Origin of the sequence: uncultured Shimia sp. (assembly GCF_947498095.1) — a bacterium.
Taxonomy (GTDB): domain Bacteria; phylum Pseudomonadota; class Alphaproteobacteria; order Rhodobacterales; family Rhodobacteraceae; genus Shimia.
On sequence record NZ_CANMJE010000003.1, the window covers coordinates 53759 to 169101 of the forward strand.

Sequence of the window (115343 nt, forward strand, 5' to 3'; positions counted from 1 at the left end):
GGCAGGAATTGCAGGGCGCCTTGGGTGAACGGATTACCCGCAACGTGCGCAAACTTGTGCGCCGGGAAATCCATCGTGCGCTGGTCGCACATGAACTGGAATAGGTTTACTTAAAAGTTCGAGCTGCAAAAAGAAAAGGCGTGCCACTGTGGCACGCCATTTTCATTTAATCAGATCGTTTGTTTCGACCTAGGCGGCTTCGGCCTGTTGTGCCGCGTTGCGACGTTCGCTTTCTTCGCGCGACAGCGCGACAGAGGTACGAACACCTTTGCCTACAAATTCCATCAGACCCGAAACAACACGTTCGTTGGGGTCGATGCCAGCACAGCTCAGCACTTCGCGACCATCGCGCGAGCGTGCCCAGCGGGCGATCTGTTCGGGGCCGTTGCCGTATTTCTTGTCATCGGCAATGGCATCATCAAGCGCGGCCAGGACCACTGCAGCAAACAATTTGCGCGCGCGGTTGCCCTGTTCATTGTTAAAAGCCGTTCCATCAACGAAATCTCGCATCTCGTCGTCCTTGTATTATTGCTCTTGTGTTTTCGGCGTGGCGCCCGTTATGACGCCTATTTAATGATTCGGATAGGGCGTAAATGCATAGCACTTATGCAAAATGCGCATATCATTCTGCATGTGCAGCACGATATTGGCCACCTTGCCACCCGTAAGCCTGCCAGATATAGGGTGTGGCAATCTTATATCAACCTTGCATTCATGGTTTTGTCACATGCCAAAAATCAACGGAAATGAAATCCGTCCAGGCAACGTTCTGGAACACAATGATGGCCTTTGGGCCGCGGTCAAAGTTGACCACGTCAAGCCTGGCAAAGGCGGTGCTTTTGCCCAGGTCGAGATGAAAAACTTGCGCAACGGATCGAAACTGAACGAACGGTTCCGCAGTGCCGATAAGGTCGAGCGTGTGCGTCTGGAACAAAAGGATCAGCAATTCCTCTATGAGGATGGCGGTATGCTGGTCTTCATGGACACCGAGACCTATGAGCAAATCCAGCTGCCTGCGGATCTGCTGGGGGATCGCCGCCCGTTCCTGCAGGATGGTATGACCATCGTGGTCGAGTTCTACGAAGAAGAAGCGTTGAACGCGACGGTCCCGCAGAAAGTGACCTGCAAGATTGTCGAGACGGAGCCAGTGGTCAAAGGTCAGACCGCGGCCAATTCGTTCAAGCCTGCATTGCTGGACAATGGTGTGCGCGTGATGGTGCCGCCTTTTGTCGGGCAAGACGAGGACATCATCGTCAATACCGAGACGATGGAATACTCGGAACGCGCTTAAGGCTTGTTGATTTCGCATTACGGCCCGCCATTTGGTGGGCCGTTTGCTTTTTAGGGAAAGAAGTGGCGTCGGACACGCCCTTCGTGGATTACGATGACAACGTGACCTGTGCGTCGCCGGCCCGCATATCTTCTCCGGCTCGGTCGAGACGCAGATAGGCGATGCCGCAACCCCCTGACTGCGTGAACAATGTGCCAATGGTCCGGCCATCCCGAGTGATCTCGGTGCCAACCGGGGCACTGCCCTCGATCTCGACAGCGACCAATCCCTTGCGCAGCTCTGTCTTGTGTTTCATTCGCGCCGTGACTTCCTGACCGACGTAACAGCCTTTACGGAAATCAACACCGTTCAGTCGTTCGAACCCAGATTCCAGAATATAGCTGTCAGGACCAAGTTCGATCCCGGTTTCGGGGATGCAATGAGCCACGCGCAGGGCATCCCAATCATTGGCGTCTTCTGTCTGGGGCGCATCGCGATACGCGCGCCATCCCAGATCAGGGTGTCGTGGATCGGCAAACCCATCTTCCGGAACCGCCCCTGTGCCGCGATGCACGTGTAGCGATGCCTCTGAGATAGTCACGTCTGCACGCAGCTTGTACATGCCCAGCCGTGTTACCAATCCTGGCGCGATATCAGCCGCGACATCCATCAGGATTCCACCATCACTGCGTGACAAAAAGAAGTCGGCCAAGTATTTGCCCTGTGGCGTAAGGATGGCCGCATAGACCAACCCATTCTGCAGGCCAGCGATGTCATTGGTGATCAACCCTTGCAGAAAGTGCTCGGCGTCAGAGCCGGAAATCTCATAAAGTGCGCGCGCTTGGGTCATCTGGGGTCCTGTTCCTGTCTTATTCTCTCATATAGATAGAATGTACCCAAGCAACAGGGCCGAGGACGAAAAATGCGCGCACCGATCTCTGTGGTGATCCCAACTCTAAACGCCGCTGAGGTGCTGCCCACCTGTCTGGGAACCCTGTATGAGGGCGTTCAAGAGGGGCTGATCCGCGAGTTAATCGTCGTTGATGGTGGCTCAACCGACACGACCGTTGAGATGGCGCGTGAGGCCGGGGCCGTGATCGTTGACAGCAAACCCTCGCGCGGTGGTCAACTCAAAACAGGATGCGCCAAGGCGCAAGGTGACTGGCTGTTGGTGGTGCACGCTGACTCTGCCTTGTCCGAAGGTTGGAGCGAAACCGTGCGGTCGCAAATGTCAGGCGGTCAGGCAGCCTATTTTCAACTGCGGTTCAATGCAGTGGGGGTCATGCCTCGCTGGGTTGCCGGGTGGGCCAATCTGCGTTCGCGTTTATTCAGGTTGCCTTATGGCGATCAGGGATTGCTGATTCCTCGGAAACTCTACGAATCTTTCGGCGGCTATCGCGATATTCCCTTGATGGAAGATGTTGCGCTGATACGCGGCCTCAGGCCGCGCCCAAGTGCAATGTCGGCCAGCATCACGACCAGCGCCGACAAGTACCAGAGTCAGGGTTGGCTCCGGCGTGGCACACGCAATCTGTGGACGCTTGTTCGTTATCTTTTAGGAGCAGATCCGGTAGAGCTTGCGGCATCCTACCGCCGATAATCTTTGCTGGTACGACATGGTGCAATGGCTGGCGCCTCAAAGCCTCAATCCAGCGTGGATGTGTTTCAAATCCGTGGCAGCATTTTCAGCAAACGGCCAACAACCGTGCGTTTGCGTTTCGGGGCTTTGCCAGTCTTGGCCTTGACGGCATTCTTCAGGGCTTTTGCCTCGGCAGTCGCACCATCGCTGGCGAACTGCAATCGATGCAGTTCAGCATAAATTCCATCATTCTGGATCAACTCATCATGGCGACCTTCGTCAACGACTTTACCCTTATCCATGACCACAATTTTATCGGCCTCGCGGACCGTGCTGAGCCGGTGTGCGATCACCAGCGTCGTGCGCCCTTTCGACAGGCGTTCCAATGCGGCTTGTACTACGGTTTCGGATTGCGCGTCCAAAGCGCTGGTGGCCTCGTCCAAGAGCAGGATGGGCTTGTCCCGAAGCAGGGCCCGCGCAATCACGACCCTTTGCCGCTGCCCGCCTGACAGGTTTGTGCCGCGTGGCCCGACCTGGGTATCGAGCCCATCGGGAAGTTTGCCGACGAAATCGGAGACATGCGCGGCATCCAGCACCTCTTTTAGGCGCTTGTCTGACACGTCTTCACGGCCCAAGAGGATGTTCTCGCGCAAAGTGTCGTCGAACAAAAGCGCCTCTTGTGACACCACTGAGAACATGTCTCGCAAGTCGGCCAGAGACAGAGCGTTGACAGGCGTGCCCTCGACCATGGCCTTGCCAGATTGTGGATCCACGAGCCGCGTGAGGACATTGAAGACCGTCGATTTACCTGCTCCGGATGAGCCGACGATGGCCGTCGTCTTCCCGGCTTCTGCTGTAAAGCTGGTGCCACGAAGAACCTTGGCGTCGCCATAGGCCAGCTTGACGTTGTCCAGTCGCACCTCGGGCACGCCCTTGGGGGCGGGCTTGGGATTGGGCGGTGATTTTAGGGTGGGTTCTGCCTCGACAATCTCTTGCAGGCGCTCAATGGCGGATGCGGCGACTTGCCAAACACCGCTGAGCGCACCAAGTCGGCGCAACGGCTCAAAAGCGATGGACAGGGCAGTGAAAAAGCTCATGAACTGACCGACGGTTTTTTCGCCCGTAATGATCTCACCACCGCCAAAAACCAGAACCGCCAGAAAACCAAACCCCGCCATAACATCGACCAGACCTGTGAGCGATGCCGCGCCAATACGCACACGCACTTCGGTGCGAACAAGTCGACGGGCCAACTCTCGGAATTTTGAGGATTGGTAGTCTTCAAGACGGTTCAGTTTGACCGGTACAATGCCGTGAAAAACCTCGTCCAATTGGGTTGAAACACCGGCGCCAATGTCTCGCGCCTCGCGGGCGCGGCGGCGCACAAAGCGCTGGGCGATCAAGGACGGCAATACAAGAACCGGGATGCCGATAAAGGCGATCAGGGTCCACTTCCAATCCACGTTGATGGCCACGGCCAAGAGGGCAATCAGCGCAAAGGTATCGCGCCCGGCACCGGTGATCATCGCTGTCCACATACCGTTGATCGATGCTACGTCCGATTGCACCCGCTGGATCAGATATCCGGGGGGATGTGTCTGGTGATACGCGCTGTCCTGATCCATCAATCTGTCCAGCATGCGAATCCGCAAATCGGCAGCAGATTTTTGCTGGATGTAGGTTAGTGTGACTTTCTGGATCAGCCCCGTCGCACCCCGGATCATAAAGATCGCCAGAATGGTCAGACCAACACCCCATAGCGCCACCGGATCCGCTGCCGTAAAGACGTTGTCGAACATCGGCTGCATCATGTAGCTGACAGCGCCCAGCATTGAGCCTTCGACTGCCATGAAAATGATCGCCAAGAACAAATACCATTTGTATTTGCTCAGGAAATTCCGCCAAAGCCACATGAACAGGTATGAATTGTCATGGCTTGGTTTTGAGGAGTCTTTGCTCACGTTTTCGGGCGCCTTGCCTCTGGGTCCGATCGGGCGGACGGTGTGATCCTAGGGGGCAATCTGGGTGCTGCCAGTGTCGGCCACCTTAAGCCCGAACTTCAGGAAATGTCCAGATCCCTGCAGGTGTTGAAAACGGCGCCGACGCGATTGACGTCGCCGGGATTGCGGCTAGTGTTTGCGCTGTTCTACAGGAGTTTTCCATGTCGCTGTCCCAAGGCCGTTCCTATCTTGCCATTCCGGGCCCTTCGGTCATGCCCGAGGCTGTCTTGCGTGCAATGCATCGCGGCGCGCCGAATATCTACGAAGGCGAGCTGATCGAGATGACAGCTGGCATCATGACCGACCTCAAGCGGGTCGCGGGAACAAGCCATGTGGCGACCATCTACATCGGTAATGGCCATGCCGCGTGGGAAGCGGCCCTTTCTAATGTTGTCGGTTCCGGTGATACGGTTCTTGTTCCGGCAACGGGCGCCTTTGGCATCGGCTGGGGTGAAATGGCTGCGGGCTTAGGCGCCGAGGTTCAAACGCTTGATTTTGGCCGCCAAAGCCCAATGGATCTGGATCAGATCGAAGCGGCACTGCGCGCCGACACAGCGCACCGCATCAAAGCCGTACTTGGCGTACATGTCGACACGTCTACCTCGGCCAAATCAGACATTGCAGGATTGCGGGCCGCGATGGATGCGGCCGGACATCCTGCATTGCTGATGGCGGATTGTATCGCCTCGCTGGGCTGCGATCGCTTCGAGATGGACGCTTGGGGCGTCGACGTTATGGTCGCGGCCTCACAAAAAGGTTTGATGGTGCCTCCGGGTTTGGCCTTGGTGTTCTTCAACGATCGTGCTCGAGCGGTACGTGCCGGGATGCACCGCGTGTCACGGTATTGGGATTGGCAACCGCGCACGGACCCGGCCCTCTACTATCAGCATTTTTGCGGCACAGCACCGACTCACCACCTTTATGGATTGCGCGCCGCGTTGGACATGATCTTTGACGAAGGGCTGGAACACGTCTGGGCGCGTCACGAAACACTTGCCCGCGCAATCTGGGCAGCGGTTGATGCCTGGGGCCAAGGCGGTCCGATCACGCTCAACATGGCCAACCCCACCCATCGCAGCCACGCCGTCACATCGCTTAGTATCGGCGCACCGCACGGCACAAAGCTGCGTCGCTGGACACAGGATGAGGCCGGGCTGACGCTGGGCATTGGATTGGGCATGTCGTCTGACGATGACCCAAAGGCCGACGGATTCTTTCGGTTCGGTCATATGGGGCACGTAAATGCCCATATGGTGCTGGGCATGCTATCAACGGTGCAGGCAGGCATGGTGGCCTGCGACATACCCTTTGGCCCCGGTGCACTGGACGCCGCAGCTGCGGTGATCGCACAGGGTTAGATTTTGACCACGTAGTGCAAATATGCTCTGCACAAAGCACTCAAAGGAGACAGACATGACACCGGAACAACGTCTTGAAGACTTGGGGTTGGTTTTGCCTCCAAAGACGCAATTACCCGAGGGGCTGACGCTGCCCTTTGCCTTCGTGAACGTTGTTGGAAACCGAGTTTTGTTCTCGGGCCATCCAAAGACCGGAGATGATGGTGGGCTTGCAGGGCCGTTTGGAACCGTGGGCGCGGATCTGACGACCGAACAGGCCTACGAAGAAGCGCGCGGTATTGCGCTATCCGTGCTGGCCAATATCAAGGCCGAGATCGGAGAGCTGTCGCGTATCACCAATTGGGTGCGTGTCTTTGGCATGGTCACATCCGCTCCCGGTTACAAAGAACAACATGTGGCAATCAATGGTTTCAGCGATGTGGTGATCGACGTGTTCGGGTCTGAGGTCGGGCGCCATGCACGATCTGCCATTGGTGTGGCTGGTCTGCCGCTGGGGTTCGCGATGGAGATCGAAGGAGAGGTGCTGATCCGAGATTGACCCCTCAATCTTCGTGAACTTGCGTGCGTCGCTCAAGCAGTGTGATGGCGTGGTTCAGAGCAATCGAGATCAGCAAGACGGCGGCCAATCCCCAGATCGCCCAAATCAACGTGAGAATCCACAAAAGGTTCACCAGCCCCATGACAAGTGCGGCATTGGTGTAATTCTCAACCCGACGAACCTGACGTGCCATCGCAATCCCTTTCAAAAGGAAAGATAGCGCGGTGGTCTCAAACCGTCAGTTGAAAGATTTGTGAGCACTTCGTGTTAGCCAAGTTCTGCCAAAACAGCGGGCAGAGCTTGGGCCAAAAGCGCTAGGTTGTCTTCTGGCCCACAGCTGACACGAATGCAGCGGTTCTGAGGCGCGACAAACGGCATGCGCACAAACACACCGCGCGATACCAGCCCATCCAGAACGGATTTTGCAAAAGCTCCGTCGCGCCCACAATCGATGGCCACAAAGTTGGTGGCCGAGGGTAGGGTTCTAAAGCCGTTATCGCGGGCGATCTGGCCAATCCTTGCGCGGGCTTGGCTGACTTTTGAACAAGTTTCAGTCAGCCAACTCTGATCTTCTAGGGCCGCCAGGGCCCCGGCCTGTGCGGCACGGTTCATGCCAAAATGGTTGCGGATTTTTTCAAAGTTGCGGATAAGGTCCGTGGCCCCCATTGCATAGCCTACACGCGCACCGGCCATGCCGTAGGCTTTGGAAAATGTGCGCATACGGATCAGCCGCGGGTCCTCGATGTCGACCTCGACAGCCGTGCCCTCGGGGGCAAATTCGACATAGGCTTCGTCCAGAACCAGCAATGTGCCTTCAGGCAAGTCTTCAAGCGCGGCCATGATGCTGACCCCGGAGACCCAGGTGCCCATCGGATTGTCCGGATTGGCAAAATAGACCAGCTTGGCGTCAACTTCGGCAGCCTTGGCGATCAGGGCGGGCAAGCTTTCGTGATCGTCATTGTAAGGCACTTTGTGCAGCACACCGCCGTAGCCAGCGACATGGTAATTGAAGGTCGGGTATGCCCCTTCTGAGGTTACGACAGCATCACCACTTTCAACCACCAAGCGGGCAAGATACCCCAACAGCCCATCAATGCCTTCGCCAACGACAATGTTGGCAGGATCTACGTTGTGAAACCCCGCCAACGCGTGGCGCAGATCGTAGCTTTCGGGATCGCCATACATCCAGATGCCACTCATGGCGTGCTGCATAGCGGCAATGGCCTTTGGGGATGGGCCAAAGATGTTTTCGTTGGCCCCAAGCCGGGCTTTGAAGGGTGCCCCCATGGCGCGTTCCTGCGCTTCGGGGCCGACAAATGGTACGGTTGCGGGCAAAGTCTGGGTGAGGGCGGTATAGCGTGGTCCTGTCATGACGCAAAACTGACCCAAGGTGCAGCGCGGGGCAAGGGTTGAATTGCCTGCTGCGCGATCCTATTTGAGAATCATTCGCAACTATTGAGGAGGTGCCACGATGGCCAACCTCTCACGCCGCGGTTTTATCGCCGCTACTCTGGCCACGGGCTTTGCCCGGACGATTCCCATGGTCGCCAGCCGTACAGGTGGCCGACGCGTTCTGACGTTGGTCTATGACAAGTCTTTGGGCATGATGCGGGCGGTTGAACGGCTTGTGCCCTGACGTCAGGGTTTACGGGGCCGCGACCTTTGGCGAGACTACAGGTAATCTGAGCCACAGGAGCCTGTCCCATGTCCCGCGTTTCCGTCGAAATTGAGAACCACATTGCCCGTGTCACGCTGACCCGAGCTGACAAGATGAACGCGCTGGATGGCGACATGATCGACGCCATCATTGACGCGGGCGAGTCTTTGATTGGCAATGAAGATGTGCGCGTCGTTGTGTTGCAGGGCGAGGGCAAAGCCTTTTGTGCTGGGCTGGATGTGATGAGTTTTGCTGCCATGGCCGCCAGCGATCCTGAAGAAATCGCAATGCCGCGCACGCACGGCGACAGCAACCGTTTTCAGCAGGTTGCGATGGTCTGGCAAAAGGTTCCGGTTCCGGTGATTGCCGCGCTCAAGGGGGTAGCGTTCGGTGGTGGCTTCCAGTTGGCCATGGGCGCAGATATCCGGATTGCCGCCCCAGACACAAAACTGGCGATCATGGAAATGAAATGGGGGCTGATCCCTGACATGGGTGGGATGGCGCTCTTGCCGTCGCTGGCGCGTTCGGACGTTATTCGCAAGTTGACCTATACCGCGCAGCAGATCACTGCCGAACAGGCAGAAGCCTGGGGCCTGGTGACAGAATTGTCTGATGACCCCGAGGCTGCGGCGATGGAGCTGGCCACCGAGATTGCGGGTAAAAGCCCTTCGGCGATCCGTACCGCAAAACGTCTGATTGGTTATGCCGAAGCCAACGCTGGTGACGTGGCAGCGGTCTTGTTGGAAGAGAGCCGCGAACAGGTTGGCTTGATCGGCAAACCGCATCAGGTGGAAGTGATCGGCGCCAATCTTCAGAAACGCGCGCCGGTGTTTAAATAGGCGAGGCTGTGGGGGCGCTGCCCCTCTGGGCCGTTGGCCCATTCACCCCGGAGTATTTTTTCCAATATGAAGGGGCTTAGCGCAGGAATTTGCGGTAGGCTTCGCGCTCCATTTCATAGCGCAGCTGAAGGTCGGCGATTTTGGCCATCAGGTCTTTGCGCGCTGCTGGATCTGTGCAGTCGCGATACGCGGTGCGGGCGGCGTCTAATTCTTCTTTGAGGGCAAACTCGCGAGGCATGACGCCGGCCTCCGCCATGATCCGATGACCGACAGCAGTGGCCGGGTCTTCCAGCGCGTGGCGTTGGAGCAGGGGCTTGCCCTCACCTTCGAGGTTCGAAAGCACGCCCTCGGCTTCTGCATTTTTGATCTGACGTTCGAGCAGGTTTTTGAGCGCAGCAAACATGTCGCTACTTTAGTCTCAGGTAACGTCCCACAACAACGGTCAAAACGGCTCCGGCTCCAAACACGCCCATGGTCAGGTTCGCCGCCATGTGGGTGCCATCATAAAGTGATGAGCTGATCATGGCCGCGAATGACCCGATGATCATCGTGCCGGCCCCCATGACTGAGGCCGCGAACCCGGGCATTTCCTTAGCCGGTTCCATGGCCGCGGCATAAGATGTGGGCAGGATGATCCCAAAGCAAAGGACATAGAGGCACACAACGCCCCAGAACACTTGAAGGGAGGGGGAAATGGCCACTGTCAGCAGATTGACGGCTGCGGCAACCGCCAGCATCACCATGGCCACAGAGCCCACCTGCCGCAGGGAGATCCGTTTTAGCAATTGCCCCGCCAACAGCGCACCGCCGGTGTTGACCAGCGCCGCCAGAGCAAACAGAGCGCCAAAGGCTTCGGGCTCAACGCCATAGACAGTCTCAGTTATGATCGCGCTCACGGCCATTAGCCCGGCATAGCCGCCGAAGGTCAGCCCTCCAGCAATCATCGGGACCAGAAAGCCGCTGTTGGTGAACAGATAGGCTCCTGCCTTGACCAGAAACCCGAAACTAAAACGTTCCGGGCGTCGCTGCCCGCCGGTTTCGGGGAGGACTTTCAGCGTGTAGGCCAGGAACACAAGGCCGAGAATTGTCAGGCTGACAAAAATTGCGCGCCAAGAAAACAATACCAAGAGGCCCGATCCGAGCACAGGGGCAAACATTGTCCCGATGGTGAGAATGGCGCCAAGCACGGTCATCATCCGCGCGGCTTCATTGCCTTCGGCCACGTCGCGAACCATGGCGCGGGCAATCACAGGGGCGCCGCCCATCAAGCCTTGAATAAAACGCGCGGCGATCAGGATTTGAAAAGATGGGGCGAGGGCGCATGCCAGGCTGGCCACGGTAAAACCACTGAGTGACAGGATCAGCGCCCGGCGGCGTCCAAACGCGTCCGAGAACAGGCCCCAGAACAATTGCCCGATCGCGTAGGCGATGAAATAGACCCCGACCAGCATGGCGCCGTAACGGGGATCAACCCCGAAATAGCGCGCCACGACCGCCGTGGTGGGCAGCACGATGTCGACGGACACGGCCGTCAGGGCGGTGATCCCGCCCATAAAGATCACCGTGTCCGTGCGACTGAGCTTGTGCGAGCTCACCCGATTTCTGCCAGCCGTTCAAGCGCGGCTTTCAGTTTGGCTTCTTCTTCTTCGCGGGCTGCAAGGTTGCCACGGGCCTCTTCAACAACGTCTTCAGGGGCTGAGGCCACGAACTTGGCATTGTTCAACCGTCCACGCAGGCCGCCGAGTTCCTTGGCCAGCTTGCCAAGCGTTTTTTCCAACCGGGCTTTTTCTTCACCGACGTCGATGATGTCCGCCAACGGCAGACCAAAGGTGCCGCCCTCAACGGCGACGGTGGCGCAGCCTTTGGGAAATTCAGCGACATCTGTCAGGCTGTCGATACGTGCGAGCTTCAGGATCAATGCCTCGTTGCGCGCCCAGGCGGCTTTGCCGGCTGCGTCCAGTTCAGTGACCAGCATCGGCACTTTCAACCCCGCAGGAACATGCATCTGTTGCCGGGTCGAACGCACGTTCTCGATGACAGAAATCACCCAGTTCATCTCGCGGTCGGCCTCGGGGTTCACCAGATCGCTGCCATAGGTTGGCCAATCACGATGCACCAGCATGCCATCGCGGCTTGCGGTCACGCCCCACAGCTCTTCGGTGACAAACGGCATGATCGGGTGCAACAGGATCAGGCATTGATCCAGCACCCAGCCCATCGTGGCGCGGGTTTCGGCCAACACGGCCGCATCGTCGCTGTTCAACAGCGGTTTGGAGAATTCCACATACCAATCGCAGACCTTGCCCCAGACAAAGGCATAAAGCGCATTGGCAGCATCGTTGAAGCGATAGGCCTCAAGCGCTGCGTCCACCTCTTCGCGCACCTTGGCGGTTTCACCGATGATCCATTGGTTCACTGTGGCAGTCGCGTCGGGGGCGCCTGCCGCAGGTGCGCCGCCCTCGTAAACTTCGTTCATCTCGGCAAAGCGCACGGCGTTCCAGATTTTGGTGCCGAAGTTGCGATAGCCTTTGATGCGTTCCATGTCGAGCTTCAGTACACCGCCCAGAGCGGCCATCGCCGCCGAGGAAAAACGCAGCGCGTCGGCGCCGTATTCGTCAATGATGTCGAGCGGGTCCATGACGTTGCCGGTGGATTTTGACATCTTCTTTCCCTTGGCGTCGCGCACGAGACCATGCAGGTATACTGTGTCGAACGGGATCTGATCTACGACAGCCAGCTGCATCATCATCATCCGCGCAACCCAGAAGAACAGAATGTCCTGCCCAGTCACAAGGTCCGACGTCGGGAAGTATTTCTGCAACTCCGGTGTGTCTTCTGGCCAACCCAGCGTGCCGATGGGCCAGAGACCGGAAGAGAACCACGTGTCGAGCACGTCGGGGTCGCGCCAGACGGGGTAAACCAGTTTGGTCGGATCCTGAGATACTTCGTACGCTGCCAGAGATGCCGCGAATTTCTGCACTGCTTCGTTGCGGTCTGCGACCTCGACCACAGTGGCGTTGTTAAGGGGCGTCGGCAGGCGCGCTTCGTCATCGGCAAAACGGGTTTTCACGTCGTCAAAGGAGGCGGCGCAGTGGTGGGTCTCATCGCCAACAACAAGTTGCTGGTCCGCAAGCAGGCGGCCGATTTCGACCAGATCAAGAACACCGTCGCCTTCGTCGTCATATACGCCGGGCGCCTTAAGGTTCAAACCATACCAAACTGGAATCTGGTGTCCCCACCACAGCTGGCGCGAGATACACCAGGGCTCGATGTTCTCCAGCCAGTGGAAATACACTTTCTCACCGCTCTCGGGCAGGATTTTCACGGTGCCATCACGCACGGCATCCAGTGCCGGGCCCACAATCTTGTCAGCGTCGACAAACCATTGGTCCGTCAGCATCGGTTCAATGACAACCTTGGAACGGTCACCAAAGGGCTGCATCACGGGTTTGTTTTCAACAAATGGTTCCATCACAGAGACGTCTTCGCCGCTTTCCGGATCGGTCTTGGTCACGGCGCGCATCACGGCCAGACCCTCGGAGGTGATCTGCTGTACCACCCGTTCGCGCGCGTCAAAGCGATCCAATCCGCGCAGTTCGTCAGGGATCAGGTTCACGGCGTCGGCTTCGTTCTCAGACAGGATGCGTTCGCCCTTGGCCACGGACATCGCCAATGTGGCAGCGTCGGCATAAGGCTCACCGTCGGCCCGCATGTGGCCTTTGGTGTCCATCAGGCGGTACATCGGGATGCCGCCGCGTTTGGCGACCTGATAGTCGTTGAAGTCATGCGCACCGGTAATCTTCACAGCACCCGAGCCAAAGTCTTTGTCTGGGTATTCGTCGGTAATAATCGGGATCAGGCGGCGATGCTCTTTCGGACCCACGGGGATCTCGCACAGCTTGCCAACGATGGGCGCGTAACGCTCGTCCGAAGGGTGTACTGCCACCGCACCGTCGCCCAGCATGGTTTCGGGGCGGGTGGTGGCGATCGAAATGTAGTCCCGCTCTTCTTCCAGAGTGACGTTGCCATCTTCATCCTTCTCGACATAGGTATAGGTCGCGCCACCTGCGAGCGGGTACTTGAAGTGCCACATGTGGCCGGCGACTTCGATGTTCTCAACCTCGAGATCTGAAATCGCGGTTTCAAAATGCGGGTCCCAGTTCACCAACCGCTTGCCGCGGTAGATGAAGCCCTTGTTGTACATATCGACAAAGACCTTGAGCACGGCGTCGTGGAAGTTGCCGCCTGCCACGTCTTCGGGCGCACCCGGCGCGCCGGACATGGTAAAGGCCTCGCGCGACCAGTCGCAGGAGGCGCCAAGGCGTTTCAGCTGGTTGACGATGGTGCCGCCGGACTCGGCCTTCCATTCCCAGACTTTCTCAAGGAACTTTTCGCGGCCCAACTCGCGGCGCGAGGGCTGCTGGGTTTCGGCCAGTTTGCGTTCCACAACCATTTGCGTGGCAATCCCTGCGTGGTCGGTGCCAGGTTGCCAGAGTGTGTCGAATCCCTGCATCCGCTTCCAGCGCATCAGGATATCCTGCAGCGTGTTGTTGAACGCGTGACCCATGTGCAGAACGCCCGTGACGTTTGGCGGAGGGATCATGATGCAATAGGTGCTGGCACCCGGTTTCGCATTTGCGCCTGCGGTAAAGCAGCCAGCCTTTTCCCAAGCCGCATAAAGCCGGCCTTCGGCCTCGGCTGCATCAAAGGTTTTTTCCATCGCCATCGGTCATGATCCTGCGTTCGTCAACGTGTTTGACGAACCCTCTACCCAATAGAGGCATAAAGGGAAAGGCAGCAGCCGCCTTAATCGCAGGAATTGTTAGTCGGGTACATCGACCTTTGGAGTCATCTCGCGGACCTTTATGGCAAATGAGCGTGACACCGGCAAAGTACGTCCGTCATTCAGATGCACCACGAGCCGGTTGTTTTCACGACTGGTGCCACTAAAGGCACGCGCCGCGATCCAATGCGATCGGTGCACTTGCTGGCCGGGGTAATCGCGCAGTTCTTCCAGTGCATCACCCAGTCTCATATGGATCAGATCGCGTCCTTTTGTTGTGGTGACCTCGACATAGTGATCTTGCGAGGACAGGGACAGCAGGTCGGTCCCCAATTGCGGTGGCAGGCGCTTCATGAAGATCATGTAGCTTGGGACTTTCACCGGCTGGGTGAGCCTTGGACGTACATAGGCGATCATTGTGCCGCCAATCACGAGGCAAACAAAGGCAACATACAAAAAAACATGTGGCTTCAGAAATGGTCCATCTCCGGGCCGGAATACCTCTTCCAAGACGAGAACAACCAATGCGGTTGGCGGGGCTGCGATCATGATCGACAGAGCAAGGCGCAGGATTGGAGATTCGTAGTGCAGTAAACCTTTGCGGCGCATCGTCATGATCGATGCTGAGACAAACACCCACCCAGCGCCAATCGCCAAAGTCCAATAGATCAGCCGCATCCAGAAAGCCAAATCGAACGTCCCGAACGGTCCAAGCGTGGCGAATGTGCCTGTGGCAAGTACATAGGCTGCCGCCTGCTCAGGTAAGTGCCACAGTGGTCGTTGGGTGTTCGTAGATTGCATCGGCTTGTCGTTCACGAAGTGTCGCTCTCGTTTCACGTCACACAACTTGTTCTGTCGCGCTGCGGCTGCGATGGCAAGCGCAAACAGACTTCCAGAAAGGGATCACAGATGGGAATGGGATGGATCATGATGATCGTCGTTGGCGGTCTGGCTAATTGGCTGGTGGGCCGGCTGACCGGTTTGAAACTGCGTAAGGGCTGAGGCGATGGTTTTTTCTATTATCGAAGGTGCGCCGCTCTGGGTTTGGCCGGTTCTGGCCTTTTTGGTTTGGACAGGCCTGCGCGCCACCTCCGAGCGGGTCGTCACAGCATGGCCTCTATATGTGATGCCCTTTATCGGCGTTTTGTCCGTCAATGCTGTCGCCGGACTGCCCCCAGCCTCGGGACTTTGGGCGATTTTCGCAGTGGCCTATCTATTGGGCGGCGTTCTGGGGTTTCGTTATCAGTCCCCTCGGGTCTACGGAAAACACGACGGCCAGGTTCGATTGGCAGGGGAATGGTTGACCTTTGCGGTTCTGATGGCGGTGTTCTGGATGAATTTCGCCGGTGGTGTCGCGCAGGCAATTTCGCCTGATGTTTATGCGTCCGCGGCTTTCACGCTGACCTTTACCGCAATCGCCGGTCTTGCCGCCGGTTCGTTCTGCGGCCGCGCGATTTGCACATGGCGTATTGAGCCGAACAGCAAGAGCATGCCAGCCTAACGCATGTGCCGCCCGCGACCTTCATGGGCGGCACACAGGGATCAATATCAACCGTAGACAGAAGCCTTATTTGTGCCCGCCATAATTACTTTGTTCTGATGCTCGCGTATGCGCTCGTAAAGCGCCAGTGCTTCGGTTGAAAACCACTCGGAGGCGGGCGGGTAATGGGTGAAATTGCCTTTTGTATCTGTCCCCCGCACCGGGATCGCAAAATCACCACCGCCGTGTTCCTGCACGACCTCTGGAGTTAAGTACCGGATGACCGCTGCGATGCGCCGGTCATCTGACACGTTTGGTCCTGATCCATGAACCGTCAAACCGTGATGCAGTGACATTTGACCCGGATGCAGCTCAATCGCGATCCTGTCTTCGGGCGCGATGTCGACGGCAATCTCTTGTCCGCGAGACAAGAGATTGTTGGTATCGTCCCGGTCCTCGTGAGGCAGGATGGCATTCTTGTGGCTCCCGGCAACAAAATCCATGCATCCGGACTCTGGCGTTGCCGGAGACAAAGGCACCCAGGCCGTCAGCAAGCCGTCTATCGCCCCCATACCCCAATAGGTCAGGTCCTGGTGCATCGCGACCTTGGCCGCCGTTCCCGGTTCTTTAACAAAGAACTCCACAGCGTATAGCAGAACGTCCGGTCCCAACACCGTTTCAACCACGTCCAGAATGGCCGGATGAGAGCCGACTTCCCAAGCCAGCGGCATCACGCATTGTGCATTTTGCCGCTTGTAGGTCATCAGCGGGCGCGGCAGGTCTGCTGCCAACCAATCACGCTCCATTTGTTCATAGGCGGTCCGCCATTTCAAAGCCGTCTCAACCGGCACAGCCGGGATTGGGAACAAGAAACCGTCTTGCCAATACTGCGAGATTTGTTTGGTCGAAGGGCGACCTGCTTCCAGAGTAATCGACGGGAGCATACACAAGTCCTTTCGCGTTCGCGTTTGCGTTCGCCAATGACACTAGCGTGGGGATCGAAAAACAAAGCACGGTGAGTGTTGCGGGATAGGCTAAGTTTTTCTTATCCTTGTCGCATGCAAGGTCGAATCCCCTCTCTCAACTGGCTGCGTGTTTTTGAAGCTGCCGCGCGCACGGAAAGCTTTGCGCGTGCCGCGGTGCAGCTCAATATGTCACCCGCTGCAGTCAGTCAGCAGGTCAAAGCGCTGGAGGATCGGTTGGGCGTGCCGCTGTTCCATCGTCGGGCGCAGGCTGTGGTTCTGACCGAGGCGGGGCGCGCTTATCTGCCACCGGTGCAACAGGCACTGTTGACGTTGGAAGGGGCTACCGAGGCCATTTTTGGGCAAAGCCCGTCTCAAGCGCTCTACGTGCAGTCGGTTCTGATTTTTGCACATGGGTTACTCACCCGGGGGATGGCCGAGTTCGAAGCGCTGCATCCGGGCATCTCGGTTCTGTTGTCGACCGGCATCACCGAGCGTGACTTTACTCAAGGCTTCAGCGATCTCAGGATCATTTTCGGAAATCCTCATTATTACGGCGCGGAGAGTGACAAGCTGTTGGAAGAACAGCTGTATCCCGTCGCGCCACCTGACCTTGCGGCGTCCATTTCGCAGGCGACCGATCTTCTGGAACATCCCCTGATTGAAGTGGCGACACATCGGTCTGGCTGGTTTCAGTTGTTGGACGAACTGCGCGTTCCACCCGGCAAGCGCACCATGATTCATGCCGACAGCACTGTAATGTCCATGGCAATGGCGCGTGAGGGGCGTGGGATTGCTCTGGCGCGTGCACCAGCGTCGGACAAAGCGATGCAAGAGGCAGGCTTGGTGCCTTGCCTGCCAGGTGTCTCAGTTGCGGGAACCGAGGCCTATCACCTCGTCTATGACTCGCGTGTGGCGCTAAGGCCGCCAGCGCGCCGGTTTCGCGAGTGGCTATTGGATTGGGTGGCACGCGAGGGATGGGCGGGCGCATAAGCGATACGCCCGCCTCTGAAAGTCTTGGTCAGCGATTTCCTTACAGCATCAACTGATAGCTGGCTGGAACATAGTGATAGCCATCGCCGTGGGTCGCGACATAGCCAACCGCAGGCCAAGGCATATGATAGCCAACAAAAGGAACTTTGTCGGCGGCCAGCATGTCCAGCATCTTCTTACGAGTCATGGCGGCGGCGGATTTGTCCATGTCAAACTTGACCTCCCAATCGGGATGGGCAAGCGACCACACATAGTGGTTGGCAAAATCTGCAGCGATTGCCAGCTGTTGGCCTTCGCTTTCCAGCATATAAGCCATGTGGCCCGGGGTGTGGCCAAAAGCAGCCATCGCGGTGATGCCCGAAGCCACACTGGCGCCATCGTCCAGCATCTCGATCCGTTCCATATTTGGTCGTACTTTGGCTTCAAACGCTTTGTTCTTGCCTTCGGTGCCGCTCCAGAAGTTCATCTCGGCCGAACCGGTCACATGGCGCGCATCGGCGAAAGTGACGCCGCCTTCGCCCGCCAGGCCACCGATGTGGTCCCCGTGCATGTGGGTGATGACAACGGTGTCGATCTGGTCGGGGCTATAGCCTGCCGCCTGCAACGCGCCGGTGATCGCTTCCGGGTTCAGTCCGGTGTCAAACAGCACCAATTCGCTGCCTGTGTTCACCACCGTCGGAGTAAAGAAGAATTGTGCCTTGTCGGTCGGCAGGTTGGCAGCTTGCGAGGCCGTCGCAAACTTTTCGGCACTGACATTCATGCCAAAGATGTTCTGAGGGCCTTCTACGGTGCGAGTGCCGACCAACAGAGTGGTGACTTCGAAATTGCCCAGCTTCATGCGATTGAAGCGGGTGGTGCCGACCCCCATCATCTCGGCCTTGGCTTGCGCAGATGTTGCGGCGGTCAGGGCAATGGGTGTGGCTGCGGCGCCCATCAAAACAGAACGGCGATTGATTAGCGGTGATTTTAGGGTCATGGCGAGTCCTCCAAATTATCGATATTTTGGAAGATAGAGCGAAAATATAGAAATCAAACCGGATAAATAGTTTGTGACAAAAGCTCTGGTCGCAATCTCAGCCGCTGTGCTCGCATGGCTTTTCTGGACAAAGCCACAATTTCATGGAATGGGAGGCCGCAACAGGAGACTCCCATGACCACGACTCGTTTTGCGCCCTCTCCCACGGGCTATATCCATGTTGGCAACCTTCGCACCGCGTTGATGAACTATCTCATCGCGCGCAAGGCAGGTGGCACCTTTATCCTGCGCATCGATGACACCGATCCCGAGCGCTCGAAACAGGAATACGTGGACGCGATCCAGCAGGATCTGGAATGGCTGGGTCTGACATGGGACCGGATCGAGCGTCAGTCGGATCGTCTGGACCGCTACGAACAAGCCGCGCAAGACCTGCGTGACAATGGCCGCTTGTACGAATGCTTTGAGACCCCGACCGAACTGGACCTCAAGCGCAAGAAACAGCTCAACATGGGCAAGCCACCGGTCTATGACCGCGCGGCTCTGGATCTGTCGGATGCTGAGAAAGATTCGTTGCGCGCCGAGCGTGGCAATGGCCACTGGCGTTTCAAACTGGATCAGGAACGCATTGAGTGGACTGATGGTATTCTGGGCGATCTTTCGATTGATGCGGCCTCGGTGTCTGACCCGGTCTTGATCCGGGGTGACGGGCAATTCCTTTATACACCGGCCTCGGTCTGTGATGACATCGACTTTGGTGTTACTCATGTGGTGCGCGGCTCGGACCACGTCACCAACACCGCGACACAGATTCAAATCATCAAGGCGCTGGGCGGCACGGTCCCCAGCTTTGCGCATCACTCGTTGTTGACCGGTCCCCAGGGCGAGGCGCTGTCAAAGCGTCTCGGCACGCTGTCCTTACGTGATCTGCGCGAGGCCGGTGTTGAGCCGATGGCCCTTGTCAGCCTAATGGCGCGTCTTGGGTCTTCTGATCCTGTGGAACTGCGCGGCGCGATGGATGAAGTTGTAGAAGGCTTTGACATTGGCCATTTCGGCTCTGCCCCGACCAAGTTCGATGAGCAGGATCTTTATCCGTTGACTGCCCGCGTGCTGCACGAACTGCCCCTGGCGGATGTGGCAGCGGATGTGGCCGCTGCTGGCGTACCAACCGAACTGGCCGAGCAATTCTGGAACGTCACGCGCGAAAATATTGTCACCCGCAAAGATCTTGCGACGTGGTGGGATCTCTTTACCAACGGCGCCGAGCCGGTGATTGATGACGAAGACAAAGCGTTCGTGGCCGAGGCTATGGCGCTTTTGCCCGAAGGTCCCTTTGATGGCGACACGTGGGGTGCTTGGACCAAAGCCGTCAAAGAGGCCACAGGCCGCAAAGGGCGTGGATTGTTCATGCCATTGCGCAAAGCGCTGACCGGGCAAAGCCACGGGCCAGACATGTCCGCCGTGCTGCCGCTGTTGCAGGTTATCAAGGCGCGCGGCTGATCCCGCTCCAAACTAACAAAAGCCTTTGCGAGAGATTGTAGGGGTTTTTGTGCCTGTGCAGCCTCGGACAGCCGCGGCACGGGAAAGTTGACGATTGATCCGCCGGGTAATTTCCTCCACCCTGACAGAGCGAACAGGAGGAAAGATATGGCGACTTATCGTTGTGGAGCATGTGGCATGGGCGTGAATGCGACCTGTGCTGATTGCAATGAAGCACTTGTGAACGACACACTGATCAAGGATGACGGCACCGAGGTGCAGATTTCGCGTTGCCCCAAGTGCGAGGGCAAGATCAAATCACCCATGTGCTGTGGGCAGGATATGGTCTGCCCAACCTGACGTCGGCCTTCTCGCGTTAGGGTTTGGCGGCGACGACATCCTCAACCTTGCGCACGTGTGGGAAATCGCCGTCCGCAACATAGGCTTCTTCCTCTGGCGTGCTTGGGCGCCCAAGTACGGCGTTGCGGTGGGGATGACGACCAAACCGCGCCAACACCCCGCAAACCCGCTCGTGCTGGTTGGTAAACCCGTCCGCCATTGGCGCCAGACAGTCTGGCATCTTGGCCACGATCCTGTCGATCACTGGCGGCAGTTTTTGCATGCGCTCAAGATGATCCGGCCCTTCGCAATGGCCAATGGCAATCACAAAAAAGCCCATCTCCCACGGCTCAAGTGCATCTATATGGCCGTTCTCAATTCCTGCCATCGCCAATCTGGCGGCCTTGATGTCTTGCGCAAAAGCTGCGGGTGTGTCGCGCCACAGGGATCGCGGAAACTGATCCAGTGCGATCAACAGGGCCAGTCGGCCACGCGGGGTCTCTGCCCAATGATCCAACTGTCCCCGAGCCGCTGCCAACGTCAGGTCTGCGAAATCTGAGATAATGCGCGCGTCCATACCGCCCTGCATGCGTTCGTCCCAGAATGCGCCGTGCGCTTCTGCGTCATATTGGTGCCCCGTGTCGGGAAACCAGAACTCTAAAACACTCTCGGGCGTGTGGTCTGTCGTGGCCATGAACCGTCCTTTCGCGCGTCGGGTTTAGGTGTCAGGTTACGCGCCAAGGCGGAATTGCCCAAACCAATTCGCATGGCACGACGTGGACCAGATTAATCAGGATCTCCCGTCCATGCGTTGAGATCGCCATTCGGCCAGTCCATCGGCACGACGCCGAGGGCTTTGAGATTGTCATCGACAAGTCGCGTCTCATCTCCGCTTAAGATTTGGTGACGCGGATAGATCGGGCGGGCGCGATCATTCAACACCGGCGCCGACCAGCCAACGGTGGTTTCAAAGAAATGTGCGACGCCGGGTTCTCCGAACTCGCTCAGATACCCTTGGACGACCACATCAATATAGCTCAGCAACAGCGGATGCTCGACCGAAGGGATCCCGTGCTTTCCATGCGGCACCGTATAGACTGCAACGTTGATCTCATCGTCTTTGGTGTGACGGACATGATCGGAGACAGCGGCGCGGTCATAGGCGCGTTCGCGATAATCCAAGGCGGTCCAATCGTCGTTCGGGACGTGGGCAATCAATCCGTCGATCTGGGAGCTTGGGTCCGGAATGACTGTCAAATAGGCCACGGGCCGCAGGTTTGTATGCCGCCAGATTCGCCGCCAGCCGCGAAGCTGCGCGGGATGTGCATCTTCGAAATCATGCGTATTTCGGTTCACAAGGCTGCCGTAGCCAAAGAAATAGGGTCGTTTCATGGGCAGACCATGCCTTGCCCTTGATCCATGTCAATTGGAAAGATGTATTTAGGATGCATAGTGGCCAGATCGTTTTTTGTGATCATCGGAGTTTCTGTGCGTATTACTAAGAGAACCAATATCGCGATCCGCGTACTGATGTTCTGCGCTGCGCATCGTGATCGACTGGTGACCAAATCGGAAATCTCTGAGGTGTGCAAGGCTTCGGAAAATCACCTGGCACAGGTCATCAACCAGTTGGGCCAGATGGGCGTCATCAACACGCAACGCGGCCGCAACGGTGGCCTAAAGCTGGCGGATGAGCCGGACAAGATTGAGATCGGGAAGATCTTTCGCGTGATGGAAGCGCCGGTGCCTGTCGCCGAGTGTTTTGCCGATGCGGACAGCACCTGCCCGCTGGTCGAGGCTTGCAGGCTGCGCGATGCATTGCATGAGGCGGTTGAGGCTTTTTACAAGCGTTTGGATGGGGTTACGTTGGATTTTCTGACATGTGACAATCCCGTTTTGATGAACATTCTGGCACCCGAACCCTGCGACGTGCCTTAGGCTCTTGCCAGCCTGAATTCGGGACACTACGGTATACGCCAAGCGAGTCGGGAGAACCGGAGTGATCCGGTGCCGAAGGAGCAACCGCCCCGGAAACTCTCAGGCCTCAAGGACCGACTTGCTAAAACGAGAACTCTGGAGAGAGGCGCGTATGCGTCCGCCGAAGGGATAACGATCTCAGGCGAAAGGACAGAGGGGGCATCGCCCGCGCGAGCAAAATCGCGCGACAGAGTGATGCCGGATGCTTTCCACGATCAAAGCGCTCCGGACAGGAAGGAGCGAAATTATGGGTGAGCTGTTACGCACGCCACTGTTCGATCTACACGCCGAGCTTGGTGCCAAGATGGTGCCTTTTGCGGGCTATAAAATGCCAGTACAATATCCCCTTGGTGTGATGAAAGAGCATCTGCACACCCGTGCCGGGGCCGGGTTGTTCGATGTCAGTCACATGGGACAAGTCATCCTTCGTGGCGACAGCTACGCGGCGGTGGCAGCGGCTTTTGAAACGCTGGTGCCGATGGATGTGCTGGGCCTGGACGAAGGCCGACAGCGCTACGGTCTTTTCACCAATGACGCCGGGGGCATCGACGATGACCTGATGTTTGCCAATCGGGGTGATCACCTGTTCGTCGTGGTTAACGCCGCCTGCAAAGAGGGCGACATTGTCCGCATGAAAGCTGTACTGGAACCGAACGTTACCGTCGAAGTGATCGAGGATCGCGCGCTGATCGCACTGCAGGGCCCGGCTGCCGAAACAGCATTGGCCCGGCTTAATCCGTCGGTTGCCGAGATGTCCTTTATGGATGTTGCAACGGTCGACCTGAATGGCTCCGAGTGCTGGGTGTCTCGCTCCGGGTACACCGGAGAAGACGGATATGAAATCTCGGTGCCTGCCACTGAGGCCGAGGCTCTGGCCCGTGCGCTGTTGGTGATGGAAGAGGTCGAGGGCATTGGCCTTGGGGCCCGCGATAGCTTGCGGCTCGAAGGTGGTCTTTGCCTTTATGGTAATGACATCGACACCTCGACATCGCCAATCGAAGCTGCACTGACCTGGGCCATCCAAAAGGTGCGTCGTCCCGGTGGGGATCGCGCTGGCGGGTTTCCCGGTGCCTCGCGCATATTCGGGGATTTCGCCGAAGGCGTTGCCCGCAAACGCGTCGGCCTCGCGCCGCAAGGACGCGCTCCGATGCGGGCGGGAACGCCCCTTTTTGCCGCCGAAGAAGGTGGCGACCCCATAGGCGAAGTGACCTCGGGCGGGTTCGGACCCACCTTGGGTGGACCTGTGGCTATGGGATATGTCGGCAGCAGCCAGGCGGCTGTCGGAACAGAAGTATTCGGTGAGGTGCGCGGCAAACGTTTGCCAGTTACGGTGGCAAAGATGCCGCTGGTACCCTCCAATTTCAAACGCTGATCAATCTGGGAGAAGAAGCATATGAAATTCACAGAAGAACATGAATGGCTGCGCGTCGAAGACGACGTCGTGGTGGTTGGCATTACGGCCCACGCGTCCGAGCAGTTGGGCGATGTAGTGTTTATCGAACTGCCCGAGGCCGGCACTGAAGTCACCAAAGACGAAGAAGTTTGCGTGATTGAATCGGTCAAGGCCGCTTCGGATATTCTGGCGCCAATTGATGGCGAAATCACCGAGGTCAACGAAGCGCTTGTTGATGAGCCGGGCAAGGTCAACGAAGACCCAACCGGGGACGCTTGGTTCTTCAAGATCAAAGCCGCGGATCCATCCCAGATGGACGATTACATGGACGAAGCCGCTTACAACGATTTTATCGGCTGACGTGTGGCGGGGCCGCTGGTCCCGCATTTTTTGAAGACTTGGGCAGTGACCAGCCCGGATGGTGCGCACGCCTAGGCGCATCGCAGGACCTTTGTTGGAGGATGACATGCCATTCAAACCGACCGAATACCTTCCGTACGATTTTGCCAACCGCCGCCATATTGGGCCGTCTCCCGAAGAGATGGAGGGTATGCTTGACGTAGTCGGGGCGCCCGACCTCGATGCACTAATCGAGGACACTGTGCCAGAGAGTATCCGCCAGGCCGAGGCACTGGATTTTGGCAAACCAATGTCCGAACGCGAATTGCTGCACTACATGCGGGTGACAGGGGCCAAGAATAAGGTTCTGACCAGCCTGATCGGGCAGGGGTATCACGGCACGGTGACGCCGCCTGCGATCCAGCGCAACATCATGGAAAACCCGGCGTGGTACACGGCCTATACCCCTTACCAGCCTGAGATTTCACAAGGCCGGCTCGAGGCGTTGTTGAACTTTCAGACGATGATTTCGGACCTGACCGGACTGGAAATTGCCAACGCTTCGTTGCTGGATGAATCCACGGCCTGCGCCGAAGCCATGACCATGGCCGAGCGCGTGTCCAAGTCCAAATCCAAGGCGTTCTTTGTCGACCGCGATTGCCACCCGCAAAACATCGAGGTGATCCAGACTCGCGCAAAGCCTTTGGGGATTGAGGTGATTGTCGGTAACCCAGACAAGATGGACGCCAGCGCGGTTTTTGGCGCGTTGTTCCAATACCCCGGAACCTACGGTCACGTACGGGACTATACCGATCACATTGCGGCGCTACATGAGCACAAGGCGATTGGCATTGTCTCGGCAGACCCCTTGTCGCTGACCTTGCTGAAAGAACCCGGCGCCATGGGCGCGGACATCGCCGTAGGCAGCACGCAACGCTTTGGTGTGCCGATCGGTTATGGTGGTCCACATGCGGCCTATATGGCGACCAAGGACGCCTATAAACGCAATATGCCGGGCCGGATTGTCGGTGTGTCGATCGACGCGCGTGGCAACAAGGCCTACCGCCTGTCACTTCAGACCCGTGAACAGCATATTCGCCGCGAGAAGGCCACGTCGAACGTCTGCACGGCGCAAGCTTTGCTGGCGGTTATGGCGTCGATGTATGCGGTGTTCCACGGTCCCAAAGGGCTTAAGGCCATCGCGCAACGCATCCATCGCAAGACGGTCCGGCTGGCAAACGGGCTTGAAGCCAACGGCTTCAAAGTCGACCCGAAAGTGTTCTTTGACACGATCACCGTTGATGTTGGCCCGTTGCAGGAAGCCGTGATCAAATCTGCGGTGGACGAGGGGATCAACCTGCGCCGCGTCGGCGAGCGCCGCGTAGGCATCACCCTGGACGAGGCCACTCGCCCGCGCATCATCGAAAAGGTCTGGCGTGCCTTTGGCATCACGCGTCTGGATGATGATTTCAGCCCCGAGTACCGCGTTCCCGAGGGCATGCATCGCAAGACCGAGTATCTGACACACCCGATCTTTCACATGAACCGCGCCGAGACTGAGATGATGCGGTACATGCGTCGCTTGTCAGACCGCGACCTTGCGCTGGATCGTGCCATGATCCCGCTTGGGTCTTGCACAATGAAGCTGAACTCAGCCGCCGAGATGATGCCGCTCAGCAGTCGGGATTTCTCGCGCCTGCACCCGTTCTGTCCGGTGGATCAGGCCGAAGGCTATCACATCATGCTGCGCGATCTTTCCGCCAAGCTGTGTGACATCACCGGCTATGATGACTTCTCGATGCAGCCCAACTCGGGTGCGCAAGGTGAATACGCCGGGCTGTTGACGATTGCCGATTACCACGCAGCACGTGGTGACACGCATCGCAATGTCTGCCTGATTCCGATGAGCGCACACGGCACCAACCCGGCGTCGGCCCACATGGTCGGTTGGAAGGTTGTGCCGGTGAAGTCAGCTGAGAACGGCGATATTGATCTCGAAGACTTCCGTGACAAGGCTGCGCAGCACGCCGACAACCTTGCGGGCTGCATGATCACCTATCCGTCGACCCATGGTGTGTTCGAGGAAACCGTGATCGAGGTCTGCAAGATCACCCACGACCACGGCGGGCAGGTCTATATCGACGGTGCCAACATGAACGCAATGGTGGGCCTGTCGCGTCCCGGTGATCTGGGCGGCGACGTCAGTCACCTGAACCTGCACAAAACCTTTGCCATTCCACATGGTGGCGGCGGCCCCGGCATGGGTCCCATCGGGGTCAAGGCACATCTCGTGCCACACCTGCCGGAAAAAGCGGGCGCTGTCAGTGCCGCACCTTACGGGTCGGCGTCAATCCTGACGATCAGCTGGGCTTACATCTTGCTGATGGGCGGTGAGGGTCTGACCCAGGCGACCCGTGTTGCCATTTTGAATGCCAACTACATCGCCAAGCGGCTCGAGGGCGCCTATGACGTGCTTTACAAGGGCCCAACCGGGCGCGTTGCACATGAGTGCATCATCGACACCCGCCCCTATGATGAAAGCGCAGGGGTCACAGTGGACGATATTGCCAAGCGTTTGATGGATGCGGGTTTCCATGCGCCCACGATGAGCTGGCCCGTGGCAGGCACCCTGATGATTGAGCCGACCGAGTCTGAAACCAAGGCCGAGCTGGACCGTTTCTGTGATGCGATGCTGGCAATCCGCGAGGAAATCCGCGAGATCGAAGAAGGGCGAATGGATGCGGAAAACAACCCATTGAAAAACGCGCCTCACACGACGCAGGATCTGGTTGGTGAGTGGGATCGTCCCTATAGCCGCGAACAGGGTTGTTTCCCTCCGGGCGCCTTCCGAGTCGACAAGTACTGGCCTCCGGTCAACCGCGTCGACAACGCATGGGGGGATCGGAACCTCGTTTGTATCTGCCCACCGATGGAAGATTACGTCGAAGACTAATCAAGAAAGGCCTCGCATCCGCGGGGCCTTTTTTCCGAGATGGGCGGCGTGGCGGCATTGTGCTTGATTGACAGCCGAAAGGCGCAAATCTAGGGTCTCGCGACACGATCCGAGAGGCACATATGTCCAACCCAGTGGCTTCCCCCAAGATTTTTGGGATCGGCTTTCAGAAAACCGCAACCACGACCCTCTGCACGGCCTTCAGGCTCCTTGGGTATAAGATGGAGGGCGGGAGCAAGCACTTGATCCCGTCTTTGCGGCGCGGTGATTTGGCACCAACCTTTGAAGTGGCTGATCGCAATGAGGCGTTTGATGACAATCCTTGGCCATTGATATACCCCGAGTTGGACGCAAGGTATCCGGGCAGTAAGTTTATCCTGACAGTGCGAGATGAAAAAGAATGGCTGCAAAGCGTGGTCAACCACCTCGGGTTTGGCCCGGACCCGATGCAGAAACTTGTCTACGGTGTTGGGTTTCCGGTTGGGTTCGAGGATGTGTTTATCGAGCGCTATCGCCGCCACAATCGCGAGGTTCAGGCCTATTTTGCAGATCGCCCAAAGGATCTTTTGGTGGTGGATTTCTGCGCGGGTGCGGGCTGGGAAGAGCTGTGCACCTTTCTGCAACGGGACATCCCCGATGAACCGTTCCCGCATTCCTTTAAGGGGACTTATACGCCCTCCAAATCCCGTTCACGGCGGGTTGTCAGCAAGGTCATTCACGGGCTGCGACGTGTTGTCGGTCGGGATGGCACCGTCACCTGGCAAGCCTGAAGCGTCTGCCAGCACATACTGCCCGGCACGCTGTTTTCTATTTTCCGATTTCGTTCAGCGCTGTCAGCAGCCGCGCGATCTCTTGCTCGGTGTTGTAGTGACATAGCGAGATGCGGATGCAGTCGCTAAGCCCCAGCGGGTCCAGCACGTTGCCACTATAGTGATCGGCCTTGCGGGTGTGGGTGCGAATGCCTTGGTCGTTCAGCATTGTCACCACATCGGGTGATGCCATGTCCTGAACAACGATCGACACCAGCCCTTCGCGGGCGGGGTTATCGGCGCCCGCAAGGATCGTGACGTGATCCATATTGCGCAAGCCAGGCAGGTTGCCGATGCCGTTGATCATGGCGTCCGTCAGATGGGTCTCATAGGCATGAATGGCGCGGCCTGCAGCCTCGATCCGGGCGCGTGGATCAGTTTCGTCCGAGACCTCGCCACCGAGCCAGTCAAAATAGGCGACCACGTCAGAGACTGTGGCATAGGCGCCGGTATCGCGGGTGCCAAACTCCCACCCGTCCGCAGGTGCATCGATCAGCTTGTCATGTGGCAAAAGGCTCAGCCGATCTGAAATCCACGCAATGCCATATCCGTGGCGCGAGAACATTTTGTAAGGCGAGATTGCGTAGCCATCGACGTTGTAGGCATCAAGATCCATTTGCCCGTGCGCGGCATGTTGAATGCCATCGACGATGATCAAACAGTCTGGTGCCACCGCGCGGATTGCCTTGGAAATCGCCGCGACATCCATGCCCATGCCGGTCACAGGTGACGCATGCAGGATGGTCGCCACGCGCACGTCCGGCGTCATGTGGCGCGCGTAGTGTTCTGCTGTGACCATGCCTGTGGCGTCGTCGTGCGGGACATTCACATACTCCAGCCCTGCAATGTCTGCCCAGCGTCGCGCGGCGCTGCGGCTGGCGGGGTGTTCGATGGACGACCCGATTACCTTTGAGCCCTTGGGTACATTGACACAGGCCGTGCGGATCAGGCGAAACAGCAGTTCGGTGCCACTTTCGCCTGCAAAAAACTGACCTGAAGACGCGTTCATTAGTACAGCCAGGTCCGCTTTGGCAGCATTGATCGTGGCCACCAAAGCATGGGCCGCAGGGTTGTCACGACCCTGATTATCCGGGATCGCGGCATATTTCGCAGAGGTTTCAACCGCCGACTTCAACGTGAGCGCACCGCCAGCATTCTCAAAAAAGATGCGCGGACCCTGAAACGGGCAGCTGTCAACATGAGCAAACCGGTCGCGGATGACGGCGATCAGGGCGGGGTTGTCTTGGATCATCGAAAAGTCCTGTCAGTGTTCAGAGCGTTTGGCTTTGACGTATGGCCATCTCGGGCAAAACCATCACCTCTGTCAACGACGATCCCACGTGGGGCATCAAGGGGCGACTGGCGAACCAAGGCGGATGACCAACAATGATGGGGTATAGGTGGCAGTGGACGCAATGGTAGACTAACAGGTGTCAACCGAAATCTCCAATTTACAAAGAATTTGGATGTTGTCTTAGAAGCTCCGTTCAAGCATGCAGGGTGGACTTCTAGCTTCAGGTCACGGCAAAACGCGACACTTTCTAGTATTTCAAAACGAAGCCCGAGTTCATTAAGCTGGTAGTGAAGATGTATGTACGTTTCCCGCTTTGGCTGCGAGATTTCGAAGATCTGCTGCATGAACGTGTCATCGATATCTGCCATGATCCAGTCCGATTTTTGTGGAATAGATTTGGTCCGCTTTTTCTTCAGAAATCTGAAAAGGACGGGTTCAGTGATCCCGGTTTTGTTCAAACTGACGATGGCGCCTGGGTGAGGATTTGTGTAAATCAGTGGCGTCCAGCCTCACCTGTGGCGTGCAGTCGATCGCGAAGGCGAGGTGCAGGAAAGTTACGTTACGAAACGACGAGGCCGCGCCGCTGCCCCAATATTTAAAAAAATGGATAGAACGGTATGGGCGGCCGGAAATCATCGTGAGCGACAAGTTGCGTTCACATGCCGTGTGATGAAGGTCATCGGAAATGCGGTTAAACGGAAAACAGGGCGCAGACAAAAATCGCGTTGAGGATTCACACCTACCTTTTCGAAAGCGAGCCGTGCACCGCCTTCGTCGTATGCGAAGTATGCGGAAATACGCAATCGTACACGCTATAGACGATAACCACTTTAATTCGGAGCCCAGCATTTAGTCCCGACCAATTTTCAAGCTCAACCGAACGACAACTCTCTCTGAGTGGTGCGATCTCTGAGCGGCAAACAGGGCGGTCTTGCTGGCTTAGTAGAGACTGGTAAGAATTAGTCTACCTGCATGCCAAGAAACCAGTTGGAGTCAGATGAGTCACAGTCTTAGGTGGCTCTCACGTCAGCTTAGTCATCAAAATACGCGTTGTGCGTGGTGTAGATTGCCTCAATTGTCGGCGTCAGACGATTGAGATGCGTGCGAAGGACTTGATCAGCCGTCTCCGCATCGCCACCAAACAAGGCCTGCAAAAGCGTTTGATGGTCCTGATACAATACATCCATTGCTTCTTTGCTGGTCAGCGCCAACATACAAAGACGGTCCACCTGGGCTTTGTTTTCGGCGATGATTTCGAAGGCAAACGCCTGCTTGGCTGAAGCGCATAGAAGTTTATGAAACTGATAATCAAGATCGTGAAATCGGCTGGCATCTTCTGATGAAACTGCATCGGCCTGTTCACGCAGGTTTGCTTTCAAATCTACATCCACCGACTTGTCGCGATCATGCGCGGCCCGTCGAACGATCTCCAGCTCAACGGCTGTTCGGACAAAGCGGGCATTGGCAATCAATTCCCGCGAGAATGGTCTTACGACGGTTGCGCGTTGCGGGCGTATCAACAAAAGATTGAGGTTGGAAAGCCGGGTAAAAGCCTCTCGTACTGGTTGCCGGGAATATCCAAAGGATTTCGCGATTTCTGTTTCCGAGATCTTGGTGCCTGGAAGTAGTTCCAGCCGGACGATTCGCTCAAACAATTCGTCGAAGACAACGTCACTGCTCGTTGTGCGATCAAGGTTTCCAAGTGCGACCATCGTTGTTTTCCAATGTTTGTTTGACCGCAGTTTGGCAGAATATGGTTAGGAAATATAGAGGAAATTTGCATACTAGACGACAAAGTATTCGGCTATTCTATGGGTGAAATAGAGAAATTCTGGCTCATGCAAATGTTTTTTAGTTGACTAGTATCCCAGTTTAACTAATCAATATGGCCATGAACGAACTTACGGCATTCGTTCGTGTTGGGAGGATTTAAAGTCACCGTTAGATGGGTTGGCAGGGATCGAGCACGATGGGCCGCAATGTTTCGGACGAGATTTTCGGCCAAAGAGGGCCGGAGGAAAACAAAACTTGAACCAAATCTGGGAGGATAGAATGTTCAATTTTTCACTTAAAACGATGGCCGTGTCGGCGATGCTTCTAAGCGGTGTGTCCATTGCGCAGGCTGATGTAACTTTGCGCGGTGCCAGCATGTTTGATGAAGAGCATGCATTCACCAAGACCCTACGCGAATTCGAACGTCTGGTCGCCGACAACTACGATGGCGACGTAAGCTTTGACTTGCGCCTGAACGGTGAGCTGGGCGTTGAATCCGACTATGTGACCTACCTGAACCAGGGCGTCGCGGTCGATTACACAATCCTCGCACCGTCCAACATGGCGGTTTTCTCAGAATCCATTCCTTTGATGGATATGCCCTTCCTGTTTCGTGACCTTGACCATTGGAACACAGTGCTGTCTTCGAATGCGCTGAAGCCTTTGGAAGATGACTTGCGCGAAGCGGCTGGTATCGTGATTGTAGGCTATCATGGCGGCGGCGTGCGCAATCTGGCCTCGGCCAAGCCCATCACCAACATGGATGAATTGTCCGGTCACCGCATGCGTGTGATGGGGGCTCCAATTCAGGCGCAAACCTTTGCCGCCGTTGGTGCGGCTCCGTCTGCCATCGCCTATAACGAAGTCTATAACGCGATCCAGACTGGCGTCATTGCCGGGTTCGAAAACGAAGCCGCTTCGATCCAGAACCTGAAGTTCTACGAAGTCGCGCCACATATCTCGTTGACACAGCACACAATCACAGTTCGTCCGATCGTGATGTCGGCGAAAATCTTTGACGGTTTGCCAGAAGCCCTGCAGGCGGCCATCATGACGGCCGGTGCCGAAGCCGGCGCCTTTGGTCGCGCGCTGGAAAGCGGTCAGGATGGTGAAAAACTGCAAGCCATGATCGATGCTGGGCAGATTGAAGTGCATGAGTTCGCGGGTCGCGAGAAAATGCTGGAAATGGTTCAGCCGGTGCAGGACGCTTATGCTGCAGAGCTGGGCGCAACCGAACTGCTCAACAACGTTCGCGGAATGTAATCTCCCTGTAGACGGGCGGTGAACTTTCTGATCCGCCCGTCAACACAACGTTTGATGCGCCTCGCGCATCACATAACGACTAAGGGCAGAGCGCATGCTTGGAATTCTTCTTAACCGGTTCTGTATTGGCCTGCGTGTCCTGCTTGGCCTGATGATGGGGCTTCTGGCGATACCGGTCGCAATGCAAGTAGTCTCACGCTACACCGGGTTGATCCCGACATTCCTTTGGACCGAAGAGTTGGCAACATTCTTGTTCGTATGGATTGTCATGATCGGGTCTGTGGTCGCGGTCTGGGACGGTACGCACTTTGATGTTCGCATTACCCCGGATGCCACGACGCCAGCCTTTCGTTTGCTGCAAAGGGGCATTGTCCACGTCGCCATCATGGTGTTCGGAGCGTTGTTTCTGTTCTACGGCATTGAATACGCAGAATTCGGCAGCAAGCAGCGGTCCGTGATGATGCGCGCAAACCTGATGATCACACATATTTCTGTTCCAATCGCTGGCGGGCTTTGGCTGCTGCTTTCAGGCTATCGTTTGTCCCAAGACGTGGCCCAATTCCTTAACCGAGAAAGCCATTCGTCATGATCCTGGATACCGCCACCGCCGCCATGATGCTGATCGCCGGATTTCTGGTTCTGATCTTCATCCGCATTCCGGTTGCCTTTGCGCTGGGCCTTGCGACCGTCCCGGTTGTTCTTCTTGAGCTACGACTGACGCCTTTCATCGTTCTTGACCGGATGTTCCAATCCTACAACTCGTTTATACTTTTGGCCGTGCCATTTTTTCTTCTGGCGGCAAATCTTATGAACTCTGGCAAAGTTACCGACCGTTTGATCGAGCTTGCCCGTGTGCTGACCGGGTGGATGCCGGGCGGCCTTGGCCACGTGAACGTTGCTGTGTCGATGTTGTTCGCCGGTATTTCGGGGTCTTCAACGGCGGATGCAGCAGGTATTGGCAAGATCCTGATCCCGGCCATGCAGAAAGAGGGCTACGACACAAGATTTGCGGTCGCGATTACCGCGTGTTCGTCAGTGATGGGTGTTATCATCCCGCCGTCGATCCTGATGATCGTCTGGGGCGGTGTGATGCAGGTGTCTGTTGGCGCATTGTTCCTGGGCGGCGCGATCCCCGGCCTGTTGATCGGTCTGGCGTTGATGGCGACGGTCTATGGGTTTGCTAAAGCCCGCAACTATCCGGTGACGGCCACCCCGAACTGGGGCGAGTTCTGGGCTGCCTGGAAAGGCGCGGCTCTTGCACTGTTAACACCGGTCTTTGTGATTGGCGGCATTGTGGGTGGCCTGGTTACCCCAACAGAAAGCGCCATTATTGCTGCAGGTTACGCTCTGATCCTTGGGATGTTCGTTTACAAAACAGTGACGCCCAAAGATCTCGGCCACATCCTTTATGACACGGCGCGTTTTGCCGCGATTTCGCTATTTGCCATTGGCACGGCGTCCGCATTTGGCTGGCTTTTGTCTTTCTATAATGCACCACGCCTTATTGTCAGTGTTTTGACCGCTTGGGAGTTTGGGCCCTTTGGCACCGCGCTGTTGATTGCACTGTTGTTTCTGCTGTTTGGCCTGTTTATCGATGCCATCCCGACAATCATCATTCTTGGCACAGTCCTGATGCCCGTGGCACAGGCGGGCGGCGTTGATCCGATTGCCTTTGCGATCATTGGTATCGTCTCTCTGGCGTTCGGATTGGTGACGCCGCCTTATGGATTGTGCCTGTTAATCTCGGCTGCAATTGGGGGGCTGAACGTCGTGCAAGTTCTGCGCGAGGTGATCCTCATTCTTGCGCCAATGCTGGTGCTTCTCATCCTGATGGCAGCATTTCCCGAAATCATTCTGTGGCTCCCAAAAACGGTTATGCCGGGCGCGTTCCGATAAGCGCTGCGTACTAAAAGACGAACGTCAAAGGGCCAGTATGCAATGCAACCCTACGAAAATAGCAAAGCATGCGCTTTGCGGAAGAAAGGATCGATATGAAACTTGCAGGAAAAACAGCCATCGTGACCGGTGGCGGGCGCGACATTGGTCGTGCCGTCGCGGTCAAACTTGCCTCAGAAGGCGCGAATGTCGCGATCAACTATTTCTCAAGTTCAAAGGGCGCGGATGAAGCTGTCGCAGCGATTGAGGCCAACGGCGGCAAGGCGATTGCCGTACAGGGCGACCTCAACAATCAAGCGGATGTTGATTCTTTGGTATCCCGCACGGTTGAGGCATTTGGCGGTGTCGACATTCTGGTCAACAATGCTGGCGGTTTGATCGCTCGCAAAACCATTGCCGATATGTCCGTCGAACACTGGAATGCGGTGATGAGCCTTAATCTGACCAGCACATTCCTAATGACTCAGGCATGTCTGTCCAAGATGACATCCGGCGTGATCGTCAATCTCGCCAGCCAGGCTGGGCGCGACGGTGGTGGACCGGGTGCCGTGGCTTACGCGACCGCCAAAGGCGCCGTGATGACCATGACACGTGGACTGGCGAAAGAAGTGGGTCCCGACATTCGAGTCAACGCTCTGTGCCCCGGTATGATCGATACCGATTTTCACAACATCCACACGCCTGATGCCGGTCGCCGCGGCTTTGAAGCAAATGCGCCGCTGAAACGTCAAGGTCACGTGGATGACGCTGCCAACCTTGTGTTGTTCTTAGCGTGCGAGGACAGCGCCTTTATCACAGGGGCCAACATTGATCTGAACGGTGGCATGCTGTTTTCCTAAAGCGCAGGGGAGGGGCTGCCCGTGTCTAAACTCCCGACTATCTCTGCCGGGGACGGTGTCGCCCGGCCGACGCTGTCAGACTACTCTGACCCTATGGTCGTGGCTTTTTGGTTTCTGGCAAGTAGAGCAATTGGTGCAATGCACTGCCATCCGCATGTACGGACCAACTATGTTGAAGGCGGGCTACAACGCTTTAAACTTGAAGATCACGAGCAAGAGTTCGGTCACGTCGGCAGTTTTGTCATTGCTTCAGGCCACAGTAATGTCTGCAAAGGTATGGAACCCGGTAAAATGAACGACTGTTTCTCACTCCGCCGCGACGAAATTCGGTGACCGGCATGCGGTTTCTGGGAATCGGAGAATGCATGGCAGAATTGGCCCCATCTGAACACTCAGGAGAGTTTCGGCTGGGGTTTGCTGGTGATAGCTTTAACACGACCTGGTATCTTGCGCAGATCGCCAAGGATATCGACATCAGTTATCTGACCGCAGTCGGTGATGATGCGATTTCGCAGGATATGCGAACTTTCATGAAAGACAGCGGAATTTGCGACGGGCATGTACAGGTCGTTGCGGGTCAAACAGTTGGGTTGTACCTCATCCACCTTAACAATGGTGAGCGCAGCTTTTCCTATTGGCGCAGCAGTTCTGCGGCCAAGCAGCTTGCGGCGGACCAGATCGCGCTCGGGCGGGCCGTTGCGGACACGGATCTGATCTATTTTTCGGGAATTACCCTCGCGATACTGGATAAACAGTCACGCGAGGTTCTGTTCGATGCATTACACCGCGCGCGCGCGTCCGGCAAAACGGTTGCCTTTGACACAAACCTGCGGCCGCAGCTTTGGGCAACCCCGCAGGAGATGACCGACACGATCATTAAGGCGGCTGCACACTCTGATATCGTTTTGCCATCGTACGACGACGAAGCTGTATGGTTTGGCGACCGCGACTCAATTGCGACGTTGGATCGCTATGCCGAGATAGGCGTCGACCAGATCGTTGTGAAAAACAGTGCCCAGCCGGTGGTTTTTCAAAAATCCGGGCAACGCGGCGAGGTCGACGTTGAGCCCGTAAGCCAAATTGTCGACACCACGGCCGCCGGTGACAGTTTCAATGCCGGGGTTTTGGCAAGTATTCTAAGACAGGGTGATCTGGAAACGGGAATACGGCACGGATGCCAGCTCGCAGGTCATGTTGTTCGGCACAAAGGCGCGCTCGTCCCAGTTGGCAGTGACATTGGCGCGGACGGGGCTGAGTCATGACCTTCTATGTTCAAGAAGGTACAAACCGATGAAGCAGACTTGGCGCTGGTTTGGCCCTTCTGACGCAATCTCCATTGGAGAAATCAGGCAAACCGGTGCAACGGGCATTGTTTCAGCTTTGCATCATGTGCCAACTGGCGAGGTTTGGTCTGTCGATGCGATCAAAGAGCGGCAACAGCTGATTGAACGGCCTCAAGGGGTGCCGTCTGGTCTGACTTGGGATGTGGTCGAGAGCTTGCCGGTGTCCGAGGTGTTGAAATCGCAGACCGGACCAGTGGGGCAACACCTAGCAAGCTACAAAGAAAGCCTGCGAAACTTGGCCAAATGCGGCATTCACACGGTCTGTTACAACTTCATGCCTGTGCTGGATTGGACCCGTACAGACTTGAGCTATCCACTGCAGCATGGCGGGCATGCGATGCGGTTTGATCTTGTGGATTTTGTCGCGTTCGATTGCTTCATCTTAAGCCGCAGAGGAGCGGAGCAAGACTATTCACCAGAAATTTTGGAAACGGCGAAAGCCCGGTTTTCAGACCTGAATGATGCGGGCCGGCAGGCGTTGTCGAACAACATCGTTGCAGGCCTTCCAGGTGCCAACGACAATTGGTCTCTTGAGGACGTGAGGCAAAATCTCGCCGCCTATGAGGGCATGACGCCCGAGACTCTGCGCTCTAACCTCATTGATTTCTTGTCCGAAGTGGTGCCTTTGGCCGAAGAGCTTGGCATCCGGGTTTGTTGCCATCCCGATGATCCACCCTTTCCATTGCTTGGCCTGCCAAGGGTCATGTCATCACAAGCAAACTATGCCACGGTGCTGGACGCTGTAGATAGCCCGGCAAACGGCGCGACGCTCTGCACCGGATCTCTGGGGGTTGCGATTGGGTTTGATCCGGTGTCCTTCATCACCCAACTTGGCCACAAGGTTCATTTCGTACATCTTCGCAATACGGTGCGAGACGGTTCAAGTGACGGAAATCGCCATGGTTTTGTTGAGGCAGAACACTTGGTTGGGGACACAGATATGGTCGCGACAATTCGTGCCTTGTTGGCCGAGGAACAGCGACGCAGAGAAACCGGACGCACAGATCATGAAATCCCAATGCGCCCAGACCATGGCCACGCTCTTTTGAGCGACCTCGCGGGCACGACACAACCTGGATACCCGCTGATAGGCCGCTTGCGCGGCCTCGCAGAACTTCGCGGCGTCATGCTGGGGTGCAGCTAGTCGATCATAAGGTGCCACACCCTCGGTCGTGGCAGATGTTTGGGACTCAAATCACACCTGGTTGAGACAATGCTCGTGGGTCGTTTGTATCAATTGGCGTTCAACATTCCGAAGAAAGGCCGGAAATGTGACGTAAAGCATCACCGAAAAGAGGTATGCTTCAGGACCGATTTTGAATTGCCGAAAAGCGGAACGTTTTGCCATCAGGGTAAGCTATGAAACAGCCCCGCTCTCCGCAACCGAATTTCTTCTGTCATCACCTTGCCACGAGCCCGCCCGCCTCTGTTTGCACACCTGCTAACGTCTATTTCGGGCAGGGCCGTGCCATTCTGAGAAAACCAAAATGGATCAAACAAAAAGGCCGTCGAAACGCGACGCTTGCTGTTCTAGTTGATTGTGGAGCGTGCCCCGCTGTCAAGCCGAAAACTCAGGAACCCAGTCCTCGCCCCACGCGTCTTGCCACAGCCTTTGATAGGTCACGTTGGATTTTGCACTGCCGCTTTGCCACAGGTCATAATCTGGCGCGGCATAGGCATCAAAAAACGACGTTACGCGGTTGCGCAGGTCGTCAATGATCTGGGAAAGCTCCGGGCGGTCAATCAGATTGACCTTTTCCATTGGATCGTCGGTCAGGTGGTAAAGCTCGTCCTGCATCGGATAGGAGGCCGCACCCTGGAACCGCATGGCAAAAAGCCATTCGTGTGTCCGGATCGCACGGGTTTCTTCCTGCTCGTAAAAGATCGCATCCGCCTCTTCCAGATATTCGCCTCTCAGGGCAGGGCCAAGATCGCGCGCGCTGCTGGCAAGGCTCGGGCGTGCGTCGGGGGAGCCAACCAAGGCGGCCAAGGTCGGAAAAAGATCGATCTGACTGACCAGCGCGTTCGACACGCGGCCACTTGTAACCGGCCCTCCACTCAGGATCAGTGGAATATTGTAGGACGCACGGTGCGCGCTGGCGGGGAAAGCAGCCGCGCCGTGGCCCCATATACCGTTGTGCCCCAGCGAGAATCCGTGATCCGAGGTGTAGATTACGATGGTGTTCTCATCGAGACCCAGCCTTTCGAGCGTCGCAAGTATCCGTCCGACACCATCGTCGATCAGGCTGACCTGAGCAAAATAGTTCCGCAGCGATTCAACATTGTTCGGCAACAAAAGCGGCCCCTTGAATTGCTCACGCACACCACCTTCGGCAACCCGCAGGCCAAACCGTTCCAGAACGTCGCTGGACAGGCCCTCTCTTGGGATCGAGTGCATATCCGCATCGTCGTAAAGATCCGCAAACGCCATGTCTGGGCGTCCTTTGATGGCCGGCCAATGCCCGTAGGGCCCGTTGTAGGGCACGAAGGCAAAAAACGGATCCTCTTCCTCGGCGCGATGTTCCAGATACTCGATCGTCTTGTCGGTAAAGAAGTCGACAGTATGCCCTTCAAAGCGATAGCGCTCTTCCTGATCAATCACATCGTTGCCGTAAAAACTGGTGGTATGCCCGTGCGGAAATGTGACCCAGTGATCAAAGGCCAGTTGCGGTACAAAAGGGACGCCTAGATGAAATTTACCAATCATCGCAGTTGCATACCCGGCCTGCTTGATGACCGTTGGCAGGTTGTTGAACTCACCTATCGCCGACCAGTTTTGCGGCCAATGGTCGATCAGCCGGTCATCCAGCCAGTTGTGAATACCATGTTGGCTGGGCATCAATCCGGTCAACACTGAGGCCCGGCAAGGTGAGCACATCGCGTTCACGCAATAGGCATTCTCAAACCGCACCCCGCGATCTGCCATTTGGTCAAGATGCGGGGTTTGCACCTCGTTATTGCCATAGCAGCCAAGTAAGTCGGCGGGCTGGTTGTCTGACATAAAAAGGATGATGTTTGGGCGCTTCATGGGCAGTCCTCAATTTAGTCTGGCAGGATATCCGAGCGGTTGCTTTCGGCGGCGGCCTTGCGGTCGGAACACGGCCTGCAGCCCCTCCGCCAACGATGACATCGTCAAAAGCCATTGTCCTCATACCTGAGTCCTAACCCGCTTTCATTCCGGCATGCATCCACGATCTCGGCGCTGCACCATGCCTTATATCGACCCGGCGCACCACTTATGTTGCTCTTGCCATATATTGCATTTGCCAATATAGTGATTAACAAGTCAAGGGATTTTGTGGGGGTGAAACGTTGCACGGAGCATTGATACCACCCGAGCAGGTGGATGATTTCATCATCCTGCGGGCGCGGAGATTCACCAGTTCAACCCGGCGTTCTTTGACGCAGGACGTTTTGCAGAAGGAAAATCTGCCCGTTCTCGAATGGCAGTTGTTGTTTTCGATTGCGCGCTTCGGAAGTTGCCACGTTGCCTTTGTCACAAAAAACACCTCGATCGATCCAGCGCATGGCAGCCGCGCTGCAAGCGCGCTGGAGAAAAAGGGGCTGATTTCGCGTTGCGAAGACCCAGAGAACAAGCGCCGCAAACTGATGTCGCTGACCCCACTTGGTGTCGAAACAGTAAAGCGGATTTGGCCAAAAGCCCGACAGGTCACGGCGAGTTTTACTGACCGGTTAAGCCCGGACGAGTTTACTGAACTGAAACGGCTGTTGGATTTGATCAATGGCAGTGCAGGCCCTTTGGCCGTCAAGGTCGATCCGCGCAACCGACAGGATAGTGCACTAATTGAGATGGGAGAAGTTGCCGCTCAGGCTGGATGATCGGGTGCAGCACTTTTTGTCCGAACCCGGCCGTGGAAGGGCGCGTTACTAGAAAACAAAGGTAAAATCAGGGAGGAAACGATGAAACCTATGAAATTGATCGCCGCTGCGGTCGCTACAATGACGATGGTGTCTGGTGCAGTTGCGCAGACCAATCTGACCGCCGAAACGGCAAGCCCGGGTGGTGCCACGCATCTTTCCCTTGCGCATTTGACGGAAGTGGCGGGCACCAGCGGTGTTGCCAACATTCAACTGGCAGATGGTCAGACATTGACCAATTCGATCCAGAACGTTGCTGAAGGCAAAACTGACATCGCCGGAACGCCTTACATTCTGCCTTTCCTGATGAGCAGGGGCGTTGGCCCTTACGGATCTTTAGGCAAGGAAAAGGGCGCAGAGCTTGCGAGTAACCTCCGGGCAATCAACCCCTTTGTCCTCGGGATCTTCTTTCTCTTTGCCTATGACTCCAAAGGCATTGGCGGCTGGGACGACCTGAAAGGCCGCAAGATCTACAATGGTCCGCCCCGTGGTGGTGCTCTGACCAACGCCCGCAGCATGATCCAGATCGTGGCGGGCCTGAAGGATGGTGAAGACTACGAAGGCATGCAGATTAACTGGGGGCAGGGTGCAACGCTGATCAGCAGTGGTGAACCCGACGCCGTTGTGCTTCCGGAACTGTTCCCTAGCCCTCGTCTGACCATCCCCAGCGCGGCTGGCAAAATGACCGGCTGGTCGATGCCAATTGAGGCCTACGAAAGCGAAGCGATGCAGAAGTACATGAAAGCCCCGGGCAGCGCGCCCTGGACCAGCAGTGTTGCAAGCATTCAGGACGTCATGGGTGAGGATTGGTCTTTCGTTTCTGAGGACGACACGTTCCGCGCCTTTGCAACGATTGGTGGCAATGTTGTGAACAAGAATATGGACGATGCACTCGTCTATGATCTGGTGAATGTTTACATCGCGTCACTCAAAGATCTGATGGGCAAGGCGCCTTATGGCGAAACCGTTGGCTACGATTTCCCGATGCAGGGGATGTGTGGCGCGAACCCGATCCAGTACCACCCAGCCGCAGCGCGCGCGTGGCGTGAAGCTGGTTTCGAGATTGATGATTGTGCGGTCGCACAATAACCCAACTCACGTCTGAAAAACATGAGCGTCGCCTGATCTGGCGGCGCTCAATCGGGCAATTTCAAGGATAGACAGAACAGTGGTCGATATAACCAACCAAACCTTGAACAAAGCGCTCTTTCCGAACTGGGCTGTTTACATCCTGTCGCTGGTTTTTGTCGCCATGGGCGTCATTAACAGCACGCCGGTCATTCCCGGCTGGTCCGAGATGTGGCAGGGGTTAACCGGGAACGAAAACTTCAAAGTTCGCAGTTTTTCGACCGAATGGTTCTATCCCATTGTGTTCTTTGTCATGATGCTGGTCGTGGCGCTAAAACACTCCATGTGGCGCGCTTGGCAAGGCACTTCCCGCGCCTGGTTTGGTGCCTTTATGGACATCGCGCTGGTCGTAGCGGCGGCCACCATTTCTTTTACGTATCTTATCGAAATCGACAGTGTCTGTCTGATTGATGCCCTGAACGGGGATCGTGCGCGGATCATGGCCGAAACGCTGCAGGCAGAAATCGAGTTTGCCGAAACGATGGGTTTGCCGGCGCCAGACACCGTGGAAGACCCCAAATGCGTCAACACGACGGGCGTTTGGCTGGTTGCCATCATGGGAGCGTCCATGATGGTGTTCTTGGGATACAACATCAAAGTCTGGGGACTGCCGCTGGTGGCCGTCGCGATTTTGATTGCGCTCTACACCTTTGGAACTGTGTTGGTCTGGTATTTCCACGGGCCCGAAGACATCAACAAATACCTGATGACCAAGCTTGGCGGTGAGCCGCGCTCCTTCCTTGATGGGGTGCCCAACGTGCATGACGCGTTGGTCAATAACGCGTCGGGCATTCTCGGGCGCTTCATGAACGTGATCATGAACATGGTCTTCCCCTATATCATTCTGGGCGCGCTTTTCGGGCAATCCGCCGGGGGCCAGACCCTGATCAAACTGGCGTTCCGCTGGACACGCCATCTGCGCGGCGGACCGGCCCACGCAGCGATTGTCAGCTCGGCCATGTTTGGTACGATTTCCGGTGGACCCGTGGTTAATGTTCTCTCGACCGGAGTTCTCACCATCCCGATGATGATCAAGCGCGGCTTTTCTAAGGTCTTTGCCGGGGGTGTCGAGGCCGCGGCCTCGTCCGGCGGGTCGATCATGCCGCCGGTCATGGGGGTCGCCGCCTTTATTCTCGCCGCAATGACAGGCGTGCCATATCGCGATGTCATCATCGCAGCGGCCTTGCCTGCAGTGGCCTATTTTGCCTGCCTGTTCCTCAGCGCCTCTTTCCAGTCCCGAAAGCAGGGCATCGAAGCCTTTGGTGAACTGACCGAGGATATGCGGATCGACCGCGAAGACGTCTTGCACCTGATGCAGATTTTCCTGCCGATACTCTTGATCCTGATCCTGCTGCTGACCCCAAAAGACATGGTGGGCTGCGGCTTCATGGCCTCGCTTCTGGGCGCCGAGGCAGTATTTCAGAACGACCGCTGCGTTGTCTCGTCAATGCCATGGATCCTGCAGATATTCCAAAATGCGGCGGGTGATGCCGGGGCGACCGGCTGGTGGGCTGCGGCGCTGGTCATGGTCCTCCTGTTCCTTGACAAAGAGTTCCGCGCCAAACCGCGCAAGGTTTTGGATGCGCTTGCCGAGTCCGGGATCACCATTTCAACCTTGTACCTGATGTTGCTGGCGGTGACAGTGATCGACGTCTGCCTGAACTTCACAGGCCTGTCCAAATTCGTGGCCATCGATGTGTTGCGCTTTTTGCTGTCGCTTGATCTGGCCGGAGATGGGTCGGTGCTGTTCCAGTTTATTGCGCTGGCGATCACGATGCTGCTGGCCGTGCTGTTGGGCATGGGGATGCCGGCGGTTCCGGCCTATATCAACGTCGCCCTTTTGATGGGGCCTTTGCTGGCCGGGCTCGGCATTGCCACGTTTACGGCGCATATGTTCATCTTCTACTTCGCCATTGCATCCGCCATTACCCCGCCCGTCGCGCTGGCTGCATTTGCGGCGTCGACCATTACCAAGGCCGAGCCGATGGCGACCGGTTTCAGCGCTGTGCGCTCGGGCATTGTGATGTTCGCAATTCCCTTTGTCTTTGCTTTCTACCCCGAGATCCTGCTGGTTGATCAGGCGTTGGTTGATCCTTCCAGCCCCTCCGGCGCGCCCCTGCCAGGCTATGAGAATGGCGTCCAGTTCAGCGCACTTTTGTGGCTTTTGGCACGCCTTGTTCTGGTGCTCTATCTGGTGGCAAGCGCTTTGGCCACGCACGATGCCCGACCGCTCAGCGCGGCATGGATCGCCATTCGGCTTGCGACCGCAGTGGCCATCCTCATGCGCCCGGAGGTCATCCAGTTTGCCGCACTCGCCTTTGCCGCAGCCTTTCTGGCCTGGCACCATTTTGGCGCTGGTCGGGCCAAACCCGCATAATGGAAGACGCTGATTTCGCATGACCAAACGCCCCAATTTTCTGTTTCTGATTACCGATCAACAACGCGCGGACTGGCTTGGGTGTTATGGACATCCGGTGTTGAAGACGCCTCACATCGATTCCATTGCGGCACGCGGCACACGGTTTGACAACTTTCACACGGCGTCGCCTGTTTGCATGCCGAACCGGGCATCGCTGTTAACGGGGCGGTATCCCAGCCTGCATGGGCTGCGCTATAACGGCTGTGTCTTGCCGGAAAACGCCAACACCTTTGTCGATGTACTGGCGCAATCAGGCTATCACACTGCGGCTATCGGCAAGAGCCACCTGCAACCTTTCACCGCCATGCCGCCAATGGGTAAATCGGTTGAGGACATTGCCGCCTCGCCAGAGGCTTGGAAGACCGACAGGCCTGCGCATTACCAAGAAGAACCTGAACAGTATAAGGGCGATGAACGTTACCAGATCAATACGCCTTATTACGGCTACCAGCACGTTGACATGGTGACCTCTCACGGTGATCGCTGTGGCGGGCACTACCAGCAGTGGTTCCGCGAGGCCGCCTCGGACTGGGAGGCGCTGCATGATCCTGCCAACGAGCTGGCGCACAACTACTCTTGCCCGCAAGCTTACCGCACACCCATCCCCGAGGACCTGTATCCCACCGGGTACATCCGGGATCGCGCCATTGACTACATCACGTCGCGTGCCGATCAGGACGCGCCCTTTTTTGCCTTCGTCAGTTTCCCCGATCCGCACCACCCGTTTAATCCACCGGGGAAATACTGGGACATGTACAGCCCCGACGAATTTGAGATTTCGCTGCCCTTTGACGCGCATAAGAACCCCACGCCCCCTATGAAATGGCTGCATGACCAGTGGAAAGGGGTGGGCGACGGCGAACAGGCGACCCCACAAACGGCTATGATGCTGGATGATCAACAGCTGAAGGAAGCCATGGCGCTTTCTGCGGGCATGATGGCCTTTATCGACGATGCGGTCGGCGACATCCTCGCGGCGCTTGAAGAGAGCGGGCAGATGGAAAACACGGTCATCTGCTACAATGCCGATCACGGAGACTACCTGGGCGATTTCAACATGATTTTGAAAGGTGCCTTGCCGTTCCGCAGCATCACACGTGTGCCCTTTATCTGGTCCGATCCGGATCATCGCGCGGCAACCAGTGCAGATGCGCTATGCTCCACCGTTGATCTGGCTGCGACCATTCTGGATCGCGCCGGGTTGGAACCTTTCAACGGTAATCAGGGGCAAAGCTTTCTGCCCGCCACCCAAGGCGCAGACGGCCCCCGCAGCGAGGCGTTGATCGAATACAATGATGGCGGCAACCGTCTTGGGTTTGAAGAACCTGCCCGGGTTCGCTCGCTGATCACGGCCCGGTGGCGCTATACGATCTACCGCGATCAGACATGGGGCGAGCTATACGATCTGGTCAATGACCCGGAGGAGACAGAAAACCTCTGGGACAGCCCCGACCATCAGCAAGTCCGGGCACAGATGTCGGAGCGGCTGGTTCATCACCTGATTGCACAAATGGATGAAAGCCCACAGTCAGACAGGCTTGCGTGATGCCTGAAGCAGACGAAATCTGGACTGGTGGCACGATCCTGACCATGGATCCCCAAACCTCTCGGGCCGAGGCATTGGCCGTGAAGGCGATGCCAAATGAAATTCGGTTGCGTAGGGCGGGGCTGTTTCATAGTTTGTCCTGATGACAAAACGTTCGCCATTTCGCAATTTCAAAACCATCCCTGAGAATAACTGCCTTGCGGTGATACTTTTTGTCAGATTTCTGCTCTCTTTTCGGAATGTGTAAGATTTTTTGCACAAACGGTGCATTGATGTGAGCCGCAAAACTTTCCGGTTCTGGTGGAACAGATTGCCACATCCTTCGCGGCTGGGCTTCGTGGAAGACGGGGCAGCCGGGTGCGGTGTTACTCGAACTGGCGTGACAGCATCTCTCAGACTGATTCCCTAGCGCTGGCTTTGGACGTCGATGAAGAATCAGATGGGTAGGATTTGAACCCGACCGTGGACCATCTATCTTGCCTGATACCAGAAGGACAACTGGCGGGGTGCTCCGTTTGGCGGTTTCGGAAAGGGAGCCCCACTCTGAATTTGGAGGCTTGCCGCACGGTCAACATCGGCGCTGCCTGAACTGTCGATGACCTCGGCCCAATTGAGGGAACCATATGGGTTTATTTCAAGATAAACACGCGCAAAGCCGGGGGCCTTTACTTAGACTGGACGCGTGCGGTTTAGGTGGACACGCACGCGCCCCGCATAACTGGTTGTTTCAGAATTGCCTGGTCCTCGGGAGTCGGCAACAGGGCCGGATTGAATACCAAACCCACCAACAGAGGTAAGAGACCCTTCTCGTTGGTAGGTTTCCAGGAGGGATTTAATGGTTTGTGATGGGTTCTTCAGATCCACAAAACCGTCTTTCCAGTCCGGAAACAGATGTTGCGGTTCGCTTTCGTAGCCATCCTCCATGGCGTCAGCAGTCGCAACCTCGCTAAGTTCGACAGGCAAGGGCTCCATCGATGCCTGGGCAACCGAGGCAGCGAATCGTGTAACCTGCTCAACTGGCAAAACCGTTTCTAGCAGCGGAGCCACCATATGTTCGACGGTTTCCGCTGGCTCGGCTTCAACCGGGGGAGTGAATTCTTGCGGAGTCACTGGTTCGACGGGCTCTTCGACATCCGTCATTGTTCCCAAAGGCGCAGGCGTGTCGTTTTGTGGCGGAACAGGTTCAGTCTCGTCTGGTTGGGTCGTCGGCTCCGAAAGATCCGGCTCACGCAAAAAAAATCACTTTGAGTGCCCGCAAGTGGAACCGGTTCTACTATTTAAGCTGTGCCTGTATCTGGCGCAAAGGCCTCTTACGGGTTCTCTGAAGCCACAAGCCCCTCGGTTTCAGGCGCATGCGCTGCTTCGGAAGGTGGTACCGATTCAACAGGTTGTTCCTGTTCGGGTTCCGGTTCTACGATGTCTTCAATCGCCTCTGAGATGTCCTCAAACGCATTGCCCACAGCGACGATGTCGCCCGTTGTTTCCGGTGGCGATGCGCGCTCCATGTTCACGGCGAACTTAAGCCCCATCAGATGCACACCAATCGACAGGAGCAGCGCAAACAACGCAAAGAAGAATGAGCGACGGATCACCAGAGCGCCCGGTCGGTTGCCAGTATCACCGAGGACGCGCCCGCCCGCCGGAGGTCACCGGTGATCTCCATAAGACGCGGCGCCGGAACGTCTCAATCCTGCACCAGGCGGGTTGCCACCGCGAGCCCGACAGCTATGCTGACCAGAGCAACCCAGATTCCACGTGCCAGCAGGGACGGGTCCACCGATGCGTCGGCAGATTGCAAATTTTTTGAAAGGCTTCGGTCATGCCTAGGACAGTTCTGAAGAGACCAAGCAACGGGGCCAACTGAGCGACGGTATCCAGTAAGCGAAAGCCGCGTTCCAAACGGGCCAGCGCCAATCCGGCTTCCGCATCCAAACGGTCACATAGAGCTTGTGAATTTGACATTTGAATCGCGGCTTCAATCAAAGGGGCAAGATAGCCGTGGCTGCTGGTAAGACGCGCCTTTGCACCTTCCGCATCAACTGCGTCCCATGCCGCAAGTGCTTCTGAAAGTAACTTGTGCCGCCCAACCCCTGAGGCCGAATACTGCCACAGCTTTTAGATGGTCACAACCACCGTCAGAACCGACATCACTAAAAGAATGGCCACCACTGGCCCGCCCAGGGCTACTACTTCAGTCAAACCATTCATTGTATTTATCCCAGTAGTTTAACGGTAATACGGCTGCTGAGCGTCAGCCCGTCGCTGCAAGTATCACTTTCCGCACCCTTCGAGAAGCATGTGTTTGTCCCGTTGATCAGGACTTGGGAAATTGCTTCACAGGTCATCTTAGGTACATCAAACTGGCGCGCACGAGGACGCTCCAATGGCTACTCTCGGAAATCAAACAGCGACAGGCGCATCACGGCACCCAAAGTGTCAAAAATCACTGTTTCAAACACGGCTTTTTCGATGGCATTTTACGTGCCGTTGTTCGCCAAGAAAGTAAACCGGCAGGCATCTTCGACGTCTTGGACCGTGTTGAGCTCGAGTGACAACCGAGGCGGAGCGACTTCTCCGGATTGGGCGGAGGCAACAGTCGGGGCGACCAGAAAAGCGACTGCAAGAAAGCGAAGAATTACGAACATATGTGTTCCATAAAGTAGAACAAGGCGGCCCTTGAGTGGAAGCATTTTTTCACTGCGTATTGGTTGCTTTACTTGAGACGAAATCAGGGCAAAAGAAAGAACCGTGGGTCTTGTCAATTAGATGTGCTTTGAGGCGTGCGGATCAAGGAAGCCGCGTTCACCTTTTGGCACGGTGGCCACATTCAAACGGGAAATGTGACGGGGCATCCTATCTCAAACTTAACGGCAACGAAAGTTTCTATGGAAACTTCCTCCCTCGCCAGAGAACCCAATTTTCAGTTATCCGAGTCCAAATTTCTAAGGGTCAATGGCAATGCTGATCGACAAAAAAAAGCGGCGTTGGTTGACCAACCGGGCAGAGAATTCATAACTGCTATTCCGACGATGAGAACGTGCTATGCTGCGATTCGGCCTGATGTAAAGTCTGCGAGATTTTTCTCCGTTCACGCACCAGTTTCGATCGCTTCAAGCTGAAACGAACCGCCGCTCTCACCGAATAGCATCAGCTTTGCGTGGCATAATCCAAGTTACACTGGCCAAGTGGAAACTGCATCGAATAGGTTTGCCAACAACCAAAAAATGAACTTGTATGGCGCGACATGCATTGCAAAGCTGGTGGAATAAGAGTTTCCGTCTTTTCCTAACTAATGGAGTCCAAAAATAAAGGGTTCTGAATTATTCGAAGGGATGATAGTTTCCCGAAAACAATATTTGGGTTTGGGCCTTACTATTCGAAAAGTGGGTATCTCGTTAACTCGAACCTGGTTTGTGGTTCGAAAACCTGTAAAACTTGTTCAAAAATCCGAATCCATTTGCAATCTGGCATTGTCATGCTTTACTTTTGCCGCCCTCCTTTTCCTTGTTGTGTTTGTCGCGACACCTGCGCAGTCACAATCTCCGACCCGCTCGCAAATTACGCTCTCGGATATTATCGTTGGGGTTGAGCGGTCCCTGCAGCTGGCACCGGTCGCCGTCAACCCGCTCGGGACATTGCCACTATCCAAGGAAAGCACATCAGCGCTCTCCGGGTATGAATTTGCCGTGCAAGGCGGCGCGCTGCCAGAAGGGTTGGCGTTAACGCCCAACGGCGTTCTGTCCGGTCGGCCCAGCCAAACCGGTACCGCGCAATTTGACATCGTCATCAGGTTCCAAGGCAGAACCGTTGAAATCCTGTCCTATACCTTAACCGTTACAAATCTTTCCGACGCTCCCAATTCTGTGAAAGCAGCCGAAGGTGTCGCGATCGGGCTGGGATTGTTTCCCCTTATTGCTGATTTTGACGGTTTCTCTGCCGCTGATGGGGCGACAACGAGGTTTGATCCAACGACTCTGGATGAAGACGGTGGGATCGTCGTCAACACCAAGCTTCCAAACGTCAACGAAGGTGAGTTCTACGAATTCCGAATTGTCCCAATCGAGCCTGCGGACGGCCCGTTTGTATTTACTACGCTGGACAATAATTTGCCGGATGGGCTGGTTCTCAGCCCGGATGGTGTGGTCAGTGGCGCAACCTGTGACGGTCGTTCCAACACCAAGTTTTTTGTTGGGATTGACCGATTGCCCGATCTCTACGGCGAATTTGAGTTTTCCATCAAGATTGACGGAAGCGGAAACCCGAACCAGTGCGATGCCGAAGTGCCGATTATTTTGCCAGCAACTATTCCAGCGGGATTTTATGACCGGTCTTATGAACAGTTTATCGCCATTGAAAACTCGGCTGATACTTTCACTTTCAGCGTCCTTTCTGGTGTATTGCCGGTCGGAGTTACGCTTGTAAATGAATCAGGTCGGGGCAAACTGGCAGGTTTCCCACAAGAAACCGGGTCATTTATCTTTCGCGTAGAGGCGACGTCAACCGGTGGTGAAACCCTTGCCAGAGACTACAATCTGGTCATTATTCCGGTGCAGGGGGGGATTTCGATCTCGCCCGATGCGCTCAGCGAAGGGCAGCTTAACCAATCCTACAGCCAGCAACTGTCGTCTTCGGGTGGCGACGGCGCATATACTTATTCGCTGGAAGATCCAAGCGCGCTTCCGGCTGGCATTTCGTTTTCATCAGATGGCCTGTTTTCCGGCACCCCGACCGAAGCCGGGGCCTTTAGTCTGGTGGCCAACGTCATTGATGGGCAAGGCAACACCGGTACCGCATCCTACACACTGACAATTACGTCCCCGAGTGTCGATCTGTCGATTACGCCGTCGGTTTTGTCTGATGCGGATTACAATGTTGCCTATAGCCAGCAGTTAACGGCGTCGGGCGGGGATGGAGCCTATAGTTTCAGCCTGGGCAGTGGCGTGCTGCCGGCTGGGATCAGCTTGTCCAATGCGGGTTTGCTGTCTGGTCTCGCGCAGGAGGCCGGGACATTTTCGTTCAGTGTGGACGTGGTGGACGGCCAGGGCAACAGCGGCAACCAGCCTTATACGCTGGTGGTCAACTCGGTGAGCGATCTGATCACCATCACCCCGTCGGTATTGGCGCAAGGGACGTTCGGCGTGTTCTATGAACTGACGCTTGGGGCCACGGGCGGCGATGGCAACTATACGCCCAGCCTGACAGGGGCGCTGCCGGCGGGGATGACGTTTGACACCTCGGACGGGACCTTCCGCGGGACACCGACCCAGACGGGAACCTTCCCGGTAACGGTGGATGTGGTCGATGGTCAGGGCAACACCGGCCAAAAGGACTATGAACTGGAGATCGTGGCGATCAGCACGCTGGAGATTACGCCGGCAACGCTGTCAAACGCCACGTACAATACACTCTATAATGCGCAGCTGGCGGCGACGGGCGGGAATGGCAGCTACAGCTTTTCTCTGAGTGCAGGGACCTTGCCCAATGGCGTGACGATGAACGGCAGCGGTTTGATTTCGGGGACCCCGACACAGGCTGGCGACTTTTCCTTTGTTGTGGCGGTTTCGGACACGGCTGGCAACACGGGCGAGCGGTCTTACACGCTGACCGTGGATCGGCTGACGGATCTGGACATTCAGCCAACCAGCCTGACCGAGGGCGTGTTTGGCGTGCTTTACAGCCAACAAGTAACGGCCAGCGGCGGGGACGGGAGTTACGAGTTCTCGGTGACGGCTGGCGTGCTGCCGACCGGGGTCCAGCTGACAGCCGGAGGGCTGATGAGCGGGACGCCGACGCAAACTGGCAATTTCCCGATCACGGTGCAGGTGGTAGATGGCCAGTTGAACACGGGCACGCGAGACTACACGCTGAACATCGCCACGACCAACGGCGTGATCGTAATCACGCCCGACACGCTACCCGAGGGAACTTATAGCAGCGCCTATTCGGTGACTTTGGACGGGACCGGCGGGGCGGCACCTTATGAGTTCTCGCTGGACGTCGGGCCGCTGCCCACGGGGCTGACTCTGGTGTCAGATGGCACGCTGTCGGGAACGCCGACGCAAACCGGATCGTTCCCGATCACGGTGGGCGTGACCGATGCACAAAACAACACCAGTTCCAAGAGCTACACATTGGTTGTGAACACGATTGACACGATCAGCATCACCCCGGCGACCGTTCCGGACGGAACCTTTGGTGTGGCCTACAACCAGCAACTGTCGGCGGCCGGAGGCGAAGGCCCCTATTCCTTTGCCGTCACCCTTGGGGCGTTGCCGAATGGCGTGACACTCGACAGTGACGGCCTGATCTCCGGCACCCCGGTCGAAACCGGCGACTTCCAGTTTGTCGTCACCGCGACAGACGCCCAGAACAACACTGGAATCGCCCTTTACACCCTCACTATTGCGCCAAACACCACGCTCATTTCCATTGCCCCTACGACACTGCCCAACGGCACCTATCGGGTCACCTATGATCAGGATTTGACGGCAAGTGGAGGTATCGGACCCTATGACTTCAGCATCAGCGCCGGAGCCTTGCCCCCCGGGGTTAGTTTGTCCTCAAGTGGAACGTTGCTGGGCTCTCCGCTGGAAAACGGAACCTTTAACTTTACGGTGAGTGTGCAAGACGCACAGCGCAATACGGGAAGCCGGGCCTACGTGCTGGACGTTGACCCCATCACAACTCTTGATCTGGAGCCTCCCTCGCTTGCTGATGGTGTGAATTTGACGCCGTATAGCCAGCAGCTTTTTGCAAATGGTGGCGATGGAACCTATTCTTTTGCTGTGACGAGTGGGGCCCTTCCGGATGGTTTGAACCTGAGTGCCGGAGGTTTGATTTCAGGCACGCCCACCACAAGTGCTGTGTTCCCGAATATCGAAATTACGGTGACCGATACGCAATTGAACACAGGCGTCCAGACCTATTCGATCACGATCGCAGCCAATCCGCAGCAAATTGTCATAGCACCTGCCACTTTGACGGATGCCCAGTATGGATCGTTTTACAGCCAGCCGCTTAGTTCGAGCGGCGGCAATGCGCCTTATTCATACTCGCAGGTTGGAGGTACAATGCCGGCGGGTGTTTCCCTGGTCGGAAGCACAATCTCTGGAGTGCCGACAGAGGCAGGATCATTCTCTTTCCGGATCCGCTCCGAAGACAATGACCCAATCCCGAACTCGGGCGAGATTGTTTACACGCTGACGGTTGCACGGGTGACGGATCTTGTGATTTCACCTGCGACCCTGCCAGAGGGGACATATGCGTCGGCCTATAGCACGCAGTTGACAGCCAGTGGTGGTGACGGCACCTATGGGTTCGCCCTGACAGCTGGCGCGTTGCCTGCGGGGCTTGCGCTGGAGACCAATGGCCTGCTGTCGGGCAACCCCCTTGAAACTGGTACCTTCCCGATCACCGTTACTACGCTTGACTCCGAAGGCAACACCGGCACCCGCGACTATGATCTGGTCATAAATCCCGTCCTTGACTTGATTACCATCACCCCGCCTAGCCTACCGCCCGCGACGTTCGGTGTGTTCTATGAGCTGACGCTGGGGGCCACAGGCGGAGACGGTAACTATACGCCCAGCCTAACGGGGGCGCTGCCGGCGGGGATGACGTTTGACACCTCGGACGGGACCTTCCGCGGGACACCGACCCAGACGGGAACCTTCCCGGTAACGGTGGATGTGGTCGATGGTCAGAACAACACCGGCCAGATTGACTACGTTCTGGAAGTTCTTGCAGTTAGCACGCTGGAAATCGCCCCGGCTACGCTGTCAAACGCCACGTTCAACGCCCCCTATAATGCGCAGCTGACGGCGACGGGCGGGGATGGCAATTATAGTTTCAGCTCCAGCAGCGGCGCCCTTCCGGACGGGATGTCGCTGGGCACGGATGGGCTGCTGACGGGGACACCGACCCAGACTGGCAGTTTCCAGTTCACCGTCGATGTCACGGACTTGCAGAACAACACAGGTCAACGCACCTATACGCTGATTGTCGACATATTGACGAATCTGGGAATTACGCCGGCCACATTGCCGAACGCAACCTATCTGACAGATTACAGCCAGCAATTGCAGGGCACCGGCGGTGTTGCGCCCTATAGTTTTGAGGTGCAGTCAGGCGCACTGCCTGCGGGTCTCACGCTGACGGCAACCGGCCTGATCCGGGGCCGCGCGTCAGTTACAGGCAGATTTGACATGACGGTTGGCGTGACGGATGCGCAGGGCAATACCGGCAGCCAGGCCTATACGCTGGTGGTCGATCCCATCAGCGACCTGATCACCATCACCCCAGAGAGCCTGCCGCCCGCGACGTTCGGTTTGTTTTATGAGCTGACGCTCGGGGCCACGGGCGGCGATGGCAACTATACGCCCAGCCTGACAGGCGCGCTGCCGGCGGGGATGACGTTTGACACCTCGGACGGGACCTTCCGCGGGACACCGACCCAGACGGGAACCTTCCCGGTAACGGTGGATGTGGTCGATGGTCAGAACAACACCGGCCAAAAGAGCTACGTGCTTGAGGTCGTCGCGGTCGACACGCTAGAGATTACGCCGACAACCCTGGGCGATGCGACATTCAATGTGGCCTATGGCCAACAGCTGACAGCGACGGGCGGGAACGGCAGCTATACGTTCTCGGTGCCGACGGGTGTGTCTCCGGAAAGCATCGGACTGCCCGAGGGGATCACTCTGAGCGCCTCCGGCCTGTTGTCCGGCACGCCAACAGAGGCAGGCGACTTTACCTTTGTGGCAAATGTGGTGGATACCGCCGGCAACACCGGGCAGCGCGCTTACACGCTGACGGTTGCACGGGTGACGGATCTTGTGATTTCACCTGCGACCCTGCCAGAGGGGACATATGCGTCGGCCTATAGCACGCAGTTGACAGCCAGTGGTGGTGACGGCACCTATGGGTTCGCCCTGACAGCTGGCGCGTTGCCTGCGGGGCTTGCGCTGGAGACCAATGGCCTGCTGTCGGGCAACCCCCTTGAAACTGGTACCTTCCCGATCACCGTTACTACGCTTGACTCCGAAGGCAACACCGGCACCCGTGACTATGATCTGGTCGTAAACCCCGTCCTTGACTTGATTACCATCACCCCCGCCCAGGTCGAAGACTCGGTTTTTGGGAACACCTACTTTCAACAGTTGACAGCAAACGGAGGCGAGGGACCCTATACGTTTTCCATTGAATCCGGCGCCCTGCCTGATGGGCTGGTGCTATCTTCCGAAGGGGCCATTTCGGGTACACCGCAGCAGGTGGGAACGTTCAGCTTCCGGGTGTTTGTGGTCGATGGCCAGGGCAACACTGGCTCCGGCGACTACGTAACAAACGTGCTGCCCGGTGTTGGGATTATCGAGATAACCCCAAGCACTCTTCCGGCCGGGCTCACGAGCAATCCATATGAAGCTCAGCTGTCGTCGAGCAAAGGCATCGCCCCTTACGTTTATTCGACTGATGCGGGTTCTTTGCCGGACGGGCTGACATTGGAGCCGTCGACAGGTTTGATTTCCGGGGTTCCCCAATTTCCAGGGACGGCCAACTTTTCTGTTAATGTCATTGATAGCCAAGGCAACACGGGCCGGATCAACTATGGCCTTGTCATCGACGAGGGGCGTCCTGATCCCAGCACGGATCCTGAGGTTATCGAGTTGGTTGAAAAGACGTTTTCGGCAACACGTGAAATGATTGACAATCATCGCCAAAGCGCCTTGCGACGGCTGGAAAACCTTAGAACTAAATTTGATTGCAACGCTCTAAAGGAAGAGTGCAACGCGCTCGGGGCATGGCAAATTGGCAGATATGTGTCTTCGGAAACCGGGTCCTTCGCGTCATACGTTTTAGGTGTGGATTACCAAGTCCGAAGTGACCTGATAGTGGGGCTAAGCTTTGGGTACGGACAGGCAAAAGTTGATGTTGGGCGTTTTGGTTCAGGACTCGATGTCAAAGGCAACACGGTCGCTGCCTACTTCACACATACCTTCGGGAATGATGCCTATCTTGAAGGCCTGCTTGGATACGGTGAATTCAAGTATCAGACACAAAGGTACCTGACGAATTCGGGCGGTTACGAACTGGGCCGGCGAGATGGCGATTCAACGTTCATGTCACTGCGCTATACGCAGGCCTATAAATTGGCATCAGAGTCCATTTTGTCAGTGTTTGCCGGATACGACGCCGGGCAAATAAATCTGGACTCCTTTACTGAGTTAAACGGCACCAACCAAAGCCTGACTTTTGGATCAACAAGTCAGTTTTCTCAGGCGTTCAATATAGGTGTCAACTTTGAAAAAACCTGGCACCAAAGCTGGGGACTGTTGAATGGTTGGGTTGAAGCCAAATTTGCCCACGAGGTTATCGGTGGGTTTAGTCAGAGAGTTTTTTACAAGGATACACCAGAGATTCAGTACGTTCTGACAAATGACAGCAGCCAGCGAAACAGACTGACGTTCAGTTTCGGGGTCGAAACAGTTCAGAGAAATAGCACAGCCTCGATTGAGTTATTCGTTTCAAATGTCCTTGAGAGTTCGATCCCAAGCATCGGACTGGCAGCGTCTTACCAATTGGAATTCTGAGTCCTGCCCTTCGGTAGCCCCGCCAATGGAAAATTGCTTGAGGTGGGCAATGTGGCATCCTAGCGTTCGTCAATGGCAAGCACTCCCCATTTCGCATTTCTAAACTGTAACTGTGGCTATAGTCCAAGCGGTGAGGCTGTACGTCAGCTTACTGCTGTCGCGTTGCGATTCAGACAATCTTCTGCATGGCCTCGGCTCCTTGCTGAAGGAAGCGATTTGGCCCATTTTCCGCTTCAGATATCCGCAACAAGCGCGTGAATCTGATGCGATGCCACTTGTACCGACAGTGACACTGTAACGAAGATTTCTCTAGGACCAGCGACGAGCAACACTGTCTTTGGTGTATTGTTGAACACGAAGGCAAGATTATGGAAGACTAAGCCTAAAGCGCCGATACAGGGTCGAGTTACTAAAGTGTCATAGGTTGCGAGAAACGTTACGGCCGACACGCGGTCATTGTTTCCGAAAAACTACCGTCTTGTGGCGCTGCGAGTAAACTCGCCAAGATAAGTGCGTGTTGCTTCAACTGCAATCGGGTAGAGTGCACAGACTTACCAATTATAGGGTGAGCATAAGCCATGAATCACATTTGCCGACTGAAAAGCTTGCAGTCGTTTGACTCCATCCATTGCTCAGCTTTCAGCCACTTTAACCAGGACCGCGGTACTTCAAAGAGAGACCATTTAAGTTGATCCGTACCAATGTTCTTGCTCAGTGAAGCGGTCTTTTCGCAGCACAAAGGATAGAGGCGTGGTGCCGTAATTGATTGGTTCGAATTTGACCGGCGCCCTTCTCAACGAATTTGCATACCGCCGGAATCTGCTACAAAAAATCGGTCAAACTATCCTGATGCAGCCGTGGAATAAAGCTGGTGGCCTCGTAGGGTAAAAGATTGTCCTCCGATGCAGTGTGCTGACGGCCTTCTGCAACAAATGAGGGAAGAGCCAGGGAATGTCCAATTTATGGGGCGGATTATCTCAGGCTTTGATGCTGGTATGGTCCCATGAAGCTGATCTTATCTGGATTAGGACGCGCTCTTTGCAGGTAACTCGGACAGCGCTAAGGTAAACTCGGCCATTGTGTTGCCTAAGTGCGCCTTGTCGGCTGTGCGCCGCTTCCGTTTCCGGCGGCTGACTATTGCGGTCATGAGTGCCCCGATGGAATTGTCTCCAGTTGTTGCCGGGCTGATCGTCTACACTCTACTTAGCCGGTCTAGGCCTTTTGGCGTGTTTGGGCTGGTGTTCACGCCGACGGCGATGATAATTGAACAGTTCATTATCTTTGCGCCGCTCATTGCCTCAATCGCCCATCGGGCCTTGCGAGAGTTATAGTGCAATTACATTGATTTGTTGATTTTCCGACACTACACTTGCCGCTCGCAATGTCGATGATCTTGGCCGCGTCGGTGATTTTCTTGGGGCCAGCCGGTTCCGCCTTGCGTGAGGGTTTCAGATCAAGAGTGCTATCTTATCCGGAAAGTAATTGTAGAATGCGCCGCCGTTTTCGTAGTTTAGTGCTGTCCTTACGCGGATCTAGGATGGTAGAAATCGGTTCGAATTGGTATAGTAACACTCGTGTTTTCCAGTCTTGATCCTCCGGCCCTTAGTCTTCGAAGCGGACGCACTCAATGCGAGACTCAATCTTGCTTGCGGTCTTTGACTAGGAGCTGACGTACTGTACGTGGCATTTCTGACAAGAATTCAAGCTTGTCCTGATGTAGGAAGCCGACGTCTTCGAGCCGGATACCAAATTCCTCTTTGAGGTAGATCCCCGGTTCAATGGAAAACACGTTTCCGGCTCTCAGAGGTTCAGGATAGTTGGCCGCGATATATGGAGGTTCGTGGACGTCGACACCTAAACCATGGCCGGTACGATGCAGGAACTCCGGGCCATAACCAGCGTCCTCAATCACGGTCCGCGCGGCTTTGTCAACGTCGCTGCAAAGGGTACCGGGACGGGCGGCGGATTGTGCAGATTGCACCGCTTGCTCAACGATACCGGCAATCTCTTGGTGCCGGGCATTGGGTGTATCCCCGTACCAGGCACAGCGTGTCATGTCTGAGGGGTAGCCGCGTAAGCGGCAACCGGCGTCTATCAGGACCGCCATGTCGGGCTGCAAGATATCAAGGCTTGTGTGATGGTGCGGATAAGCACTGTTCTTGCCAAAAGCAACGATGCAAAAGGCGGGCTCAGCCCCGTTAGCCATGTAGTGATCGACGATAATATCACGCACGTCGAGTTCGGTCATTCCGGTGCGCATGGCGCTAAACGCCCGCTCAAAAGCGGCATCGTTCAAAAGTGCGCTGTCGCGCAAGAGTTGCCGTTCCTCAGCGTCTTTTTCAGCCCGCAGAAACCCCACCGTGTCCAAAGTAAAGCGGTGGGTCGGGGCATCGAGCTGGTCTAGCAGAAGAAATGAGAAATCGGTGCGCATCATTTCGTCCAGCACGATATTGAGGCCGGGACGAGTAGCGTTTGCATCGCTCAAAAGCTGTGTAAGGGCCCCCAGCGGTCCATCGGCGTCGCTCCACGTGTAAAACGGCGTGTCTTTGCATTGGGCGCGCGATGCTTCAGCGTTCAGAAGGGGCATGAGCACGCCAACGTGGTCGGCAGTGACAACAGCCATGACCGGGCGTTCATCACCATGCGGGTTTAGCCCCAAAAGCCATTGCATGTGGCTTCCTGGTCCGATGGCGATCAAATCGGTGTTGGTTTGGGCCATACGCTTGCGCAGCCGCGCCAACCGGTTTTCGACGATGTCAGACATGGAACCTCTCCAGAGTGGCGCAGTGTTGGGTGGGGTTAATCCCGATGACCGGGCAGGCGGCTGTTTTGCGCACCTTGCAGAACGACCAGAGTGCCGGTCCACAGCATGCGGGCAGGGGTGTCACCCAAAGTTTTCCAAGCATGAGGCGTCATCCCATCATAGTGCAGGCTATCGCCCTCGCGCAGGGTAAAGGTCTCTCCATCCAAGCTTTTTTCTATAGAGCCGCTGAGGATGTAAATGAATTCCTCACCCTCGTGTTGGAAGGTTTCTGACTGAAACCCCGGAGGGCAATTCATGATGAAGGCAGACAGCTCGTGGCCGGGAAACTCGGTGCTAAGCGCTTCATAGGTTACGCCGGAATCAGAAATCGAGAACCTGCGCCGCTGATCTGCGTAGGACACCGCATCCCCTGGTCGGGGACGGGCAACAAAGTAATCAAGCCCCAGATCAAGCGCACGTGCAATCTGTGCCAAGGTGCCGAGCGAGGGCGTCGCATTGCCCCGTTCAACCTGCGACAGATAACCGACGGATACGCCTGCACGGTCGCAGAGCTCTTTCAGGGTAAGCTTGCGCTTTTGGCGGCATTTGCGGATCAAGTTGCCCAGTTTGGTCGGTTCGATCTGATTGGATGCTAACATGCGAGGTCCCCCCGATTTGCAGGGGTCAAGTCCACGCAGGCGGGCAGTGGTATGCAAAAACGACGCATTTCGTCAGCCCGACAATTGCGCCAGTCGAGGCATCAGGTCGAGCAACTGGGCGGTATACTGCTGCTCCGGTTTAACAAAGAGCGTTTCTGTGTCCTGCACCTCGATCAGCTGTCCTTGCTTCATCACGCCAACGCGGTCACACATCTGACGCACCACTGGAAGGTCATGGCTGATGAACAACATGGTAAGGCCAAGGTGCTCCTGCAAATCCTTAAGAATATTGAGGATTTGTGCCTGAATGGACACGTCCAAGGCACTGGTGGGTTCATCGCAAATCAAGAACCGTGGCTGTGTTGCCAAAGCGCGGGCAATTGAGATTCGTTGCCGCTGCCCACCGGAGAACTCATGCGGGTACTTTGTTGCAGCAGCTCGGGTCAAACCGACCCGATCCAGCAATTCGTGCACCCGCCCGCTAATCTGATCCGGTGGCAAAATCTTGTGATGCATCAATGGCTCGGCCACGATGCTTTCCACTTTCATGCGCGGGTTCAGACTTGAGAACGGATCTTGGAAAATCATCTGGATCTGTTTTCGATAGTTCGCCATTTCAACTGTCGACATCGCGGTGACGTCATCGCCGTCGAAATGAATTTGGCCACCATCGACTGGCAGCAGTGTGCCAATCATGCGTGCAACAGTGGATTTTCCCGATCCACTTTCCCCGACGAGGCCAAAAACCTCACCGTCCTTGATGTCGAATGACACGTCATCAACGGCGGTGAAATAGGTGCGTCGTGACGGCAGAATGGCGGATTTCTCTAGAAACTTTTTGGTGATGCCTTTGACTTCGACCAATTTGCCGGATTTGGATGGTTCTGGTTTGTGCCAGTTGCGCGCAAGGTCTTCGATCTTAAAAGTGGTTTCACGACCACCATAGCTGACCTGTGGGAACCGGTGCAGCTTCACTTGCGGGCGCGGCACGGCAGAGATCAGCGACTTGGTATATTCATGTTCAGGTGCGCTTAGCACTCTGTCTGTTGGCCCGTTCTCAACAACCTCGCCAGAGTACATGACGGTAACCTGTTCGGTGGTGTCGGCGATCACGCCCATGTCGTGCGTAACTAGTATCACCCCCACCTGCGTTTCTGAGGCCAGCTCCTTAATAAGGTCCAATACCTGCGCCTGAATGGACACGTCCAGCGCGGTAGTCGGCTCATCGGCTACGATAACTGAAGGTTCGGAGCACAAGGCTAGAGCAATCACGACGCGTTGGCGCATACCGCCCGAAAACTGGTGCGGATACTGGTCGAACCGCGTTTTTGGGTCCGGGATCGATACCCTGTCCAGCAGGGCAAGCGCGCGTTCCTTAGCCTCAGCGGCAGAGACCTTCAGGTGCAGCTGAATGGTTTCAACCAACTGCTCGCCAATGGTGAATAGCGGGTTGAGAGAGGTCAGAGGATCCTGAAAGATCATGCCAATTTCACGACCACGAATAGCGCGCTTTTCCTCGGCGCTCAGGTTGTCGATACGGCGTCCCTTGAGCCAGATTTCCCCGGAAGCAATGCGCGCTGGATCATCCAAAAGCCCGATGACAGCATTGCCGGTCATCGACTTGCCCGCCCCACTTTCGCCGACAACGCCTCGGATTTCTCCGGGGTGGATGTCATAGCTGACATTCTTGACAGGACGGACCAACCCGTGGCGGGTGGGAATTTCGACCGTCAGGTTGCGGATGGATAATACGGGTTCGGTCATTTTAGCCTCGGGTTCAAGACATCGCGCAGCCAGTCACCCAGCATGTTCACACTCAGCGCCAGGGCCAGCAGGGTGCAGGCAGGGAAGAAAAGGATCCACCACTCTCCGGAGAACAGATAGCCCTGCCCGATACGGATTAGCGTACCCAAGGATGGTTGCGTGGGTGGCGCCCCCACTCCGAGGAAACTAAGCGTAGCTTCGGCGATAATCGCCAGCGCCAGTGAAATGGTTGCGATCACCAAAACGGGTGACAGGATGTTGGGCAGAATGTGCCGCAGCATGATGGCCGAAGGGCGTCGCCCGATCAGTCTGGCTGCCGACACGTAGTCCTTATTCTTTTCCACCAAGGTCGCGCCGCGTACAACGCGGGCAAACTGCACCCAGTCACTCAGGCCAATGGCAAGGATCAGCACCCAGATCGCCATCTGATCGCGGTGTTCGATCGGGGTGATACCCTTGGCAATACCAAAGATCAGCATCGCAACAAGGATGGAGGGGAAAGTCAGTTGTACGTCGGCGGTGCGCATGATGAAACTGTCGATCCAGCCCCCGAAGTACCCGGCTAAAAGACCGAGAAAGATGCCCAGGATCACTGCGAACAGCACAGCAGAAAAGCCGACGAACAGCGAAATTCGCATACCGTATAGGATGGTGGAAAACACATCCCGCCCCTGATCGTCGGTGCCCAACAGGAAGCTCTCGCCGGTAAAGGCATTCGGGGTCATCGGAGGGGTGAACCCGTTCATCAGGTTCAGCGATGTAGGGTCGAACGGGTTGGTTGTCGCAATCAGAGGCGCGAATACAGCCGACAGGATCAAGAGAAGCGAAACGGCGGCCGACACCATCGCCACTGGCGAACGCCGGAAAGCATAGTAGAGGTCGCTGTCCAGCGCGCGGCGCAGCCGCGACGGGGGCGCCGATTGCGTTTCGTTTTGCGCAGAGAGGGGTTGATCGGTCACTTGGCACTCACCCTTAAACGTGGATCGATGAAGGCATAGAGGATATCAACCAAGAGGTTGATGACGACGAACATCACCGAAATCATCATCAGATAAGCGGCCATGACCGGGATATCGACGAACTGGATTGCGTTGATGAACAAAAGCCCGAGGCCGGGCCACTGGAAAACAGTTTCAGTGATAATCGCAAAAGCGATGATGGCTCCCAATTGCAGGCCGATCACGGTGATGACCGGAACCATGGTGTTCTTGAGAGCATGGCGGTAATTAATCACTCGGTTGCTCAGACCTCGTGCACGGGCAAAACGAATATAGTCCTGACGCAGCACTTCGAGCATTTCTGAACGCACCAGCCGCATAATGAGGGTCATTTGGTAAAGACCCAGTGTGATCGCCGGCAAGATGAGTGCTTTGAGCCCAGACTCGGTTAGGAAACCGGTGGTCCAGCCGCCAATCTGGGTGACTTCACCGCGACCAAAGCTGGGCAGCCAGCCCAATTCAACCGAAAACAAGTAGATCAGGAGAATACCAATCAAAAAGGTCGGTAGAGAAACCCCAATCAGCGATGCAGACATGATAAAATTGGCGGCAAATCCGTCGCGTCGAATAGCAGTAAACACACCAAGTGCAATGCCCATCACGACGGCAAAAATGGCCGACAGAGCGGCAAGTTCAAGCGTAGCAGGCGCGCGCTCCATTATGATTTCGGAGACTTCGCGGCCCTGGCGGTAGCTAACGCCGAAATTGCCCTTGGCCGCTTCGTTGAGGAATTTGAAATACTGTACGGGAACAGGTCTATCCAGGCCCAACTGCGTGCGCAGACGCTCGACGTCTTCCATCGTGCGTTCCTGGCCGAGCATGTTGTCAATCGGGTCACCGACAAAGGTGAACATTGAAAACGCAATGGCGCCGGTAACGACCAGAACCAGAATAGACTGAAACACGCGTTTGAGGATGAATGGCAACATCACAGGAGCTTTCTTGAGCCAATGGGCGCAGGGGCACTTGGCAATTTATCGGGTCGCGGAAGGGATGCCTGCACAGGTAAAGGTATGACCCCACCTGGCAAAGAATGGGCCGCCCGCGACGAACAGGCGGCCCAGATTGGTTTAGTTCATGGTGAAGTATTTAACGCGCGGTTGATCTTCGGGATCAACTTCGATGCCAACGCCTTCGCTCATGCCCCAGTTCAGCACCTGATGGTGAATCGGGATGTAGAGTTGCTCATCTTGAACAACACGCCAAATGGCCGCGATATCTGCATTACGGGCGTCAAGATCGGTGTTGGAGGCCAGCGATTTGATCTTGGCGTTGATGTCGGCATTGTTAAAGCCGGTTCCGTTCCAGGTTCCGATGTCGCTTTCACGGCCGTGCACCAGGAAGTTAAAGATGTACTCCGAGTCGTATGTCGGAACACCCCAACCCAGCATGTAGAAATCGGTCTTGCTGTCGGTGATCTTGGGGAAGTGCTGTGCCTTGGGAATGGCGTCCAGGTTCACTGTGATGCCGATTTGACCCAGCATGCCAACTGCGGCCTGACAGATCGCTTCGTCGTTGATGTAGCGGTCATTCGGGCAATCCAGACGGATCGAGAAACCGTCGCCGTAACCGGCTTCGGCCATCAGTGCCTTGGCACCTTCCAGATCAGTGGAGCTTTCGCCGTCCATCGCGGCGGTCCAACCGTTCACAAAGGGCGGTGCGATCATACCCGCAGGTTGCGATTGGCCACGCATCACGACCTGACGGATGGCGTCGCGGTTGATGGCCATGGACATCGCCTTGCGAACGCGCACGTCTGCCAGTGGGTTTTTGCCGTCTACGTTGTCGGCCTCAAGATCATTTGCGCCTTGATTCATGCCAAAGAAGATCACGCGGTTTTGCGGAGCTTGCTTGACCGTCAAACCATCTGCACCATCAACGCGGGCCAAATCCTGCACCGGCATGTCTTGGAGGAAGTTGATCTCACCCGACAGAAGTGCTGCAACGCGGGTCGCGGCGTTCTGGATCGGGGTATAGACGATCTCGCTGACTTCCATCGGGAAGTCGTTGCGACCCCAATACTCTTCGTTGCGCACCATGACGGTTTTCACGTCGGGCTCGCGGCTCACAAGACGATAAGCGCCGGTGCCGTTCACGTTGGTGGTTGCAAAGGTGATCTCGCCACCTTCAAAGTCCTGCACGTTGACGGTGTTGTTCGCCTCGGTCCAGCCCTTGTCCATCATGAACAGGTTGGTCAGGTTCGACGGCAGGATCGGGTTTGGACCGTCGGTTTCGATTTCGACCGTGTGGTCACCGACGGCGCGCACTGCGGTGATCGATCCAATCAGTTCTTTCATGTCCGAGTTTGGTTGTTTTGCCCGCTCAAAGCTGAACACCACGTCTTCTGCGGTGAAATCCGCACCGTCATGGAACTTAACGCCTTGGCGCAGGTTGAATACCCAAACGTTGGGGTTGTCAGCCTTGGGCGCCCAGTCGGTTGCCAAAGTTGGCACGAATGCCCCGCTGGTGTCGCGGATAATCAGCGGCTCATACATCTGGTGACGCATGGTGTGGCTGGGACCTTCGTTCTGCGAGTGCGGATCCAGTGTCAGGGCGTCGCCCGCACGTGCCCATTTAAGGGTTTCGGCGTTGGCAACGACAGTTGACGCCAAAAGCGCCGCAACTGCCAGAATATGTGATGTCTTTTTCATGGTTTCCTCGCTGTTAGTAAGTGTTTTCTGCAAGCAATATTATTTGGTAGTTCTGATCGAAAGCTCGTCAGAATTGCATGTCTTTGACATCTTGGGGTGCTTGTTCTTTTTAACAAGAAACGCCTCATCTCAGTGAATGTCGCATGTGTGTTTGGCTTGCAGGTGCTGCTCCGCCAAAGCCTGACGTTGCGCAGGCAGGACACTATGAAAATTAGTTGAGGTATACAATAATTATTTTTGCGTCCAAATGCTTCTCCTTAGGCTGCCTTCAAGAGCCATCAAGAATCATCTGCCCAGCAGTGATGGTGTGCCTTTGTGTTCGTCTTTCGTTTCGGAAAATCCGAGGCGCGTTGCTCGAAAGAGAGACCAATGCGAGCCGCAACACAATCCAGATGTGGTGGAATAGATTTGGCAGTTTGATTGCGAAGGCGTAGTGCTCTAAAGCTAATTTTCTAAATGCTAGTATGGTACCTCAGCGCCGTATCCATGAAAACATCGATGAAACTAAATGGAGAGCTAGAAGCCGACTTCTTGGATTGTGGACGGATTGACCGTTTGGACGGGGCTATTTGAATTAGTTTCGAAGCACCGGCTTGAAGCCTTACGCCGTCATTTTGACGGAGACCGGTTCGAATTCACTTTCCAGTTCCACGTTTGTCACTCGATCAAGTTCGATAAAGAAGGTTGTTCCCACTCCAACGGTACTAACGTAATCGATGCTGGCGTTGTGTCGCTCGACGATCTGTTTGGTGATGTAGAGACCAAGGCCAGTGCCACCAACTTTGCGCACATCGGAAGAGTCCACCTGGGTGAACCTGCCAAACACGTGGTCCCTGGCGTCTTGTGGAATACCCGATCCTTCGTCTTGGATTGAAATACGAATGCGGGCACCGCAGTTTTCCACGCGTGCGTTCACTGTGGCACCTTCCTCAGAGAACTTCAGCGCATTGGACAACAAATTATTCATCGCCTGGATCAGGCGACTGGTGTCACCAATGATATGGCAATCGCCCTCAGCTGGGTCGACAGTGACATGAATGCCGAGTTTGTTGGCATATCCTGAGATAGATTCCACTGCCTCGTACACCAAGTCGTTCGCATCAACCGGCTTGAAGTTGTAGACCACTTCGTCTGCCTCGACTTTTTGAATGTAGAGAAGATCTTCGATCAAAGCAGCGAGGCGTTGCCCGTTCCTGGACGCAATTCCGACAATAGGTTTGAGTGTCTCTGGCAAAACGCCGAGCTTCTCGCTGTCAATGAGTTCCAGCGAACCGATGATTGATGTCAGAGGCGTACGCAACTCGTGGCTGACGGTGGCCAGGAAACGCGACTTTGCTTCCAAGGCAGCTTTGGTGCGTTTGTTCTCTTCCTCAATCAGTTTCATCTGTTTGAGTCTCTCTTGGTAGTTGACATAGAATTTGATGGATATGTCGACAATGAAGTAGAGCACGAAGATGATCGTAAAGAATTCCAGCCAAACAGTGGAACTGAGCGGTGGGTTGTAACGGACCACATCCAGAAATGCGATGAACAGAAAGGCAAAACTGTAGATCGAGAGTCGCAACAGCAAGATGCCTTTCATCTGGCTATTGTAAATTGCCGCAAAGACCGAAGCAGAGAACAGAAAGAAGAGTGGCGTGAAATGCCCGGCAGACTTCTGGAGAACAGCCATATTGATGATGAAAACGTCGATCGCGATTGCGCTTATGACCGTGTTGCGCGCGATACGTTTGAGAATCTGACGCCCCTCGACCGGGTCCTTTCCATCCCAAGCTTTGGACTGACGTCCGAGCTGCATATCAAGCGCTTCGGTCAGGACGACCACGCCGTAGCACATGAAGATTAGGACTGGATCGTAGTAAAACGCAGCCAACACTGTGGCAGCCAAAAAGCTCGCTTGGCGCAGCCAAACAAGCTGGTTGGAGAGCGTGATGTAATCCTTGATACTCTGTTCGCGACCGTCGGTACTGAACCAGTCTGCGCGCGTCGCCCAATAAGCACTTAGATCTTTCATGCTTCCCTCATACCTTCTGCCATTGTTAAGAGGTACGATCCAAATGCGATGAAATTGGGCCCTTTGAGGGGTCTATTTTGGCCTTTTGTCGTGCCAATCCTGGCTCGGCGCAGAAATCGCTGGAGGCATTGTGAGGTTTTTTGGGGGTTCTCCGAAGAAAACCGAAAGGCTTCGCAACTCGGCGAACAAGCGTGTGGACCAGCAATCAGGCCGCGGCCGACTGACCACTCCGTGACGCGGCGTAAATCCCAGAAAGTTCAGGAAATGCGACGTTGGAATGTGGGATGTCCTCTATAGGGCCAAAGACGGGCGTGCGCGCCAGAACGGCATTGCGCTGTTCTTTTACATCGGCGGTCAAAAGCTGAATTGGCTTCTTCAACGCTGGGTAGCTTCGCGGTTCTATTGCCAGTTTATAACCGAGGTAGCGGCGATAGAATGGGGCATGCTCGGTCCGCACTGCAGCAAGGGCCAGGTCGATGTCGTAAAAGATCGTCGCGAGGAACGGGATGCGCAAAGCCAAGAAATTCAATGGTACTCGCTGTTTCCGAACGGAAGGGTCAATCACAAAGCGCGTCGTATCAAGAGCCGTCTGGCCTTCCTCAATATCCTGCAAAATCTCTGGAAAAACTTCGAGTGACGGCGCCGTTGGTGAGAGCATAGAAACCGGATGCAGCCGTACCGACGCCAAAATCTTCCCTTCGATTTCAACCCCGACGTGGACGCAGTTGGCGGTCTCGTCGAACGCATCGCTCATGATGCCGCGCTCGTTCTTGGCTATCGTCCTTTCGGCGCGATAGCACTTGTAACGCAAGCGGTACACTTCCTCTAAGTCTTGGCTTTCGCTCAACACCCTGTAGCGAGCGTTCTTGAGAGCCTCGATGACCTGTTTGTTCATAGCTGGCATTTCTGTTTCCGCATCGCTAGGCCGTTGCTCTGCAAACAAGGAGGTCGCTGTAGCCGCGATAGACAGGCTTGTGCTTGATGACCTCGAACCCGGTTTCGGTGACCAACGACACTATTTCCGCTTCACTATGCGTCCAATAAACCCCTGTCTTTTGTGCTTCGTAGATGGCTTTGTTCTGTGTGGCGATTTCTCTGCCCTGCCAAAAAACGCGGAGCGCGCCGGCAAGGCCTTGCTCTTTTCTTAAGCTGGAGAACAGATAGCTGCGCCAGTCTGCAACGTTCATGTAGCGTCCGAGATCGACCAGGTAGAGCCAGCCACCTGGACTAAGAAGTCGCCGCATGTCTTTGAGACGCTGCTCTTGTTCGGGCATGGCGTAAAGTGCGTGGACACAGACAATCAGATCAGCCGTACTCGAGGCACCAACGGCTTCAAGTGCGCGATTGTCGTAAATGATATTTCGGTGGGCCGCCAATTTGGCCTGCGCCGCCTCAATCATGTGGGGGTCTGGTTCGATAAGGCGTATCTCGCTGTCAGGGCAGGCACGCGCGGCAATTTCGGTGTAGTTTCCCGTTCCACCACCAATATCGTAGATTGATTGGGGCGTTTCTATTGTTGCGAGGAAAGCTTCGAATTCGTGAAGCAAAGCCTGATACGCTGGGTTGTGCTCTGACAACAGATCATACGCAGTGGCATAGGCACTCCAATCAGCGCGAACCGAACGATCCGTCGTTTCTGGCCTAAGGACATCCACGTGCACCAACCTCGCTCCAAGATCGCGTGGCTGCATGGGGAGCACTCCCACAGTTGGGGGTATTGGCCTGCAGCACGACATGTTTCTTGACTCATGTTTCTTACGGTAAAACTGACGCCGCTATGGAAACAATGCAAGAAATTTCATCACTAATGCCACTTTTTCACTTTGAATGTTTCCATGTAGTCAACAGGTTATGCGCTATTGTTGATCCGCGAAAATGGAGGATTTTTTGGATTCTCAAAAACTAAAGGTCTTCAGAGGTTTGCATCAGGCCGTCTGCCCAGCCTCTAGATATGGTGGGAAAAAGGTCAAAGTATCTCTGGATGTGGTGCCATTCGGAGGATCTTAATCCTTTGAAGGATAGATGAAAGAGGCACAGACAGACCTGCCAGTCTTTGTGTCCGCGTAAAAAGCACGTCCAAATGCGCCCCAAAAGATGTGGCAAAAATGAGGCGGAAACCTCGAAAATTGCAGAGAGGTTTTGCAAGAGCGCCAGAATACCGCCCCATTTTTTGGCGACAATGTAGCGAATCTTAAACGGTAAATAGGTTTGGAGTCGTGATAAACGTATTAGCAGTTCCTCAAGTTCCGACGGTGGACGCATTAGGCTATGTTGATTCTCTGGCGCTCGATCTTGTCGCGCACTTTGTTGGTATCGCATTGCATCACAACGACAATTCGGCCCCTCGTCACATGTTGAATACTGAGCCCAGGACGCCTTCTCCGGACACCTTTTGATAGCTTTGCCCACGCAACATTAACTCGATGGGCGTTTGCTGGCGGAACAGCTTGAGGCAAAATGTCTGTGAGCGTTTGAAACTGATCCAGTTTTGAAGGTTAAGTTCTATCTGGCTTTTGCTTGAGCCCGCATTTTTCCTGTACCGCGCCTGCTGTATCAACCCTCATCTTTCTGGCAATGACAAGATTTGCAGCAATGGCCAAGAATGTATTAACATCCGGTTAATTGCGAAAGGACAGTCAGATGAAAGCGCTGCGAAAGATCCTCCATGTTGAGGATGATCCTGATATCCGCGCAATCGTGAAACTCTGCTTGCATGATCTTGGTGGATTTGAATTGCTTCAGTGCTCGACCGGCCACGAAGCGCTCAAAGTCGCAGAGAATTTTGACCCTGATCTATTCTTTTTGGATATGATGATGCCCGGTCTAAATGGATTGGAAACGCTCCAGGCCCTAAAATCTTTGCAAGGCTTGAGAGAGGTCCCGGCGGTATTCTTGACGTCTGTGAACAATGCCGAAAAGTATCATGATGCTATTCTGGAACAAGCGGCCGGTTCGATTCAAAAACCCTTTGATCCGAGCCGGCTTGTTGACCAGCTTCAACAGATTTGGTCGCAGTTGCCGGAATAGACCTAGCTCAGGTTGAGCGACACGTTTCAAGAGTTGCCCGAATTTCCTTCGTCAGATCCTTTAACTCTGAAAGTATGTTTAATTCGGAGACCACGGCTTCAGAGGGCGGCAAAAACTCCGAGATCGCCTTTTCAATTGCGGATGCGTGCTTTCCAACATCACGAAAGCCATGTGTAGGCGCAATACCAGCAAGGTTATGAACGATCGTGTAAAGGTCAGTCAGTGTCGTAGTGTCTAATCCACAGGTCGAGGTCTTGGCGATAATATCCTTTAGCTCCATTTCCTTCTTTTCGAGGCTATCGAAATACTTCGTCCGCAAAAGATGCAGCTGGGCCTTAAAGTCGGCCGATAACTCACTGCTAAAAAGGTCTGTTGGCATAAATTCACCTTTTACATTTGTAGCGTCAGCACTAGTGGAACAGACTTGAGATTTTCGTAACGGTGTAATCCCGGTTCATCTTAGTCAAGATAGATCGAAGATGAACTGGAAACCCAGAAAACCTATGAACTGCCACCTAAAGAATCTTTGATGTGCTTTGCTAGGTACCTCGTTTTTGAGGCGACATGTGCCGCCCTGAACTTCAACAATTGGTAAGCCTTAGAGAGGCATGACCCGCCTTTGGAACACCCAAAGCTTACTTTGGCGACGAATGTCATTCATGTGCCGTGCACGCAATAATGAGTGCCCACATACCCAGTGTAAATAGCACGTTGACCCGTCTCGGTAGAAATCGTGATTGTGGCAGCTATCCAACCGGCTTCAGGATTTTGACAAGGGCAATTTTCTAGTTTGGATGTCGCCAAACAGCACTTCGTAAGCCCGCCTCTCCATAACATTGTTCACCTTGCTTCGTTTGACGCTGGAACGGAGCACGCGTTTGAGGTTCGTCAAATCTTGCTGTCTTAGCGAGGCGCGAGTTTCCACATTGTCCACTGCCGTTGTCATTGAGAACATCGCCCCCGCTCGGGTTAGGGCGCGCATAGAAATTGCTTCGCCGACGGCGACGACAACTTTCTGGTCCTTAAATCGGGGAATGGACGTCTCTGCCAACTCGGCGTTTAACAGCATCTCAAAGACGCTTTGAGAATGCGAAAGCTGTGTTGACGTTGAACAGAGAAATATGCCTCCCCCCCGATATGTGATCAGGCTGTCGGTTCCCCGTACTGCATGGGCGAGGGTGGTCGCGACGTCTGCCAAGAGTTGGCGGAATGCAATCGTACTGAGACTTTTGTGCAGCGATTCAATCTCAACAATTTTCGTTGCGAAAACGTGGCTGCGCATCAGTTTGATACGCGTAAGATGCATGATGTAGTTTTCGAACGCGACATACCCGACCACATTTTCGAGCCCCTTGATCTCAAAAGGTTCACTTGGGTTTATCGCGCAGCTCTTCTCCAGATCCTTCTCGAGTGTGAGCACAGCTACTCTGTTCTGGTTGGCCCGGATTTGTTCGTTCGTGAGCTTCTCGGCAACCCTTATGCGGCTAAAGAGTTCGAGGAAGTCAAAGGGCTTAGTGATGTAGTCTGTCGCGCCGGCCGCGAATGCCTGATCTACATACTTTTTTTGCGACATAGCTGTCAGCATGACGATGGGTGTTCGTTCATATCCGCGAATTTTGCGAATCTTCTGACACAAAACGATCCCGTTCATCTCAGGCATTTGGATGTCCAAGAGAAAGCTTTCAAACGGATCACTTTCTGCATCAATCAATTTGAGCGCTTCGGGGCCAGACGAAGCGGTAAACAACTCGTGTTGTGTCTCAGAGCTTACAGAAGCCCGGAGAAGATCTCTGATGTTCTCATCATCGTCTACAGCGAGTATTTTCATTCCAATTCAAATGAAACCGATGCGTGAACATCAACCTCATCTGCCTCTGATTTGTTACTTTTTGCGGTCGTTTCATGACTTCCATTGTAGACGTTAATTAATAATTAAGACGACAAATGGGCGAAAGACGCACATTTTCCAGTGCTGTCATGTGTCGATTTTCGGATCTGTTCACGGCTCTGTCTGCAGCCTCTTCAATTCTCTGCAGGGCTCAAAACCCAGGCCAATTAGCGAGCTAAACTGCACTTCTGTTCGCGCGGGGCGGCGCCAACAGGGCATAGAACAAGGTTAATGACATTGGACTAGCCGTGGCTCGATCCAATTCGCTCGATATTACCGGCCATGTTTCCCGGTTTTGTCTGTATTGTGCCAGTTATTTCAGCATGTTCGATCAACAAACACGCAGTCAAACTCTCAGCCTGCGTTGCGCCATTCTTTGTAGCCTCGGCAATTGAAGTTTCTCATTGCGTGGTTTTTGAACTCAGGCATGGCGGATACTCCAAGCATACTTGTGATCGAAGAAAACAGCCTCCGGGCTGCGGAAATCCGTGACGGGCTTAGTCTGGGCGGTTGGAGCAGTGTCACCATCCTGGAGAACTTGGAATGCCTGTCGCAAGAGTTGAGCAAGACAGATCCTGACATCATTTTGATTGACCTTGCCACGCCGAACCGTGACGCCTTGGAAAACCTCTCTAATGCATCGGGGGCTGCCCATCGACCGGTGGCAATGTTCGTGGATCAAACCGATGCTGAACTGACTCGACTGGCGATGCAGGCAGGTCTCTCTGCCTATGTTGTTGACGGTCTGGAGCAAAGCCGCATCCTACCCGTTCTTGAAACTGCAATTGAACGCTTCCGGTTCACCAGCCAACTACGCTCTGAACGCGACGCAGCCAAAAGAGCCCTCGAGGAACGCAAGACAATCGACCGGGCCAAGGGGCTCTTGATGCGCGCAAAAGGTGTCAGCGAGGAAGAAGCATATCAAAGAATACGTAAAACGGCGATGAACCCGGGCCGAAAGGTAATCGATGTGGCACAAGCACTCGTGACCGCGGCGGACATGCTGGCATGACGCGCACGACGTTGAATATCGGATATGTCCCCCTTGTAGATTCTGCGCCATTGGTGATTGCACAGGAACTGGGCTTTGCCGCGAAAGAAGGGCTGACCCTGAACCTGCTCAAACAGCCTTCGTGGTCAACACTGCGCGACTTGCTGGCGCTGGGCACATTGGATGCCGCACATATGCTATCACCCCTGCCTATTGCCATGTCACTTGGCCTGAGCAGTCTTCGGGTGCGGGTACACACGTTGATGGTTCTATCAATGAACGGAAACGTCATCGGCGTTTCTAACCATGTGGCCTGTGCGATGCGTGCGGCTGGTTGGGATGGACAATTTGGGACGCCACACGACACCGGACGTGCCTTGCTTGCAGTCACAGATCACCCCAAGGTGGGTGTTCCTTTCCCGCACTCCATGCACGCAGAACTTGTTGCCCACTGGTTGGGCGCGTTGGACAATGCATCCGCGCGGACGCGGACGGTTCCGCCACCTTTGATGGCTAAGGCCGTCGAAGCCGGTGAGGTGGATGCGTTCTGTGTCGGGGAACCTTGGGGATCTGTCGTCGTTGAAAACAAAGTCGGTGAATTGATCTTGCCCGGCGCCGCCATTTGGAATGCATCTCCGGAAAAGGTGTTGGGCGCACGTGAGGCCTGGATTGACGCCCATCCGAATGAGGTACGTGCTCTGATCCGCGCGGTGTGGCGCGCCGGAGAATGGCTGGCGGCCCCCGACAATCTGTCTCTGGCCTCAGAAGTCTTGGCCCGCACAGATTTTCTCGACTTGCCCGAACAGGTCATTGATCTCGCACTTCGGTCGCACCTGTGCCCCAAGCCCGGCGCGTTGCCAGAGCGTGTTCCACATTTTCTGCGGTTTCATGGTGATCAGGTGACCCATCCATTTCCTTCTCATGCGGACTGGATCGCCACCAAATTGGCAAGACACCACGGGTTGGACCCAGTGGAATCGAGCCGTCTGGCGCAAGAAACTTATCGTGCCAAGTTGTATCTTTCAGCCGTTGCTGGCCTGAGAAAACCGGAAGAGGTCGATTCGCAGGGTCTCCTCGAGTACGACACCCTGACTCCAATGGGTCCGGACGAAACTTTGGATCAAAATCCTTTCTGAGGTGATGGAAAAATCACCATCTGTCAGGATTAAGTGCCTCGTTTTTAATCAAATCCACGCGGTAGCGAAGTTTATGCTGCAGTTGCATCGCCGCAATGCAGCATAAGCGGTAGAAATCCTATGAGGCCCGGAACAATGGCGTTCCATCGGCCACCAAAAAGAGCAACGCCGCTCATCCTGCCCGCACCTCCTCCCGCGGGTAAGATGGGCGGTTTTTTCGTTCCGGGTCACCGGACAGAAAGAGGAATGACATGTTGAAATCCATTGCCCCCAAAATTGCGTTTGGCTTGACGACCGTTCTGTTCAGCCTGCCTGCCATGGCCGAGATGCTGGACGTGGAAAAGGATGAGCTGACCTTAGGCTTTATCAAGCTGACTGACATGGCGCCTTTGGCCGTCGCCTATGAAAAAGGCTATTTCGAAGACGAAGGCCTGTTCGTCACCCTGGAAGCACAGGCCAACTGGAAAGTGCTTTTGGACGGCGTCATCGACGGCCAGCTGGATGGTGCACATATGCTGGCCGGCCAGCCGCTGGCGGCCACCATCGGGTTCGGAACCGAGGCGCATATCATCACGCCGTTCTCTATGGACCTGAACGGCAACGGTATTACGGTTTCCAACGAGGTTTGGGACATGATGCGCCCGCACATCCCTTCGCAAGAGGATGGCCGTCCGGTGCACCCAATTTCTGCTGCAGCTCTGAAACCTGTGGTCGAGCAGTTTGCAGATGAAGGCAAGCCTTTCAACATGGGCATGGTGTTTCCGGTCTCCACCCACAACCACGAACTGCGCTATTGGCTCGCCGCCGGTGGCTTGCAGCCGGGTTACTACAGCGAAGAAAACATCACCGGCCAGATAGGCGCGGATGTGCTCTTGTCAGTGACTCCGCCACCACAGATGCCAGCCACGATGGAAGCCGGCACAATCAACGGCTATTGCGTAGGTGAACCGTGGAACCAACAGGCCGTCTTCAAAGGCATCGGCGTGCCAGTGATTACCGATTACGAACTCTGGAAGAATAACCCGGAAAAAGTGTTTGGCATCACCGCCGAGTTTGCCGAGGAAAACCCAAACACTACCAAGGCTTTGGTCAAGGCGTTGATCCGTGCTGCGATCTGGCTGGATGAAAATGACAACGCCAACCGCGAAGAAGCCGTCGAAATTCTGGCCCGTTCGGAATATGTCGGCGCGGATGCGGAAGTTATCGCCAACTCGATGACCGGTACTTTTGAGTATGAAAAGGGCGACAAGCGTGAAGTCCCTGATTTCAATACATTCTTCCGCCACAATGCGACCTATCCCTTTTATTCAGACGCGGTGTGGTACCTGACCCAGATGCGTCGTTGGGGTCAGATCTCCGAAGCCAAATCAGACAGCTGGTATGACGAAGTGGCCAAGTCGGTCTACAAGCCGGAAATCTACCTCGAGGCTGCACGTCTTCTGGTGGACGAAGGTCTGGCTGATGCCGCTGACTTCCCCTTCGACAGCGATGGATACAAGGCGCCAACACCTGCCGAAGATATCATTGACGGCATCGCCTATGACGGCAAAGCGCCAAACGCTTACCTCGAAAGCCTGCCGATCGGGCTCAAGGGGCAGCAGATTGTCGTCGGCAACGACGTACAGGGCTGACCATCGGCGCGCGGCCTTGGTCTCAGGTGCCGCGCCCATCCCTCCCCAAATTCATGAGGACAAGACATGACTGTCATCGACCCCCAAACCCTTAGCGCCGAGGATCGTGAAGCCCGCCGCGCCCGCCTGTTCACTCGCATCAACAAGGCTGACGCCTGGTTCCAGGTTCTGGGTCTGAGTTGGATGACTCCGGTTCTGAAAGCCCTTGCCGGCGACAATCCGCGCGCGCAGGGCAAGGAAATCTGGCGCTTGCTCGGGGTTCCGATGCTGGCCATTGTGGGCTTTCTGTTTGTCTGGAGCACATTGGCCCCCACGGTTCAGACCAGCCTCGGTGCCATTCCTGGCCCGGCACAGGTTTGGGAACAGGTTGGCAGTCTGCATGCCGATGCCGTCCGCGAAGGTGAGAAAGAAGTAGCCTTTTACGAGCGTCAGGATGAACGTAACGCCAAGCTGATCGCTGCCGGGAAAGAGGACAAAGTCAAACACCGGACCTATACCGGCAAGCCAACCTATTACGACCAGATATGGACCTCGATCAAAACCGTGTTCTTCGGCTTTCTGATCGGCTCAGCCATCGCCATTCCGCTGGGTATTCTGGCGGGCCTTAGCCCCACGGAGAATGCGGCGATCAACCCGCTTATCCAGATTTTCAAACCTGTCAGCCCGCTGGCATGGCTCCCTATCGTCACTATGGTCGTTTCTGCCGTCTACGTGACCAACGACGGGATGTTTTCTAAGAGCTTCCTGACCTCGGCCATCACGGTTACCTTGTGTTCCCTTTGGCCGACGCTGATCAACACGTCGCTGGGTGTGGCCAGCATCGACAAGGATCTGGTGAGCGTATCCAAGGTTCTGAAAATGGGCACTTGGTCTAAGATTACGAAACTGGTTCTGCCTTCGGCGCTGCCATTGATCTTTACCGGATTGCGCCTGTCGCTGGGTGTGGGCTGGATGGTTCTGATTGCCGCCGAGATGCTGGCGCAAAACCCCGGCCTTGGCAAATTCGTCTGGGACGAGTTTCAGAACGGATCGTCGCAATCGCTAGCCAAGATCATGGTGGCCGTCTTCACCATCGGCATCATCGGCTTCCTTCTCGACCGCGTGATGTATGCGATCCAATCGCTCTTTACCTTCTCGAACAACCGGTGACGACATGATTGAATTCAACAATGTTTCCAAGAGCTTCGGAGAAGGTGCCGCACGGTCGGATGTTCTCAAGAATATCAATCTGACCGTCAACGAAGGAGAGTTTCTGGTGCTGCTGGGCTTCTCAGGTACCGGCAAGACGACCCTGATCAACCTGATGGCCGGGCTCGAGACACCGACCAAGGGCGCAGTCACTTTCAAGGGTGAGCCGATTACCGGACCCGGCCCCGAACGTGGCGTGATCTTTCAAAGCTACTCTCTGATGCCTTGGCTGACGGTGAGCGGCAATGTGGGGCTTGCTGTGGACGCAATCTTTCCGGATCTGTCCAAATCCGATAAGGCGGCCAAGGTTGACCACTATGTCAAAATGGTCGGCCTGGGGCACGCTGCCACACGCCGCCCCGCCGAGCTCTCCGGCGGTATGCGCCAACGGGTCAATGTGGCCCGCGCACTGGCGATGAACCCCGAAGTGCTGCTGTTGGATGAGCCGCTGTCGGCACTGGACGCGTTGACCCGAGGCAATCTTGCCGACGATATCGAAGCGATCTGGGATGCGGACAAGAAGACCTGTGTGCTGATCACCAACGATGTAGACGAGGCAATTCTTTTGGCCGATCGCATCATTGCGCTGAACCCGGATGGCACTTTGGGTCAAGAGTTCAAGGTTGAAATCCCGCGCCCCCGCGATCGCGGAGCAATGAACCATCATGAGGGGTTCAAGACGTTGCGCCGTGACGTGACCAATTACCTGATGGATGTGGGTATGGCTGCCAAAGCGGATGTGACAAAAATCCTGCCCAACATCACCGCAGTTCACAACTTGCCCAAGGCGCAGGCCGATGTACGGGCGAGGGACAGTAAGCGTACCGATCGCTATCTGGAATTCAGCCGTCTGCACAAAGTCTATCCGACGCCCAAAGGTCCGCTGACGGTTGTTGAAGATTTCGACCTGAAGCTCGACAAGGGTGAGTTCATTTCACTGATTGGCCATTCCGGCTGTGGCAAATCCACGGTGCTGACCATGGCCGCCGGCTTGAACGAGATATCCAAAGGTGTGATCAACCTTGATGGCCGCGGCGTGGTTGGTGCTGACCCGGAACGCGCCGTGGTGTTCCAGTCTCCGAACCTGTTTCCCTGGCTTTCCGCCAAGGAAAACGTCGCTATCGGCGTGGACAAGGTTTACCCCCGCGCCAGTCAGGGTGAGCGTCAGGACGTGGTGGAATACTATCTGGAGCGGGTGGGCCTTGGCGATGCCATGGACCGTCCGGCCAGTTCGATGTCCAACGGCATGAAGCAACGCGTCGGCATCGCCCGCGCTTTTGCCTTGTCACCGAAACTGCTTTTGCTGGATGAACCTTTCGGAATGCTGGACAGCCTGACCCTCTGGGAGTTGCAGGAAGTCCTGATGGAAGTCTGGGACCGCACCAAGGTGACGGCTGTTTGCGTGACCCACGATGTGGACGAGGCCATCTTATTGGCCGACCGCGTGGTCATGATGACCAATGGGCCGCAGGCGACGATTGGCAAGATTACCAAGGTTGATCTGCCGCGCCCCCGTACCCGCAAAGCCTTGCTAGAGCATCCCGACTACTATGCCTACCGGCAGGAAGTGCTTGATTTTCTTGAGGAGTACGAGCATGGCGCCACGCCGAAACCCAAACCTCAACCCATAGCAGCGGAGTGAAAGACATGACGCAGAAACTCGTTGTCATCGGCGCTGGCATGGCGTCCGGCCGAGCGCTGGAACACCTGTTCGAAACCGACCCTGCCGCTTATGACGTAACCCTGTTCAATGCAGAGCCTCGGGGCAACTACAATCGGATCATGCTGTCTCCGGTGTTGTCGGGTGACAAGACCTACGAAGAGATCGTGACCCATGATGCCGACTGGTATGAGGGCAATGACGTGACGTGCCGTTTTGGCGAACATGTCACTGCCATTGATCGCGATCGTAAGGTTGTTGTCGGACAAAACGGCGAAGTGCCTTATGACAAGCTGTTGATCGCGACGGGTTCGGCTCCGTTCATCATCCCAGTGCCGGGTAAGGATCTGCCGGGTGTGATCGCATATCGGGATCTTGAAGACACCAACACGATGATCGCGGCGGGTGCCAAAGGTGGCCGGGCCGTCGTCATTGGGGGCGGGCTATTGGGCCTTGAAGCCGCTGCGGGTCTTGCCGCGCGCGGCATGGACGTAACAGTTGTGCACCTGATGGGCCATTTAATGGAGCGGCAGTTGGATGACGCCGCTGGATACCTTCTGCGACGTGCTCTGGAAGACAAAGGTATCACCGTGCGTTGCAAGGCCTCGACGGCAGCCATCGTCGGTGAAGATCACGTCGAAGGCGTTCTGCTACAGGACGATGAATTGATTCCGGCAGACCTCGTGGTCATGGCCGTGGGTATTCGCCCTGAAACGCGGCTGGCGACCGATGCGGCGCTTGAAGTTGAACGTGGCATCACCGTAGACGACCAACTGGTCACCTCTGATCCGGATGTGCTGGCCATGGGAGAATGCGTCGAGCATCGCGGTCAGCTGTTTGGGTTGGTTGCGCCGCTTTACGATCAGGCCAAGATCGTCGCAAAGACCCTTCTGGGCGAGGCAGCAGAATTTGTCCCGCGTGAAGTCTCGACAAAGCTAAAGGTCACGGGCTGTGATTTGTTCAGTGCCGGCGATTTTGCCGAAGCTGATGGGCATGAAGACATCGTCTTTCGCGATCCGGCCCGCGGCGTCTACAAACGTCTGGTGCTTGAGGGCAACACGCTGGTCGGCGCTGTCATGTACGGCGACACGGCCGATAGCGGTTGGTTCTTTGGGCTCATCAAAGACGCCACAGACATCTCGGAAATGCGGGATACGTTGATATTTGGTCCCAGCTTTCAGGGGGGTGCCCCCCTGGACCCTATGGCGGCCGTTGCAGCCTTACCGGATGACGTAGAAATCTGCGGCTGCAACGGCGTTTCCAAAGGTGACATCATGGCGGCCATCGCCGCCGGCGCCGGAGATCTCGGCGCCATTAGGGCGACAACCAAGGCCAGCGCGTCTTGTGGCACCTGCACAGGTTTGGTCGAACAGGTTCTCGGCGCCACGCTTGGCGATGACTTTGTCATTCCGGCTGCGGCGGGCATCTGTGGTTGCACCGACCTGACGCATGAGGACGTGCGTCGCCTGATCAAATCGAAAGAGCTGAAAACCCAACCCGCCGTGTGGCAGGAACTGGGGTGGTCCACACCGGATGGTTGTCATATTTGCCGCCCAGAGGTGAACTACTATCTCTTGGCCGATTGGCCTTTGGCATATCAGGATGACGGCCAAAGCCGTTTCATCAACGAACGCAAACACGCCAATATCCAAAAAGACGGGACCTTTAGCGTTGTGCCACGCATGTGGGGCGGCATGACAACGCCAAACGAACTGCGTGCGATCGCCGACGCGGCTGAAAAGTACAATGTGCCAACCGTTCATGTGACCGGCGGGCAGCGGATCGACCTTCTGGGAGTTCGGGGCGAGGACTTGCCCGATATCTGGGCTGATCTGAACGCGGCGGGCATGGTGTCGGGACATGCCTATGCCAAAGGGCTGCGCACGGTAAAAACGTGTGTTGGCCGTGACCATTGCAGGTTCGGTACGCAGGATTCGACGGGTCTTGGGATCAAGCTGGAACGGCACCTCTGGGGGTCATGGACCCCGCACAAGGTCAAGCTCGCCGTGTCCGGTTGTCCTCGCAACTGCGCGGAAGCCACCTGCAAGGATATCGGTGTGGTCTGTGTCGACAGCGGATTTCAGATCGGCGTTGCCGGAGCGGCGGGGATGGACGTGAAAGAGACCGAGCGTCTGGCCGATGTTGCCACCGAACAAGAGGTGATCGATCTGGCGACGGCCTTCATTCAGCTCTATCGCGAAAACGCCAAGTATCTGGATCGACCCTACAAATGGGTCGCCAAGGTGGGGCTGGACTGGGTCAAGGAACAGGTTGTCGAAGATCTGGAAAACCGCGCGGCCCTGATCGAGCGGTTCGAGATTTCGCAATCTGTCTATCGCACCGACCCTTGGGCAGATCACGTTAAAACCCGGGCCAAGACCTATGCCCCGGTGACAACCTTTGCATTGGAGGCAGCAGAATGAGCAATTGGACGGATATTGCTGCATTGGACGACATCGCCATTCGCGGTGCACGTGTTGTCAAAACGGCTCACGGATGCGTTGCTGTGTTTCGCACCGGCACGGACGAGGTTTTTGCTCTCGACAATGCCTGCCCCCACAAAAAAGGGCCGTTGGCCGAGGGCATCGTGCATGGCAATACAGTGACGTGCCCTTTGCACAATTGGGTGTTTTCGCTGGAAACCGGCGAGGCCCAAGGAGCAGACAACGGTCGTGTGGAAACCTATGCGGCGCGTATTGAGAACGGGCGTATCCTGCTGGAAACGTCGTTTCTAAAGGCACGTGCCGCATGAAGCCGACCAAAACCACTTGTCCATACTGTGGCGTAGGGTGTGGCGTCCTGGCTTTTCCTGACGGTACCATCAAGGGAGATCCGGATCATCCGGCTAACTTTGGGCGTCTATGTTCCAAAGGCACCCACTTGGGCGAAACCACGGGCCCCGAGCGGCGATTGCTTGCCCCAATGGTTGCGGGCAATGAAGTCAGTTGGGACAGAGCAACAAAACTTGTGGCTGAACGTTTTTCAGACGCCATTCGCGATCATGGTCCGGACAGTGTAGCATTCTACGTCTCGGGTCAGTTGCTGACCGAAGACTACTATGTCGCCAACAAGCTGATGAAAGGCTTTATCGGTAGTGCGAACATCGACACCAACTCGCGCCTGTGTATGGCGTCTTCGGTGGCCGGGCATAAGCGCGCTTTCGGGTCAGACACGGTGCCGGGATGCTATGAGGACCTTGAGCAGGCTGATCTTGTGGTGCTGGTCGGCTCCAATCTTGCGTGGTGTCACCCGGTTCTGTTTCAACGACTGGTCGCTGCCAAAAAGAAGCGTCCGAATATGCGGGTGGTCAATATCGACCCGCGCACCACTGCAACCTCCGGTCTGGCGGACATGCAATTGTCCATTGCACCTGACGGAGATACCGCACTGTTCAACGCTTTGCTGGTTCATTTGGCGGACACTGGTCGCGTGAATCAGGATTATGTCGCGGCACATGTGAACGGGTTCGACGATGCTATCACCGCCGCACGAACGCCAGGACACAGCGGACTAACACCGCAAGAGGAAGAGGCCTTTGTCAGGCTTTGGGCCGCCACGGAAAACGTAGTCACTGTCTACTCGCAGGGTGTGAACCAGTCCGACTGCGGCACCGACAAAGTGAATGCCATCCTCAATTGTCACCTTGCGACCGGTCGGATCGGGCGGGCAGGCATGGGACCGTTCTCGGCCACCGGACAACCAAACGCAATGGGTGGACGCGAGGTTGGTGGGTTGGCCAACATGCTTGCCAACCACCTTGACCTTGAGAACCCTGAACATCGAACCGCAGTTCAGACCGCTTGGAATGCGCCCACCATGGCGGGCAAACCCGGCCTGAAAGCCGTTGACCTTTTTCAGGCCTGTGCAGAGGGCAGGATCAAGGCACTATGGATCATGTCGACCAACCCCGCGGTGAGCCTCCCTGAAGCAGACCGCGTGGCTGAGGCGATTTCCAATGTGCCCTTCACCGTGTCTTCAGACGCGATCCTGAAAACGGACACAAATGACCTTGTGGATGTGCTGTTGCCAGCAGCGCCGTGGGGCGAGAAATCTGGTACTGTCACGAACTCTGAGCGCTGTATTTCCCGTCAACGCCCCTTTTTGTCGGTGCAAGGACAAGCCCGCCCGGATTGGAAGATCATTGCCGATGTCGCGGTCCAGATGGGATGGGGAAATGCGTTCAGTTACACAAGCGTAGACGAGGTGTTTCGTGAATACGCCGAACTCTCGAAGCAGGGGGCGAGTTTCGGGCGTGCACTCGATATTTCTGGGTTCGCAAATCTGACCAGTGTCGACTACGACACGCTTTCTCCGACGCGGTGGCCCGTTCTTGCTACCGGACGGCGGGGTGGACGCTTCTTTGGCAACGGGGGCTTTCACCATCCCGACGGCAAGGCGCGGATGGTGCCCGTTCAGGCCCCTAAACCGGTGGTTGCTCCTGCTGAATTTCCCTTTGTTCTCAACACCGGGCGCATCCGTGATCAATGGCATACGATGACCCGCAGCGCGCGTTCTCCGCGATTGAACCAGCACTTGGGGGAACCGTTTGTCGAGTTGCATCCCGATGATGCCCGTGCGCTGGGCCTGGACCATGCGGATCTGGCGGACATCACGACCTCGACCGGCCAGGCCACCTGCCGGGTTCGCATCAGTGTAGATGCGAGGCCGGGTTCAATCTTCATGCCAATGCACTGGACCCTGCAACACGCCAAGACCGGTCGTGTTGGTCCTTTGGTCCGCGCGACATGTGATCCGGTATCAGGACAGCCGGCTTCAAAAGGCTCCTTTGCCGCTGTCACCCCGACCAGGGTCAAGTGGTATGGCTTTATGGCTTCTCTGGATCCAATCGTCATGCAGAGCGCCTATAGTGCCGTGAAGCGCACGCAAACCGGGTGGAGCGCCGAATTGGCCGACACTCACGAACAAGATGACTGGCCTGACCTGTTTCGATCGCTGTTTGAAGATCAAGCAGGAGAGGTCATGTCTCTGATTGATGATCGAAATGGAAGCTATCGCTGCGCCGTCATTGAAAATGGTATCCTGCGGTCAGCCTTTTTTGTCTCCACGCGCCCGGTAGACGTTGCACGCAACTTTGTCATTTCCAAAATTGGATCAGAGTCATCCGGCTATCGGATATTGGCAGGGCGGCGACCAGCCAATGAACGCGATCCGGGCGCCATCGTTTGTTCGTGCATGGGCGTAGGTATCAACACGATCAGCGATGCCATTGCGGCGGGTGCTCGGGACGTCGAAGCACTTGGGTCTTGTACCGGAGCTGGTACAAACTGTGGATCCTGCAAGCCAGAACTCACGTCGCTGATTTCGGAACAATCGGAAATACTTGTAGCAGAGTAGGTCGCTTGGGTGACGTCAGGCGAAACTTGGGTTAGTGGTTTTGCTCGTCAAAGGGTTGCTGACGGCTTCATTCAATGCCTGTCAAAAAAGGGGCACTACTGCCAAGTTTGAGCGCGAAAGCGTGATAGCGCTTCACGTAAACCGGTGATTATCTTTACCCGCGTGGCCCACAGCTTTCGCGAACAACCAAATCCCCATGCAGCAAATTCTTAGATGGTTGAGGCGATGCGCCGCCAAGCTGATCCAACAGGTTTGCCATGGCCAATTCCCCGATTTTGCTTCTGGGTTGCCGGATGGTTGTCAGCGCAGGCGTGATGCTGTTGGAAAAAGGAATGTCGTCAAAGCCGATCACGGAAAAATCTCCGGGCACGTTGTGACCGCGCAGTTGAAGGGCGCTGATGACACCGATGGCGGTGGCGTCGTTAAAGCAGAAAAAGGCTGTCGGCAGGGTGTCCTTGATGAACAAACGCTCGACGGCTGCGCGTCCACTTTCGCTGCTGCCGTCCCCTTCGATTCTCCAGTCTTCCAACTCCACCGCGCATTCAGCCAACCCCAAACGATAGCCCTCGTGGCGCAAATCGGACAGCACGTCTCCTGGACCGCCAGAAACATACACAATGCGGCGATGTCCCAGTGACACCAGATACTCTGTCGCCATTTTTGAGGCCGAAACGTCGTCGACGCCTGCGTAAGTGATAGCGCTTCCTTCAATGGGACGGCCAACGGTAACAGTCGGCGGAAGTGCTTGTGGGATCGCTCTGGCGACTCCGGCGACTGGTACATGACCGGTAAGCAAGATCAGGCCGTCCGCCAATCCTGTTGCCAGAAAGCGCATGTAGGTGTGCTCCAGCGAGACGTCGCCTTCGGTGTTGCCGATTAGAACGCCATAGCCGCGCGCGTTGGCGGCCTTTTCCAACCCGATCAGAATGCCTGGGAAATTAGGGTCGGCGATAGACGGGGTTAAAACCAAAACCATCCTTGAACGCTGCATGCGCAGATTTTGCGCCATCGCATTCGCGGTGTAGCCAGTGCGGGCAATGGCCGTCGTGACTTTCTTCCGCGTACTTTCGGCCACTTTCTCGGGATTGCGAATCGTGCGGCTCACGGTGGCGATGGAAACCCCGGCGAGCTTTGCAACATCCTCGATCGTGGCTGGCTTTTTTGACGTTTCGTTCACGTATTTTTGGCCTGTACCGGGGTGAAAACTATAAAGCAAATCAATGCACTTACCGCCGTTATACCCTTCAATATGGCTTGTGAAAAGGTTTACATGGGTTCATGAAAAGGTTTACATGACTTATGTAAAGGTTTACACAGCATAAAAACGCACCTCGAAATGAAGGTGCTGATAGGGAGGAGACGGTCGTGCCTGATGGCCAGACCATATCGACCCCGGTGCTTGCCGCCGAGGGTATTAGCAAGTCATTCGGATTGGTTCCGGTGCTCTTCAGTGTGAGCATGGATATCCGGGTGGGTGAGGTGCACGCCCTGATTGGTGAAAACGGCGCCGGAAAATCTACTCTGATGAAGATTCTCTCGGGTTTTCATCAGCCAACAGCAGGGCACATCCTGCTGGACGGACGCGAGACGAAGCTCCCATCAAACGGCGAAACCGAAGCCCTTGGGATTGTGTTAATCCACCAGGAACTGAATTTGGCCGAACAAATGACGGTCGAAGAAAATGTCTTTCTTGGCCGGGAGCTGCGCAAGGGTGCCGCGTTGGATCGCGCTCGCATGCGGGACATGGTTCAGGGCTATCTGGACGAGATTGGACTCAGCCTTTCACCAAGTGACCGTATCGCGGACTTGTCGATCGCCGAAAAGCAGATGGTCGAAATCGTTAAGGCCATCAGCCGAGAGGCGCGTGTTCTTATCATGGACGAGCCTACGGCGGCCCTTACCGAGGCCGAAACCGAGCTATTCTTTGCGCAAATTGAGCGACTCAAGGCTCAGGGTGTTGCAGTGATCTTCGTGTCTCACAAGCTGAACGAGGTTCAGGCAATTTCTGATCGGGTCACGATTCTGCGCGATGGTCAGTGGATTGGCACGCATGATGCAAAAGACCTAACCCTGGATGCAATGGCCCAGCTGATGGTCGGGCGCGAGTTGTCAGACCTCTATCCTCCTATCAGCGAGGTGGATGTTGATGCCGAGGTTGTGTTGGAAGTTGAAGGTCTTTTTGCGCCAGGGGTCGAAGGCGTTTCCTTTGGTCTGCGCAAGGGCGAAGTGTTAGGGTTCTCCGGATTGATCGGGGCAGGGCGCTCAGCGGTGTTTGAGGCGATTTGCGGGATCAATCCTGTGGATGGCGGAGTGATCAGAGTTGATGGTGATGTGACTCACTTCCGCTCTGTGGCTTCGGCGCGCGATGCTGGCCTTGTTTACCTGACCAAAGATCGTAAAGAAAAAGGTCTGTTGCTCGAGCAGAAGATGCGGCCGAACCTGACCTTGCTGGCGTTGCCGCAGTTTATCAGGAACTTTTCAATAGATCGTAAGGCTGAAGAGGCCGCTTTGACGCGGGCGATCCGGCGGTTTGACATTCGCGCGCGCGATCCGAACGTGAATGTTGGCGATCTGTCGGGGGGGAACCAACAAAAGCTTCTGCTTGCCAAGGTGATGGAAGTTGAGCCACGCATCCTAATTATCGACGAACCGACCCGCGGGATCGATGTCGGTACGAAACAGCAGATTTATCATTTCATAGCTGCGATTGCCGCCGAGGGTGTCTCGGTTGTGGTGATCTCTTCAGAAATGCCCGAGATCATCGGTGTAAGCCACCGAGTGGTGGTGATGCGGGAAGGCCAAATCACCGGCATTCTCAGCGGTGACGACATTAACGAAGCCGAGATCGTGCGATATGCGGCAGGGCTTAAGCGCGAGACTTTCCATGACTGAGGCGACCATGACAGAACCGACACAGAAGAAACTGACCGGGCTGGACTTTAAGACTGCGGGACCAGCGATTGCACTGTTGCTGCTCTGTTTGGTGGGTTTTCTGCTGAACCCGGCCTTTCTTAGCGAAGGTAACATCACCAACTTGCTAACCCGCTCAGCCTTTATCGGCATCATTGCGGTTGGCGCGACCTTTGTGATCACCGCCGGAGGGATCGATCTCTCGGTCGGATCGATGGCGGCAGTGATTGCTGGCGTGATGATTATCGTCATGAACAGCGCTGTGGGGACCTTTGGCACCGGCGTTACGACCGTTTTGATAGGCTGCGGGTGTTCGATCATTCTGGGTTTGGGGGCCGGGCTGATTAATGGCTTGCTGACCACCAAAGGTAAGATCGAAGCCTTCATTGTGACCCTTGGGACGATGGGTATCTTCCGGTCGCAGGTAACCTATTTTGCTGACGGTGGCACGCTGTCGCTCAACTACGACATCCGTGGCGTCTATCGTCCGGTCTATTATGACAGCTTTGCCGGCTTGCCGATCCCTGTCTGGGTTTTCATCGTGGTTGCGATCTGTGGTTGGTTGCTGCTCAATCGAACCGCCTTTGGCCGCTATTGCACAGCGATCGGTTCGAACGAGAGCGTGGCCAAGTACTCGGCCATCAAGGTCGACCGGGTCAAAACGCTAACCTATGTCATTCAAGGCTTGTGCGTGTCTCTTGCCACGATCATCTATGTGCCTCGGCTGGGGTCAGCCAGTTCCAGCACCGGTGTTTTGTGGGAACTTGAGGCCATTGCCGCAGTCATAATCGGCGGCACGGTTTTGAAGGGCGGGTATGGGCGCATCGGCGGTACCATCATGGGCGCGCTGATCCTGACGACGATCGGCAACATTCTGAACTTCACGGACATGATTTCGAACTATCTCAACGGCACGATGCAGGGTCTGATCATCATCATCGCTGTATGGCTGCAACGCGGTGATTGGGGCCGCAAACACAAAGACACTTAAGTTTCTCGCAAGAGTTTGCGTGGAAGAACCGGGCGCCACCGGACAGGAGAGGTGCGTCTAAATCACTAGGGAGGAAGATATGAAAACTTTTACCAAGATCAGCACATTAGCGGCTGCAGCGGCGATCTCGCTGACGGGTCTGGCAAGTGCCGAAACGATCAAAATCGGCGTCAGCTATCCGACACCGACCCACGCCTGGGCGGCGGGTATGAACTGGCACGCTGAACAGGCTGAAAAACGGCTTGAAGCGCTGTATCCGGACGTCGATCTGGTTCTCGTGAACTCGCCAGATCCCAGCGCGCAGGCCAGTGCATTGGAAGATCTTGTATCAGTACACGGGATCGACGCTCTGGTCGTGCTGCCATTTGAAAGCGAGCCACTGACCGATCCAGTGTTGAACGTCAAGAAGTCCGGCGCGTTGATCACCGTGGTGGACCGCGGTCTCAGCCAGCCGGGCATCGAGGACATCTATGTTGCGGGCAACAACCCGGAACTGGGTCGTGTTTCGGCTGTCTATATGAAAGGTCGCCTGAAGTCGGGTGACAATATTGTGGTTCTGCGCGGTATTCCAACGCTGATCGACAATGAGCGTTTCGATGCGTTTATGGCAGAAATTGAAGGCTCGGGCATCAATGTCCTCGACCACAAACACGCCAACTGGAACCGTGATGACGGCTTTGAAGTCATGCAGGACTTCCTGTCGCGCTTCCCGGATATTGACGCGGTTTGGGCACAAGATGACGACATTGCCATCGGTGTTGTCGCCGCGCTTAAACAAGCTGGACGCGATGGCGACGGTATGTTCGTCGTCGGCGGCGCCGGCATGAAGGAAACCATCAAAGGCATCATGGATGGCAACGAACTTGTTCCTGTCGATGTACTTTATCCGCCTTCGATGATTGCCACGGCAATGGACGTGACCGTCGCAGCGTTCAAGTCCAACGGCCCGGTTGCCGGTCGCTACATTCTGGGTGCGACGCTGATCGACCAAAGCAATGCAGCGTCTTTCTACTTCCCGGACTCGCCTTTCTAAACTGAGCCCCGGGAAAATCGGGAAGAGGGTTTCTCCCAAAGCCCTCTTCCCAACTAAGGAGAGAGATCATGAAAACGATTAAAGGTCCCGCGCTGTTTCTCGCCCAGTTCTCTGACGATGAAGCGCCCTTCAATTCATGGGACAGCATCACCAAATGGGCCGCGGATTGCGGATACAAAGGTGTTCAGGTGCCAACCTGGGACGGGCGACTATTTGACCTCAGCAAAGCCGCAAGCTCTATGTCTTATTGCGAGGAGTTGGCCGGGGTGGCGCGTCAGAACGGTGTCGAAATCACCGAATTGTCCACACACCTGCAGGGCCAGCTGGTGGCAGTCCACCCGGCCTATGATGAGGCGTTTGACGGTTTTGCAGCCCCCGAAGTGCGTGGAAACCCCAAGGCGCGCCAAGCCTGGGCGGTGGAGCAGCTGAAACTGGCGGTTACGGCCAGCCGAAATCTGGGCATTGATGCGCACGCGACCTTTTCAGGAGCTTTGGCCTGGCCCTATGTCTACCCTTGGCCACAAAGACCGGCGGGCTTGATTGAAACCGCGTTTGACGAACTGGCGCGACGCTGGAAACCCATCCTGGACCACGCGGATATGATGGGTGTCGACGTCTGCTACGAAATCCATCCCGGAGAAGACCTGCACGATGGTGTTACATTCGAGATGTTCCTAGAGCGTGTCGGCAACCACCCACGTTGCAATATGCTGTACGACCCAAGCCACTATGTTCTGCAGTGTTTAGACTACATCGACAATCTCGACATCTACCGGGATCGGATCAAGATGTTTCACGTCAAGGATGCCGAGTTCAATCCAACAGGACGGCAGGGTGTATACTCGGGCTACCAATCCTGGGTTGACCGGGCTGGGAGGTTCCGCAGCCTCGGTGACGGGCAAGTCGATTTTGCCCAAGTTTTCTCAAAACTCGCAGCGATGGACTTTGACGGGTGGGCCGTTGTCGAATGGGAATGCTGTCTGAAGCATCCCGAAGATGGTGCCCGGGAAGGTGCCGCCTTTGTGCGTGATCATATCATTCGTGTCACTGAAAAGGCGTTTGACGACTTTGCTGATGGTTCGACCGATCAGGCGGCCAACCGGCGTATGCTGGGGCTATGAGCCCCTGACAATAGAATGTGACAAGACATGCGGGCTTAGCGTCCCGCAATAGGGAGGAAGAAATGGCCAGGATCAGATTGGGCATGGTGGGTGGCGGCAACGACGCCTTTATCGGGGCAGTGCACCGGATTGCAGCACGCATTGACGACCGGTTCGAATTGGTGGCCGGAGCCTTGTCTTCGACACCGGAAAAGGCACAGGCCAGTGGCGCCGCTTTGGGTTTGGCCACAGACCGGACATATGACAACTTCAAAGACATGGCGATCCGCGAAGCGCGACTGAAGAGCGGGATTGAGGCCGTGGCCATTGTTACGCCAAACCACGTACATTTTCCGGCAGCGCGCGAATTCCTCAAGCGCGGCATTCATGTGATCTGTGACAAGCCAATGACGTCCTCTCTTGCGGATGCCCGAAAGATGGCCAAGGAAGTTGAAAAGTCCGATGCTCTCTTTGTGCTGACTCACAATTACACGGGCTATCCGCTGATACGGCAAGCTCGGCAAATGGTAGCAGATGGCGTTTTGGGTGAAATGCGCGTGGTACAGGTTGAGTATGCTCAGGACTGGTTGACCGAAGCTCAACCCGATGACAACAAGCAAGCAGCTTGGCGCACGGATCCGGAGCGCTCCGGGGTCGGCGGGGCAACCGGCGACATCGGGACCCACGCCTACAATCTTGCGTGTTTCGTGACTGGCCTAACTGCCGACGCTCTGAGTGCGGATTTGCAAAGCTTCGTGCCTGGCCGGCAAGTTGATGACAATGCCCACGTAATGCTGCGCTTCCAAGGTGGGGCGCGGGGCATGTTGTGGTGTAGTCAGGTCGCTCCAGGTAACGAAAACGGGTTGGCGTTGCGGGTTTACGGAACCAAGGGCGGTCTTGAGTGGTCGCAGGAAAATCCCAATGAGTTGTGGTATTCGCCATTTGGACAGCCGAAACAACTTCTGACGCGGGCGGGCAACGGGGCAATGGGCCTGCAAGATGCCTTGACGCGGACGCCCAGCGGCCACCCAGAAGGGTACCTCGAGGCCTTTGCAAATCTCTACTCAGAAGCTGCAGATGCCATTCAAGAACAGGGGAAAAAGGCGCAAACGCTGCTGCCGGGAGTGGATGCGGGAATGAAGGGAGTAACCTTTGTGGATGCCTGCTTCCGATCATCTGCGCGTAACGCAAGTTGGGTTAGCCTGGCCTGACCTCTTTCTGCATCCAGATTATGATCTAAGCCCTCTGACTGAGGGCATCAGATCATACTGGATGCCGTCAGCGCCAGGGAAGAATATCGCCAGATCTGTGGTGTTGCGGTGCCGATTGCAGATGCCAACGGCAAGCTGATGGCTGCTTTCAGCATTTGGGATGTGGGCGATCTGGACATGTTGGCTGTGCTCAAATCACATCTTGGGGCCTTGAAAGACACGGCTTCGGACATTCCGCACAACTTATGTCAGACATCCTAAAACACTGGGCGCGACCTCGAGGGCGATCCGCGCATCCCCGTGTATTACAGAAGTTCCGGCAGCTTAATCCGCTGGATCTTGCCCGAAGGCCCTTTGGGTAGTTCATCCAGAAAGTGCACCGCATCAGGAGATTTGAATTTCCCGACTTTTTCTACGCAGAGCCGCACAAGATCATCCGGTGTCAGCATTGATCCCTGACGCAACCTGACTGCCGCTTCGACACGTTCGCCGTACGAGGCGCAGGGGCGCGCAAAGGCTGCTGCCTCTACGACGTCTGGGTGCGAATAGAGCGCCTCATCAATCTCACGCGGTGCGATATTCTCACCGCCCTTGATGATAAGTTCCTTCAGACGACCGGTCACATAGATGTAACCGTCCTTGTCCACATGCCCTAAATCCCCGGTGCGCAGCCATCCATCTTCGGTAAAGGTGTCTTTGGTCGCTTCAGGGTTCTTCAGATATCCGCGCATTACGTTCGGGCCGCGAATGGCAATCTCACCTTGAGTTTCGGGGGGCAGAGGGGTCAGATCCTGCGATAGGATACAGGCCTCGTTGCCAAAGGCTTTGCCCGGCGAGCCGATTTTGCGAATGCCCGGGGGCAGGGGGTTTGACAGGATCTGAGCCGCGGTCTCGGTCAGACCCATGGTCTCGACAATCGGCACGTCAAAGCGAGCCTCAAAGTTCCTCTGAACATCCGGTGCTAGGGCCGAGCTTGCCGAACGCCCAAATCGCAACCGCGCTCGTGTTGCTTGATCCGGCGCGGCCTCGGCATGCAGCAAATGCGAGATTATGGTTGGCACCACAGAGAACCAGGTTGCGCCAGCCTCGGCGCACTGGTCCCAGAACCGGCTGACTGAAAACTTTTCGGCCACCGCCAGTGACCCGCCAGAGATCAACGTGCTGAGCACGGACACACAAAGACCATTGATATGATAAATCGGCAGCACGCAAAGCCCGCGATCATTGGCGGTCAATTTATGCGCTACGGTTGGGGTCCAGCCGCCAGCCAAAAGGCTTGAATGGGCATGCATCACCCCTTTGGGCCGGCCCGTTGTTCCCGAGGTGTACATCAACAACGCGTCATCTTCGGGATGCAAATCGTGTAGGGCGCCCGTTGAAGGGCTCGCAATGTCGGGCATCAGATCAATGCCACCGGTGCGCACTTTGTCAAATTGCTCTTTCTGGGCCTCGCCGACCAAGGCAACACGAGCTTCGCAATGTCCCAGAGCATACCCGATCGCTTCGGCTCCGGCGACGAGGTTGATCACCGTTGCGCAGAACCCTCCGTAGAGCACGCCATAAAGGTTGATGATGGCGTCGCGACCATTGGGCTGCAAAATCGCCACCGCCGCCCCCCGCGACATGCCAAGTGCCGTCATCTTGTGCGCCAGATCACGTGCTTTGTGTCGCAGGTCTGACCAGGTCAGTGGGGCTTCGCCGTCAAAGAAGACATAGGCCACCCGGTCTGGCGTTGCGGTCGCACGATAGTCCAGCCAATCGCGAACCGTGCCTTCTGGGGGTTTGATCGAACTCGTGATCATTGGCCCGCAACGCTCCAGTAATCAGCAAAAATGTCGTCAACTGCAGGCTCATTCGGGGGGATTTCGCGGACAATTTTGGTGCTTTGGATGAAATGCTTCCAATGCAGGTTGTCGTCGATGGAGTTGCCTCCCCAGCTGCCGCACCCCATCGAGAGTGAGAATGGCATGCCGTTGGTGAAAGAGCCGCCCGTGGCAAACGTGTGGGCCTGATTGACGATCACGCGGCAGGTTGGCATGGCGCGGCCCAATTCGACCGCGCGACCATCCAGTGCCGTATGGATTCCCAGCGAATGACCTGCGCCTTGATAATCGAGAATGCGGGCAGCGATGTCGCGGGCATTCTCATAATCCGTTGCCCGATAAAGCGCGGCAACGCGGCTGAGCTTTTCTCCGGAGAGCGGGTGATCCGGGCCGATTCCCGCGGTCTCCACGGCGAGGAACTTGGTATCGTCAGGCACCTGACCGCTCAGGCCAAGGGCGGCAATCATTTTGTCAGCGTCCTGTGCAATGACCGAACGATTGAGATGTCCATCAGGCCAGAGGGCCGCGACAATTGCCGCCTCGTCGGTGACGCGTGCGCCGCCTTCCTTGGCCAATGCCGCGATGAAATCATCATAGACCGCGTCCACCACGATCATCGAGTTCTCGGATGAGCACGAGGTGGCATTGTCAAAAGTCTTGGAGGCGGTGATTTTAGCCGCTGCTGCAGCAAGGTCTGCAGTCTCGTCCACGATGGTTGTGACGTTGCCCGCCCCGACCGCCACGGCCGGAGTGCCACAGGTCTGAGCGCGGTGAACGTTGTTCTGACTGCCGGTACAGATCACGCGGTCCGCCAGTTCCATCATGGCCTGAGTTTTGGCCTTGGATCCGGGGGCAGGGATCATCTGCACAAGGTCATGGTCTAGACCAATCTTGTCAAATTCGGCGTGGATATAGGCAAACAGACGCTCGCAGCTGGCGACCCCTTTGGGCGAGGGGGCCACAACGACGGAATTGCCGCATTTTAGCGCGTTGATGATGTTGTTTGCAGGGGTCGCCGCCGGATTGGTCGAAGGCACCACGGCGCCAACCACGCCCACGGGGCGGGCGATCTCGGTGATACCGGTGGCGGGGTCATCGGACAGCACGCCACAGGTCTGGACACCCTTGATGTCACGCATCAGGCCCAGCGTCTTGCGGTGGTTCTTGGTTATCTTGTCGGGGACATTCCCGAGGCCCGTCGTCTCAACAGCCAATTCAGCCAGAGTGCGGTTTCGGGAGGGTTCCATGATGGCCCAGGCAGCGGCCTCGGCGGCGCGGTCAAAGCGCTCTTGCGTGGCGTCGCGTTCAAAGGCCTCTTGCGCCGCCTTGGCGCGGACCATGATTGCTTCGACCTGGGTGATGTCATCATGTGCGTTCATTTTGTCTTGTCCTTTTGAAAGGCACAGGGCGACAGGCGCCCTGTGCCGTAGTTTTGTATTCTAGAGACCGGCCAGAAGCTCTTTCAAAGTGGCTTCCCGTGCGGCCCACATCTCGATCACTTCGTCGCGGGTCATGATGTGCATTGGCGAGCCGCCTGCATCCATTTTCTTGGAAACGCGGCCATTCTTAAACATCTCGGGCACCGAGGCGGCAAGCTTGTCGATCACCTCTTGCGGGGTGCCCTTGGGCACCATGATGCCGCGGAAGTTCACGCTGGCGTTGTCGATGTCATAGCCCTGTTCCTTGAGGGTCGGGACATCTGGCAGGAACGCGTTGCGTTCAAGGTCGAAAACGCCAAGGATCTTGACGTTGCCAGCCTCTTGCGCGCGGAAAGCGTCTGACAGGTTATTGACGCCGCCCATTACCTCGCCCGCGATCACGGCTTTCATCGCCGCTGCACCGCCGCCTTTGGTTGGGATGTAGGCCATCTTCACGCCTGCGGCTTTCTCAAGTTGCAGCGCGGCGATGTGGTGGCCCACAAACAGGCCTGCGCCGGAAAAGGTCAATTTTCCGGGATTTTCCTTGGCGAATTTCACCACATCGTCCATCGAGTTCATCTCGCTGTCGGCTGCTACGACGAACACCGCCGGATCCGCACCCCAATTGGCGATGGGCTCAAAGCTGTCAGTGGAATACTGCACGCCACCTTTGATTGACTGGGCGATGAAATGCGGAACGTTATAGGCGCCCAGCGTGTAACCGTCAGCATCGGCCTGCGTGGCAAACCAGTTCCAGCCCACGCGACCCCCGGCTCCGGGTTTGTTGATGATCGCGATGGGCATGCCAAGCGCGTCTTCGTTCCCGGCTGTCATGGTCACGATACGGGCCTGAAAGTCGGTCGCGCCGCCTGCGCCATAACTGACCATCATCATGATGGGACGTTCGGGGTAGGCTTCTGCAATCGCCGCCCCCCCGGTTAGTGCGGTCAGGGCCAGTGCGACCCCGGCTACTAATTTCTTCATGGTTTAGTCCTCCCTTGGGTGATTTTTGTGTCTTTCGTTGATTCAGAACAGGATCTCTCGCGGTGTGTAGACCTTGAGCAGCATGGCAAAGAGCCCGTACATGACAGCTGTGTAGCCAGCTGTGATGATGATCCGCCGGATCCATGTGCGCAGCTCGCGGTGCGGCGCCGGATCATAGAGCGACAGCAGAATGAAAAAGCAGATTGCGCCAGCGGTGTAAAAGCCCAGCCCTTTAGCGGCCCAGAAGATGTAGATCAGCGCAATCACGATGCCGGGCAAGAGGTTGGCGAACTCATGAACAGTGAGCCCGTGACCGACCTTGGTCCACCCCATCAGGGCCTTGATAAAGGTCCAGATCGCCAGCACCACGAACACGCTGGAGATCAGGCGGGGAAACAGAAAGGCCTCGGCCGGTTGTTGCGTGTAGCTGATCCAGGCAATCCAGATACCAACAACGGCGACAAGCCCAGAGGCGATGATGTGCTGAAGGCGGGGCAAGGACGGTGTGCTCATCCCATGATCTCCTCTTTTGAGGTGTAGCGGCGTGAACGCAATTCCATCCAGGCCGAATAGACGATCGAAGCGATCACAGCCGCGATCAGCAAAATATTGAGGGTTCCGCCAAGGAAATAGGCGCCGAGTCCGTCAGTGGCGTTGGCGATCATGCTGCCTTGGATAAAGTTGGCTTCTGCAATGGGGCCAAGGATCAGGCCCAGCACCAGCGGCGCCGCCGAAAAGCCAAAACGTTCGAGGAAGTACATCATCACGCCAAGTGAGGCCATGACATAGACATCGCCCATCGAAGACTGCACCGAGTAGCTGCCGAACACCGCCAGCCCCAATACGACCGCAGCCATGACACTTTGCGGCACCTGCGCCACTCGCGCGGCAAGGCCGGCCACATAGAGGCCAAAGATGCACATCAGGACCTGCCCGATCAGCATCGAGTTGATAAAGGTCCACGCGACGTCCGGGTGATTGTCAAAAAGGTCGGTGCCCGGGAAAATCCCGTGAATGAGCAAGCCGCCCAAAAGCACCGCAGCCGTCGGGGATCCGGGAATTGAGAGTGTCAGAAGCGGTACAAGGCTTGGGCCGACCATGGCATTGTTGGCGGCTTCGGCTGCGATAACGCCTTCGGAATGGCCCTTGCCGAATTTCTCGCGCTCAGGGCTGAATTTCTTGGTTTGGTCATAGGCCACCAGGCCCGCGATCTGGCCGCCCACGCCGGGGATCAGACCGATGATCGACCCGGTGATGGTACCAATCGACAAGGCGCGAGGGCGGCTCAAAACTTCCCTCATTGCGTCAAGGACCGAGTGCTTCTGCACCTCTATGACTTCGGCACCCTCGTTGCGGCGTCCCTTTGCGAACATGGTCAGGACTTGGGGGATTGCAAACAAACCGATCAATGCCGCGATGATGTTAATGCCACCGCCCAAGGCCGGGTGAAAGATGAAACGCTGCGCGCCCATGATGTCGTCAAAGCCGATCGTCGCCAACCACAGGCCAATGCAGCCCGACAGCAAACCCTTGACCACGGAGGCTGTATCCAGCGAGCCGATAACCGTGACGCCAAGGATGGCCAGCCAGAACAAGTGGCTTGGTCCAAAGGCCAGCGCCCATTGTGCCAGAACCGGGGTCAGAAAGATCAAAAGCAGGACACCGATCACCCCACCAATCGCCGAGGCCAGAAAACTGAGCTGCAGTGCCTTGGCTCCGTGCCCCTGTTTGGCCATCGTGTGCCCGTCCAGCGTTGTCGCAATGTTGGCCGGAGCTCCGGGGATTTTTAGAAGGATCGCGCTGACTGCGCCACCTGCCACCGTTGAGGTATAGGCCGCCCCCAACAGGATCAGCCCCTGAACCGGCTGAAGGTGGAAAGTGAACGGAATTAAAAGTGCAACGGCCATGGTCGGCGACAGGCCCGGAGTGGCCCCCAGAATGAGCCCGCCAATCGTTCCCAAAAGCAATAATCCGAAAGACACCGGAGTGAAGACATCGCCGAAGTAGTAAAGAAATTCCAAGTCGTCACCTGTTCACACATTTGATTGACAGAAAAGCGTAAGTCATGAAAATAGTATTGCAAATGTTTTCATAAAATTGCGAAAAATGGCTACTAAGTGACGGAATACAAAAAAGAAAAAATAGATATTTTCGATGTCGCAAAGGCTGCAAGGGTGTCGACGTCAACGGTCTCGCGTGCGTTCAATCACCCTGATTTGGTCAATCCGTCGACTCGCAAGAAGATTGAGCGAGCGGTGCAGAAGTTGGGATACATTCGCAATCGCGCCGCTCAGGTTATGCACGGGCGTCGCAGTGGGACAGTTGGATTTGTCGTGCCCACAATCGACAACGCAATCTTTGCCGAATTGATCCAAGCCTTCTCCGACGGGCTGGATCAAAAAGGATTCACAATGCTGATTGCATCGCACGGATTTGATCTCGAACGAGAGTACAAAATGCTTCGAAAACTGATGGAGCATCGCGTGGATGGCTTGGCACTGGTGGGGCTTGAGCATTCGGAAGCCACACACCAGCTGATCACGCAACAAGGTGTGCCGACTCTGGCGATCTGGAACTACGCCGATGACGCCAGAATGCCCTGTGTGGGAGTCGACAACGCAGAAGCAGGGCGCCTTGCCGCCCGCCATCTGATCGATCTGGGTCATCGCGACGTTGGTCTGGTTTTTCCAAACCCAGTGGGCAACGATCGCGCCCAAGACCGGCAAGAAGGCGCGTTGGAAGAGCTGAAACAGGCAGGGATAGACGTGCCTGAGGATTGGACGCTGCAGGCCCCGTACAGTATCGCCGAGGCCAAACAGGCTTCTATGTCTCTCTTGGGTCGCGGCAAACGTCCGACGGCGATCCTATGTGGAAATGACATCATCGCGCAGGGTGTGCTTTACGCGGCGAAGAACCTCGGGCTGAAGGTGCCGAAAGAGCTTTCGATCATGGGCATAGGGGACTTCAAAGGGTCCAGTGAGATTGAACCCGCGCTGTCCACAATCCGCATTCCCGCGCGGCGAATTGGACGGCTGGCCGCAGACCAGATGGCCGCGTCGATTTCCGGCACGTCGGAGGATGCGACGCAATCAAAATGCGATCTGACTGTTTTGAACCGAGCGTCGACGGGCAGGTGTGCAGACCGTCCTGATCGTTCATAGTTCTTCAGGGGACATTTTGATGACCGGAACCGGGCTACATACCCGCAGTTTTCTGCAGTAGCTTGACCACCTGATCTTGTTCATCCTGCGTTAGATTCCTGAGCGTTTCTTGGTTCACCTGCCTGATGATTTTTGGCAGTTCCGACGCCTTTTTTCGCCCCAGATCGGTCAGGAAAATAAGGAAGGAGCGGCGGCTATTCGGATCAGGCCGGCGCTCTGCGTAACCGGCCTCAACCAGTGTGTCGACGTTACGACTGGTAAAGTACTCGGGGAAATTCAGCTTTTTGCCCAAAGTTCGTTGATTGATTCCGTCTTCCTCGGACAACATCATGAGATTGGCAAAAACTTTTACATCTACGTCTACGGTTTTCAGCGCTACCTTCATCTTTGCGTCGATCTCACGGGACAGCGTCTGAATTAGGAATCCGAAGCTTCCATCTCTGGTGCCTTTGGCGTTCTTTATCTGTGTCATCAGGTACGTACTCCTGATCATCGAATTACCCTCAATACTTGTTACCTGCAAGTGTTGCGCAAAAATTGCATTTACAACAATTACATCTGCAAGTTATGCAGAAACATGTCAACTATGACTTTGATTCGAGTTTCGGTAGGGCGTGCTTTTGTTTTCAAACGGTTGGCCATCTCTTTTGCGGCCACAACCGATCATGGGGGCCCTGCAGCCAGTGTTCGAAACCGGTCAGTTTACCAGTCGAATAGGAGGTTTTTGGAATGCTGCGGAAAACGGGTATTTATGTATTTCTTGGTCTCATCGTCGTGTTTGTGGCGTTGCATTTGGGGCTTGCCTCGGAACAGTATGACCCCCGGACAACGGGAACCACCATGCTTGGCGGGATTGCGTTCCTTCTGATGACGTGTTCGATCATCTTGTCGACGCGGCTGTCGATCTTTGAGAATTGGTTCGGAGGCCTTGATAGGATGTATCAGGTCCACCGGGTCATCGGCGTTTTCGCGGCCCTCTTTGCGCTGGTTCACTTTTTCGGCGTGCCAAAAGAGCTTCCGCAAGGGGCTGACCCAGTTTTGAACGTGCTGGTGCCATCAGCACCGTTGGGCATGCTGTGGCTGATCTTTTTGGTCATAGGGCTGTTCATCGCGCTCAATCGCAAGATCCGGTATTCGTTCTGGCGCCCGACACATAAGATCATGGGCCTCGTCTATGTCCTGTTGCTCGGGCATTTCTTCACCGCCCCTCCGATCTTTGTAGAGCAGTTCAGCCCGTCCGGAGTGATGCTGGTGGTGGCGGGCTTCGTTGGAATCCTCAGCCTTGTGTACTCGGTTTTTGGAATGAACAGGCGCACGGCGGTGACCTTCACGATCGAAGCGGTAAACGCACTGGAGCGCGCGACTGAAGTGGTGCTGAAACCAGTTGATCGATCAATTGACTTCCAGCCAGGGCAGTTTGCCTTTGTAGAGATTGAAGGAAATGGTTGGAGCGAACCTCACCCGTTCACCATTTCCAGCGCACCGGGCGAAGACCGTTTGCAGTTTACGATGAAAGTGCTGGGTGATTGGACCAGAAAAGTACGGGAAGAATTAGAGCCCGGCGCGAATGTAAAGGTGCGCGGGCCTTATGGTCGTTTTGATGCGGCACATGCGGGACACAAGCAAATCTGGCTGGCTGGTGGTATCGGCCTGACGCCTTTCTTGTCAAAAATGCGCGCAATGCAGCCCGACGATCCCCGCCAGATTCATCTGGTGTATGCCGCGCGCGAAATGGAAGAGGCCATTTTTCTTGAAGAACTCAAGGACCGCGCCGCTGAGCTTGGGAATGTGACGCTGGTGCCCTTGTTTTCGGACGAAGGCAACTTTGCGCGGGTCGACATGATGAAGCAAAAGCTGCCGGATCCGTTGGACAGTTACGAGTACTTCATGTGTGGACCCAAGCCGATGGTTGAAGGGCTGACAAAGGACCTCAAGATCGAAGGTGTGCCGCGCGACAAGATCCACTCCGAAGCCTTTGAGTTCCGGTAAGCCCGTATCATCAGGCGCGGCATCCTGTTGACCACCTCGATCGGATCACCAACCAAACGGACCAACTGGTTGGTGCCGACCCCTTCGCTACGGCCACCGAATCTCAATCCAATTTGTCGGCGAGCTCCTTAAGAGAGGCAATCGGACGAGCTCTGACATACGCGGTGAAGTTTTCCAAAATTGACACGGCGGTGCCTTCGTTGCACCCTGCCGTGACTTTGGAATCGCGCCGCGTTTGCACGCGTTCATACCACCTACCGGAGAGCCGTGGCCATGAGACCTGAAAGCCCGATTTCTCTTTGGGATGCCTCTGCGGAGGAACCAGATTATCAGAACCCCATGACGGGCGACACGCAAGTTGACGTGGCAATTGTTGGTGGTGGATACACCGGGTTGTCGACAGCTTTGTATTGCGCTGAAAAGGGGCTCAGCACCCAGGTGCTTGAGGCCAAAACGATCGGTTATGGCGGGTCCGGGCGAAATGTCGGCTTGGTGAATGCTGGGGTCTGGCGACCACCAGCCGCCGTACGCAAGAAACTGGGCGACATTTACGGTCCGCGTTTTGTGAAACGTTTTGGCGAGGGCCCGGCCCAGGTTTTCGACTTGATCGAGAAGCACCAAATCCGCTGTGAGGTAACCAGAACCGGTACAATCCATGCGGCCCATGCTCCGTCGGGTTTCAGGGATCTACAAGCTCGCCATGCCGAATGGACCCGGCTGGGCGAACCGGTTGACCTGTTGTCGCCCGAAGACATGGTCGAGCGTACTGGTACAAAGGTTTTCCACGGTGGATTGCTCGATCATCGCGCGGGCACTGTGAATCCCATGGGCTATTGCCGGGGACTGGCCCGTGCCGCCAAAGCAGCAGGCGCCGAGATCGCCACAGGTGTGCGCGCCACCAAGTTGCGACGTGATGGTGAGATGTGGGTTGTTGAGACAGACCATGGCACAGTGCGCGCAAACTATGTCGTGCTGGGTACCAACGCCTATAGCGATACCTTGTGGCCGAATTTGAAGCGCGCCTTCACTATGATCCACTACTTCCAGCTGGCGACGAAACCGCTGACCACCGACATGTCACATATCCTGCCAGGCCGTCAGGGTCTCTGGGACACCGGGCAGGTCATGTTCAGCCTGCGTCGCGACGTTTCTAACCGTCTCTTGATTGGCTCGATGGGGACAGTTGTGGGGGCTGTCGGACGCGGCTTGTCGCACCGTTGGGCGACGAAGAAACTGGCGCGGATGTATCCCGAGCTGGGGCCGGTAGAGTTTGAAGAAGCTTGGCACGGACAGATTGCCATGACCCCGGATTACCTGCCGCGCATCTACCAACTGGCCCCCAACCTGCTGACCCCGATCGGCTACAATGGCCGTGGTATCATAACAGGAACGATCTTTGGCCAATGCATGGCCGATCTGATTACGGGCATGGACAAGGCCGATCTGCCTTTGCCAATGACCGAGTTGTCGACTGTGCCTTCAGCTCCGATCATGTCGCGGATCTATCAAACGGCCTTTATGGCAAATCAAGTGTTGAAGAGTCTCTGAAGTCTTGGCTGGGAAGTCACCGACGTGAACGTGTTGGACAACTCAGCGGGCAGAAAACTCAGCAGCACAATTCAACTCAATTGTGCTGCTGATTGTTCATTTAGCCGACGACGTTGAACGCTGGCCCATATGGGTAGCCAGTGATGTTCTCGTTGCCGTCTTCGGTGATGACAAGGATATCATGCTCACGGTAACCTCCCGCGCCGGGTTGGCCATCTGCGATGGTAAGCATTGGCTCCATCGAAATGACCATGCCCGGTTCCAGAACAGTGTCGATATCTTCACGCAGTTCCAGACCAGCCTCGCGGCCATAGTAGTGCGACAAGACACCAAACGAATGGCCATAGCCAAAGGTCCGGTATTGCAACAGGTCGCGTTCCGCAAAGAAGTCATTGATCTGATGCGTGACCTCGGCGCAAGAAGCGCCAGGCTTCAACAACGAAATCCCCAACTCATGCGCCCCGACATTGGCCTCCCAAATCTTGAGGCTGGCCTCATCCACCTCTTTCACGAACATCGTACGCTCAAGAGCAGTGTAATAGCCTGAGATCATCGGAAAGGTGTTCAGCGAGAGAATATCGCCGCGCTGAAGAACGCGGCCCGTCACAGGGTTGTGCGCGCCATCGGTGTTGATGCCTGACTGGAACCAAACCCATGTGTCGCGGTACTCTGCATCAGGGAAGCGTTTGGCAATTTCCAACTCCATCGCGTCGCGGCCGGCCATCGCAACATCGATCTCGCGCACCCCCTCTTTGACGGCGTCCCGGATTGCGTAGCCACCGACATCTGCCACTGCGGCACCGGCGCGGATCATCTCGATCTCGGCAGGTGACTTGTGCATACGTTGGCGCATGGTGGCCTCGTAGAGGTCGACAGTTTTTGATGGCGACAGAAAGCTTTGCAGTTTCCCTTGCTGCAACAGGGTCAGATGATCGCTTTCGTATCCGATGACCTTGCCCGCGCCGGTGACCGACAAAATAGCGCGCCAATAGTTGTCGCGCTGCCAGTCTGTATAGGTGATGTTGTCGCCATAACACCTGCGCCAGGGCTGGCCGGCATCAATACCCGCAGAAATCGTGACGCAGACTGAGGGGGTCACTACAAGCGCGTAAGGTCGGCCAAACGAGCAATATGTAAAGCCCGAATAGTAGCTGATGTTGTGCATTGAGGTGAACACGGCGGCATCTGCGCCGGCCTGTGCGAGAGCCTTACGCAGGCCCTCAACGCGGGCGGCATACTCACTGTCGGCAAATTGCAGACCGGCTTTTTCGCCGTTGTGGAAACGATAGAATTCAGGACGTGCAGTCATTTTGACCTCCGATAAAGAAGGTCCCGGCGTTCAGGACTGAGATGAAAGCGCGCTTTCACGAGGGAAAACGTGGCGACGCCATCGCCATTTGCTTGCGCGGACATTGCCAAACTTCAGGCGGAAATTCCAGACCGTTTGCGTCGCGGGTATGTCGTTTTTCAACGGGGATGGAAAGGAAGGGCCAACATGCAAAGAGGGAGCACGCGGCTCCCTCTTTCTTTCGCTATCAGTGGTCATCACCGTTAGGCAGGTGACAGTCCCCGCAACTTCTCTGAGCGTCGTCGCAATAGTTCGACAACCGTCAATAGTGCGATGGACAGGGCAACCAAAATCGTCGCGACCGCCAGAATGGTCGGGCTGATCTGTTCGCGCAGGCCGGTGAACATCTGCCAAGGCAGAGTTTTCTGGCTGGCAGACCCGACGAACAGCACCACGACAACTTCGTCAAACGACGTGATAAAGGCGAACAACCCGCCCGAGATTACGCCGGGCAAGATCAGCGGCATCTGTACCTTAAAGAAGGTTGTGACCGGATTGGCCCCCATGTTGGCCGCGGCGCGGGTCAACGAGTGATCAAAGCCAACCAAGGTTGCCGTGACCGTGATGATTACGAACGGAATACCAAGAACCGCGTGGGCCAGAACAACTTTGACGTAGCCGACAAATGTCTTGGGCAAGCCCAGTGTGCCTTCTAGCCAGTTGCCAATGTCCGAGTAGAAAAAGAACATGCCGGTGGCCGAAATAATCAGCGGAACAATCATCGGCGAAATCAGGATCGCCATGATCGCGCGACGGAAAGGAACGTGGCTTTGGCTGAGGCCAATGGCGGCCAGGGTACCAAGGCTCACGGAAATCACTGTCGCAATAGGTGCGATGATCAGCGAGTTCTTAAAGCTGCGCTGCCATTCATTGTTGCTGAAGAAATCGCGATAGTGTTTGAGCGAGTAACCCTCAGCCTCAAACCGCAGCATCTCTGGGGTAAAGGTAAAGAAGTCTTCGGCGTTGAAGGACAGCGGCATCACCACAAGGATCGGTGTGATCAGGAATACAAAGATGGCGCCACATATCACGCGGAACGTGTAGTGCCACAGCACTTGCCCTGAGGTCAGGTACGGCAAGAGCCGGGCGCGATAACGCCCCTCGTAGAGCCAGTAGATGAGCCAGTGATAGAACCAGCCAGCCAATAGGCCAATTACGGCGCCGGGAATGCCCGCGAACCACAGGCCCAGTGCGCCAATTCCAAGGATCGAAATCCACTTGGCGAGTTTCTCGTTCTTCAGCACCAGAATGAAGAAGGCCCCCATGACGGCCACAAACAGGGCGCCAATAACAACGCCCGTGAAGCCTGAGCCATTGGCAGTGCCAACGAACAGCCCCAGCAAGGCGCCAAAGGCACCTGCCGTCGGCAGGACCAGTGACAAGGGTTTGCGCGAGATCGGAGTGAGTGCAGCCATGTTTCTTACCCCAATTTCACGTTGTCGATGCCGACGATCTTGTCGTAGGCCCAGTAAAGGATCAGCACCACCGCCAGCAGGATTGTGCCAAGCGCAGCGGCCAGCCCCCAGTTCAGCGATGACGAGATGTGATAGGCGATCCGGTTCGAGATAAAGACGCCTTTGGTGCCGCCCACGATCTCAGGCGTAATGTAATAGCCGATGGACAGAATGAAGACGAGGATCGAGCCCGCGCCAATGCCCGGCACTGACAGCGGGAAATAGACCCGCCAAAACGCAGTCCAGTTAGTCGCCCCCATGGACTTCGCGGCCCGCAAATAGGTCGGCTGAATGGTCTGCATGACCGAATACATCGGCAGGATCATGAACGGCAGCAGGATATGCGTCATCGCAATGATCGTGCCCAATTGATTGTTGATCATCACTAGGCGCGCATCGTCTGCCACGATCCCCAGCCAGACCAGCACTTCGTTGATCACACCTTGTTGTTGCAGCATCACTTTCCAGGCTGATGTCCTCACCAGCAAAGAAGTCCAGAACGGCAGCAGCACCAGGATCATCAGCATGTTCGCTGTGCGCATGGGCAGGTTCGCAAGGATCCACGCGACAGGGTAGGCAAGCATGATGCAAGAGAAGGTAATCACCAGCGACATGAATAGCGTACGCTTGAACAGCGTTATCAGGATACGCTTGTCTTCGGGCTGAGCCTGTGCGCCTTCAGGGGTCCGCTGCATATCAATGGCATTCAGGAAATAGCCATTTGTAATCTTGACCGAGTGGGTCTTGATCACGGCCCAAGTCTGGGCGTCTCCCCACTTTTTGTCGATGTCGATCAGCTTGTCTTTGAACGGCGCGTCAGCCTGCGGGTCCAGTCGCTTGATCTTGCGTCCGGATTTGCGGAACAACGACGACATGCCGGTTTGTTCATAGTTGAGTCGCGTGCCAAGTCGCGTGTGTTTCTTGGCTTCAATGGCGACAATCATATCCTCGACAAAGGCTTGATAGACAGCTTCGTTGGGCGATTCACCGGAGTCAATGTCCCAGTCTTTCAACGCTTCGACGGTCAATGGGATGGTTTGTTCGACCATTCCATTTTCAACCGAGCGGAACAACATGGATCCGATTGGAATAACAAAGGAAATCAGCACAAAGATCAGCAACGGGCCAATCAGTGCCAGCGCGCGCATCTTTTGATTTCTAAGGGAGCGCGCCAAGCTCTGTTTAAGCGGCGTACCATCGGCTGCCAGTACCGGGCCAGACTGCGTTTCGTCGCTCATGTTTTCGTCCCCGCGCGTTCGTTTTTATTGTTGGTCTATAAGACTTAACGAATTGGAGTGAGGGGGCGACAATCGCCCCCTCGGATGTTTGGTGCGATTACTTCGCCAACCAAGCTTGGAACTTGGTTTCGATGTCGTCGCGATAGTCAGCCCAGAACTCGTAGTTGTAGAGGAACGTGTTCTTGGCGTTTTCTGGATCAGTTGGCATGTGTGGTGCCATGTCGATGCCCAGATCGGCGTGCTTACCAACCAGTGGTGCAGACGACTTACGTGCAGGGCCGTACGAGATGTACTTGGCTTGATCCGCCAGACGCTGCGTGTCGGTCGCGAACATGATGTAGTCCAGTGCACGAGCTTTGCGCTCTTCGCTCAGGCCGGTTGGAATGATCCAGCCGTCAAGATCGAACACCTGCGCGTCCCAAAGCATGGCAACAGGCTGTTTTTGCTCTTCGATGACCGAGAACAAACGACCGTTATAGGTCGAGCCCATGATGACTTCGCCATCTGCCAGAAGCTGCGGTGTATCAGCACCAGCCGACCACCAGACAACGCTGTCTTTGATTGTGTCCAGCTTGGCCAAGGCCTGATCCTGACCTTCCGGCGTTTCTAGAACGCTGTAAACGTCGTCTTTTGCAACACCGTCACACAGCAGAGCCCATTCCATGTTGTTGATCGCGCGCTTTTCCAGCGAACGTTTGCCCGGATAAGCTTCCAGGTCGAAAACATCACAGATGTTGCTTGGAGGTGTGTCACCCACCAGGTCGGTACGGTAGCCGAACGTGGTCGAGTAAACGATCTGCGGGATAAAGCAGTCGGATACGAGAAGATCACCAAAGTCGTCCGAGGCCGAAGTCCCGTCCGGAGCAGCAGCGAGCTGGGTGTCCGCATCGATTTCCATCGCCAGACCTTCGTCGCAGAGGCGGATGGCATCTGCGGCAACGACGTCAACAACATCCCATGTGACGTTGCCAGCTTCGTTCATGGCACGCAGCTTGGCCACGGCTTCGGCGGAACTGTCATCATTGATGATCGTCACACCGGACTTTTCAGAATAGGGCTCGTGATAGGCGCGCAGTTGCGACTTGGAATAAGCCCCGCCCCACGACACGATTGTCATTTCTTCCGCGACAAGCGATGAAGCCGCCACAGAAGCCGCCACAATGGCAAGCAGCTTGGTTTTAGTACTCATTGTATTCTCCCAGTTGGTACCCGTTTTTGTTGACGAAAGGCCGGTCCGGGTTTCGATAGCCAGCCTTGTTCTGTGCAGGGCTGACTCAGGCGTCCAGTGCCCGGCAATCCTGTGGAAGCCATCCGATATCGATGGTCTCTCCTGGCTTCAGCTTTACAGCATCTGGTGCATTCCGGGTCTTAACAATAAAGTCATCGTTCCCGGCGACAGACAGGCGGAACCGGAAAACGTCACCCATATAGATGAACTCTTTCACAGTCGCCTTCACCAAGTGTGCGTCCGCATTCAAACGGTCTTTGTTGAACTCAACACGTTCCGGACGGATCGACACCTTGGTACGCTCACCAACCTGGCTCACATTGACCGGCATCGCGTCGATCTCTTCGCCGTCATCCAGTGTCACGACACAGGTGTTTCCTGCCATCGACGTCACAGTGCCTTCCAGCGTGTTGTTTTCGCCGATGAACTGGGCCACGAAACTGTTTTCCGGCTCTTCATAAAGCTGATCTGGCGGTGCCAGCTGCTGGATGCGGCCGTCATCAAACACGGCAACGCGATCCGACATGGTCAGCGCTTCGGTCTGGTCATGGGTCACATACACAGTCGTAATGCCCAACTCATGCGCCAGGCGTGTGATCTCGAACTGCATGTGTTCGCGCAGCTGTTTGTCCAGTGCGCCCAGCGGCTCATCCATGAGAACCAGTTCGGGTTCGAACACCAGCGCACGCGAAAGCGCGATCCTTTGCTGTTGACCACCAGACAGTTGTGCAGGACGGCGTCCGCCAAACTCACCCATCTGGACCATGTCCAACGCCCGTTTCACTTTGGCTTCGCGATCGGATTTCCCGATTTTGCGCACCTCAAGAGGAAAGGACAGGTTCTCGGCCACGGTCATGTGCGGGAACAGCGCATAGTTCTGAAACACCATGCCAATGCCCCGCTTGTGCGGCGGAATGTTGTTGATCGACTGCCCACCCAACAGAATTTCTCCGTGGGTTGCGGTTTCAAATCCCGCGAGCATCATCAGGCAAGTGGTCTTACCAGATCCTGAGGGCCCGAGCATTGTGAGAAACTCACCTTTAGGGAGGGACAGGTTCAGGTCCTTCACCACAAGATTCTCACCGTCATATGATTTTTGCACCCGTTCGAATGCTACGAACGCGTCTTCGCTTGCCAGATCGGCCACGTTATCTCCCCGTCTAATGCTAGTGCGGCAAGTTGATCCTGCCGTCTCATTCGACATCGCCCATTAGAAAACAATGTTACCAAACTAAGCAACAATTATTTTCAAGCCATTGCTTTTATTTCATTTTTCCTCAAGGGTTTTCATTTTCTGCCGCCAATTTACGCATGTGCCACGCCAAAGACTGGTTGCTGGACAGCACAGGCTTGCCGATTGCCGACTCGATTGCCGGAATCGCGCGGATTGTTCGTAGGTTTGTGCAGCTCAAAAACACCCCCTCAACATCGCCGGACTGCCCCAAACGCGTGGCTGCATCGACGACCGAGGCTTCAGAGATGCGAACAACTTTGCTTTCTTCAGACTCACCGAAGCTTCCAAAGACGTCCATAGACACACCGCCCTTGGCAAATGCCTTGCGCAGAGGCTCGTTAACTTCCTCAATATAGGGCGACAGCAAGGCCAGCCGAGAAATGCCATGTGATGCCGCACAACTCAGCGCCGCCCGCAACGGATTGGTGACGACACGGGCATCACACCCTCGCTGCACCAGCGCTTCGACTTTCTCGGAACCGATGACAGAGCTGGCCGACGTGCAACCATACCCAACAACCGGATAGGGTCGCGCCTTGGGTAAAAGGTCGGCCGCTTCCGTCAAATCCGTCTGCATAGAGGACAGTGTTTCATGCGTGACTTCGGCGCCGCTGCGGATGCGCGTGACATAGATCGGGCTGCGGTGATCGGCGAAGTGGCTGCGAAATTCAGGTTCGATTGTTTCATCGGTTTGCAAGACGATCAGCCCCATCGGCGGGGCCGTGTGATCGTCTTTGTCCAGCGTATAAGGCATCGTTTTCATAGCTCAATGATCTCCGCGTCGGCACGTTTGGACAGGAAGCGTGGGGTGCCATCTGTCACCACGATATCTTCTTCATGCACCATGATTTTGTTCCCGATCTGAATGCCCGGCTCCAAGGTCAATACCATGCCGGGTTCAAGCACAGTGTGATCGGTGGGGATCAACGATGGCCATTCGGTCAGAGACATGCCCAGCCCATGCCCCAGTCGGCCTGCGTCGGTCCCGGCGCCACCGCCTGACAGAACAGCGTTCATGGCATGAAACAGATCTGACGCCTTGGCGCCGGGGCGGGCCACCTCAAAAGCTGCGTCGCTGGCTTCGATCAAACGCGCGTGGGCCACCTTGATGTCATCGCTTGCCGGGCCGACCGACCAATTGCGATCAAAATCGGAAAAGTAACCATCCCAAACCACCCCAGTGTCCAGCATCAGAACATCGCCGGAGGCGAGGGGGGTCTGATGTGCCGGCGATATGACATCGCCATAACCTCCTTGCTCTGCTCCACCGGCCAAATAGGCGACCCAATCGGCACCCTCATCGAGACAAAGCATCTGGAAACGCCGATAGATGCCGTCCAAAGGGGCGCCAGCTTGGGCAATCTCAGGCACGCGATCAAACGCACGGCCCGCGATGGCGCAGGCTTGTTCAATTTTGGTAATTTCGGTCGGGGATTTGACCATCCGCAATTGCCTGATGATACCAGAATCACCCGCAACCTGCCGGTTGCCAATCCCTTTGCGAAGCCGGTCAAGGTCTGCCAAGGGCATGCGGATATGCGTTTCATGCCCGTCTGGAATACCAACAGCACCGTCAGTGGGAAGGATTTCCGTCAACGCATCCGCCAGCAGGCTGATGCCGTCATCTGCCAGATCAGGTGCGCTCCATGTGCGGATGTCATCGATCCAGGTCTGCCCCATCAGGGCGGCCCCGATTGAGGGAATGACGGCCACGGGTTTACCCGAGAGCGGAACCACCAGAAACCAAGGGCGGGTCGGGCTTTCCCAAAACCGTGTGAGGTATCCAGTGAAATACCGAACATCCGTTTCCCGCGTCAGCAATAGGGCGTCCAGCCCATGCTTTGCCATCAATGCCTGAGCGCGTTGACATCGGGCTTGGAATTCAGTGTCCGAAAACCCTCTCATTCGGGCACCTCAGAGAGGAAACACAGAACGCGGGCGTGTTCATCAATACCGATGGCGCGTCGAGCATCCGGGGTCATAACCGCAGCAATCCCAGCGCCGCCTGATGCAGTTGTTTCTAACTCCGCTCTGCGCATCTCAGGCAGGTGGCTGGTGACTTCGTCATCGTCCAAAGTAAGAAATGCATCCGCGTCCCGTGCCAGCCCGTTAAGCGCAATGAGAGAGGGTTCCTTGCAATCGAGGCGACCCATAATGCTGTCAGGGCCATCAGCAAATACAGACTGACCAGCCTGGATACTTGCCATCAATGCGGGGGCTGCTGTCGGTTCGACCACGACAATCTTTGGCGTATCCCCCCAGACGTGCCGGGCATAAGCGGCAACTGCGCCAGCCAATCCGCCGACCCCGGCTTGCAACATGATATGCGTCGGCACTTCCGGGCATTGCCTGACCGCTTCCTCAGCCATTTGAAGATAGCCTTCCATCAAGATGTAGGGCAAATCCTGATAGCCCTCCCATGAACTGTCAGAGAGTAAGGTCCAGCCATTGGATCGGGCGGCCTCCTGTGCGGCGGCCATCGAGGCCGCATAGTCAACGCCTTCGCGCACAACTTGGGCGCCGCGTTCCCGCAGCCTTTCGGCAAAACTCTCGGGCACCGTATCGGCAATGTAGATCACGGCCCCTGCGCCAAAGATCCGCGCACCGGCCGCCACACTCATGCCGTGGTTCCCGGCACTGGCCGTTACATATGTGTGTCCGGCCAGAGCATCCGCCCCCGGCGTGTCGCCTGCAGCCTCAACCGCGTGCCGGGCAATCACATAAGCAGCGCCCAAGGCCTTGAAGGATCCCAGCGCCATGCGCGTGCGCTCATCTTTCACCCACAGCGCAGCAACTGGTGCCAAGCCCTCGGTAGCGACCAGGGGCGTTTCCTTTGCCGCCGGACATCGCGCCAGCAACGTACTGACCCGGTCTGCTTCAACGGAGGGGAACGGAAAGCCATCCACCAGCTTTGCACCACCCCGAAACCGGTTATCAATCAACTGCATTGGGTCTTCCCTTCGTCATGTGTTTTTCTGCTGCAAACGACGAAAACTCATCGAAATATGCGCGCTTTGAAGTTGTGCGGCCGCGGGCATGTCGTTGGCCTGCAGTGCCAAAAGGATCGCTTCCAACTCGTGCTGAAAGATCCTGAACTCTTCATTCAGATCCAGCCTGGCGGTTATAGCAGACTGCAACCAGATCCGTTTGGTTTGATAAAAAAGCCGTTCCAGAGTCTGGCGAAGTGGCAGGTTTGACGTCAACTCGACCAAAGCCTGAAACACATCCATGTCGAACTGGGTGAACTCATGCGGCGTTCCCGAACGGACAATTTCTTGCCCTCGTGCGATCAAGTCTTCAAACCGGCTGATATAGGCTGCGTCCGGTGTGACTGGATCAAGGCGGCCCATCAGTTCCGTCAGCTCGACCCGCAATTGATAGACCTGATACAATTCTGTGATATCGGCATCCGTCACAATCGTCCCTACGCCGTGCTGCGATTGCACCAGACCTTCGCTTTCAAGACGCGCCAGAACCCGGCGCACTGGCGTGCGGCTTGTACCGAATTCCTCGGCCAAGACCGCTTCGGACAAGCGCATTCCGGGTGGGTACTCTAGCAGGCAGATACGCTGGCGAATTTCATAATGCATCGCGGCATGACGATCGCGCACGTTCTGATGTGCGCTTGCGTCCCGAGGCCGTGTAGACAACTCAGTCACTTAACCTGTCCCCCAATTTGTTCAGCATGACAAGGCATTGCGAGAGCTGGTCTATGGACAGGTACTCGTCTGCTTTGTGCGCTTGCTCTATTGATCCCGGCCCGCAAACCACAACATCGGTACCAAGCGCCTGAAAAATCCCCGCTTCAGTCCCAAAGGCAACAAGGTCTGCGCCATTGGCCCCGGTCAATTCGCTGGCGATTTTGCGGGCCTGATTGTTATCGGTTGGCACCAGACCTGCCACCTCACCAATGGTTTCCAAATCGATGGCCGCCTCGGGATGCACGGCTTGCATCTGTGGCAGCAATTCGTCCCGACACAGCTCGTGCAGGGTTTCTTTGACATGGTTGGCATCCGACTCCTGAACGGGGCGCATTTCCCAGTCCACCCGCGCGGCAGAGGCGATGACGTTATGGGCCACGCCACCGTGGACTGCTCCGACATTCACAGTCGTCCACGGAGGCTCAAACGGGCTGTTGGTCGGCGCCATGCCAGGCAACGCCCGTTTCAACTCCAAAAGGCGCATGACGTATCGCGTTGCATATTCAACCGCATTCACCCCAAGATCCGGTGCGGAACCGTGCCCTTCCAGCCCGTGAAAATGGGTTGAATACTCGTAACACCCTTTGTGACCTTCGATGATGCGCATCTCAGTGGGTTCGCCGATTATGGCGATGCCGGGTGTCAGATTTCGGTCTTTCAGGTCCTGCGCAAGATGTTGCGCCCCGAAACACCCTACTTCTTCGTCATAGGTGAACGCGAAATGCAGGGGGCGATCTTTGACACGGCGGGACAACTGCGGCGCCATGGCAAGGCAGGCGGCAATAAACCCCTTCATGTCGCAAGTTCCACGCCCATAGAGGCGCCCATCCCGTTCGGACATCGTGAAAGGGTCGCTGGACCAGACCTGATCGGTCACGGGAACAACATCGCTGTGGCCGGACAGCAGTATCCCGCCGTCAATCTCAGGCCCCATGGTGGCAAACAGGTTAGCCTTGGTCCCGCAAGGTGCGGTGATGATCTCGACTTTTGCGCCGCTCTGTCGCAACAGATCTGTCGCATACTGGATCAGCGCCTGATTGCTGTCGCCCGAGACCGTGGGGAAACTAATGAGGTCGCTTAGGATGCTTTTTGTCTGGTCGAGAACGCTCATGGATCAGGGTTTCACAAACAGCTTGCGGTCGACATTGCACAGCGGTTCCGCCGCACCGTCTTCGGTGATCAAAATGGTCTCGGTGGTCTCAAGACCCCATGTATCCATCCAAAGGGCCGGCATGAAGTGAAACACCATGCCAGCCTTTAGGACGGTTTGGTCTTCGCTGCGGATAGAGGCGCTGCGCTCGCCCCAATCGGGAGGGTAGCTCAGCCCGATCGGATAACCACAGCGCCCTTCGCGATGAATCCCATGCTTTTTCAGGACGTCAATGAACGCATTGGCGATGTCGCAGGTACGATTTCCCGCGCGGGCCGCATCAAGCCCCGCGGCAATTCCCTCAAGTTGCGCCTGCTCGGCATCCAGCATTTCCTGCGGAGGGGTGCCCAGATAAACAGTCCGGCACAACGGTGCGTGGTAGCGGCGGTAACACCCCGAGAGCTCAAAGAACGTCGCCTCACCTTCACGCATGGGCGAACCATCCCACGTCAAATGGGCTGCCGTTGCGTCCAGACCCGATGGGGTCAATGGTACGATGGCCGGATAGTCTCCCCAATCCTCGCCAACGCCGGTGATCCCGGCATGAAAAATGTCGGCCACCAACTCATTTTTTCGAAGGCCAGGTTCGGCCTTTTCCAGTGCGGTTTTTATGACCTTTTCCGAAATGCGGGCAGCTTTGCGGATGAACCCAATTTCTTCGTCCGACTTAACAAGGCGTTGCCAATTGACGAGGGCCGTTGCGTCGATGACTGTCGCCTCGGGCAGCTCCTCGACCAGCACCGCGTGGGCTTTGGCCGAGTAATAGTAGTTTTCCATCTCGACGCCGATGCGGGCCTTGGCATGACACAGAGCATCAATATGCTTGGCCAGATCCTGCATCGGGTGCCGCTCGGTGGATTGGACATAGTTGTCGGCATACCCATGAATGTGGTCCGATGACATCCAGCAGGTACGTCCCGCACCGATGCTGTCCATATAGCGCCCCCACCAGATCGGAGCCCCTTCAAGACCGAGAATGACACCTTGGTGAACGTAGAAAGACCATCCGTCATAACCCGTCAGCCAGGCCTGATTTGAGGGATCCGTGACAAACAAGACATCGATATCTGCGGCCTGCATCGCGGCGCGGGTCAGCGCAATGCGGCGATCATATTCCGTGCGGCTGAACGGGGCATTCCCTTGCGACATTCGTGGTCCTTTCGCGGGTATGACGCTTTGTGATGTGTACAACCACAAAAATCATTCTAGAAACTTCGGCATTTTTGTGTAGAAATTGCCGCCAAGGCAAGCGTTTTCGGATGTGTTGTGTACATTTAACCGTTATCGCTTGAGATCATGCACAAATCTCGAGGGGATCAAATGCTCAGGAACGATCAGTTAGACAGTTGGGACCGAGACAGTTTTTTCCATCCTTCAACCCATCTGGCTCAGCACGCGCGTGGCGAAAGTCCTACCAGAGTCATCAAAACAGCGAGCGGTGTTTACATCGAGGACCGTGACGGGACCAAACTGCTGGATGCATTCGCCGGGCTTTATTGCGTCAACGTCGGTTATGGCCGTCCTGAGATTGCGGATGCGATTGCCGCGCAAGCCAAGGAGTTGGCCTATTACCATTCCTATGTTGGCCACGGCACCGAAGCGTCAATCACCCTATCCAAAATGATCCTCGACCGCGCGCCGTCGACCATGTCCAAAGTCTATTTTGGGCTTGGCGGTTCGGATGCAAATGAGACCAACGTCAAACTGATCTGGTACTACAACAACATCCTTGGTCGTCCTGAGAAGAAAAAGATCATCTCGCGCTGGCGAGGCTATCATGGATCTGGATTGGTGACTGGGTCGCTGACGGGACTAGAGTTGTTCCACAAGAAATTCGACTTGCCGATCGAGCAGGTGATCCACACCGAAGCCCCTTATTACTTTCGCCGTGAAAACCTCGAACAGACCGAGGAACAGTTTGTCGCGCATTGCGTGGCCGAACTCGAGGCGCTGATCGACCGTGAAGGGGCCGACACCATTGCGGCTTTTATCGGCGAGCCTGTTTTGGGAACCGGAGGCATTGTGCCTCCGCCACGTGGGTATTGGCAGGCGATTCAGGCCGTTCTGAAGCGTCACGACATCCTTTTGGTGGCCGATGAAGTCGTGACCGGGTTCGGCCGGTTGGGCACGATGTTCGGCTCGGACCACTACGGGATTGCGCCCGATATTATCACTATCGCCAAGGGGCTGACGTCAGCCTATGCACCTCTGTCGGGGTCGATTATCGGCGATAAGGTTTGGCGCGTCCTTGAGCAGGGAACCGATGAAAACGGCCCGATCGGGCACGGCTGGACCTATTCGGCGCATCCTATCGGAGCTGCCGCGGGCGTTGCCAACCTGCGCCTGATTGACGACCTGAACCTTGTGAAAAACGCAGGCGATGTCGGGGCCTATCTGGTCAAAACAATGTCCGAAGCTTTAGGCGAT

96 protein-coding genes, 3 pseudogenes and 1 riboswitch (2 of these 100 running past the window's edge) are annotated in these 115343 nt (G+C 55.9%); of the genes and pseudogenes, 49 read left to right on the forward strand and 50 right to left on the reverse strand.

Going from position 1 to position 115343, the window contains the following annotated elements; translation table 11 throughout:
- On the forward strand, positions 1-104 hold the 3' portion of the coding sequence (locus Q0932_RS06605) for a hypothetical protein (protein ID WP_299350706.1). Its footprint begins 1036 nt before the window's first position; the window shows 104 of its 1140 coding nt (coding positions 1037-1140); its start codon lies off the left edge, out of view; the stop codon is at positions 102-104.
- 85 nt (positions 105-189) lie between these two features.
- Here the strand turns inward: Q0932_RS06605 and Q0932_RS06610 are convergent, their stop codons facing one another.
- Entirely contained in the window at positions 190-510 is a 321-nt protein-coding gene (locus tag Q0932_RS06610; protein WP_127115558.1) for a DUF6280 family protein, read from the reverse strand.
- Positions 511-727: 217 nt separating this feature from the next.
- Between Q0932_RS06610 and efp the strand changes: the two genes are divergently transcribed.
- Entirely contained in the window at positions 728-1291 is a 564-nt protein-coding gene (efp, locus tag Q0932_RS06615; protein WP_299350710.1) for an elongation factor P, read from the forward strand.
- An 88-nt stretch (positions 1292-1379) separates the two neighbouring features.
- Here the strand turns inward: efp and Q0932_RS06620 are convergent, their stop codons facing one another.
- Entirely contained in the window at positions 1380-2120 is a 741-nt protein-coding gene (locus Q0932_RS06620; RefSeq protein WP_299350711.1) for a folate-binding protein, read from the reverse strand.
- 72 nt (positions 2121-2192) lie between these two features.
- Here Q0932_RS06620 and Q0932_RS06625 point away from each other — a divergent pair, with 72 nt between their 5' ends.
- Entirely contained in the window at positions 2193-2870 is a 678-nt protein-coding gene (locus Q0932_RS06625; RefSeq protein ID WP_299350713.1) for a TIGR04283 family arsenosugar biosynthesis glycosyltransferase, read from the forward strand.
- Between the two features lie 65 nt (positions 2871-2935).
- Here the strand turns inward: Q0932_RS06625 and Q0932_RS06630 are convergent, their stop codons facing one another.
- Positions 2936-4762 carry an ABC transporter ATP-binding protein gene (locus tag Q0932_RS06630; RefSeq protein ID WP_299351446.1) on the reverse strand — a complete coding sequence of 609 codons (1827 nt, stop codon included), beginning with the start codon at positions 4760-4762 and terminating at the stop codon, positions 2936-2938.
- A 248-nt stretch (positions 4763-5010) separates the two neighbouring features.
- On the opposite strand from Q0932_RS06630, the gene Q0932_RS06635 reads away from it, so the two are divergent.
- The gene (locus Q0932_RS06635; protein WP_299350715.1) at positions 5011-6207 is read left to right on the forward strand and encodes an aminotransferase class V-fold PLP-dependent enzyme; all 1197 of its coding nucleotides are present in this window, start codon (positions 5011-5013) and stop codon (positions 6205-6207) included.
- A 55-nt stretch (positions 6208-6262) separates the two neighbouring features.
- Positions 6263-6745 carry a RidA family protein gene (locus tag Q0932_RS06640; RefSeq protein ID WP_299350717.1) on the forward strand — a complete coding sequence of 161 codons (483 nt, stop codon included), beginning with the start codon at positions 6263-6265 and terminating at the stop codon, positions 6743-6745.
- A 4-nt stretch (positions 6746-6749) separates the two neighbouring features.
- Here the strand turns inward: Q0932_RS06640 and Q0932_RS06645 are convergent, their stop codons facing one another.
- Together Q0932_RS06645 and Q0932_RS06650 are read right to left on the reverse strand one after the other, a co-directional pair.
- Entirely contained in the window at positions 6750-6938 is a 189-nt protein-coding gene (locus Q0932_RS06645) for a histidinol phosphate aminotransferase (protein WP_299350719.1), read from the reverse strand.
- Positions 6939-7012: 74 nt separating this feature from the next.
- Positions 7013-8116, reverse strand: a complete 1104-nt coding sequence (locus Q0932_RS06650; RefSeq protein WP_299350721.1) for a pyridoxal phosphate-dependent aminotransferase — start codon at positions 8114-8116, stop codon at positions 7013-7015.
- A gap of 100 nt (positions 8117-8216) precedes the next feature.
- On the opposite strand from Q0932_RS06650, the gene Q0932_RS06655 reads away from it, so the two are divergent.
- Both Q0932_RS06655 and Q0932_RS06660 read left to right on the forward strand, forming a co-directional pair.
- The gene (locus Q0932_RS06655; protein ID WP_299350723.1) at positions 8217-8381 is read left to right on the forward strand and encodes a Tat pathway signal protein; all 165 of its coding nucleotides are present in this window, start codon (positions 8217-8219) and stop codon (positions 8379-8381) included.
- Between the two features lie 68 nt (positions 8382-8449).
- Positions 8450-9241, forward strand: coding sequence for a crotonase/enoyl-CoA hydratase family protein (locus tag Q0932_RS06660; protein ID WP_299350725.1), 792 nt, complete (start codon positions 8450-8452; stop codon positions 9239-9241).
- A gap of 76 nt (positions 9242-9317) precedes the next feature.
- Here Q0932_RS06660 and Q0932_RS06665 read toward each other — a convergent pair whose 3' ends face one another.
- The 4 genes from Q0932_RS06665 to Q0932_RS06680 form a co-directional block, all read right to left on the reverse strand.
- Positions 9318-9644, reverse strand: a complete 327-nt coding sequence (locus tag Q0932_RS06665) for a DUF1992 domain-containing protein (RefSeq protein ID WP_299350727.1) — start codon at positions 9642-9644, stop codon at positions 9318-9320.
- 4 nt (positions 9645-9648) lie between these two features.
- Positions 9649-10836, reverse strand: a complete 1188-nt coding sequence (locus tag Q0932_RS06670; RefSeq protein ID WP_299350729.1) for an MFS transporter — start codon at positions 10834-10836, stop codon at positions 9649-9651.
- Positions 10833-13967: a valine--tRNA ligase gene (locus tag Q0932_RS06675; RefSeq protein WP_299350731.1), complete on the reverse strand. Its 3135-nt coding sequence runs from the start codon at positions 13965-13967 to the stop codon at positions 10833-10835. Before Q0932_RS06675 ends, Q0932_RS06670 begins: the two co-directional genes overlap by 4 nt.
- A 96-nt stretch (positions 13968-14063) precedes the next feature.
- Positions 14064-14825 (reverse strand): LytTR family DNA-binding domain-containing protein, encoded by a 762-nt coding sequence (locus Q0932_RS06680; RefSeq protein WP_299350733.1) that lies wholly within the window; start codon positions 14823-14825, stop codon positions 14064-14066.
- Positions 14826-15030: 205 nt separating this feature from the next.
- Between Q0932_RS06680 and Q0932_RS06685 the strand changes: the two genes are divergently transcribed.
- On the forward strand, positions 15031-15525 hold the full coding sequence (locus Q0932_RS06685) for a hypothetical protein (protein ID WP_299350735.1): 495 nt from the start codon (positions 15031-15033) through the stop codon (positions 15523-15525).
- Between the two features lie 47 nt (positions 15526-15572).
- On the opposite strand, the gene Q0932_RS06690 is transcribed toward Q0932_RS06685, so the two are convergent.
- Entirely contained in the window at positions 15573-16448 is an 876-nt protein-coding gene (locus tag Q0932_RS06690) for a phytanoyl-CoA dioxygenase family protein (protein WP_299350737.1), read from the reverse strand.
- 114 nt (positions 16449-16562) lie between these two features.
- Between Q0932_RS06690 and Q0932_RS06695 the strand changes: the two genes are divergently transcribed.
- Positions 16563-17459, forward strand: a complete 897-nt coding sequence (locus Q0932_RS06695; RefSeq protein ID WP_299350739.1) for a LysR family transcriptional regulator — start codon at positions 16563-16565, stop codon at positions 17457-17459.
- A gap of 40 nt (positions 17460-17499) precedes the next feature.
- On the opposite strand, the gene Q0932_RS06700 is transcribed toward Q0932_RS06695, so the two are convergent.
- Positions 17500-18435, reverse strand: a complete 936-nt coding sequence (locus Q0932_RS06700) for an MBL fold metallo-hydrolase (RefSeq protein WP_299350741.1) — start codon at positions 18433-18435, stop codon at positions 17500-17502.
- Positions 18436-18609: 174 nt separating this feature from the next.
- On the opposite strand from Q0932_RS06700, the gene gltX reads away from it, so the two are divergent.
- Both gltX and Q0932_RS06710 read left to right on the forward strand, forming a co-directional pair.
- Positions 18610-19935: a glutamate--tRNA ligase gene (gene gltX / locus Q0932_RS06705; RefSeq protein ID WP_299350743.1), complete on the forward strand. Its 1326-nt coding sequence runs from the start codon at positions 18610-18612 to the stop codon at positions 19933-19935.
- 147 nt (positions 19936-20082) lie between these two features.
- Complete coding sequence (locus Q0932_RS06710; RefSeq protein ID WP_299350745.1) at positions 20083-20274, forward strand: hypothetical protein; 192 nt, start codon at positions 20083-20085, stop codon at positions 20272-20274.
- Positions 20275-20290: 16 nt separating this feature from the next.
- Here Q0932_RS06710 and Q0932_RS06715 read toward each other — a convergent pair whose 3' ends face one another.
- Positions 20291-20947, reverse strand: a complete 657-nt coding sequence (locus Q0932_RS06715; RefSeq protein ID WP_299350746.1) for a DUF924 family protein — start codon at positions 20945-20947, stop codon at positions 20291-20293.
- Positions 20948-21039: 92 nt separating this feature from the next.
- Positions 21040-21645, reverse strand: a complete 606-nt coding sequence (locus Q0932_RS06720) for a gamma-glutamylcyclotransferase family protein (RefSeq protein ID WP_299350748.1) — start codon at positions 21643-21645, stop codon at positions 21040-21042.
- A 96-nt stretch (positions 21646-21741) separates the two neighbouring features.
- Here Q0932_RS06720 and Q0932_RS06725 point away from each other — a divergent pair, with 96 nt between their 5' ends.
- The 5 genes from Q0932_RS06725 to Q0932_RS06745 all read left to right on the forward strand — a co-directional run bounded on the left by Q0932_RS06725 (position 21742) and on the right by Q0932_RS06745 (position 27685).
- Entirely contained in the window at positions 21742-22191 is a 450-nt protein-coding gene (locus Q0932_RS06725) for an Rrf2 family transcriptional regulator (protein ID WP_299351448.1), read from the forward strand.
- A 38-nt stretch (positions 22192-22229) separates the two neighbouring features.
- Positions 22230-22317, forward strand: a riboswitch (glycine riboswitch).
- A gap of 160 nt (positions 22318-22477) precedes the next feature.
- Positions 22478-23602: a glycine cleavage system aminomethyltransferase GcvT gene (gcvT, locus tag Q0932_RS06730; protein ID WP_299350749.1), complete on the forward strand. Its 1125-nt coding sequence runs from the start codon at positions 22478-22480 to the stop codon at positions 23600-23602.
- A 21-nt stretch (positions 23603-23623) separates the two neighbouring features.
- A complete protein-coding gene (gene gcvH, locus Q0932_RS06735) occupies positions 23624-23983 on the forward strand; it encodes a glycine cleavage system protein GcvH (protein WP_299350751.1) in 360 nt (119 codons plus the stop codon).
- A 106-nt stretch (positions 23984-24089) separates the two neighbouring features.
- Positions 24090-26915, forward strand: coding sequence for an aminomethyl-transferring glycine dehydrogenase (gcvP, locus tag Q0932_RS06740; RefSeq protein ID WP_299350753.1), 2826 nt, complete (start codon positions 24090-24092; stop codon positions 26913-26915).
- Between the two features lie 122 nt (positions 26916-27037).
- Positions 27038-27685 (forward strand): sulfotransferase family protein, encoded by a 648-nt coding sequence (locus Q0932_RS06745; RefSeq protein ID WP_299350755.1) that lies wholly within the window; start codon positions 27038-27040, stop codon positions 27683-27685.
- Between the two features lie 37 nt (positions 27686-27722).
- Here Q0932_RS06745 and Q0932_RS06750 read toward each other — a convergent pair whose 3' ends face one another.
- Positions 27723-28976: an aminotransferase class V-fold PLP-dependent enzyme gene (locus Q0932_RS06750; protein ID WP_299350757.1), complete on the reverse strand. Its 1254-nt coding sequence runs from the start codon at positions 28974-28976 to the stop codon at positions 27723-27725.
- Positions 28977-30049: 1073 nt separating this feature from the next.
- Positions 30050-30730, reverse strand: a complete 681-nt coding sequence (locus tag Q0932_RS06760; RefSeq protein WP_299350759.1) for a GntR family transcriptional regulator — start codon at positions 30728-30730, stop codon at positions 30050-30052.
- A 340-nt stretch (positions 30731-31070) separates the two neighbouring features.
- Here Q0932_RS06760 and Q0932_RS06765 point away from each other — a divergent pair, with 340 nt between their 5' ends.
- The 7 genes from Q0932_RS06765 (at position 31071) to uxuA (ending at position 37276) form a co-directional block, all read left to right on the forward strand.
- Positions 31071-32054 (forward strand): TRAP transporter substrate-binding protein, encoded by a 984-nt coding sequence (locus Q0932_RS06765; protein WP_299350761.1) that lies wholly within the window; start codon positions 31071-31073, stop codon positions 32052-32054.
- A gap of 94 nt (positions 32055-32148) precedes the next feature.
- Positions 32149-32643, forward strand: coding sequence for a TRAP transporter small permease (locus tag Q0932_RS06770; RefSeq protein ID WP_299350763.1), 495 nt, complete (start codon positions 32149-32151; stop codon positions 32641-32643).
- On the forward strand, positions 32640-33950 hold the full coding sequence (locus tag Q0932_RS06775; protein WP_299350765.1) for a TRAP transporter large permease: 1311 nt from the start codon (positions 32640-32642) through the stop codon (positions 33948-33950). The genes Q0932_RS06770 and Q0932_RS06775 overlap by 4 nt, the downstream gene beginning before the upstream one ends.
- A gap of 95 nt (positions 33951-34045) precedes the next feature.
- Complete coding sequence (locus Q0932_RS06780; protein WP_299350767.1) at positions 34046-34789, forward strand: 3-oxoacyl-ACP reductase family protein; 744 nt, start codon at positions 34046-34048, stop codon at positions 34787-34789.
- 21 nt (positions 34790-34810) lie between these two features.
- On the forward strand, positions 34811-35122 hold the full coding sequence (locus tag Q0932_RS06785; protein WP_299350768.1) for a cupin: 312 nt from the start codon (positions 34811-34813) through the stop codon (positions 35120-35122).
- 32 nt (positions 35123-35154) lie between these two features.
- Entirely contained in the window at positions 35155-36051 is an 897-nt protein-coding gene (locus Q0932_RS06790; RefSeq protein WP_299350770.1) for a sugar kinase, read from the forward strand.
- A 28-nt stretch (positions 36052-36079) separates the two neighbouring features.
- Complete coding sequence (uxuA, locus tag Q0932_RS06795) at positions 36080-37276, forward strand: mannonate dehydratase (RefSeq protein ID WP_299350771.1); 1197 nt, start codon at positions 36080-36082, stop codon at positions 37274-37276.
- Between the two features lie 414 nt (positions 37277-37690).
- Here uxuA and Q0932_RS06800 read toward each other — a convergent pair whose 3' ends face one another.
- Positions 37691-39160 carry a sulfatase-like hydrolase/transferase gene (locus Q0932_RS06800; protein ID WP_299350773.1) on the reverse strand — a complete coding sequence of 490 codons (1470 nt, stop codon included), beginning with the start codon at positions 39158-39160 and terminating at the stop codon, positions 37691-37693.
- A gap of 284 nt (positions 39161-39444) precedes the next feature.
- On the opposite strand from Q0932_RS06800, the gene Q0932_RS06805 reads away from it, so the two are divergent.
- From Q0932_RS06805 to Q0932_RS06825, 5 genes are all read left to right on the forward strand, one after another.
- Positions 39445-39972, forward strand: a complete 528-nt coding sequence (locus Q0932_RS06805) for a MarR family winged helix-turn-helix transcriptional regulator (RefSeq protein ID WP_299350775.1) — start codon at positions 39445-39447, stop codon at positions 39970-39972.
- An 81-nt stretch (positions 39973-40053) separates the two neighbouring features.
- Positions 40054-41100, forward strand: a complete 1047-nt coding sequence (locus Q0932_RS06810) for a TAXI family TRAP transporter solute-binding subunit (protein WP_299350777.1) — start codon at positions 40054-40056, stop codon at positions 41098-41100.
- Between the two features lie 79 nt (positions 41101-41179).
- Complete coding sequence (locus tag Q0932_RS06815; protein ID WP_366141394.1) at positions 41180-43516, forward strand: TRAP transporter fused permease subunit; 2337 nt, start codon at positions 41180-41182, stop codon at positions 43514-43516.
- Between the two features lie 19 nt (positions 43517-43535).
- A complete protein-coding gene (locus Q0932_RS06820) occupies positions 43536-45104 on the forward strand; it encodes a sulfatase-like hydrolase/transferase (RefSeq protein ID WP_299350779.1) in 1569 nt (522 codons plus the stop codon).
- Positions 45104-45247, forward strand: a complete 144-nt coding sequence (locus Q0932_RS06825; protein WP_299350781.1) for a hypothetical protein — start codon at positions 45104-45106, stop codon at positions 45245-45247. The genes Q0932_RS06820 and Q0932_RS06825 overlap by 1 nt, the downstream gene beginning before the upstream one ends.
- Before the next feature lie 328 nt (positions 45248-45575).
- Here Q0932_RS06825 and Q0932_RS20550 read toward each other — a convergent pair.
- The 4 genes and pseudogenes from Q0932_RS20550 to Q0932_RS06840 form a co-directional block, all read right to left on the reverse strand.
- Positions 45576-45749: pseudogene (locus Q0932_RS20550) on the reverse strand (energy transducer TonB); the annotation flags it as partial.
- Positions 45750-45773: 24 nt separating this feature from the next.
- A complete protein-coding gene (locus Q0932_RS06830; protein WP_299350782.1) occupies positions 45774-46244 on the reverse strand; it encodes a hypothetical protein in 471 nt (156 codons plus the stop codon).
- A gap of 170 nt (positions 46245-46414) precedes the next feature.
- Positions 46415-46696, reverse strand: a complete 282-nt coding sequence (locus tag Q0932_RS06835) for a hypothetical protein (protein ID WP_299350784.1) — start codon at positions 46694-46696, stop codon at positions 46415-46417.
- A 133-nt stretch (positions 46697-46829) separates the two neighbouring features.
- Positions 46830-47066 carry a MotA/TolQ/ExbB proton channel family protein gene (locus tag Q0932_RS06840; protein ID WP_299351451.1) on the reverse strand — a complete coding sequence of 79 codons (237 nt, stop codon included), beginning with the start codon at positions 47064-47066 and terminating at the stop codon, positions 46830-46832.
- A 1508-nt stretch (positions 47067-48574) separates the two neighbouring features.
- On the opposite strand from Q0932_RS06840, the gene Q0932_RS06845 reads away from it, so the two are divergent.
- Both Q0932_RS06845 and Q0932_RS06850 read left to right on the forward strand, forming a co-directional pair.
- Positions 48575-55690, forward strand: a complete 7116-nt coding sequence (locus Q0932_RS06845; protein ID WP_299350785.1) for a putative Ig domain-containing protein — start codon at positions 48575-48577, stop codon at positions 55688-55690.
- A gap of 951 nt (positions 55691-56641) precedes the next feature.
- A pseudogene (locus Q0932_RS06850) lies at positions 56642-57018 on the forward strand (ABC transporter permease); the annotation flags it as partial.
- A gap of 19 nt (positions 57019-57037) precedes the next feature.
- Here Q0932_RS06850 and Q0932_RS06855 read toward each other — a convergent pair.
- The 10 genes and pseudogenes from Q0932_RS06855 to Q0932_RS06900 form a co-directional block, all read right to left on the reverse strand.
- Positions 57038-57145 (reverse strand): annotated as a pseudogene (locus Q0932_RS06855) (sodium:proton antiporter); the annotation flags it as partial.
- A gap of 181 nt (positions 57146-57326) precedes the next feature.
- On the reverse strand, positions 57327-58454 hold the full coding sequence (locus Q0932_RS06860) for a M24 family metallopeptidase (RefSeq protein ID WP_299350786.1): 1128 nt from the start codon (positions 58452-58454) through the stop codon (positions 57327-57329).
- A gap of 35 nt (positions 58455-58489) precedes the next feature.
- Entirely contained in the window at positions 58490-59092 is a 603-nt protein-coding gene (locus Q0932_RS06865) for an XRE family transcriptional regulator (protein WP_299350788.1), read from the reverse strand.
- Between the two features lie 72 nt (positions 59093-59164).
- Complete coding sequence (locus tag Q0932_RS06870) at positions 59165-60856, reverse strand: ABC transporter ATP-binding protein (RefSeq protein WP_299350790.1); 1692 nt, start codon at positions 60854-60856, stop codon at positions 59165-59167.
- Positions 60853-61815: an ABC transporter permease gene (locus Q0932_RS06875; RefSeq protein ID WP_299350792.1), complete on the reverse strand. Its 963-nt coding sequence runs from the start codon at positions 61813-61815 to the stop codon at positions 60853-60855. Before Q0932_RS06875 ends, Q0932_RS06870 begins: the two co-directional genes overlap by 4 nt.
- The gene (locus Q0932_RS06880) at positions 61812-62783 is read right to left on the reverse strand and encodes an ABC transporter permease (protein WP_299350794.1); all 972 of its coding nucleotides are present in this window, start codon (positions 62781-62783) and stop codon (positions 61812-61814) included. The genes Q0932_RS06875 and Q0932_RS06880 overlap by 4 nt, the downstream gene beginning before the upstream one ends.
- 141 nt (positions 62784-62924) lie before the next feature.
- Complete coding sequence (locus Q0932_RS06885) at positions 62925-64505, reverse strand: ABC transporter substrate-binding protein (RefSeq protein WP_299350796.1); 1581 nt, start codon at positions 64503-64505, stop codon at positions 62925-62927.
- A 601-nt stretch (positions 64506-65106) separates the two neighbouring features.
- Positions 65107-66519, reverse strand: coding sequence for a HAMP domain-containing sensor histidine kinase (locus Q0932_RS06890; RefSeq protein ID WP_299350798.1), 1413 nt, complete (start codon positions 66517-66519; stop codon positions 65107-65109).
- 205 nt (positions 66520-66724) lie between these two features.
- Complete coding sequence (locus Q0932_RS06895; protein WP_299350800.1) at positions 66725-67414, reverse strand: acyl-homoserine-lactone synthase; 690 nt, start codon at positions 67412-67414, stop codon at positions 66725-66727.
- Positions 67415-67439: 25 nt separating this feature from the next.
- Complete coding sequence (locus Q0932_RS06900; RefSeq protein ID WP_299350802.1) at positions 67440-68210, reverse strand: class I SAM-dependent methyltransferase; 771 nt, start codon at positions 68208-68210, stop codon at positions 67440-67442.
- A gap of 949 nt (positions 68211-69159) precedes the next feature.
- On the opposite strand from Q0932_RS06900, the gene Q0932_RS06905 reads away from it, so the two are divergent.
- Positions 69160-69546, forward strand: a complete 387-nt coding sequence (locus Q0932_RS06905; protein WP_299350804.1) for a response regulator — start codon at positions 69160-69162, stop codon at positions 69544-69546.
- Positions 69547-69553: 7 nt separating this feature from the next.
- On the opposite strand, the gene Q0932_RS06910 is transcribed toward Q0932_RS06905, so the two are convergent.
- Positions 69554-69925: a hypothetical protein gene (locus tag Q0932_RS06910; protein ID WP_299350806.1), complete on the reverse strand. Its 372-nt coding sequence runs from the start codon at positions 69923-69925 to the stop codon at positions 69554-69556.
- 381 nt (positions 69926-70306) lie between these two features.
- Positions 70307-71374: a response regulator gene (locus tag Q0932_RS06915; protein ID WP_299350808.1), complete on the reverse strand. Its 1068-nt coding sequence runs from the start codon at positions 71372-71374 to the stop codon at positions 70307-70309.
- Between the two features lie 487 nt (positions 71375-71861).
- Here Q0932_RS06915 and Q0932_RS06920 point away from each other — a divergent pair, with 487 nt between their 5' ends.
- From Q0932_RS06920 to Q0932_RS06955, 8 genes are all read left to right on the forward strand, one after another.
- Complete coding sequence (locus Q0932_RS06920; protein ID WP_299350810.1) at positions 71862-72446, forward strand: ANTAR domain-containing protein; 585 nt, start codon at positions 71862-71864, stop codon at positions 72444-72446.
- On the forward strand, positions 72443-73561 hold the full coding sequence (locus Q0932_RS06925; RefSeq protein WP_299350811.1) for a CmpA/NrtA family ABC transporter substrate-binding protein: 1119 nt from the start codon (positions 72443-72445) through the stop codon (positions 73559-73561). The genes Q0932_RS06920 and Q0932_RS06925 overlap by 4 nt, the downstream gene beginning before the upstream one ends.
- Positions 73562-73812: 251 nt before the next feature.
- On the forward strand, positions 73813-75192 hold the full coding sequence (locus tag Q0932_RS06930; protein WP_299350812.1) for a CmpA/NrtA family ABC transporter substrate-binding protein: 1380 nt from the start codon (positions 73813-73815) through the stop codon (positions 75190-75192).
- A gap of 66 nt (positions 75193-75258) precedes the next feature.
- Positions 75259-76341 carry an ABC transporter permease gene (locus Q0932_RS06935; RefSeq protein ID WP_299350813.1) on the forward strand — a complete coding sequence of 361 codons (1083 nt, stop codon included), beginning with the start codon at positions 75259-75261 and terminating at the stop codon, positions 76339-76341.
- A gap of 4 nt (positions 76342-76345) precedes the next feature.
- Positions 76346-78022: an ABC transporter ATP-binding protein gene (locus Q0932_RS06940; protein WP_299350814.1), complete on the forward strand. Its 1677-nt coding sequence runs from the start codon at positions 76346-76348 to the stop codon at positions 78020-78022.
- A 5-nt stretch (positions 78023-78027) separates the two neighbouring features.
- Positions 78028-80463 carry a nitrite reductase large subunit NirB gene (gene nirB, locus Q0932_RS06945; protein WP_299350815.1) on the forward strand — a complete coding sequence of 812 codons (2436 nt, stop codon included), beginning with the start codon at positions 78028-78030 and terminating at the stop codon, positions 80461-80463.
- Positions 80460-80792 (forward strand): nitrite reductase small subunit NirD, encoded by a 333-nt coding sequence (gene nirD / locus Q0932_RS06950; RefSeq protein WP_299350817.1) that lies wholly within the window; start codon positions 80460-80462, stop codon positions 80790-80792. Before nirB ends, nirD begins: the two co-directional genes overlap by 4 nt.
- On the forward strand, positions 80789-83395 hold the full coding sequence (locus Q0932_RS06955) for a nitrate reductase (protein ID WP_299350819.1): 2607 nt from the start codon (positions 80789-80791) through the stop codon (positions 83393-83395). Before nirD ends, Q0932_RS06955 begins: the two co-directional genes overlap by 4 nt.
- A 154-nt stretch (positions 83396-83549) precedes the next feature.
- Here the strand turns inward: Q0932_RS06955 and Q0932_RS06960 are convergent, their stop codons facing one another.
- Positions 83550-84572, reverse strand: coding sequence for a LacI family DNA-binding transcriptional regulator (locus Q0932_RS06960; protein WP_299350821.1), 1023 nt, complete (start codon positions 84570-84572; stop codon positions 83550-83552).
- Between the two features lie 206 nt (positions 84573-84778).
- Here Q0932_RS06960 and Q0932_RS06965 point away from each other — a divergent pair, with 206 nt between their 5' ends.
- From Q0932_RS06965 to Q0932_RS06990, 6 genes are all read left to right on the forward strand, one after another.
- Complete coding sequence (locus tag Q0932_RS06965; protein ID WP_299351452.1) at positions 84779-86287, forward strand: sugar ABC transporter ATP-binding protein; 1509 nt, start codon at positions 84779-84781, stop codon at positions 86285-86287.
- 7 nt (positions 86288-86294) lie between these two features.
- A complete protein-coding gene (locus tag Q0932_RS06970) occupies positions 86295-87296 on the forward strand; it encodes an ABC transporter permease (RefSeq protein ID WP_299350823.1) in 1002 nt (333 codons plus the stop codon).
- A gap of 79 nt (positions 87297-87375) precedes the next feature.
- Complete coding sequence (locus Q0932_RS06975) at positions 87376-88329, forward strand: substrate-binding domain-containing protein (RefSeq protein WP_299350825.1); 954 nt, start codon at positions 87376-87378, stop codon at positions 88327-88329.
- A gap of 68 nt (positions 88330-88397) precedes the next feature.
- Complete coding sequence (locus Q0932_RS06980) at positions 88398-89450, forward strand: sugar phosphate isomerase/epimerase (protein ID WP_299350827.1); 1053 nt, start codon at positions 88398-88400, stop codon at positions 89448-89450.
- A gap of 62 nt (positions 89451-89512) precedes the next feature.
- Positions 89513-90640: a Gfo/Idh/MocA family oxidoreductase gene (locus Q0932_RS06985; protein ID WP_299350829.1), complete on the forward strand. Its 1128-nt coding sequence runs from the start codon at positions 89513-89515 to the stop codon at positions 90638-90640.
- A 108-nt stretch (positions 90641-90748) separates the two neighbouring features.
- Complete coding sequence (locus Q0932_RS06990; RefSeq protein ID WP_299350831.1) at positions 90749-90901, forward strand: hypothetical protein; 153 nt, start codon at positions 90749-90751, stop codon at positions 90899-90901.
- 44 nt (positions 90902-90945) lie between these two features.
- On the opposite strand, the gene Q0932_RS06995 is transcribed toward Q0932_RS06990, so the two are convergent.
- From Q0932_RS06995 to Q0932_RS07015, 5 genes are read right to left on the reverse strand one after another with little or no spacing between them, the layout of a single operon-like run.
- On the reverse strand, positions 90946-92442 hold the full coding sequence (locus Q0932_RS06995; RefSeq protein ID WP_299350833.1) for an AMP-binding protein: 1497 nt from the start codon (positions 92440-92442) through the stop codon (positions 90946-90948).
- Entirely contained in the window at positions 92439-93842 is a 1404-nt protein-coding gene (locus tag Q0932_RS07000) for an aldehyde dehydrogenase family protein (protein WP_299350835.1), read from the reverse strand. Before Q0932_RS07000 ends, Q0932_RS06995 begins: the two co-directional genes overlap by 4 nt.
- Positions 93843-93902: 60 nt before the next feature.
- The gene (locus tag Q0932_RS07005) at positions 93903-94865 is read right to left on the reverse strand and encodes a tripartite tricarboxylate transporter substrate binding protein (protein ID WP_299350836.1); all 963 of its coding nucleotides are present in this window, start codon (positions 94863-94865) and stop codon (positions 93903-93905) included.
- A gap of 42 nt (positions 94866-94907) precedes the next feature.
- Positions 94908-95378, reverse strand: coding sequence for a tripartite tricarboxylate transporter TctB family protein (locus Q0932_RS07010; protein WP_299350838.1), 471 nt, complete (start codon positions 95376-95378; stop codon positions 94908-94910).
- Positions 95375-96886: a tripartite tricarboxylate transporter permease gene (locus tag Q0932_RS07015; protein ID WP_299350840.1), complete on the reverse strand. Its 1512-nt coding sequence runs from the start codon at positions 96884-96886 to the stop codon at positions 95375-95377. Before Q0932_RS07015 ends, Q0932_RS07010 begins: the two co-directional genes overlap by 4 nt.
- 96 nt (positions 96887-96982) lie before the next feature.
- Here Q0932_RS07015 and Q0932_RS07020 point away from each other — a divergent pair, with 96 nt between their 5' ends.
- Complete coding sequence (locus tag Q0932_RS07020) at positions 96983-98026, forward strand: LacI family DNA-binding transcriptional regulator (protein WP_299350842.1); 1044 nt, start codon at positions 96983-96985, stop codon at positions 98024-98026.
- 34 nt (positions 98027-98060) lie between these two features.
- Here the strand turns inward: Q0932_RS07020 and Q0932_RS07025 are convergent, their stop codons facing one another.
- Positions 98061-98498: a MarR family transcriptional regulator gene (locus Q0932_RS07025; RefSeq protein WP_299350844.1), complete on the reverse strand. Its 438-nt coding sequence runs from the start codon at positions 98496-98498 to the stop codon at positions 98061-98063.
- A 257-nt stretch (positions 98499-98755) separates the two neighbouring features.
- On the opposite strand from Q0932_RS07025, the gene Q0932_RS07030 reads away from it, so the two are divergent.
- Together Q0932_RS07030 and Q0932_RS07035 are read left to right on the forward strand one after the other, a co-directional pair.
- Positions 98756-100015: a ferredoxin reductase family protein gene (locus Q0932_RS07030; protein WP_299350846.1), complete on the forward strand. Its 1260-nt coding sequence runs from the start codon at positions 98756-98758 to the stop codon at positions 100013-100015.
- A gap of 273 nt (positions 100016-100288) precedes the next feature.
- A complete protein-coding gene (locus Q0932_RS07035; RefSeq protein ID WP_299350847.1) occupies positions 100289-101563 on the forward strand; it encodes an FAD-binding oxidoreductase in 1275 nt (424 codons plus the stop codon).
- A gap of 100 nt (positions 101564-101663) precedes the next feature.
- On the opposite strand, the gene Q0932_RS07040 is transcribed toward Q0932_RS07035, so the two are convergent.
- The 11 genes from Q0932_RS07040 to Q0932_RS07090 all read right to left on the reverse strand — a co-directional run bounded on the left by Q0932_RS07040 (position 101664) and on the right by Q0932_RS07090 (position 114065).
- A complete protein-coding gene (locus tag Q0932_RS07040) occupies positions 101664-102872 on the reverse strand; it encodes a M24 family metallopeptidase (protein ID WP_299350848.1) in 1209 nt (402 codons plus the stop codon).
- Between the two features lie 242 nt (positions 102873-103114).
- Complete coding sequence (locus tag Q0932_RS07045; RefSeq protein WP_299350849.1) at positions 103115-104326, reverse strand: ABC transporter permease; 1212 nt, start codon at positions 104324-104326, stop codon at positions 103115-103117.
- Between the two features lie 5 nt (positions 104327-104331).
- Complete coding sequence (locus Q0932_RS07050; RefSeq protein WP_299350850.1) at positions 104332-105603, reverse strand: ABC transporter permease; 1272 nt, start codon at positions 105601-105603, stop codon at positions 104332-104334.
- A gap of 97 nt (positions 105604-105700) precedes the next feature.
- A complete protein-coding gene (locus Q0932_RS07055; protein ID WP_299350852.1) occupies positions 105701-106792 on the reverse strand; it encodes an extracellular solute-binding protein in 1092 nt (363 codons plus the stop codon).
- Positions 106793-106877: 85 nt separating this feature from the next.
- On the reverse strand, positions 106878-107978 hold the full coding sequence (locus tag Q0932_RS07060; RefSeq protein WP_299350854.1) for an ABC transporter ATP-binding protein: 1101 nt from the start codon (positions 107976-107978) through the stop codon (positions 106878-106880).
- A gap of 130 nt (positions 107979-108108) precedes the next feature.
- Positions 108109-108828 (reverse strand): Asp/Glu racemase, encoded by a 720-nt coding sequence (locus Q0932_RS07065; RefSeq protein WP_299350856.1) that lies wholly within the window; start codon positions 108826-108828, stop codon positions 108109-108111.
- Positions 108825-109970: a Xaa-Pro peptidase family protein gene (locus tag Q0932_RS07070; protein WP_299350858.1), complete on the reverse strand. Its 1146-nt coding sequence runs from the start codon at positions 109968-109970 to the stop codon at positions 108825-108827. The genes Q0932_RS07065 and Q0932_RS07070 overlap by 4 nt, the downstream gene beginning before the upstream one ends.
- Entirely contained in the window at positions 109967-111013 is a 1047-nt protein-coding gene (locus Q0932_RS07075; RefSeq protein WP_299350860.1) for a pyridoxal-phosphate dependent enzyme, read from the reverse strand. Before Q0932_RS07075 ends, Q0932_RS07070 begins: the two co-directional genes overlap by 4 nt.
- Positions 111014-111028: 15 nt before the next feature.
- Positions 111029-111724: a GntR family transcriptional regulator gene (locus tag Q0932_RS07080; protein WP_299350861.1), complete on the reverse strand. Its 696-nt coding sequence runs from the start codon at positions 111722-111724 to the stop codon at positions 111029-111031.
- On the reverse strand, positions 111717-112877 hold the full coding sequence (argE, locus tag Q0932_RS07085; RefSeq protein WP_299350863.1) for an acetylornithine deacetylase: 1161 nt from the start codon (positions 112875-112877) through the stop codon (positions 111717-111719). Before argE ends, Q0932_RS07080 begins: the two co-directional genes overlap by 8 nt.
- 3 nt (positions 112878-112880) lie before the next feature.
- Positions 112881-114065 carry a M24 family metallopeptidase gene (locus Q0932_RS07090; protein WP_299350865.1) on the reverse strand — a complete coding sequence of 395 codons (1185 nt, stop codon included), beginning with the start codon at positions 114063-114065 and terminating at the stop codon, positions 112881-112883.
- 171 nt (positions 114066-114236) lie between these two features.
- On the opposite strand from Q0932_RS07090, the gene Q0932_RS07095 reads away from it, so the two are divergent.
- Positions 114237-115343, forward strand: the 5' portion of a protein-coding gene (locus tag Q0932_RS07095) for an aspartate aminotransferase family protein (protein ID WP_299350867.1). 267 nt of this gene lie beyond the right edge of the window; the window shows 1107 of its 1374 coding nt (coding positions 1-1107); it begins with the start codon at positions 114237-114239; its stop codon lies beyond the right edge, outside the window.

What these genes read in the sequence shown, in the direction of transcription:
- Q0932_RS07040 (WP_299350848.1), bottom strand. Translation starts at nt 102,872, where the DNA reads ATGACTGCACGTCCTGAATTCTATCGTTTCCACAACGGCGAAAAAGCC.
- uxuA (WP_299350771.1), top strand. Translation starts at nt 36,080, where the DNA reads ATGAAGCAGACTTGGCGCTGGTTTGGCCCTTCTGACGCAATCTCCATT.
- Q0932_RS06800 (WP_299350773.1), bottom strand. Translation starts at nt 39,160, where the DNA reads ATGAAGCGCCCAAACATCATCCTTTTTATGTCAGACAACCAGCCCGCC.
- Q0932_RS06825 (WP_299350781.1), top strand. Translation starts at nt 45,104, where the DNA reads ATGCCTGAAGCAGACGAAATCTGGACTGGTGGCACGATCCTGACCATG.
- Q0932_RS06905 (WP_299350804.1), top strand. Translation starts at nt 69,160, where the DNA reads ATGAAAGCGCTGCGAAAGATCCTCCATGTTGAGGATGATCCTGATATC.
- Q0932_RS06985 (WP_299350829.1), top strand. Translation starts at nt 89,513, where the DNA reads ATGGCCAGGATCAGATTGGGCATGGTGGGTGGCGGCAACGACGCCTTT.
- Q0932_RS06650 (WP_299350721.1), bottom strand. Translation starts at nt 8,116, where the DNA reads ATGACAGGACCACGCTATACCGCCCTCACCCAGACTTTGCCCGCAACC.
- Q0932_RS06695 (WP_299350739.1), top strand. Translation starts at nt 16,563, where the DNA reads ATGCAAGGTCGAATCCCCTCTCTCAACTGGCTGCGTGTTTTTGAAGCT.
- argE (WP_299350863.1), bottom strand. Translation starts at nt 112,877, where the DNA reads ATGAGCGTTCTCGACCAGACAAAAAGCATCCTAAGCGACCTCATTAGT.
- Q0932_RS07025 (WP_299350844.1), bottom strand. Translation starts at nt 98,498, where the DNA reads ATGACACAGATAAAGAACGCCAAAGGCACCAGAGATGGAAGCTTCGGA.
- Q0932_RS06635 (WP_299350715.1), top strand. Translation starts at nt 5,011, where the DNA reads ATGTCGCTGTCCCAAGGCCGTTCCTATCTTGCCATTCCGGGCCCTTCG.
- Q0932_RS06920 (WP_299350810.1), top strand. Translation starts at nt 71,862, where the DNA reads ATGGCGGATACTCCAAGCATACTTGTGATCGAAGAAAACAGCCTCCGG.
- gcvP (WP_299350753.1), top strand. Translation starts at nt 24,090, where the DNA reads ATGCCATTCAAACCGACCGAATACCTTCCGTACGATTTTGCCAACCGC.
- nirB (WP_299350815.1), top strand. Translation starts at nt 78,028, where the DNA reads ATGACGCAGAAACTCGTTGTCATCGGCGCTGGCATGGCGTCCGGCCGA.
- Q0932_RS06640 (WP_299350717.1), top strand. Translation starts at nt 6,263, where the DNA reads ATGACACCGGAACAACGTCTTGAAGACTTGGGGTTGGTTTTGCCTCCA.
- Q0932_RS06770 (WP_299350763.1), top strand. Translation starts at nt 32,149, where the DNA reads ATGCTTGGAATTCTTCTTAACCGGTTCTGTATTGGCCTGCGTGTCCTG.
- Q0932_RS06745 (WP_299350755.1), top strand. Translation starts at nt 27,038, where the DNA reads ATGTCCAACCCAGTGGCTTCCCCCAAGATTTTTGGGATCGGCTTTCAG.
- Q0932_RS06645 (WP_299350719.1), bottom strand. Translation starts at nt 6,938, where the DNA reads ATGGCACGTCAGGTTCGTCGGGTTGAGAATTACACCAATGCCGCACTT.
- Q0932_RS06900 (WP_299350802.1), bottom strand. Translation starts at nt 68,210, where the DNA reads ATGCAGCCACGCGATCTTGGAGCGAGGTTGGTGCACGTGGATGTCCTT.
- Q0932_RS06775 (WP_299350765.1), top strand. Translation starts at nt 32,640, where the DNA reads ATGATCCTGGATACCGCCACCGCCGCCATGATGCTGATCGCCGGATTT.
- Q0932_RS07000 (WP_299350835.1), bottom strand. Translation starts at nt 93,842, where the DNA reads ATGAACGCACATGATGACATCACCCAGGTCGAAGCAATCATGGTCCGC.
- Q0932_RS06860 (WP_299350786.1), bottom strand. Translation starts at nt 58,454, where the DNA reads ATGTCTGACATCGTCGAAAACCGGTTGGCGCGGCTGCGCAAGCGTATG.
- gcvT (WP_299350749.1), top strand. Translation starts at nt 22,478, where the DNA reads ATGGGTGAGCTGTTACGCACGCCACTGTTCGATCTACACGCCGAGCTT.
- Q0932_RS06895 (WP_299350800.1), bottom strand. Translation starts at nt 67,414, where the DNA reads ATGAACAAACAGGTCATCGAGGCTCTCAAGAACGCTCGCTACAGGGTG.
- Q0932_RS07090 (WP_299350865.1), bottom strand. Translation starts at nt 114,065, where the DNA reads ATGTCGCAAGGGAATGCCCCGTTCAGCCGCACGGAATATGATCGCCGC.
- Q0932_RS06925 (WP_299350811.1), top strand. Translation starts at nt 72,443, where the DNA reads ATGACGCGCACGACGTTGAATATCGGATATGTCCCCCTTGTAGATTCT.
- gltX (WP_299350743.1), top strand. Translation starts at nt 18,610, where the DNA reads ATGACCACGACTCGTTTTGCGCCCTCTCCCACGGGCTATATCCATGTT.
- Q0932_RS06865 (WP_299350788.1), bottom strand. Translation starts at nt 59,092, where the DNA reads ATGTTAGCATCCAATCAGATCGAACCGACCAAACTGGGCAACTTGATC.
- Q0932_RS06720 (WP_299350748.1), bottom strand. Translation starts at nt 21,645, where the DNA reads ATGAAACGACCCTATTTCTTTGGCTACGGCAGCCTTGTGAACCGAAAT.
- Q0932_RS06980 (WP_299350827.1), top strand. Translation starts at nt 88,398, where the DNA reads ATGAAAACGATTAAAGGTCCCGCGCTGTTTCTCGCCCAGTTCTCTGAC.
- Q0932_RS06765 (WP_299350761.1), top strand. Translation starts at nt 31,071, where the DNA reads ATGTTCAATTTTTCACTTAAAACGATGGCCGTGTCGGCGATGCTTCTA.
- Q0932_RS06690 (WP_299350737.1), bottom strand. Translation starts at nt 16,448, where the DNA reads ATGCTCCCGTCGATTACTCTGGAAGCAGGTCGCCCTTCGACCAAACAA.
- Q0932_RS06930 (WP_299350812.1), top strand. Translation starts at nt 73,813, where the DNA reads ATGTTGAAATCCATTGCCCCCAAAATTGCGTTTGGCTTGACGACCGTT.
- efp (WP_299350710.1), top strand. Translation starts at nt 728, where the DNA reads ATGCCAAAAATCAACGGAAATGAAATCCGTCCAGGCAACGTTCTGGAA.
- Q0932_RS06780 (WP_299350767.1), top strand. Translation starts at nt 34,046, where the DNA reads ATGAAACTTGCAGGAAAAACAGCCATCGTGACCGGTGGCGGGCGCGAC.
- Q0932_RS06870 (WP_299350790.1), bottom strand. Translation starts at nt 60,856, where the DNA reads ATGACCGAACCCGTATTATCCATCCGCAACCTGACGGTCGAAATTCCC.
- Q0932_RS06915 (WP_299350808.1), bottom strand. Translation starts at nt 71,374, where the DNA reads ATGAAAATACTCGCTGTAGACGATGATGAGAACATCAGAGATCTTCTC.
- Q0932_RS06810 (WP_299350777.1), top strand. Translation starts at nt 40,054, where the DNA reads ATGAAACCTATGAAATTGATCGCCGCTGCGGTCGCTACAATGACGATG.
- Q0932_RS06760 (WP_299350759.1), bottom strand. Translation starts at nt 30,730, where the DNA reads ATGGTCGCACTTGGAAACCTTGATCGCACAACGAGCAGTGACGTTGTC.
- Q0932_RS06630 (WP_299351446.1), bottom strand. Translation starts at nt 4,762, where the DNA reads ATGTGGCTTTGGCGGAATTTCCTGAGCAAATACAAATGGTATTTGTTC.
- Q0932_RS06880 (WP_299350794.1), bottom strand. Translation starts at nt 62,783, where the DNA reads ATGTTGCCATTCATCCTCAAACGCGTGTTTCAGTCTATTCTGGTTCTG.
- Q0932_RS07045 (WP_299350849.1), bottom strand. Translation starts at nt 104,326, where the DNA reads ATGGCTGCACTCACTCCGATCTCGCGCAAACCCTTGTCACTGGTCCTG.
- Q0932_RS06890 (WP_299350798.1), bottom strand. Translation starts at nt 66,519, where the DNA reads ATGAAAGATCTAAGTGCTTATTGGGCGACGCGCGCAGACTGGTTCAGT.
- Q0932_RS07065 (WP_299350856.1), bottom strand. Translation starts at nt 108,828, where the DNA reads ATGAAAACGATGCCTTATACGCTGGACAAAGACGATCACACGGCCCCG.
- Q0932_RS06660 (WP_299350725.1), top strand. Translation starts at nt 8,450, where the DNA reads ATGTCCCGCGTTTCCGTCGAAATTGAGAACCACATTGCCCGTGTCACG.
- Q0932_RS06790 (WP_299350770.1), top strand. Translation starts at nt 35,155, where the DNA reads ATGGCAGAATTGGCCCCATCTGAACACTCAGGAGAGTTTCGGCTGGGG.
- Q0932_RS06625 (WP_299350713.1), top strand. Translation starts at nt 2,193, where the DNA reads ATGCGCGCACCGATCTCTGTGGTGATCCCAACTCTAAACGCCGCTGAG.
- Q0932_RS07075 (WP_299350860.1), bottom strand. Translation starts at nt 111,013, where the DNA reads ATGCAGTTGATTGATAACCGGTTTCGGGGTGGTGCAAAGCTGGTGGAT.
- Q0932_RS06840 (WP_299351451.1), bottom strand. Translation starts at nt 47,066, where the DNA reads ATGTCAAATTCACAAGCTCTATGTGACCGTTTGGATGCGGAAGCCGGA.
- Q0932_RS06675 (WP_299350731.1), bottom strand. Translation starts at nt 13,967, where the DNA reads ATGGCGATGGAAAAAACCTTTGATGCAGCCGAGGCCGAAGGCCGGCTT.
- Q0932_RS06665 (WP_299350727.1), bottom strand. Translation starts at nt 9,644, where the DNA reads ATGTTTGCTGCGCTCAAAAACCTGCTCGAACGTCAGATCAAAAATGCA.
- Q0932_RS06680 (WP_299350733.1), bottom strand. Translation starts at nt 14,825, where the DNA reads ATGCAATCTACGAACACCCAACGACCACTGTGGCACTTACCTGAGCAG.
- Q0932_RS06975 (WP_299350825.1), top strand. Translation starts at nt 87,376, where the DNA reads ATGAAAACTTTTACCAAGATCAGCACATTAGCGGCTGCAGCGGCGATC.
- Q0932_RS06610 (WP_127115558.1), bottom strand. Translation starts at nt 510, where the DNA reads ATGCGAGATTTCGTTGATGGAACGGCTTTTAACAATGAACAGGGCAAC.
- Q0932_RS06910 (WP_299350806.1), bottom strand. Translation starts at nt 69,925, where the DNA reads ATGCCAACAGACCTTTTTAGCAGTGAGTTATCGGCCGACTTTAAGGCC.
- Q0932_RS06620 (WP_299350711.1), bottom strand. Translation starts at nt 2,120, where the DNA reads ATGACCCAAGCGCGCGCACTTTATGAGATTTCCGGCTCTGACGCCGAG.
- Q0932_RS07055 (WP_299350852.1), bottom strand. Translation starts at nt 106,792, where the DNA reads ATGAGTACTAAAACCAAGCTGCTTGCCATTGTGGCGGCTTCTGTGGCG.
- Q0932_RS06750 (WP_299350757.1), bottom strand. Translation starts at nt 28,976, where the DNA reads ATGATCCAAGACAACCCCGCCCTGATCGCCGTCATCCGCGACCGGTTT.
- Q0932_RS07030 (WP_299350846.1), top strand. Translation starts at nt 98,756, where the DNA reads ATGCTGCGGAAAACGGGTATTTATGTATTTCTTGGTCTCATCGTCGTG.
- Q0932_RS06830 (WP_299350782.1), bottom strand. Translation starts at nt 46,244, where the DNA reads ATGACGGATGTCGAAGAGCCCGTCGAACCAGTGACTCCGCAAGAATTC.
- Q0932_RS06940 (WP_299350814.1), top strand. Translation starts at nt 76,346, where the DNA reads ATGATTGAATTCAACAATGTTTCCAAGAGCTTCGGAGAAGGTGCCGCA.
- Q0932_RS07070 (WP_299350858.1), bottom strand. Translation starts at nt 109,970, where the DNA reads ATGAGAGGGTTTTCGGACACTGAATTCCAAGCCCGATGTCAACGCGCT.
- gcvH (WP_299350751.1), top strand. Translation starts at nt 23,624, where the DNA reads ATGAAATTCACAGAAGAACATGAATGGCTGCGCGTCGAAGACGACGTC.
- nirD (WP_299350817.1), top strand. Translation starts at nt 80,460, where the DNA reads ATGAGCAATTGGACGGATATTGCTGCATTGGACGACATCGCCATTCGC.
- Q0932_RS06970 (WP_299350823.1), top strand. Translation starts at nt 86,295, where the DNA reads ATGACAGAACCGACACAGAAGAAACTGACCGGGCTGGACTTTAAGACT.
- Q0932_RS07035 (WP_299350847.1), top strand. Translation starts at nt 100,289, where the DNA reads ATGAGACCTGAAAGCCCGATTTCTCTTTGGGATGCCTCTGCGGAGGAA.
- Q0932_RS06655 (WP_299350723.1), top strand. Translation starts at nt 8,217, where the DNA reads ATGGCCAACCTCTCACGCCGCGGTTTTATCGCCGCTACTCTGGCCACG.
- Q0932_RS06710 (WP_299350745.1), top strand. Translation starts at nt 20,083, where the DNA reads ATGGCGACTTATCGTTGTGGAGCATGTGGCATGGGCGTGAATGCGACC.
- Q0932_RS06885 (WP_299350796.1), bottom strand. Translation starts at nt 64,505, where the DNA reads ATGAAAAAGACATCACATATTCTGGCAGTTGCGGCGCTTTTGGCGTCA.
- Q0932_RS06935 (WP_299350813.1), top strand. Translation starts at nt 75,259, where the DNA reads ATGACTGTCATCGACCCCCAAACCCTTAGCGCCGAGGATCGTGAAGCC.
- Q0932_RS06955 (WP_299350819.1), top strand. Translation starts at nt 80,789, where the DNA reads ATGAAGCCGACCAAAACCACTTGTCCATACTGTGGCGTAGGGTGTGGC.
- Q0932_RS06715 (WP_299350746.1), bottom strand. Translation starts at nt 20,947, where the DNA reads ATGGCCACGACAGACCACACGCCCGAGAGTGTTTTAGAGTTCTGGTTT.
- Q0932_RS07010 (WP_299350838.1), bottom strand. Translation starts at nt 95,378, where the DNA reads ATGAGCACACCGTCCTTGCCCCGCCTTCAGCACATCATCGCCTCTGGG.
- Q0932_RS06700 (WP_299350741.1), bottom strand. Translation starts at nt 18,435, where the DNA reads ATGACCCTAAAATCACCGCTAATCAATCGCCGTTCTGTTTTGATGGGC.
- Q0932_RS06995 (WP_299350833.1), bottom strand. Translation starts at nt 92,442, where the DNA reads ATGATCACGAGTTCGATCAAACCCCCAGAAGGCACGGTTCGCGATTGG.
- Q0932_RS07050 (WP_299350850.1), bottom strand. Translation starts at nt 105,603, where the DNA reads ATGAGCGACGAAACGCAGTCTGGCCCGGTACTGGCAGCCGATGGTACG.
- Q0932_RS07005 (WP_299350836.1), bottom strand. Translation starts at nt 94,865, where the DNA reads ATGAAGAAATTAGTAGCCGGGGTCGCACTGGCCCTGACCGCACTAACC.
- Q0932_RS06820 (WP_299350779.1), top strand. Translation starts at nt 43,536, where the DNA reads ATGACCAAACGCCCCAATTTTCTGTTTCTGATTACCGATCAACAACGC.
- Q0932_RS06685 (WP_299350735.1), top strand. Translation starts at nt 15,031, where the DNA reads ATGGTTTTTTCTATTATCGAAGGTGCGCCGCTCTGGGTTTGGCCGGTT.